This is a genomic window from Sulfitobacter sp. SH24 (assembly GCF_965641895.1).
Lineage (GTDB): Bacteria > Pseudomonadota > Alphaproteobacteria > Rhodobacterales > Rhodobacteraceae > Sulfitobacter > Sulfitobacter dubius.
The window spans coordinates 1,095,001-1,205,993 of sequence record NZ_OZ282575.1; the positions used below are offsets into that span (position 1 = coordinate 1,095,001).

Here is a 110,993-nt window from a genome sequence, read left to right on the forward strand (position 1 = left end):
GATCAAATCAAGCGCGAAAAGGGCGTTTGGTGAATGCCTTGGCAGTAAGAGGCGATGAAAGACGTGATACTCTGCGATAAGCCATGGGGAGCTGAGAATAAGCTTTGATCCATGGATTTCTGAATGGGGCAACCCACCTGATACTTTGTTATTACTGCACTTCGGTGCAGCTAATAACTTGGTAAACCAGGTATTTTTAGGCTGAATATATAGGCTTAAAAAGGCAAACCCGGGGAACTGAAACATCTAAGTACCCGGAGGAAAGGAAATCAATATGATACTCCCCTAGTAGCGGCGAGCGAACGGGGACCAGCCGAGCCATGAGTGTGGTTAGAATGCGTTGGAATGCGCAACCAAAGTGGGTGATAGTCCCGTATAAGAAGCATGATTGGACGTATTAAGTAGGGCGGAACACGTGAAATTCTGTCTGAAGATCGGAGGACCACCTTCGAAGGCTAAGTACTCCTTACTGACCGATAGTGAACCAGTACCGTGAGGGAAAGGTGAAAAGCACCCCGACGAGGGGAGTGAAACAGTACCTGAAACCGAACGCCTACAAACAGTTGGAGGGACCTTGCGTCCTGACAGCGTACCTTTTGTATAATGGGTCATCGACTTGGTCTCACGAGCAAGCTTAAGCCGTTAGGTGTAGGCGTAGCGAAAGCGAGTCTTAATAGGGCGTTGAGTTCGTGGGATCAGACCCGAAACCGAGTGATCTAGGCATGGCCAGGTTGAAGATAAGGTAACACTTATTGGAGGACCGAACCCACATCTGTTGAAAAAGATCGGGATGAGCTGTGCCTAGGGGTGAAAGGCCAATCAAACTCGGAGATAGCTGGTTCTCTGCGAAATCTATTTAGGTAGAGCGTCGACCGAATACCCTCGGGGGTAGAGCACTGGATGGGTAATGGGGCCCCACAGGCTTACTGATCCTAACCAAACTCCGAATACCGAGGAGTACTAGTCGGCAGACACACGGCGAATGCTAACGTCCGTCGTGAAGAGGGAAACAACCCTAACCTCCAGCTAAGGCCCCTAATTCATGGCTAAGTGGGAAAGCAGGTGAGACGACCAAAACAACCAGGAGGTTGGCTTAGAAGCAGCCATCCTTTAAAGATAGCGTAACAGCTCACTGGTCTAAATAAGTTGTCTTGCGGCGAAGATGTAACGGGGCTCAAGCCATGAGCCGAAGCTGAGGATGCATTTATTGCATGGTAGCAGAGCGTAGTGTGACATAGTTCCATGTGTCCTTATCGTCCCTCGGGACGGGTTGGACACAAGGAGCTTTCTGTGAAGCTGGCGCGTGAGCGATCCGGTGGAGAGATCACTAGTGAGAATGATGACATGAGTAGCGACAAAGAGTGTGAGAGACACTCTCGCCGAAAGTCCAAGGGTTCCTGCTTAAAGCTAATCTGAGCAGGGTAAGCCGACCCCTAAGGCGAGGCCGAAAGGCGTAGTCGATGGGAACCAGGTTAATATTCCTGGGCCAGATGGAAGTGACGGATCTCGAGGGTAGTTCATCCTTATCGGATTGAATGGGCTGCTTAGAGGTCCCTGGAAATAGCTCCATCGCTAGATCGTACCCTAAACCGACACAGGTGGACAGGTAGAGAATACCAAGGCGCTTGAGAGAACTATGTTGAAGGAACTCGGCAAAATACCTCCGTAAGTTCGCGAGAAGGAGGCCCGGTTCCTAGGCAACTAGGGGCTGGGGGCACAAACCAGGGGGTGGCGACTGTTTATTAAAAACACAGGGCTCTGCGAAGTCGTAAGACGACGTATAGGGTCTGACGCCTGCCCGGTGCCTGAAGGTTAAAAGGAGGGGTGAGAGCTCTGAATTGAAGCCCAGGTAAACGGCGGCCGTAACTATAACGGTCCTAAGGTAGCGAAATTCCTTGTCGGGTAAGTTCCGACCTGCACGAATGGCGTAACGACTTCCCCGCTGTCTCCAACATAGACTCAGCGAAATTGAATTACCGGTCAAGATGCCGGTTACCCGCGGTTAGACGGAAAGACCCCGTGCACCTTTACTACAGCTTCACACTGGCATTAGGCCGAACATGTGCAGGATAGGTGGTGGGCTTTGAAACCGAGACGCCAGTCTCGGTGGAGCCTCCCTTGAGATACCACCCTTGTTCTGCTTGATGTCTAACCGCGGACCGTTATCCGGTTCCGGGACCCTGTGTGGCGGGTAGTTTGACTGGGGCGGTCGCCTCCTAAATCGTAACGGAGGCGCGCGAAGGTTGGCTCAGAGCGGTCGGAAATCGCTCGTTGAGTGCAATGGCAGAAGCCAGCCTGACTGCGAGACTGACAAGTCGAGCAGAGTCGAAAGACGGCCATAGTGATCCGGTGGTCCCAAGTGGGAGGGCCATCGCTCAACGGATAAAAGGTACGCCGGGGATAACAGGCTGATACTGCCCAAGAGTCCATATCGACGGCAGTGTTTGGCACCTCGATGTCGGCTCATCTCATCCTGGGGCTGGAGCAGGTCCCAAGGGTACGGCTGTTCGCCGTTTAAAGAGGTACGTGAGCTGGGTTTAGAACGTCGTGAGACAGTTCGGTCCCTATCTTCCGTGGGTGTAGGATACTTGAGAGGAGTTGCCCCTAGTACGAGAGGACCGGGGTGAACGATCCACTGGTGGACCAGTTGTTATGCCAATAGCAGTGCTGGGTAGCTATGATCGGACAGGATAACCGCTGAAGGCATCTAAGCGGGAAGCCCCCCTCAAAACAAGGTATCCCTGAGAGCCGAGGTAGACCACCTCGTCGATAGGCCAGAGATGTAAGCGTGGTAACACGTTCAGTTGACTGGTACTAATTGCTCGATAGGCTTGATTTGATCCAGTAGAAGCAAGACTTCGACTTATCAATCAAAAGCATACACATACAATCAGTGGTACATGACTTGGAACAAACAGCGCTCTGCCATGCAACAGCGACTGTGAGGACTTTATTTGGTTTGGTGATCATAGCGCGAGCAAAACACCTGGTCCCATCCCGAACCCAGCCGTTAAGTGCCGTAGCGCCGATGGTACTGCGTCTTAAGACGTGGGAGAGTAGGTCATCGCCAAACCTAATAAGGTCCTCAAAAACAGTATCTCTCCACGATAACCAATATTAAACAAAACCGCCGCAGCCGCAAAAAGCTGCGGCGGTTTTGCTTTGTGAAACAGCATCATCCTTCTCACAGTTTTTCCGCACGGTTGCTGCGCGCCTGGGCCCCCATCGGCTTGACCCTGCCAAACTCCCTGTCACAGTACCGACAAGCGAGGGGCGGGGAGGCCGGGTATGGATATTGAAACGCTTTTTAGGCTCGATGGGAAAACCGCGCTCATTACTGGCGGTGCGACGGGCATCGGGCGAATGGCTGCCGAAGTCTTGGTCCGGGCGGGTGCGCGGGTTCTGTTGGCCAGCCGGAACGGTGAGGCCTGTGAGGCTGTCGCCACAGAGTTAAATGCGCTTGGCGCCCGCGGCAGTGCCGAAGGGTTTGCCGGAGATGTCGGCAGTGAGGAAGGTGTCGATGCGCTGGTAGCCGAGGTTCACGCCCGGTGTGATCAATTGAATATCTTGATGAACAACGCCGGTGCAACTTGGGGTGCACCTTTGGGGCACTTCCCCTTCCGCGCCTGGGATAAGGTGATGGGCGTGAATGTCGCCGGATTGTTCGACCTAACGCAAAAACTCTTGCCGCTTTTGCGGGCCGGGGCCACGGCGGATGATCCCGCGCGGGTTGTTAATGTGGGCTCGGTCATGGGCGAACGCGAGATGGGCGATGGCGCGTATAGCTATTCGGCCTCCAAGGCGGCGGTCATTCACCTGAGCAAAATCCTCGCGAAAGAACTCGCCAGCGATGCGATTACCGTTAATGCCTTAGCACCGGGGCCATTTGTGTCGCGGATGACAGCATTTGCGACACAAGATGAAACCACCCGCGCGGCCGTGGGCAAAGACGTTCCGCTGGGTCGTGTCGGTCGGGAAGAAGATATCGGGGGCTGCATGCTGTTCCTTTGCGGACGCGGTGGCGCTTATGTGACCGGGGCTGTAATTCCGGTTAGCGGGGGCATCAATGTGATGTCGGGACCGAATATATTTGAGAGGGCACTGCCATGAACACCACAATAACCGCCGAGGCTGCCCATGCGTAACGACAGCCATTTACCCCAAGCTTTGCAGGGGCTTCGCCTGCCGCTGGTCGCCTCGCCGATGTTCATCCTGTCGGGGCCAGAGTTGGTCGTCGCACAATGTAAGGCGGGGATTGTTGGATCGTTCCCGGCGCTCAACGCGCGTGAGGCCGAAGGAGAGCCGCCACTGCTCGACGCTTGGCTGACGCAGATCGCCGAAGCTTTGGACAAGCACAATCAAGAGAACCCAGACCAACCAGCAGCACCTTTTGCGGTGAATCAGATCGTACACCGCTCCAACAGCCGCTTGAACCGCGACCTTGAGATTTGCGTAAAGCATAAGGTGCCGATCTGGATTACCTCTCTTGGTGCGCGGGAGGAGGTTAACGAGGCTGCCCATTCCTGCGGCGGTATCGTGCTGCATGACATCATCAACAATCGGTTTGCCCACAAAGCGATCGAAAAAGGTGCCGACGGATTGATCGCGGTCGCCGCTGGGGCAGGGGGGCATGCCGGGCCGCAATCGCCCTTTGCGCTGATCCGTGAAATTCGTGAGTGGTTTGATGGGCCGCTGTTGTTGTCCGGTGCGCTGGCCACGGGCGAGGGGCTTTTGGCCGCGCGGGCGATGGGGGCGGATTTGGGCTATATGGGATCAGCCTTTATCGCCACGCGAGAAGCAAATGCGGTGCCCGGGTACAAGGATATGATCGTTTCGGGTGGGGCAGATGACATCGTGACTTCGTCGCTCTTTACTGGGGTGTCGGGCAACTACCTCAGACCATCGATCGAAGCGGCGGGGCTGGACCCGGACAATCTGCCGTCGGCGGATGCCTCTTCGATGAATTTCGGAGATGGGTCGTCCAAACCCAAGGCATGGAAAGAGATCTGGGGTGCTGGGCAAGGCATTGGTGCGGTCAAGCAAATCGCCGGGGCTGCTGAATTGGTCGACCGGATCGAGGCCGAGTATCTCGCCGCCGGGGCACGGATGGCGGCGGAATTTGCACGATGAGCACGGATACCCAAACTTTAGACGAAGTGGCCGTAAGCCGGTGGTTGGAAGCGAACCTTCCGGGCTTTGCCGGGCCGTTGGAGGTGACCAAGTTTCAGGCGGGGCAATCTAACCCGACCTTTCTGCTCTCTACCCCTGCGCATGACTATGTGCTGCGCCGCAAGCCCCCCGGTGTACTGCTGAAATCGGCCCATGCGGTGGATCGGGAGTTTCGCGTGCAAAAGGCGCTTGCGGACAGCCAAGTGCCAGTCGCCAAGATGCACCTGCTTTGCGAGGATGAAAGCGTTATTGGATCGACCTTCTATGTGATGGACCATGTACCGGGGCGGAATTTCAATGACCCGACCCTGCCGGAGTTGGAGCCCAAACAGCGGGCCGAAGTCATGGATGAAATGAACGGCGTTCTGGCCGCGCTGCATGAAGTGGACATCAATGCGATCGGTCTGACGGATTATGGCCCGCCCGGCAATTATTTCGAGCGTCAGGTTGCCCGCTGGTCGAAACAATACCGTGCGTCTGAGACTGAAAAACAGCCTGACATGGATCAATTGATGCAGCGGTTGGCCGACAATCTGCCCGAAGATGACGGGCAGCGCACGCTGGTCCATGGTGATTACCGCATCGACAATATGATCTTCGACACCTATGGCACCGCCTGCCGCGCGGTTTTGGATTGGGAGCTTTCGACCATTGGCCACCCCTTTGCCGATCTGGCCGCGGTCATCATGCAATGGCAAATGCCTGTTGGGGCCGAGGGCCGCGGGCTGGCAGGCGTAGACCGCAAGGCGCTTGGCCTGCCGACGGATGCGGAGTTTATCGCAGCCTACTGCCGTCGGCGTGGGCTGAAGGGGATTGATAATTTCGGTTACTATCTCGCCTTCTGCTTTTTCCGGATGGCAGCGATCATTCAGGGCGTGTTGAAACGCGCGTTGGATGGGAATGCGTCAAACCCTGAATATAGTCTGAAATTAGGGCAGTATGTGCCAGTTTTTGCGCGCCATGGGCTAGAGGCGCTGGATCGCGACGCCTGACCGGAGCCGCAGGCTTTTGCCGCTTGAGCTTTGGCGCGAAAACCTGTTGCTAGGGGGAATACCCCCGGCCCGGAAGGATGACCCATGACCAACGCTGCGCGCCAATTGCTTGATCTGCTGGATATAGAGCAGCTTGAAGTTGATCTGTTTCGCGGCACGGGTGCTGGGGGCGAGACTTCGATGCGCATTTTCGGTGGCCACGTCATCGCGCAGGCGCTGATGGCGGCTTACCGCACGGTGCCGGGCCGCACCTGCCATTCGCTCCATGCCTACTTCATGCGCCCCGGAGACCCGAAAATTCCCGTGATCTATCAGGTCGACCGCGCCCGTGATGGCGGCAGCTTCACCACACGGCGGGTGGTGGCGATCCAGCATGGCAAGCAAATTCTTAACCTCTCGGCGTCCTTTCAGGTGGAGGAAGACGGCTTTGACTGGCAGCATGAGATGCCGCAGGTCTCCGCCCCCGACAACTGGCCGGACAGACCTGAGCTGCGCGAAGCTTTTGCGGAAAAGCTCCCCGAAAAATATCGTGGGGACTTTCTGCGCGAGCGGCCAATTGAGATCCGCGAGGTCGAGCCGCGCGATTTCTTGACACCTGAAAAGGTCGGCGACCGTAACTATCTTTGGTTCCGCATGGCTGCCGCCGAAGGACAGGGGCCGGTGATGCAGCACGCGCTGCTGGCCTATGCTTCTGATATGAACCTCTTGGGCTCTTCCCTACGGCCGCATGGCCTGACATGGTTTCAGGGCAAGGTGATGACGGCGAGCCTTGACCATGCCATGTGGTTCCACGCGCCGATCCGCTTTGATGAATGGCACCTCTATGCGTTGGATGCGCCGTTTACCGGCGGAGCGCGCGGGTTTAATCGCGGGATGATTTACAATCAGAACGGGCAGTTGGTGGCGAGCGTAGCGCAAGAGGGGCTGCTGCGCCCGATACGTCCGAAAAGCGAAAGCTAAGGCCTGATGTTAGGTCGCGTCGGGTGTCCCAAACCGTCGGTTTAATTTGCGCATCCCGCCGATCCAGCGGTCATAGTCCTGCGCCTTGCCTTGTATATAGTCGCGCACCTGCGGATGCGGCAGCACCAGAAACACCTCATTGCGGATCGCCTGCACACAGGCGTCGGCCACCGGTTCTGGCTCAAGCATGCCGTCGATCGCGGCGACATGATCCTCCAACCCGCGCATCATTTCGGTCCGCACCGCCTGCGGGCAAAGCACGGAAACCTTGATCCCATCATCGCCATAGGTCATGGCCAGCCATTCAGCGAGGCCAACGGCGGCGTGTTTGGTCACCCCATAGGGCGCGGCCCCGACCTGATTGAGCAGACCCGCTGCCGAGGCGGTGTTAAGCAAATAGCCTCCGCCCCGCGCGCGCATCAGCGGCACCAGATGCCGCGCGGCGCGCACATGGCTCATCACGTTGATCTCCCAAATGCGCTGCCAATCGGCATCCGGCACTTCGACACCGCCCTCGACCGAGATACCGGCGTTGGAACAAAAGAGATCAATCGGCCCAATGTCACGCTCGACGGTTTCGATCAGCTGGGCGATCTCGACCTCATGTGCGACATCGACGCGAAAGCCGGTGCCGCCAACCTCGGCCGCCGTCGCCTCGGCCCCCGGGCCGTCGATATCCACACAGACCAGATGCGCGGGCGATTCCTCGGCAAAGCGCAGGGCCATGGCCCGCCCGATGCCGCTGGCGGCCCCGGTGATAACGATGACGCGGCCATGCAACTCCATGTCAGCTGTCGCCGTCGGAGCCGCGTGTGTTCGACGCCTGAAACGCCTTCACTTCGGCCCGCGCGATCACCTGATGATGCACCTCATCCGGCCCGTCAGCAAAGCGCAGCGCCCGCTGCCAAGTGTACATGCCTGACAGCGGGCTCCACTGGCTCATCCCCGTCGCGCCATGCACCTGCATGGAGGCGTCGATGATCTCGCAGGCCTTTTCCGGCACCAGCGCCTTAATCATGCTGACCCAGATGCGGGCCTCTTTGTTGCCCAGCACATCCATCGCTTTGGCGGCCTTCAACACCATGAGCCGCATCGCTTCAATGTCGATCCGCGCGCGGCTGATGGTCTCCATGTTCTTGCCTAGGTCGATGATTTTCTTACCAAAGGCCTCGCGCCCCAGCCCGCGCTCAATCATCAGATCCAGCGCTTTTTCCGCCGATCCGATGGAGCGCATGCAATGGTGAATCCGCCCCGGTCCAAGCCGCACTTGGCTGATCTCAAACCCGCGCCCTTCGCCCCAAAGCACGTTTTCACGCGGCACGCGCACATCGGTAAAGCGGATGTGCATATGCCCATGCGGCGCGTCGTCATGGCCAAACACATGCATTGGTCCGAGGATTTCAACGCCCGGCGCATCAATCGGCACGAGGATCTGGCTTTGTTGCCGGAACGTCTCCGCGTCGGGCGAGGTTTTTACCATGACAATCATGATCTTACACCGTGGATCACCCGCACCGGAGATATAGAATTTCTCGCCGTTGATGACCCAATCGTCACCGTCCAGTACCGCGCTGGTCGAAATGTTGCGCGCATCAGAGGAGGCTACGTCCGGTTCGGTCATCGCAAAAGCCGAGCGAATTTCCCCCGCCAGCAGTGGCTTCAGCCAACGCTCTTTCTGCTCAGGCGTGCCGACGCGCTCCAGCACCTCCATATTGCCCGTGTCAGGAGCAGAGCAGTTCAGGGTTTCCGGCGCCAGCGGGCTTTTGCCCAACTCTGCCGCGATATAAGCATAATCAAGGTTTGCCAGCCCTTCGCCTGTCTCGGCATTGGGCAGAAAGAAGTTCCACAACCCCGCCTCACGCGCCTTTTGCTTGGCCCCGTCGAGCAGTTCCAATTGACCCGGCGCATAGGACCAACGGTCGGCGCGTCCTTCGCCGAGGCGAAAGAACTCTTCGGTGATCGGATCGACATTCTCGCGGATGTGCTTGATAACTGCGGCCAAAAGCGGCTTGGCCTTCTCCGACATTTCGAGATTGTTCATGTCCAAGGTCTGATCGATCATCCTGTGCTCCCGGTGATGATGGTATGATACGCCCCCGCACTCCTCCGCGCGGCGCGTTTGGGGTGAGCCTATGCAATAGCCGCAGACTTGCCAATCGTGGGCAGGGGAATGCGTTGCGGTTGACGCGGCGTCATAGCGGCATTGAAACTTATGCTTATGCGCTTAGGTTTGGGTCATGACAGATGCATTGATCAAAGACGTTCTCACCCGCACCCGCCGCATTGCGGTGGTTGGCGTATCCCCCAACCCGACGCGGCCCAGCCATTATGTTGCTGAATACCTTCAGCAAAAGGGCTATGACGTGGTGCCGGTCAACCCCATGCATGCGGGCAAAGAGGTCTTTGGTAAGACCATCGTCGCCACTCTGGCCGAGATTGACCCGCCGGTGCAGATGGTTGATATCTTCCGCCGCTCAGAGGATGTGCCACCCGTCGTTGATGAGGCGCTCGCCGCCTTCCCCGAACTGGAAACGATCTGGATGCAGATGGGGATTACCAATGCCGAAGCCGCGGCGAAGGCCGAAGCACGCGGCGTGGATGTGATCCAAGACCGCTGCCCCAAGGTGGAAATTCCGCGCCTGCTTGGGTGATTACTTGCGCGCGGCCTTCTCGGCGATGCCCGAGGTCGACTGGCGACGCGCCAGTTCGTCCAGCACATCGCTCAGCGGCACATCCCGCGCCGCCAACATCACCAACAGGTGGTAGAGCACATCTGCGGCCTCAGAGGTGAGGCCAGCGCGGTCATTCTTCACCGCCTCAATGATCGCCTCGACGGCTTCTTCGCCAAATTTCTCGGCGCATTTTTCCGGCCCCTTGGCCAACAGTTGCGCAGTCCAACTGCTTGACGGATCAGCCTCTTTGCGGCTGAGGATCGTGGCGTAAAGATCATCAAGTGTCATGCGAGCCTCATCGGAATGCCGGCGGCAGCCATATGCTGCTTGGCCTCCTGCACGGTATATTCGCCGAAGTGAAAGATGGATGCCGCCAACACGGCCGAGGCGCCGCCCTCGATCACCCCGTCGACGAGGTGATCCAAATTGCCGACCCCGCCGGAGGCGATCACCGGCACCGAAACCGCGTCCGAAATCGCCCGGGTCAGCGGCAGGTTGAATCCCTGTTTCGTGCCGTCGCGGTCCATCGAAGTCAGCAAGATTTCCCCTGCGCCCTTCTCCGCAACCAACTTTGCAAATTCCACCGCATCAATCCCTGTAGGTTTGCGCCCACCATGGGTGAAAATCTCCCATTTTCCGGGGCTTACGGTCTTAGCGTCTATGGCGCAGACAATGCATTGGCTGCCGAAATGATCCGCGGCTTCGGCAATCACATCCGGGTTGGCGACTGCGGCAGAATTGAAGCTGACCTTATCCGCCCCAGCAAGCAATAAGGCACGCACGTCTGCTACGGTCCGAACACCGCCGCCCACGGTCAACGGAATATAACAATGCTCTGCCGTACGCGTGACCAGATCAAACATCGTGCCGCGGTTTTCATGGGTCGCGTGAATGTCGAGGAAACACAGTTCATCCGCGCCTGCCGCATCATAGGCAATCGCGGCATCCACCGGATCACCCGCATCCCGCAGGCCAACAAAATTCACGCCTTTCACCACGCGCCCATCGGCCACGTCAAGACAGGGGATGATGCGGGTCTTTAGCATCGCTTAGCCCTTCAACATTTTCATCGCTGCAGCCAGATTAATCGCCCCATCATAAAGCGCCCGACCCGAGATCGCGCCCTCGATCACGCCTGTATCGCGCAGCGCTGCAAGGTCTTCGAGCGACGACACCCCGCCAGAGGCAATTACCGGGATCGAGACCGCCCGCGCCAGATCGGCGGTGGCGCTCACATTCGGACCGCCCATCGCGCCATCGCGGTTAATATCCGTATAGATGATCGCCGCCACGCCTGCGTCCTCAAAGGACTTTGCAAGATCGGTGGCCATCACATCTGTCTCTGTCGCCCAGCCCTTGGTCGCAACGCGCCCATTACGCGCGTCGATCCCAACGGCTACTTGATCGGGGAAGGCGGCGGCGGCCTCGCGCACCAGATCGGGGTCCTCAACGGCTACAGTCCCCAAAATCACCCGCGCCAGCCCTTTATCAAGCCAACTCTCGATCGTTGCCATATCGCGGATGCCACCACCAAGTTGCGCAGGCACTTTGCAAGCTTTCAATATCGCTTCGACCGGGGCCGCGTTGACCGGAGCACCGGCAAAGGCACCATTGAGATCAACCAGATGAAGCCATTCACAGCCCGCGTCAACAAAGCTGAGCGCCTGCGCGGCGGGGTCGTCGTTGAACACCGTGGCGCGGTCCATGTCACCATGCACGAGGCGCACGGCCTGACCGTCTTTAAGATCGATGGCGGGATAGAGGATCATGGCCGGGCCCTTGTTTTGAATGTTGGGTTCCTTTTGCACGTCGTCACAGATTTTGCAACGCGACCCAAGGTCAGTCTTGCTCGAAAGAGGGTGATCGATAACAGTGAAATAAGATCGGGAGGAGAGATCATGAAACAGATTATTGCAGCGGCCCTTCTGGGCTTGGGTATGGCGGGGGCAGCCCAAGCGGCGGACCCGGCGGTAGGTACATGGCAGACACAGGTCGATGATGGTGCCTATGCACATGTCAAAATGGCCCCCTGCGGTGGGGCGGTCTGCGGCACCATCACCCGGACCTTTAACAACAGCGGCGAATATAAATCACCAAATATCGGGAAAACGCTGGTAATTGATATGAAGCCCGAAGGCGGCGGTAAATACGCGGGCAAAGTCTGGCGCCCGTCGAATGGCAAAATCTATATCGGCAAGATGGAAGTCTCGGGCAACTCGCTAAAGCTCTCGGGCTGTGTTGCAGGCGGGCTGATCTGTTCCAAGCAGACATGGGCACGCATCAATTAACAGGCGCTCAGCAACGCTGAAGTTGGGAAGGCGCGGGGAAAACTTCCGCGCCTTTTTTGGTGTCAGGAGTGGCAAGAGTGCAGCGCAGAGGTATTTGTAAAAAGATGAAAATAGGAAGTCCTTCTCATCTTCATCCTTTCTTAAATACCGTCCCACGATGCAGCGGGCGTTCCCGCTTAAGGCTTCCAGTTTAAAAAGTTTGAGATGAGCCGCAGCCCGGTGGTTTGGCTTTTTTCCGGGTGGAATTGCATGCCCAGCATTGTATCGCGCCCAATGATCGCGGTGACCTCGCAACCGTAGTCGACGTGGGCCAAACGTTCCGCCTGATCCGTCACCGCCATATGGTAGCTATGGACAAAATAGGTGTGATCGCCGGTTTCCAACCCATCGAAGACTTTGTGGGGGTGGTCAATTACCAGATCGTTCCAGCCCATATGCGGAACCTTCAGTTTCGGGTCTGAAGGCGCGATCTCGGTCACCTCACCATCAATCCAACCAAGGCCGGGGGTGTCTTTGTATTCACGGCCGATGCTTGCCATCAGTTGCATGCCAACACAGATGCCGAGAAAGGGGCGGCCCTTCTCTTCGACAGCTTCGACCATCGCGTCGTAGAGGCCGCCTGCGCCTTTCAGCGCTGCCATACAGGCGGGGAAAGCGCCATCGCCGGGCAGGACCAGCCGGTCGGCGCGGGCAACAACATCAGCGTCAGCCGTAACAGTGACCTCGCCGGTGCCGGTCTCGCGGGCCATACGCTCAAACGCTTTATGCGCCGAGTGTAGGTTGCCGGATTCGTAGTCGATGATTGCTGTCAGCATCAGATCACAATGCGCCCTTGGTGGAGGGGATAGCATCTGCCTTTCGAGGGTCGGTTTCCACCGCTTCTCTCAGGGCGCGGGCGACGGATTTAAACGCCGCTTCGGCGATGTGGTGGCTGTTGAAGCCATGCAGCGCATCGACATGGAGAGTAATGCCACCATGGGTGCTGAGCGCTTGGAAGAACTCGCGGACCAATTCGGTGTCGAAAGTGCCGATGCTGCTGGTTGGGAAATCTACGTTCCAGATCAGGAACGGCCGCGCTGATAGGTCCAGCGCGCAGCGGATTTGCGCGTCATCCATCGCCAGCAGACAAGACCCATAGCGGCGGATGCCGCGTTTGTCATCAAGCGCTTGGGCCAACGCTTGGCCCAATGTGATGCCCACATCTTCGACCGTGTGGTGATCGTCGATGTGCAAATCGCCCTTGGCACGCACCTTGATGTCGATCAACGAATGGCGCGACAATTGGTCAAGCATGTGGTCAAAGAACCCCACGCCGGTTTCATTGTCGTAGCTGCCAGTGCCATCGAGGTTTAACTCGACGGTGATATCAGTCTCGGCAGTGGTGCGGGTTAGGGTGCTGCGACGCATGGGGCATCTCCGAAGGGCAATTGCAGCGTCCTTATAACAGGGCGGGCCGCCACGCCAAGCCCAAGCGGTGCCTTGCCTTTGCGGCCGGTTAACACGATCGGGGATTGCGGGGGCAGGGCCCATATGTCAGCTTGAGCCAAATCCCAGAAAGAGGCGAGACATGACCACCTGCGTATTCATCCAGATCCGCTGCCGACCGGGCACGACATATCGCGTGGCCGAGGAAATCGCCCTGCGCGAAATTCATTCGGAGCTTTACTCGACTTCCGGTGAATATGACTTGTTGATGAAGCTTTATATCCCGAAAGGCGAAGATGTAGGCGTTTATATCAATGATAACCTGCTGGATATCGACGGGATTGAGCGTTCCCTCACCACGATGACCTTCAAGGTTTTCTGAGGTGCCGCGTTCAATCTCACTAGTCCCAGTCACGCTTTCCGTTTTGTCACTCGCCGCAGTGTTGGCCTTGCCCGGCGCCGCCACGGCTGCGCAGCGTGTCTATGAAGGGCGTGAAGCCGCAGCGCTACGCTGTGCCAATACTTTGGCGCTGACCGCCGTGGCGTTGTCGGCGGCTGAGATGATCGGTGAAGGTGAGAAAAACGTGATGCTGGGTATCACCGTCCGCATTCTTGACCGCCACGTTGAAGGGACATGGGCCCAGAAGCGCGCGGCGATGGAGGTGATGCGCGATCGCCGCAGTGTGCCCGACACGCTAGAAGATTATCGCCGCATTGCTGAGCGGTGTTTGGTGCAGTTCCCAATCAACTGAACCGACTAAGCGCGGTTTGGAATGAGAAAACCCGCCAAAACGGCGGGTTTTTCATTGGCGATATCGGCGTAAGTTAATGCGCGGCGGAAACAGAAGGTTTCTCAGACGGCGTCGTGTCCAGTTTGATCTTTTGGCGCATCGCTACACGGCGAATGGCGCGGTCGAACGTCTTTCTAACCCGCTGGGTGCGGCTGGCGTTGGGTTGGATCGGGCCACCAACCGACAACATCACTGACATTGGAGTGTTGTCGTCATGGCGCAGGTCCATTCCGTCCAACTCCCCTTGTATCAACACTTCGATTTCGGGCCATGCAGGCAGGCTGTCACCGGTTACGATGCAAAGCAGCGTGCCCGACCCATTGTGGGTCATCAGAAGTTGCGGGCAATCGACCACGCGGGCAATTGCTGTGGCAGCAGAGGCGATGGCGCGGGCAAATTCACGGCTGTTGCAGGTGGCGTAAAGCCCATCGATATGTTCGATCTTGGCTGCGAAAACCTGGCAGATATCGAGGTGTTGCCGCGAGAGTTGCGACAGGTAGTTCCCCAGTGAGAAGGGCAGTACCAATTGCTCAACACCATTGATATGCACCGGATCGGCCAGCGCGAAACCATGTGCACCGGGCTCGCCGCCCTCTTGCAGATGGTGGGGGTCAAGGCGCGGGGCGCGTTGGGTGTTTTCAAGCATCCGTTCTGCGATATGTACGCGGGTTGCGATGTCTTTCACATCAAACGGCTTGGTCACATAGTCATTGGCCCCGGCGGCGAAGGCACGCTCAATCGAGATTGCATCGGCGCGCGAGGTGACCATCAAAATTGGTGTGTCTTGATAAGCTTCCATAGAACGTACACGGCGGCACAGGGTGATGCCGTCCATTTCGGGCATCTCGATATCCAAGAGCAGACAATCAAAATGCTCTTTCGTGGAATTCAGCAGGTCCAAAGCGGCAGCGCCGGAGTCGGCCAACGTCAAATACGGATAGTCAGCCTCGCGGAAAACGACGGGCAAGAGCTCGCGGATGAAAGGGTCATCGTCAACGGCAAGGATTCTCATTTTTGGCACCTCTTTCGTGGGGCAGACGGGCAGTCCGGGTGTCTTCACATTCTCTTTACATTTAGTCCCATAAACCCGGCGAAATTGTGACGCTGGTGCACCAATAGCTTGTGCCGTGCACCGAATTACAAACCATATTTTGTCATGCTGCGAAACCTTTGAATTCCCACCAAGAGATCGGTTCAAAGCCCCACTTTCCCGTAATGCGCGAGCCAATTTAGCGTTCTATGTGCAAAATACTGGGCAAAAATCTGCGGTCTGAGGTACTGAAACGGGGCGATAAAGTGCCGTTTTCATGGTCTCGACCCGGTTGGAAAGTTCGAGTCGCGAAAGGCCTCAAGATTTCTTGGGAACTTTAACGCGGGTGGCTAATCGCTATGAGTTGACGCTTGCGGCGTGACGCGCTCAACTGCTGTCAGAACCGTAGGAATGGAAGATGTGACGCAAATGCCTGACGATATATCAGCTGAATTTCTACTGCCTACGCAGGAGCTTAGGGACGATCTGCCCTTCTTTACGAAAGTGCTGGGGATGCGGCTTGAAAGCATCTTTCCCGCGGATGATCCGTCGGTGGCCAGCTTCTCAGGCCATGGGGTGCGGGTGAGAATTGAACGAGGCGCAACCGTGGCGCCGGGCCATTTGCGTATTCTGACTGACGATCCCGAAAGCTTTGCCCAAGGTCAGCGCAGGTTGACCGCGCCCAATGGCACAACGGTTGAAATTGTGCCGCGCTCCCCGCAGGTCGAACAGCCGGAAACTCGGCATGAATTCGCCGTCCGACGGCTTGCGGATGAGGCACCGTGGGTAATTGGCCGGGCGGGGATGCACTACCGCGATTTGATTCCGTCGCGTTTGGGTGGGTCGATCATCGCTAGCCATATTCGCATCCCCGACGGTGGGCCGGTGCCGGATATGGTTCATTATCATACGGTTGGGTTTCAGCTGATCTTTTGTTATCGTGGCTGGGTCGATGTGCTCTACGAAGATCAGGGTGATGTGATCCGCCTGTATGCAGGGGACTGCGTGACGCAACCGCCCGGCATCCGGCACCGGGTGGTCGAAGCTTCACCTTCGATTGAGGTGATCGAGATCGGCGTGCCAGCTGAGCATGTGACGACCATCGACCATGAGATGACCCTGCCGAACGGCAAAGGCGATCCGGCCCGCGAGTGGGATGGCCAAACCTTTGTCCATCACATTAAGGATCAAGCGACCTGGCACCCATTCCGCATTCCGGGCTTCATCGCCCGGGATACGGGCATCACGGCGGGGACCAAGGGCGTGGCGGGCATTCAGGTGGCGCGGTTTGACGGCGGCACGCCGCCCCTCGCCAAGCATGACGCCGACATTCATTTCACCTTTGTTATGGAAGGCAGCATGGTGCTGAGCGCTGAGGGGCAGGAAAGCCGCAGGCTGCAAGCAGGCGATGCCTTTGTCATTCCGCCGGGGATGGTGGCGCAATATTCTGAGTGCTCGCCCGACCTCGAATTGCTCGAAGCCGGGCTGCGCGGTGATTTTGCGACAACGCTCTTAGGCTAGGCGGGCTGCAACCTCGGCCTGCACCTTCTCGGCGGCGGCCTCTTTCACCGGGCCGTAGCCGCGGATTTCCATCGGCGCGCTGAGCACCTCAAGAGCCGCGTCATGGGGCAGGGCGGGGGCCTTTGCCATGACGTCTTCGAACCAGCCGATCAGCGCCACTTCGAGCTTGCGGTCAGCGCCATAGGCGAAGGGGTCAGCCCATGTGCCGCGCAGGGGCTTCATCGCCGCCAGCAGGTCAAAGGCGCGGCCCATCCAAGGGCCGAACTTACGCTTGTTGGGGCGGCCACGGCCATCCTTACCAGTGGGCCATGCGGGCGGGGCGAGGTGGTAATGCACCTTGTAATCGCCCTCAAAACTGTCCGCGATCCGATCTTCAAAGCCGCTTTGACGGTGCAAACGGGCGACTTCGTATTCGTCTTTATAGGCCATGAGTTTGAACAGCGATTTAGCCGCTGCGCGCATCAACTCGTCAGAGCCTTCGGGCAGTTTGGAGGCCAGCGCATCGATCTGTGCTTTGTAGCGCTGGGCATAGGTGGCGTTTTGGTAGCCAGTCAAGAATTCCATCCGACGGGCGATCAGCGTCTCTACCGTTTCATCGGGCTTGGAGGCTGGGGCAAAATGCGCCTCGATCGCCTGAGGGTTGCCCGCCATGACGCGGCCAAAACCAAAGGCCGCGCGGTTTTTGTCAGGCACGACGCCGTTCAACTCAATGGCTTGTTCAAGAGCGGTGAGTGAGACGGGAACCAGTCCTTTTTGCCACGCAAACCCCAGCATCATCACATTGGCAAAGACCGCATCGCCCATCAACACCTCGGCCATGCGGTTGGCGTCAAAGGCACTAAGGTTGTCCGCGCCCACCGCCTGCGCGATGACCGCTTCGCGATCATCGATGCGCAGATCGGCATCGCGGTTGAGCACCAGATCACCGGTGGGCATTTCGGCACGGTTCAATACAATTCGCGTGCCCCGGCGATAGTGGGCCGAGGCTTTGGGGGCCGAGCTTACGACCATATCGCAGCCGATCACCGCATCTGCGCCGGCTTGGTCGATGCGCACCTGATGCACATCTTCAGGCCGCTGAGCGAGGCGGACATAGCCCAGAACCGTGCCGAACTTTTGCGCAAAGCCGGTGAAATCCAGCACGCTGGAACCCAGCCCCTCGAGATGTGCGGCCATGGTGATGAGCGCGCCCACGGTGACAACGCCAGTGCCGCCAACACCGGTCACCAGCAGATTAAAGGGCTGGTCGAGTTTCGGCAGCGCGGGCATCGGCAATTGCGCAGCCAGCCCGGCCACGTCCAGCCCCGCACCTGATCGTTTGCGTCGGCTGCCACCCTCAACCGTCACGAAGGACGGGCAAAAACCGTTCAGGCAGGAGTAATCTTTGTTACAGGTTGATTGGTTGATCTGCCGTTTCGTGCCGAACTCGGTCTTTTTTGGCTCGACGCTCAAGCAGTTGGATTCCAACGAACAGTCCCCACACCCTTCGCAGACCAGATCGTTGATCATCACGAATTTCTTGGGGTCTTCCATCTGCCCGCGCTTGCGCTTGCGGCGTTTTTCGGTGGCGCAGGTTTGTTCGTAAATGAGGACAGTGACGCCCGGAATTTCGCGCAACTCGCGCTGCACGTGGTCCAGATCGCGGCGGTGGTCAAAGCTGGTCTCGGCAGGGAAATCTGACTTGGACAACAACTCGGGTCGGTCAGACACCAGCGCAATGCGCGCGACGCCTTCCGCCCGGCAGGCCTGCGCGATGGCCGCGACCGAAACCGGTCCATCAACCGGTTGCCCGCCCGTCATCGCCACAGCGTCGTTATAGAGGATTTTATAGGTGATATTGGTCTTGGCCGCGACCGCTTGGCGGATCGCCAGAGAGCCAGAATGATACCACGTTCCTTCGCCCAAGTTTTGGAACACATGCTTGCCCCCGTTGAACATCGAGGTCGCGATCCACGGCACACCTTCGCCGCCCATCTGCGCAAAGCCCGCCGTGTCACGGTCCATCCAGGACGCCATCACGTGGCAGCCGATGCCGGAGTTGGCTTTCGACCCTTCGGGCAGCTTTGTCGAGGAGTTATGCGGACAGCCTGAGCAGAAGTAAGGTGTGCGGGTGGCTCCCGGCACGTTGAGCAAGACGGGCGGCTGATCGGTCAGTGCCCGGGCCTTTTCGACGAGGTTCTCGTCTGGGAAGAAGGCATTGAGCCGTGCGGCGATGATCGGCACGAGTTTTAGCGGCGACAGCTCGCCCGTCCACGGCACCAGTTCTTTGAGATTTTCATCATGCTTGCCGACCATCCGCGCGGGTTTTGAGCCGGGCCAATCGTAAAATGCCTCTTTGAACTGGCTTTCGATAATTCCGCGTTTCTCTTCGATCACAAGCACTTCGCGCTTGCCCTTCACGAAGTCGAGCGCATCGTCCAGCGCCAGCGGCCAGACCATGCCGATCTTATAGATGTCGATGCCAAGTGCGCGGCATTTGACCTCATCCAGCCCTAAAAGCCGCAGCGCTTCCATCGTGTCGAGGTGGCCTTTGCCGGTGGTGACGATGCCAAAGTTGGCATCCGGCGTGTCATAGATGTGCCGGTCAATCGGATTGGCGCGGAGGAATGCTTGAACGGCCTCCAGTTTGTGATGAATGCGCGTTTCAATCTCGGCTGAGGGGAGGTCACCTAAACGCACATGAAGTCCGCCCGCGGGGGCAGTGTAGTCGGGTTGGTTAAACACCCTGTCCGGGGTCAGATCGACCGAAGCGCCGCTTTCAACGGTTTCCGATATCGCTTTGAACCCGACCCAAGTGCCCGAAAAACGCGACAGCGCGATGCCGTATTCGCCAAAGGCCTGATATTCGGCCACTGACGCCGGGTTTAGTGTTGGCATGAACCACGACATGAAGGCCACGTCGGACTGATGCGGCATCGAGGACGACACACAGCCATGATCATCGCCCGCGACCACCAGCACGCCGCCTTTGGGTGCCGAGCCATAGGCGTTGCCATGTTTCAGCGCATCGCCAGAGCGGTCTACCCCCGGTCCTTTGCCGTACCACATGGAAAAGACGCCTTCGACCTGCGCATGGGGGTCAAGATGCGCTTGCTGCGCGCCAAGTACGGCGGTGGCGCCCAAATCTTCGTTGACGGCGGGAAGGAACTTCACCCCCGCTTCGGCCACGCGGTTCTTAATGCGCCAATATTCAAGGTCGAGTCCACCTAAAGGTGAGCCGCGATATCCCGAGACGAACCCCGCTGTCTTGAGCCCTGCATCGCGATCGCGGCGGGCTTGATCCAGCATGATCCGCACCAAAGCCTGCGTCCCGGTCAGAAAGACACGGCCTTCGGTCAGATCATAGCGGTCGTCGAGTTTATAAGTGGTAAATTCGCGCGGTTGTTCAGGCATTGGGTGCTCCTCAGACAGACAGTATAGCGCGATAGATGCGAATTTTCGTACCATACTTTCTGGTATTTCGGCGTCCTTGCGGGTAAATTAACCGATATAACATTTATCTTCGAAAGATTTATTCGATGAGCCAGATGGACAACACAGATCGCCAGCTTGTGACCTTGCTCCAGCAGGATTCGCGTATGCCGAATGCGCAACTGGCTGAAAAGCTGAATATTTCCGCCTCTGCTTGCTGGCGGCGCGTGAGGGCGTTGGAGCAGGCGGGCGTCATCAAACGCTATGCCGCCATCGTTGACCCCAAGGCGATGGGGCTGGAGTTTGAGGCGATGGTGCATGTACATCTGACCCGGCATGATGCCTCGGCATTGGCCAGTTTTATCAGCGCGATCCAAAGCCGTAAGGAAGTGACTGAGTGTTTCGCCACCACCGGTCAGGCGGACTATCATCTGCGCGTTCTCTGCCGGGACATTGAGGCCTATAACGCCTTTCTCGAAAGCTTTTTGTTTCTCCACCCGGCGGTGAATTCTGCCACGACAAACGTTATCTTGCGGCAAATTAAAGCCCATGCGCCGATCACCGGTTAAGGCGCCATTCGATCAGCACATCGCGCAGAGCCACTCACCGCGCGGCGCATCGTGAGCTGCACCGCTTTCTGAAATGGACTTTTGATACGACCATGCTCCATATAGACCCAAGTGATTAACCTCGAAGGAGAGACCCATGATGAGAACCCGTGCCGCCGTTGCCGTGGAAGCTGGCAAACCGCTTGAAATCATGGAGGTGAACCTCGAAGGGCCGAAACGCGGCGAGGTTTTGGTTGAGATCAAGGCGACCGGCCTCTGCCATACCGACGAATTTACCCGCTCGGGCGACGATCCCGAAGGGATCTTCCCTGCGATCCTTGGCCATGAAGGCGCGGGCGTGGTGTTGGAGGTGGGCGAAGGCGTGACCACGCTGGAGCCGGGCGACCATGTCATCCCGCTCTACACGCCAGAATGCCGCGAATGCGAATACTGCCTGTCGGGCAAAACCAACCTCTGCCAAAAAATCCGCGTGACCCAAGGCCAGGGCCTGCTGCCCGATGGCACAACGCGGTTTTCCATGCTCGATGGCACGCCGATCCACCATTACATGGGCTGCTCGACCTTCGCCAACCATACCGTGGTGCCGGAAATCGCGCTGGCCAAGGTGCGTAAAGACGCGCCGTTTGATAAAATTTGCTACATCGGCTGCGGCGTCACCACGGGCATCGGTGCGGTGATCAACACGGCCAAGGTCGAGCTCGGCGCGCGCTGCGTGGTCTTCGGGCTGGGCGGTATCGGGCTGAACGTGATCCAAGGGCTGCGGATGGCGGGCGCGGATCAGATCGTCGGTGTTGATCTCAACGACGACAAAGAAGAGGTCGGACGTTATTTCGGGATGACCGATTTCGTGAACCCCAAGAACGTCGAGGGCGATCTGGTGGCGCATCTGGTTGAGGTGACCAAAGGCGGCGCAGATTATTCCTTTGACGCGACCGGCAATACCAAGGTCATGCGCGACGCGCTGGAATGTGCCCACAAAGGCTGGGGCGAGAGCATCATCATCGGCGTGGCACCCGCGGGGGCCGAGATTTCGACGCGTCCTTTCCAATTGGTGACGGGCCGGGTTTGGCGCGGGACCGCCTTTGGCGGGGCCAAGGGGCGGACGGACGTGCCCAAGATCGTTGACTGGTACATGAACGGTAAGATCGAGATCGACCCGATGATCACCCACAAACTGACCTTGGATCAGATCAACGAAGGCTTCGATCTGATGCACAAGGGTGAATCGATCCGCGCTGTCGTCGAGTTTTAAGTGTTCGGCTGGAGGGCCGCGCGCTCTCCAGCCTAGATCTCTGCCGCGAGGGAGAGGAACAGGTCGACGTCCATGTATGTCTCGACATGATCGGCCAGCGCGTCGAGCGCATCATCCACGCCGCTTTCGAAATCCAGCGATGAGGTCACGCCGAATCCGCCGAGGTAGGCGCGGCGGAAGGCGTCTGAGCTGAAAATCCCATGCATATAGCACCCCTGCACCCGGCCCGAAGGGGAGGCCGCACCCTCGGGTGTTCCGTCGAAGCTGAGCCACGCACGGGCGCAATCGGGGCCAGTGGTTTCGCCGATGTGAATTTCATAACCGGTAAGCGCGGTGCCACTGGCAGGGTGCTGACCGGATTTTTCAGACAGATGTTTCAGCGGGGCCATCGTGGTCTCAACGTCCAGATGCCCCAGCCCCGCCACCCGCGCCGCCGGGCCTTCGATCCCCTCGGGGTCGGTGATGGTCTTGCCTAGCATCTGATAGCCACCGCAAAGTCCCAACACATGGCCGCCTCGCCGGATATGTGCGGCAAGGTCAATGTCCCAGCCCTCGGCCCGGAAGGCTTCGAGGTCGGAAATCGTGGATTTGCTGCCGACCATCAGCACCAGATCGGAATCGGCGGGTAGGGGGCTGCCGGGCATGATCATCCGCAGGTCGACGCCCGGCTCGGCGGCCAATGGGTCGAGGTCATCGAAATTGGCGATCCGAGGCAGGCGCGGGACGGCGATCACACAGCCTGAGCCACCGGAACGGGCGCGGGCAGGCAGATCCATCACATCTTCAGCGGGCAGGCGGTGGGCGGCGTCGAACCACGGGATCACGCCAAGGCTCGGCCAGCCGGTGCGCGCGGCGATGTCGTCACGGCCTGCATCAAAGAGGCTCCGGTCGCCGCGGAATTTGTTCACCGCAAAGCCGCGGATCAGCGCGTTGTCATCGGCATCTAGCACCGCCTGCGTCCCGACGATCTGCGCGATCACCCCGCCGCGGTCGATATCGCCCATCAGCACCACCGACACCCCGGCGGCGCGGGCGAAACCCATGTTGGCGATATCGCCCGCCCGCAGGTTGGTCTCTGCCGGAGAGCCTGCGCCTTCGATCACGATCAGGTCGCAGCTTTCGGCCAAGCGGTGAAAGGATTGCAGCACGGCGGGCATCAGGCTGGCTTTGTTGCGCCCAAACTCTCGCGCCTCTTGCTGGCCCGCGATTCTACCCTGCACCACGACCTGCGCGCCGGTGGCGCTCTGGGGTTTCAGCAGCACCGGGTTCATGTCCGTATGCGGTGCCACGCCAGCGGCGCGGGCTTGCAGCGCCTGCGCGCGGCCAATCTCGCCCCCGTCTTCGGTGACGGCGGCGTTGTTGGACATGTTCTGCGGTTTGAACGGGCGCACGCGCAGCCCGCGCCGGGTGCAGGCGCGGATTAATCCGGCAACGATCATCGACTTGCCGACATTGCTGCCGGTGCCCTGTATCATAATGGCTTTGTTCATGTCATTCTGCCCCTGTTTCGCGCAAACTGGCGCAAAATGAGCGAAGGGGAAAGAGCCGCGATGAACACGCCTGCACATTTGCTTTTGGGCGCTGCCGTGATGGGGCGGGAAGGGGCCAAGCCGTTGATCTGGGCGGCGCTTGTCGGGGCGCTGCTGCCGGACTTGTCGCTCTACCTGATGGCGGGTTTTGCGCTCTATGTCCAAGGGCTGCCGGGGAGTGTGGTCTTTGGGGAGCTTTACTACTCGGACCTCTGGCAGACGGTGTTTTCGATAGATAATTCGTTTATCGTCTGGGGGGCACTGTTGGCGCTGGCGGTCTGGCGGCAAGCGGGCTGGGCCGTGGCGCTGACGGGGGCGGCGCTGCTGCATCTCCTGTTCGACCTGCCGCTGCATCACGACGACGGGCGGGCGCATTTTTGGCCGCTGACGGTGTGGATCTTCGAAAGCCCGGTCAGTTATTGGGATGTGCGTCACGGCGCGGGCTGGGTCGCCCCGATCGAGGCGCTTGTCAGCACGATCGCTGCCATAACGCTGTGGTGGCGTAAGCCCGGCTGGGTGCTCTCTTGCCTGACGTTGGCGCTGCTGCTGGCCGAGGGGTTGGCCCTACGCAACTGGATCTTCTTTTTCGGAGCAGACTGACAGAGGCCCGGATAGCAGACACAAAAAAACGCAGCCCGAAGGCTGCGTCAATTGCTCCGCTTGGCGGATATTCTCAGGCGGCTTCGGCCTGAAGCGCGGCATTGCGGCGCTCGGACTCTTCGCGCGACAGGGCGACGGAAGTCCGCACGCCTTTGCCCACAAATTCCATCAGACCTTCGACGACCCGCTCGTTGGGGTCAATCCCGGCGCAGCTCAGCACTTCGCGGCCATCGCGCGAACGGGCCCAGCGGGCGATCTGTTCTGGGCCGTTGCCATATTTCTTGTCGTCGGCAATTGCGTCATCCAAAGCAGCAAGCACCACAGCAGCAAAGAGCTTGCGTGCGCGGTTGCCTTGCTCGTTGTTGAAAGCGGTGCCATCAACGAAATCTTTCATCTCGTCGTCCTTTCGATTATTCTTGCTCTTGTCATTCGGGCGTGGAGGCCCTTATGACGGATATCCTTTGATTCGGATACCTCTATTTAGCATACCTCCCATGCAACTTGCGCATATCTAGTTGCCGCAGCGACGCCCGGATATCGCCCGCTTGCAGGGGACCATCCCTCCCGATATAGACCCGGTCATCTTATCATCAACCTTATGTCGTGGTTTTGTCACATGCCCAAGATTAACGGAAACGAGATCCGCCCCGGAAACGTCCTTGAACATAACGGTGGCCTTTGGGCGGCTGTTAAGGTCGATCACGTGAAGCCCGGCAAGGGCGGCGCCTTTGCCCAAGTCGAGATGCGCAACCTGCGCAACGGCTCCAAACTGAACGAACGCTTCCGCTCTGCCGACAAGGTCGAGCGCGTGCGTCTGGAGCAAAAAGACCAGCAATTTCTGTATGAAGACGACGGAATGCTGGTGGTAATGGACACCGAAACCTATGAGCAGGTGCAGCTAGATGCCGAGCTTTTGGGTGACACACGCCCCTTCCTACAAGACGGCATGATGATCGTGGTCGAGTACCATGAGGCCGAGGCGCTGAACGCCCGTCTGCCGCAAAAAGTGGTCTGCAACATTGCCGAGACCGAGCCGGTCGTCAAAGGCCAGACAGCGGCGAATTCCTTCAAACCAGCCATTCTGGAAAACGGTGTGAAGATCTCTGTCCCGCCCTTCGTGGGGCAGGACGAAGCGATCGTGGTGAACACCGAAACCATGGAATATGTCGAACGCGCTTGACGCAACGTCATCTAACGTAAGCTAGATCAGCCCCGGTTTTGCCGGGGCTTTTTCTTGTTTTGGGGCGCTCAGGCGGCAGGGCCGGGCCAAGTGACCTGCGCGTCCTCGGCCTGCATCGGCCCCTTGGCGCGGTCAAAGCGCAGATGCGCCAGCGCTTGGTCACCCGCTTGGGTGAACAGCGTGCCCGCAGGTTTGCCCTCTGCCGTGATCGCCGTGCCCGGCGCGGCGCTGCCGCTGACCTCAACCCGTGTCAGCCCCTTGCGCAATTCGGTCTTGTGCTTCATCCGCGCCGTGACCTCTTGGCCGACATAGCAGCCCTTGCGGAAGTCGAGCCCGTTGATCCGATCAAGTCCGGCTTCGAGGATGAAGGTATCAGGCGTCAGTTCCACACCGGTTTCGGGGATCAGATGCGCCACGCGCAGGGCGTTCCAATCGGTTATCTCCTCGGTCTGCGGCGTGTCGCGATAGGCGCGCCAGCCCATTTCTGGATGACGCGGGTCGGCCACGGCATCTTCGGGTGCGGGGCCGGTGCCACGGTGCAGGTGCAACTCGGTCGGCTCAATCGTCACCTTGGCGCGCAGCTTGTACATCGACAGACGTTGGCTCAGCATGTCGCCAAGGCTTTCGTCCACGTCAAGCAAAACGCTATCGCCGTCAGCGATCAGAAAGAAATCGGCCATATATTTGCCCTGCGGCGTCAGCAGGGCGGCATAGACCGGGCCTCGGTCCAGTTTGCCAACGTCATTGGTCACGATGCCTTGCAGGAAATCGCGGGTGTCGGGGCCGGAGAGGCGCAGAATGCGGCGCGTGGTCATGCGGTTGTCCTTTGATTGCTGGCCATGACATATAACCTGTCAAACCCATCCAAAAGGGGCAACCATGCGCGCGCCGATCTCAATCGTCATTCCCAGTCTCAATGCAGCCGCCGCGCTGCCCGCCTGCCTTGCTGCGCTTGTCGAAGGGTTACAGGCTGGGCTGATCCGCGAAGTGATCGTCAGCGATGGCGGGTCGACAGATGGCACACCTCGGCTGGCCGAAGGCTGGGGGGCTGAGGTGATCTCGGGTGCGCCCTCGCGGGGGGGGCAGTTGCGGCGCGGATGTGACGCGGCGCGGGGTGAGTGGCTCTTGGTGATCCATGCCGACACGGTGCTGGCGCCGGGTTGGACCGATGCGGTGCAGGATCACGTGGCGCGCGGGGCAGGGGCTGCGGGGTGGTTTCGCCTTAGGTTCGATCAGCGCGGGCTGGCACCGCGATTGGTCGCAGGCTGGGCGAACCTGCGCAGCGCCTGCGGCTTGCCCTATGGCGATCAGGGGCTGCTGCTGCCCCGCGCGCTTTATGATGCGGTCGGCGGTTACCCCGATCAGCCGCTGATGGAGGATGTCGCCCTGGCCCGCGCCCTGCGGGGCCGTTTGGCGCGGCTTGAGGGCATCGCCGTGACCAGTGCCGAGAAATACCGCCGTCAGGGCTGGCTGCGCCGCGGTGGGCGCAACCTGTGGACGCTGATGCGCTATGCGATGGGCGCCAGCCCTGATGCCCTTGCGGAAAGCTATCGGCGGTCATGAAAAGGGCGCGGGTTGCCCCTGCGCCCCTGCACTCAGTTAAAAAACACCGCACCGATCCGTTGGAACAGATTGGGCTGGCGCGCCCTTTCGCGGCGCTTTTTCGCAGAGAGGGCGCTAAGGCCGCGTGCATCCGACACCGTCTTTCCGTCGCGGAATTGCAGACGGTAAAGGTCGGCGTAGATGCCGCCGCGCTCCATCAATTCGTCGTGGGTGCCTTCATCGGTGACTTGGCCGCGGTCCATCACCACGATCTTATCCGCGCTGCGAATGGTCGAGAGCCGATGCGCGATCACGATGGTGGTGCGCCCCTTGGCGAGCCGATCTAGCGCGTCCTGCACGACTTGTTCTGATTGCGCATCCAAGGCGCTGGTGGCCTCATCGAGCAGCAGAATCGGCGTGTCGCGCAGCAGGGCGCGGGCGATCACCACACGCTGACGCTGCCCGCCCGACAGGGCCGAACCGCGCGGGCCGACGCGGGTCTCTAGCCCCTGTTCAAGCTGCGGCAGGAAATCGGCCACATGGGCGGCTTTCAGCACCCGGTCGAGTTCTTCGTCGCTGACGTTCTGGCGGCCCAGCACGATATTCTCGCGGAGGGTCTCATCAAACAGCAGCGCCTCCTGTGTCACGACAGAAAACAGGCCCCGCAGGTCCGGGATGGTCATTGATGTGGTGTCGACCCCGCCGATCTGAACCGTTCCGCTTTGTGGATCCACCAGCCGCGTGAGCAGGTTGAAAATGGTCGATTTCCCCGCGCCCGAGGCGCCAACAAGGGCGGTCGTCTGGCCCGCTTGCGCGGTCAGGTTCAATGCATTCAGCACCTTCGTATCGCCGTAGGAGAGCGAAACATCCGCCAAGGCAACGTCAGGCGGGCCATCGGGCGCGGCCACGGGCTTGGCCGGGCTGCGCAGGTGCAGGGGCGCGTCGAGCAGCTCCTTGATCCGCTCCAGCGCGGCGGCGGCCATCTGCCAGAGGCCGCTGATCGCGCCGAGGCGGCGCAGAGGGGAGAACATGAAACCGAGCGAGGTAAAGAAGGTCATGAACTCGCCAATGGTCTTGTTGCCCGCGATGATCTCGGACCCGCCGTAGACGATCACGGCCATGAAACCGATGCCTGACATGATGTCGATCATCGCCGGGATCGCGGAATTGCCAAAGGCGGCGCGAACTTCGGTGCGAATAAAGGTGCGCGTCAACTCGCGGTATTGCCGGGCTTGATAGTCTTCCAGCGCGTTGAGTTTGATCTGCACGATGCCGTGAAAGACCTCGTCCAGCCGGGTCGACAGGCTGGCCCCGATGTCGCGGGCCTCGCGCGAGCGGGCGCGGACGAAACGCTGGGCGATGGCGGCAGGCAGCACCATTAGCGGCACACCGACCATCGCCAAAAGCGCCCAAATCGGATCAATCGCGATGGCGACGCCCATCAGGATCACCAGCCCCACCAGATCGCGGCCCGCGCCGGTGATGACCGCGCGCCAGACATCGCTGACCGCGTTCACATCCGATTGCACCCGCTGCACAAGAAAACCGGGCGGGTGGTTCTGGTGAAAGGCACCGTCCTGCTGCATCATCCGGTCGAGCAGGTCGATGCGCAGGTCCGCCGCCGTGCGCTGCGCCACGCGGGTCAGCAGCACCTTCTGCACCACCGTGGCCAGCGCCCGCAGCGCAAAGATCGCCACCAGCACCAGCCCCACCCAAACCAGCGCACCTTGGTCGCCGCCAACAAAGACGCGGTCGAACATCGGCTCCATCAGCTTGGCCAGCACGCCCAAGGTCGAGCCTTCGATGATCATAAAGATCACCGCGATGGCCATCAGGCCGGTGTGTTTCTTTAGATAGTCATGCCAAAGCCAACGCATCAGCTGCGCGGAGGTGTAACTGTCATCATTCATGCCGGTGCCTGATCCTTTTGGGCAGTCGGATCCCGTGTACGAAAGCCGCGCAGGCAGGGCAAGCCGTCGCGGGGTGCGCGAAGGGCGCGCTTCCGGGCCGGGGCGGGGCGGGTGAGGGGCGTCTGGGGCGCGGCTTACCTTACGTCCGATCGCGTGTTGACCCCGGCCCGGCGGGCAGTAAGCTGCCCCCGACCGCAGCCCGGTCACGCATTTTCAAAACGGCAGCTAATATCATGACAAAGCAGAGTAAACTTGCCCAAGGTCGTTCGTACCTTGCCATTCCCGGCCCGTCGGTCATGCCCGATGCGGTGCTGAGCGCGATGCACCGCGCCGCCCCGAATATCTATGAGGGTGAGTTGGTTGAGATGATGCCGGCACTGGCGGCTGGTTTGAAACGTGTGGCGCGTACAGATCGTCATGTGGCGATGTATATCAGCAACGGCCACGGCGCTTGGGAGGCCGCGCTGAGCAATGTCATAGCCCCCGGCGACCGTGTGTTGGTGCTGGCCACGGGGCGTTTTGGCCATGGCTGGGCCGAGATGGCGACGGGGCTGGGGGCGGAGGTGGAAATCCTCGACTTTGGCCGCAACGCGCCGATTGATCTGGCGCAGGTGGCCGAGCGTTTGAAGGCCGACACGGGCCACCAGATCAAGGCGGTGATGGCGGTCCATGTGGACACGTCAAGCTCGGTGCGCAACGATGTGCCCGGCCTACGCCGTCTGTTGGATGAGGCAGGCCACCCCGCGCTTTTGATGGCCGATTGCATCGCCTCGCTTGGATGCGAGCGGTTCGAGATGGACGCTTGGGGCGTTGATGTCATGGTCACCGCCTCGCAGAAGGGGCTGATGGTGCCGCCGGGCATGGCCTTCGTGTTCTTCAACGACCGGGCCGAGGAGGTCCGCGCGCGTCTGCCGCGGGTGAGCCGCTATTGGGATTGGTCGCCACGCGCCCATGCGGAGGAATTCTACCAGTACCACGGCGGCACCGCCCCGACGCATCACCTTTATGGCCTGCGCGCCGCCCTTGATATCATCCATGAAGAGGGGATCGAGCAGGTCTGGCAGCGTCATGCCACCTTAGCGCGCGCGGTTTGGGCGGCCTGCGAGGCATGGTCGGCAGAGGGCAGCCTGCGGTTCAACATCGAAGACCGCGCCCTGCGCAGTCATGCCGTCACCGCGCTGCGGCTGCAAGCGCCCCATGCGACCGAGTTGCGCGACTGGGTGCAAAGCAATCTGGGCCTGACACTGGGCGTGGGGCTGGGCATGGCCCTGCCGGGGGAGCCTGCATGGCACGGCTTTTTCCGCCTTGGCCATATGGGCCATGTGAACGGCCATATGATCATGGGTCTGCTCGGCGGGATAGAAGCCGGACTTTGCGCGTTGAAGATCGACCACGGGCCGGGCGCGCTGCAGACGGCGGCGGAGGTGATCGGCGGGGCTTAGGCCCCGCGCGCTTCGGTCAGAGCGTCGGGTAAGGCGGCGGCGAAGTGATCCAACTCCTCTGTCGTACTGCAACTGATGCGGATGCAGCGGTTTTGCGGCGCGGCAAAGGGCATGCGCACAAAGATGCCCCGCGCCACTAGGGCATCCAGCACCGCCTTGGCGAAGGCGCCATCGCCGCCACAGTCGATCGCGACGAAATTGGCGGCGGAGGGCAGGGTGGTCAGCCCGTTCTCTTCGGCGATTTGGGCGATCCTGTCCCGAGCTTCGGCGATCTTGGCCTGAACCTCTTTAAGGTAGCTCTGGTCCTGCACTGCCGCCAAGGCCCCCGCCTGTGCCGCGCGGTTGAGACCAAAGTGATTGCGAACCTTGTGAAAGGCCGTGATCAATTCGGGCGCGGCGATGGCATAGCCGATCCGCGCCCCGGCAAGGCCGTAGGCTTTGGAGAAGGTCCGCATTCGGATCACCCGTGGTTCATCGGCGGAAAGTTCGGGGGCTGTGCCCTCGGGGGCGCATTCGATATAGGCCTCATCTAGCAACAGCAGGCTGCCTTGGGGCAGGTCGTCGAGCGCGCGCGCAAGTGTCGCGCCCTCGTGCCAAGTGCCCATCGGGTTGTCGGGATTGGCGAGGTAGACGAGTTTCGCATCCACTTCCGCTGCCTTGGCGAAGAGTGCTGCCGGGTCCTCGTGATCGTCGCGGTAGGGCACCTTATGCAGCACGCCGCCAAAACCTGTGACATGGTAGTTGAAGGTTGGGTAAGCGCCTTCCGAGGTCACCACCGCATCGCCTTCGCCCACCAGCAGGCGGACGAGATAGCCCAACAGCCCGTCGATCCCTTCGCCGACGATGATGCTTTCAGGCGCGATGCCGTGCAACTCGGCCAGCGCCGCGCGCAGTTCCACGCTTTCTGAATCGCCGTATTTCCACATCTCGGTGTCAGCCATAGTTGCGATGGCGAGGGGCGAGGGGCCAAAGACGTTTTCATTGGCGCCAAGCCGCGCTTTGAAGGGGCGGCCAAGGACGCGCTCCTGCGCTTCGGGGCCCACGAAGGGGACATTGGCGGGTAGGCGTTGGGCGAGTGGGGTGAGGCGTGCATATGTCATGCGCCAAGGTGTAGGGTCGCGCCGTTGAGAGGGCAAGTGCCGCCGCACCTGCCGCCACGTTTTGCTGGTGCCGCGCGATAATCTGCGGTGAACTGCGCCAAACATTCAGGAGAACAGCCATGCCCCGCGTCACCACCCGGATCGAAGACCATATCGCCCATGTGACCCTCACCCGCGCCGACAAGATGAACGCGGTGGATGATGAGATGATCGAAGCGATCATCGCGGCAGGTCAGGAGGTTGCGGCCTCGGATTCCCGCGTGGTGGTGCTTTCGGGTGAGGGTAAGGGGTTTTGCGCGGGCATTGATATCGGCGGGCTCTCGGGGATGCTGGGGCAGGATGTCGAGGCGTTGATTATGCCGCGCAGCCATGGCGAGGGCACGACGAACAAGTGGCAAGAGGTGTCGATGGTTTGGCACCGTTTGGAAATCCCGGTGATCGCGGCGCTGCATGGCGTGGTCTATGGCGCGGGGATGCAACTGGCGCTTGGGGCGGATATCCGTATCGCGGCGCCGGATACGAAGCTTGCGGTGATGGAGATGAAATGGGGCATCGTGCCGGATATGGGCGGTATGGTGCTGCTGCCGCGGCTGGTACGCTCGGACGTGTTGCGGCGGTTGACCTATACCGCCGCGCCGGTGGACGCCGCGCAGGCGGAGCGTTGGGGGCTGGTGACCGAGGTGGCCGATGATCCGCAGGCGACGGCGCTGGAACTGGCACAGGTGATCGCGGGGAAGGGGCCGAATGCGATCCGCACGGCGAAGCGGTTGATCGGATATGCAGAGACGGGGGCATCGGATGCGGATGTGCTCTTGGCCGAGTCGCGTGAACAGGCGGCGCTGCTGGGCAAACCCGAGCAGATGGAGGTGATCGCGGCGGAGTTCGGCAAGCGGCCCGCGGTGTTCAAGTAGGACGGCTTGCGCATCGGTTGCATTGAGCGCAACCGCCCGGAATCAAGGCCGTAAGGCCGCCGGGCAGCGCCAGACCGCCCGGACGGGCTGGCGCTTTAGCTTTTGGAGTGCCGTCCCGGAAACCGATCGTATGCGCGGCAGGATAAACTGCCCAATTGAAATGTCGTGAGCGCCACCCCGCGGTCTGGCGCTGCCCGGCTCGCGTGACGTTTTGGCGTGGCAGCTAAACCGCCACGCCCTCAACCTCAGCCCAGTTCGGCCAGACGGTTCAGCGCCGCCTGCAATTGGTCCGCTTCTTCCTGACGCGCATCCAGATTGGCCTGCGCTTCGGCAACAACCTCTTCCGGCGCTGAGGCCGCAAACTTGGGGTTGTTCAAACGCCCCTTCAGCCCGCCGATCTCCTTGCCCAGCTTATCGAGCGACTTTTGCAGACGCGCCTTCTCGGCGTCGATGTCGATGAGTCCCGCGAGCGGCAGGCCGAAGCTCGCCCCCGGCGCCGCGATCGAGACGGTGCCTTTCGGGAAACTGTCGCTCCGCTCGAGGCTCTCGACTCGCGCGAGGCGTTTGATCATCACCTCGTTGCGGTCCCATGCGCCTTGGGCGGCCTCGTCCATCTCTGTCACCAGCATCGGCACCTTCAGCCCGGCGGGCACATGCATCTGCTGACGCGCGGAGCGGATGCTCTCAATGAGGCCGATGACCCAGTTGAGCTCGCGATCAGCTTCGGCATCCAGCAGATCGGCGGTGGTGTAGGTCGGCCAATCGGTCAGGGCGAGCAGCTGGTCGCGTTTTGCGGTGGTCTGCCACAGTTCTTCGGTGATGAAGGGCATGATCGGGTGCAGCAGCACCAGACATTGCTCTAGCACCCAAGCCATCGTCGCGCGGGTTTCCTCGGCCTCGGGCGCGTCGTCTTGCAACAGCGGCTTAGACAGTTCCACATACCAGTCGCAGACCTTGCCCCAGACAAAGGCATAGAGCGCATTCGCCGCGTCGTTGAAGCGGAAGTTGCCAAGCGCCGCGTCGACCTCTTCGCGGATGCGCGCGGTCTCGCCAACGATCCATTTGTTCAGCGTGGCTTCGGGCTGCGGCATCGCGGCGGGCATGCTGTCGAAGACGTTGTTCATCTCGGCAAAGCGGTGGGCGTTCCACAGTTTGGTGCCGAAATTGCGATAGCCCGCTATGCGCTGTGTGCTGAGTTTCAGGTCACGCCCCATCGCCGCCATCGAGGTAACGGTAAAGCGCACCGCATCTGCGCCAAACTCGTCGATCAACTCCAGCGGGTCGAGCACATTGCCCAAGGACTTCGACATCTTCTTGCCCTTCTCGTCGCGCACCAGCGCGTGGACATAGACAGTGTCGAAGGGTTTCTGGTCGACCACGGCATATTGCATCATCATCATCCGGGCGACCCAGAAGAAGATGATGTCGAAACCGGTGACCAGCACGGAGGTAGGGAAGTATTTTTCCAATTCCGCCGTCTGCTCGGGCCAACCCAGCGTGCCGATGGGCCAAAGGCCGGAGGAGAACCAGGTGTCGAGCACGTCGGGGTCGCGGCGCAGGGTTTTGCCGGGGGCCATGGCCTGTGCTTCGGCCTCGGTCGGCGCGCAATACTCATTGCCCTCATCGTCGAACCAAACCGGGATCTGATGCCCCCACCAGAGCTGGCGCGAGATGCACCATGGCTCGATGTTCTCCAGCCAGTGGAAATATACCTTGCGGTCCTGCTCGGGCAGGATCGTGACCTCGCCGGACCGCACCGCATCAATAGCGGGTTGGACGATCTTGTCGGTGGCGACGAACCACTGGTCGGTCAGCATCGGCTCGATCACCACCTTGGAGCGGTCGCCGAAGGGCTGCATGATCTTCTTAGCCTCGACCAGCGGCACGAGGTTGTCTTCCTCAGTGCGCATCTCGCCGCCTTCGCCGGGCTCGACGGGGGCCTTTTTGGCGGCACGGCCAAGGCGCGGATCGGTGGCTTCGGTCATTACGGCGAGACCTTCGGCGGTCACGTCCTCGACCACGCGCTTGCGGGCCTCGAAACGGTCGAGGCCGCGGTAGGCGTCGGGCACCAGGTTGATCTCGGTCGCGTCCTCGGGCGCTGCTTCGGAACCCTCGGCGATGGCCTGCGCGCGGGCGGCCGCCTGATCGTAGGGCAGGCCATCGGCACGCATCCGACCTTGGGTGTCCATCAGCGCGTAGAGCGGGATGCCATTGCGCTTGGCGACGCCGTAGTCGTTAAAGTCATGCGCGCCGGTGATCTTGACCGCACCCGAGCCAAAGTTCTTATCCGGGTATTCGTCGGTGATGATCGGGATCAGGCGACGCTGTTCTTTCGGGCCAACCGGAATTTCGCAGAGTTTCCCGACGATTGAGGCGTAACGCTCATCCGATGGATGAACCGCGACTGCGCCGTCGCCCAGCATGGTTTCGGGCCGTGTAGTGGCGATGGAGATATAGTCGCGGGTTTCTTTGAATAGCGTGTTCCCGTCCTCATCTTTCTCGACGTAGGTATAGGTCTCGCCCCCGGCCAGCGGATACTTGAAGTGCCACATGTGACCGTCGACCTCGGTGCTCTCGACCTCGAGGTCAGAGATCGCGGTCTCGAAATGCGGGTCCCAGTTGACCAGCCGCTTGCCGCGGTAGATCAGCCCCTTGTTGTACATATCCACGAAGACCTTGATGACGGCATCGTGGAAATTGCCCTCTTCACCCTCGGGCGCACCGGGCGCGCCGGACATGGTGAAAGCGTTGCGCGACCAGTCGCAGGAAGCGCCCAGACGGCGCAGCTGGTCGATGATCGTGCCGCCGGATTTCTGCTTTTGCTCCCAGACCTTGGCGGTGAACGCCTCGCGGCCCAATTCACGGCGGCCGGGCTGACCGGTGGCGGCCAACTCACGCTCGACCACCATCTGTGTGGCGATGCCCGCGTGGTCCTGACCGGGCTGCCAGAGCGTGTCGAACCCTTGCATCCGGTGCCAGCGCACAAGGATGTCCTGCAGCGTGTTGTTGAAGGCATGCCCCATGTGCAGCGAGCCGGTGACATTCGGCGGCGGGATCATCACCGAGAAATGCTCGTCGCGCTGCGCATTTGCGCCCGCTTTGAACGCGCCCTTGGTCTCCCAATCGGCGTAGATGCGGCTTTCCGCCTCGGCGGCGTTGAAGGTCTTTTCGAGTGCCATGGTCATGATCCCTTTTGTTGCGCCCCGTTTAGCGGTCTGGCGCGGCGAGGGAAAGACCCCTGACAGGGCTTGGGTCATAGCAAGGGAGGGGTTAGTCGCGTCTGTCGATCTTGGTGCTCAGGTGGATCAGGCTTTCGCTGCCCTTCACGCCGCGCGTCTCGCCGATACGGTCGAGGGTCTCGTCCAGCTCCTGCGTGGTTTGTGCGGCGATCTGCACCAGCAGGTCAAAACGGCCCGAGGTGGTGTGCACGACCTGCACAGCAGGCAGGCTGCGCAGCCGGGCCAGCACGGCGGGGCCGGCGCGCAATTCGATATTAACCAGCGCTGTGGCATGCAGCGGGGCACGGGCGGCTTCGCCCAAGCGCAGGGTGTAGCCGACGATGGCACCGCTGCGCTCCAACCGTTCTAGCCGGGCCTGAACCGTTGTGCGGGCAAGCCCAAGACTGCGGGCCAGATCAGCGACCGGCAGGCGGGCGTTGGATTGAAGTGCCGCGATCAAAGCGCGGTCTGTATCGTCAAGTTGTGGTGTCATGTCGTCACTCTGCCGAAAGTTTCCGTCACTTTAGGCGGTTTGACACGATGAATCGACCGAAATTCTCGGTTCACTGGGGGAAAGCAAACAAGAGGCCATCATGCAGCACACCGCCCCCCTTTCAGCCACGCCCGCCGCCTATCTTGCGAAACACAGCCCCGACGCGCCGGTGCTGTTCATCGCCCCTTCGGTGCTGCAAGCCACGGCGCGGCGTTTTCAGGCGGACTTCGACGGGCTCGTGACCTACGCGGTCAAGGCCAACGACCGGACTGAGGTGCTGTCGAACCTCGTCGCCGCCGGGATCACCACTTTTGATGTCGCCTCTCCGGCGGAGATGGCGGCAGTTCGCGCGGTGTGCCCGCAGGCGGTGCTGCATTACAACAACCCGGTGCGTTCGGCAGCGGAGGTAAAGGCAGGGATCGCGGCGGGCGTCTATAGCTGGTCGATTGATGACATGTCGGAATTGGCCAAGCTGCGCGACGTGCCGCGCGACAATGAAGTGGCGGTGCGTTTCGCGCTGCCGGTTAAGGGCGCGGCCTATGACTTCGGCTCGAAATTCGGCGCGGCGCCTGAGCAGGCGGCGGCGCTGCTGCGCGCGGTGGTTGAAATGGGGTTCACCCCTTCGATGTGTTTCCACCCCGGCACGCAGTGCAATGACCCGCAGGCTTGGGTGCAATATGTCCATGCGGCGGCGGATATCCTGCGTGCGGCGGGTGTCTCGATCAAACGGATGAATATCGGCGGGGGGTTTGCTGTAGATCGTGGATTTGACGCGCCGGATCACCGAGCGGTTTTTGCTGCGGTGAAGGCGGCGTTGGTTGAGAGTTTTGGCGCGGAAGCACCGACGCTGCTCTGCGAGCCGGGCCGCGCGATGGTGGCCGATGCGGCTGTCTTGGCAACCCGTATCAAGGGGATGCGCAATGAGGGGCGGACTGTCTTCTTGAACGACGGTATCTATGGGGGGCTGCCCGATCTGAGGGACATGGGCCTTTCGGGGCTGGTCGATGTGGTGGGCCCTGAGGGGGCGCTGCGCCAAGGGGCGCCGACACCGCGCGTAGTCTTTGGCCCCACTTGCGATTCGTTGGATCGTTTGCCCGACGGCCTGCCAATGCCTGAGGATGCGCAGACCGGGGATTACCTCTTGTTCGGCGGTATGGGGGCCTATTCCATCGCCATGTCGACCGCCTTTAATGGCTATGGTCTGGCGGGGGTCGCACTTGTGTCCGACCTTGGGGCGCAGCCCAAGCGCAAGGCGGCCTGAGCCTCTGGACACTGGCGGTTCGCCCGCTACTGTTGCGCTCGAATAGGCAGAGCAGCAGGGGCAGCGTCAGATGGAAAAGTTCGGGAAAAGCCAGCCGGTCAAACGGGTGGAAGACCACCGTTTCCTGACCGGCGATGGCCGCTATGTCGATGACATCGCCCCCCAGGGGGCACTGCACGGTGTCTTCTTCCGCGCGCCGGTGGCGCATGGGGTGATCACTGAATTGGACGTGAGCGATGCCCGCGACGCGGAGGGCGTGCATCTGGTGCTGACCTGTGCCGATCTGGAAGCGGCGGGGATGAACATCGCCCTGCCGCATACGGTGGTCGACAACCGCGATGGCAGCAAGGGGGCGGCACCGCTGCGCCCGATGTTGGCGAAAGACCGGGTGCGCTATGTGGGAGAGCCGGTCGCCCTGATCGTGGCCGACACCTTGCAACAGGCGCGTGACGCGGCTGAACTGATCCTTTTCGACGCTGATGATCTGCCCGCCAAAATGGACCTGACGCCCGGCGGCGAGACCCTGCACGCCGAAGCGCCCGACAACCGCGCCTTCGACTGGGGCATGGGGGATGAGACTAAGGTCGAGGCGGCATTTGCCAAGGCTGCGCGGCGCGTGAGGCTAGAGGTGGGCGACAACCGCATCATCGTCAATTCGATGGAACCGCGCGGCTGCTATGCGGAATGGGCCGAGGACCGTTTGCATGTGGCGCTGAACGGGCAGGGCGTCTGGGCGCATAAGGGCTTTCTAACCGAGGCATTCGGTCTTTCCGAGGACGCCGTGCGCGTGACCAACCCCGATGTCGGGGGTGGTTTCGGCATGAAGGCGATGACCTACCCAGAGTACTTCTGCATCGCTCAAGCTGCGCGGGCGCTGGGCCGCCCGGTGCGTTGGATGTCAGAGCGCACCGAAGCCATGCTCACCGACAACGGCGGGCGCGATCTGGTGTCTTGGGCCGAATTCGCCTTTGACGAAAACCACAAGATCACCGCCTACCGTGTCGACACGCGCTGCAACCTCGGGGCCTATAACAGCCAGTTCGGCCAGCCGATTCAGTCGACGCTGTTCTCTAAGGTTTTGATGGGCGTCTATGACGTGCAAGACACCTATCTGCATGTGGAGGGCTATTACACCAACACCGTGCAGGTCGATGCCTATCGCGGCGCCGGGCGGCCCGAGGCGATCTATGTGCTGGAGCGGTTGATGGACCGCGCGGCCCGAGAGTTGGGCGTCGATCCGTGGGAATTGCGGCGGATCAACTTCATCAAGCCGGATCAGTTTCCCTATACCACCGCCACCGGAGAGCTTTACGACGTGGGCGATTTCGCGCGCCTTCTGACCCGGGCGGGAGAGGAGGCCGACCGTGAGGGGTTTGCGGCCCGCCGTACCGCCGACGCCAATCGCGGCCTGCTGCGGGGGCAGGGCTTGTGTTACTATATCGAAAGCATTCTGGGCGATCCTTCCGAAGGGGCCAAAGTGGTCTTTGAGGAGAATGGCAGCGTGACGATCTATGTCGGCACCCAAAGCAACGGTCAGGGGCATGAGACTGTCTATGCGCAGTTCCTGTCGGATCAGACCGGCATCCCGGCGGAGCGGATCAGCGTTGTGCAGGGGGATAGCGACCTGATTAAAAAGGGCGGTGGCACCGGCGGCTCACGTTCGGTCACCACGCAGAACACGGCGACCTTGGCCACCGTGGCGAAGATAACCGAGGTGTTCACAGCGTTTTTGGCCGAAGAATTGGGCCTGGACGCGGGCGATATCACCTTCGACGATGAACGTTTCCGCGCCGAAGGGTCGAACGTCACGCCCACGATGCTCGAGGTGGCCGAGATGGCCCGCGCCAAGGGCCGCGATGATCTGTTGTCTCACCACGAACGCGCCAGCCTGCCGGGGCGCAGCTATCCCAACGGGGCGCATGTGGCCGAGGTGGTGATCGACCCTGAAACCGGAGTGGTGACCCTCGACCGCTATACGGTAGTCGATGATTTCGGCAATCTGATCAACCCGATGCTGGCCGAGGGGCAGGTGCACGGCGGGGTCGCCCAAGGCATCGGCCAAGCGGTGCAGGAACGGGTTGTCTATGACGAAGATGGGCAGCTTCTGACGGCCACTTTCATGGATTACGCCATGCCCCGCGCCGCTGATCTGCCGATGATTTCATTCACGTCTGAGCCTGTGCCCTCGACCGCCAATGCCATGGGCATGAAGGGCTGTGGCGAGGCTGGGACTGTGGGGGCGCTCGCGGCGGTGTCGAACGCGGTGCAGGATGCGCTTTGGGAACGCGGTGTGCGGCAGGCGGATATGCCTTTCACCCCGCATCGGGTTTGGGAGATGCTGCAAGGTGCCGCAATCGCAGCCGAGTAAAACCCTGTTCCAACGGCTCTTTGGACGGTTCTGGCGACGGCCTGAAAGCGATTTCGGCCCGCGCCGGGGGGCGGTGACCCATGTCATCATCCTTGACGGGACCATGTCCTCGCTCGAACTGGGACGGGAGACTAACGCGGGCATTGCCTATGGCTTGTGCCGCGATATGGGCAGTGCTCTGTCGATCTATTATGAACCCGGTCTGCAATGGCGTGATTGGCGCAGCGCCCGCGATGTGATCATGGGGCGCGGGATCAACCGACAGATCCGCCGCGCCTATGGCTATCTCGCCTCGCGCTACCGACCCGGGGACCGGATTTTCCTGATGGGTTATTCGCGTGGCGGCTATGCCGTGCGCTCGCTCGCCGGGGTGATCGACCGGGTGGGCCTTCTGCGTGCCGAGGTCGCGACAGAGCGTAATATCCGCGATGTCTACCGCCACTACGAGGCGCAACATCTAAGTAAGGCGGGCGAACTTTTTGCGCGGGCCAACTGCCACCTCGAGGTTGAGATCGAGGCGATCGGTGTTTGGGATACGGTCAAGTCGTTGGGTCTGAACGCGCCACTGTTCTGGCGGTTCTCGCAGCCGCTGCACATGTTCCACAACCACGATCTAAGCCGCAATGTGAAGAACGGCTTTCAGGCGCTGGCGCTGAACGAGACCCGTGTCGCCTATGCCCCGGTGCTGTGGACCACGCCAGAGGGCTATGCCGGGCGGCTGGAGCAGGTCTGGTTTCCCGGCACCCACGGCGATGTCGGTGGGCAGTTGGGCGGTGATGAGGCGTCGCGCCCCTTGGCAAATATCCCGCTTGTCTGGCTGTTGTCGCGAATGGAAGACAGCGGTCTGCCGCTCCCCGAAGGCTGGACCACACGTTTTGATCAAGACCCCGCTGCGCCCTCCATCGGGCGCTGGCGCGGCTATGGCAAGATGCTGGTGACCCGCCGCCGTCGCGTTGTGGGCGCGGATCCGTCAGAGCGGCTGCACGAAAGCGTGGATCAGCGCCGTGCCCACGCCGAGCCACAGCCGGGGCTTCTGGCGCGGATGCAGGGGGTGATTTCCAGCCTCTAGTCGCTCTTGCGGTCCGAAGGGTGATTGATGCCGTCGCTATAGGGCAGCGGTTCCATCTCCCATGGCAACACCCCTTCGATCGCACCGAGGTTCACGCCGCATTCATCCGGGTTCGAGCGGCGGCGGTGGTGGGTATAGATGCCGCAGGTCTTGCAGAAGTAATGCTGCGCCGTATGGGTGCCCCATGTGTAAAGCGTAAGGTTTTCAGCGCCTTCCAGCACGGTCACCGTCTCGGCCAGTGCAGTCACCGTGGCCGCCGCGCGTCGGCGACAGAACGTACAGGTGCAGCGCGAGGCCGAGGCTAGACCGCGCGGAAACAGCGCTTCGATCACCACAGCCCCACAGTGACAAGAGGCGCGGCGGGTTTCTGAGGTTTCGGTCATTTGCGTCTCACTTTCGGAATGCGGCTTTCGGCTAGATCATAGTCGGCGGCGGCATGGGGCGGATGGCCGTCGGTCTGTCGCCAAAAGGCAAAACCGCCCCGGCGCAGCCAAAGCGGCAGGGTCAGAACCAGCCCCGCGATAAACCCGCCTGCATGGGCCCAATAAGCCACACCGCCGGTGCCCGACGTGGCCCCGATCCCGCCGATGAACTGCATGCCGAACCACAGGCCCAGCATGATCCAAGCCGGGATCGCGAAGATGCGGAAAAACACGATAAAGATTACCAGAATGTCGACCTTGGCACGGGGGAATAGCAGCAGATAGCCCCCCATGACCCCCGCAATCGCGCCCGAGGCCCCGACCATAGGCACCCACGAGAGCGGCTCTGTCACGACTTGGCCCAGCCCCGCCGCGATGCCGCAGGCAAGGTAGAACAGCAGGTAGCGCCCATGGCCCATCTCATCTTCGACATTATCGCCGAAGATCCACAGAAACAGCATGTTACCAGCCAGATGCATCCAGCCACCATGCAAGAATTGCGAGGTAATGAGGCCGAAATACCCCTCCCCGTGGGTCAACCGCGCGGGCAACAGGGCGTAGGCGTAATAGAACTCCCCCAAGGCGCGTTCGTCCGCCATCAGAGAAAGGGAAGACAGGAACACCCCGATGTTCAGCGCCATCAGCGCATAGGTGACATAGGGCGTGCGGCCCGAGGGGTTATGGTCGCGGATCGGGAACATGCGGGCCAGCCTTTGCCAAGTCTTGCACCGCGTCAAGCGGCGGAGGGATTAGCGCAGTTAGCTGCGCCCGCCGGTGCATCTGTCAAGCGGTGCCGAGCAGATCCCGCGCGATCTGTTCGAAAATACCCGCGCCGATGGGGATCAGATCATCGGGAAAATCGTAATCGGGATTGTGCAGCGCGGCGTAATTTTCCCCCGGCCCGAGGCAGAGCATCGCCGCCTTGGCGTCGCGTCCGAACAGGCCGAAATCTTCGGAGGCGCGCATCGGCAAGTTTCTCTGCCCGTGCGACACGCCAAGTGCGTCCATCGCTGCGGCGGCAATGGCATAGGCTTCGGGGTCATTGATGGAGGCGGCGAAATGGTCGGATTCCGCGAATTCCGCTGTCAGCCCGTGGGTCTCGGCGGCGCGGGCGACTTCGGCGCGCAGGGCCTCTTCGATCTCGGCGAGGGCGTCGTCGCGGGTGCTGCGCAGGGTGGCGTAGAGCACCGCTTCGCCCGGGGCCACGCCAAAGGTTGGCTCGCCCATGCGCAGGTGGGTGAGGGTAACGAGGCGAAAATTGTCATCAAGCGCCCCACCCGGGCCGAGCGCCTGCAGCGCGGGGATCAACTCGGCCAGCGCAGGCGCAGGCGATCTGCCGTCCTCGGGGCTGGCGGCATGGGCGGTCTTGCCGCGGAGGGTCACGGCGATGCCCTTGGAGGCGCAGTTGATCAGGGTGGGGGCCGTGTCGACATGGCCGAAAGGGCGGCCCGGTTCGACATGGATGGCAAAGGCATAATCGGCGGCAATCTCGGCATAGGCCGGGTCGTTCACCACGGCGCGTGCACCGCTGCCGTCTTCTTCGGCGGGTTGGAACATCAGCACGACGCGGCCGTGTGCCACGGGTTGCCGCGCGACCAATCGCCCAAGCGCCAGCAGCATGGTCATATGGCCATCGTGCCCGCAGACATGGCTTTTGCCCGGCACTTTCGAGACCCACGGAATGTCGTGCTCTTCGGGGATCGGCAGGGCGTCGAGCTCAGCGCGGAAGAGGACCGTGGGCCCGGGCGTGCCGCTCTCGAAAACGGCAGCGACGCCATGCCCGCCCAAACCCGTCAGGATGCGGGTGGGGCTGAGTTTCTCTAATTCCGCCGCGATGGTCCGGGCGGTCTCAATCTCTTCGCCCGAGACCTCGGGATATTGGTGGAGCGCCCTGCGAAACTGCGTCAGGTCTTCAATGTCGCTGTTCGTCAGCATGGCGCTCCTCCGATTTCTGTCTTAGGCCATCATACCCAAGAGCTGTGCATTGCCGCCGGAGGCAGTGGTGTCAACACAGACGTGACGCTCGGCCCTAACACGCGCGGTGTCGGGCAGGCCGCGCAGCAGTGGGGTGATTGCGCCGTCCCGGGCCGCAAGTGCTTGGTCGATCTGTCGTGCGGTGGTGTCATCACCCCACCAGAGCACGCCGCCATAGGCTGGGCCGGTGGTCAGCGCATCGGGGTTGATCCGGCCAGAGGCCGTGACCGCCACACCACCGAGCGCGCGCACGGCCTTGGCCTGCGCGGCAGCCGTTTCTGCCCCCGGTCCCATGCACAAAAGCGCGGGGCGCGGCAGGGTCGACAGGCGGTTGCTCTCGCCGGTCGGCCCGGGCATCGACTGGGTTTCCAGAACGGTCGGATGCAGCGCGGGCAGGGTGGGGAGCTTGGCCTCTGCGCTCTCCCATGTGCCGCTCGCGTCCTGATGGTCAGGTGCCGAGAAACGCGGCAGGTAGTTCGGCCCGCCTGCCTTTGGCCCGGTGCCCGAAAGCCCTTCGCCTCCAAAGGGTTGGCTGCCTACGATCGCACCGATCTGGTTGCGGTTGACGTAGATGTTGCCCGCCTCGATCCGTTCCGAAACATGCTGCACTCGGTCGTCGATCCGAGTGTGCAGCCCGAAGGTCAGGCCGTAGCCCGTGGCATTGATCGCGTCGATCACGGCGTCGAGTTCATGGCTTTTGAAAGTCGCCACATGCAGCACGGGGCCGAAAATCTCGCGTTTCATCTCGCTGATGCTGCCCACCCGCAGGATCGCGGGCCCGACGAAGGTGCCACCTTCGGGCGCTTTGAGGTCCGCAATGACACGGCCTTCGGCGCGGGCGGCTTCGATATGCTCGACGATCCCTTTGCGCGCGGTGTCGTCGATAACGGGGCCGACATCGGTCGACAGATGCCACGGATCGCCCATGTTCAGCGCCTGCATGGCGCCCGTGAGCATGCGGATCAGGTCTTCGGCGATGTCTTCCTGCACATAGAGGCAGCGCACGGCAGAGCAGCGTTGCCCTGCCGATTGAAAGGCGCTTTCGACGATGGCCTGCACCGCCTGTTCGGGCAGGGCGGTGCTGTCGACGATCATGGCGTTAAGGCCACCGGTCTCGGCGATCAGCGGGGTGCCGGGGGCGCAATGTTCGGCCATGTTGGCGCGGATGTGCAGGGCGGTGGCGGTGGACCCGGTGAAGGCCACGCCGTTGATGCGGGCATCGCCGGTCAGCGCCGCGCCCACCTTGCCGCCACCCGGCAGCAGTTGCAGGGCAGAGCGCGGCACCCCCGCTTCATGCAGCACTTCGACAGCGAGTTTGGCGATTAACGGGGTCTGCTCGGCCGGTTTGGCAAGCACGGCATTGCCAGCCGCCAGCGCCGCTGTGACCTGCCCGCAGAAGATCGCCAGCGGGAAGTTCCACGGAGAGATGCAGGTGAAGATGCCTGCGGGCGGCGTGTTGGTCGCTTGGCCCGCGTAGTAGCGCAGGAAATCGACGGCTTCGCGCAGCTCGGCCACGCAGTCGGGCAGGCCCTTGCCAGCTTCGCGGGCGAGGATGGCGAAGATCTCGCCGTAGCGTTCCTCCAACATATCGGCTGCGCGGAGCAGGGTGGCGCGGCGGGTGTCCAGCGGCGCGTCCCAAGCGGCTGCATTGTCGAGCGCCGTGGCGACATCGGCCTCGGAGGCAGGTTGCACCGTGCCCGGCGATGTGCCGCCGGTCGGGTTGCTGACGGTCTCTTCGGCCTCGGGGTTGACGTCGCCCGCAAGGACCGGCGCGGCGGTCCATGTGGCATCCGCAAAGAGGGCGCGAGCCTCTTCAATGGCGGCAAGGGTCGGGCTATGAGCCAGATCAAAGCCCTTGGCATTGGCGCGCTGCGGCAAGAACACCTCCGGCCCGCGCGGGATCGTCGGGGCGCTGTCTTGCAACTGGTCAAAGGGATCGGCTGCCACGACTTCTGGCGGCACATTTTCATCGACGATCTGGTTCACGAAACTGGAGTTCGCGCCATTCTCAAGCAAACGCCGCACCAGATAGGCCAGCAGATCGCGGTGCGCGCCGACGGGGGCGTAGATGCGGCAGCGGGTGCCGTGTTTCTCCATCACAATGTCATGCAGAGTCTCGCCCATGCCGTGAAGGCGTTGGAACTCATAGGCCTCGGGATCGTCGGCCATATGCAGCACGGTGGCGACGGTATGCGCATTGTGCGTGGCGAACTGCGGATAGATGCGATCGGTCATGTTCAGCAGTTTGCGGGCGTTGGCGATATAGCTCACATCGGTCGCGGCCTTGCGGGTGAAGACCGGGAAGCCATCAATGCCCTCGACCTGTGCGCGCTTGATCTCGGTGTCCCAATAGGCACCTTTCACCAGACGCACCATGATGCGGCGGTCGTGGCGCGTCGCCATGTCATAAAGCGTGTCGAGCACCACGCCCGCGCGCGGGCCATAGGCCTGCACCACCACGCCAAACCCGTCCCAGCCTGCCAGCGCAGGCTCGCCCATCACCGTGTCGATGACTTCGAGCGATAGCGCGAGGCGGTCGGCCTCTTCGGCGTCGATATTGAGCCCCATGCCCGCCGATTTCGCCAGCAGTGCCAGTGCGCGCAGGCGCGGCACCAGATCGCGCATCACGGCTTCTTCCTGCGCTAGTTCATAGCGCGGATGGAGGGCCGAAAGCTTCACCGAAATGCCGGGGTTCTTGCGGATGTCGTCATGGGTGCAGGCATCGGCAATGGCCGAGATCGCACGGGAATAGCTGAGGTGATAGCGCTTGGCGTCCGCCTCGGTCCGGGCCGCTTCGCCCAGCATGTCATAGCTATAGGTGAAGCCCTTTTTCTCCATTCCCCTGGCGCGTTTCATCGCCGCCTGAATGTCTTCGCCCAGAACGAACTGGCGGCCCATCTCGCGCATGGCGCGGCTGACGGCGGTACGGATCACCGGCTCACCCAGACGCTTGATCGCCGCGCGCAGGTGGCGCACCGGGCCGGGCTGGTCGTCATCTAGGACACGACCCGTCAGCATCAGCGCCCATGTGGAGGCGTTCACGAGGCTGGAGGTCGAATGGCCCATGTGGCGGCCCCAATCGGAGGGGGCGATCTTGTCTTCGATCAGCGCATCAATCGTATCGGCGTCTGGCACCCGCAGTAGCGCCTCGGCCAGACACATCAGCGCCACGCCTTCGTCCGTGCTGAGACCGTATTCGGCGAGGAAGACTTCCATCATGCCGGGAGCCGAGGTGCCGCGAATGTCACGAACAAGGCCCGCTGCATTGGCGGTGATCTGGGCGCGGTCTTCGGCAGAAAGATCGGCCTGCGCCTTAAGCTCGGTCAGCAGCGCATCCGGGTCGGCGTAGGTGCGCGCGTCGATGGTTTGGCGAAGGGCGGGGGCGTGATCGAGGGCCATGGCAAGCTCCAGTTGATGTTTGACCCAGAATACCGGATGATCGGCAGGAATTTCGACCGAAGATAATCAATTTCGCGGTCGATATATCTGAAGTTTAAGGAGTCCGCATGGCAAATGAACTTTTCGATCTGGACCGGTTCGACAGCGCGATTCTATCGGTTCTAGCCGAGGATGGCCGCATCAGCATCACCGACCTTGCGCGGCGCATCGGCCTTTCGAAATCCCCGACCCAAGCGCGGCTGAGACGGTTGGAGGATAGCGGCGTGATCCTAGGATACCGGGCCCTGTTGGACCCAATTCGGCTGGGGCTGGATCACGTGGCCTTCGTGGAGGTGCGCCTTAACGACACGCGCGAGGCGGCCTTGCGGGCCTTCAACCTTGCCGTGGCCAAAGTGCCCGAGATCGAGCAGGCGCATATGATTGCAAGCCATTTCGATTACCTGATCAAAGTACGCACGCGCAGCATGTCGGAATATCGGCGGTTTCTGGGTGAGGTTATTTCGACCCTGCCGCATGTGGCCAGCACCTCGACCTATGTGGCGATGGAGGCGGTGAAAGAAACGATGCTGGCCGATACAGCATAAGCAAGGGGGAAGGAACATTCCCCCATTTACACCGCCCGCATGATGCTTATTGTGCGCCGCGATGCGGGCGTGATGGAATGGTAGACATACCAGACTTAAAATCTGTTGGGGCGTAGCCCCGTGTGGGTTCGAGTCCCACCGCCCGCACCACTTTTGCCGAAACTTAGCTCGCTTGAGCGAGCATTGCAGGCTCCGCCATTTGCGTGGCACCGGGGATGAAGACGGAAAAGGTCGTCCCTTGGCCAAGCGTGCTTTTGACCGTGATGTCGCCGCCATGGGCAAGGGCCAGTTTCTTGCAGATCGCCAGCCCCAAACCCGTGCCACCTTCGGCGCGGTCATCTGCGTCTTCGATCTGGGTGAAGGCTTCGAAAATGCGGTCTAGGTCTTCTGCTGCAATGCCCACGCCGTTGTCTTCGACCTCAAAGCAGAACCCGCCCGATTGAAGCCGAACCCGCAGATAGATGTCGCGGGCTTTCGAGAACTTTAGCGCGTTCCCGACGATATGACCCAAGAGTTGCAGGCTGCGGCGGCGGTCGGCGGTGACGCTAAGCACGGGTGTGTCGATATGCAGTGTCGCGGTTTTATCGTGGGCCGATCCATGATGCTCTTCGACCACCTCTTCCAAAAGCGCGCGCGTGTCGAAGAGCGTCTTGTCTAGCGCAAGCTCGTTGAGTTCCATATTGGTGTAGTCGAGGATGTCGTTGATAATGGTCAACAACTGCCCGCCAGCAAATTTGATACGCTGGCCATAAAGCTGTGCTTGATCGCCCATCTTCTCAAAATGCGGGGGCGCAGGCTTTTCTTCGGGCGCAAGCTTGGCAAGGTTGTGATTTTTAAGTTCGGACAAAAAGCTGGCATATCCGATGACGATGGTCAGCGGGGTGCGCAATTCATGGCTCAGCACGCTCATGAATTCCGACTTCGCGCGGCTTGCACTTTCGGCGGCATCGCGGGCTTTGCGCAATTCTTCGACGCTTTCGCTGCGGGTGCGGTTCTCAACCACATAGCTAAAGAACGCGGCGAGGGCGATAACGGTGGCTGTTCCCGCGATGATCAGCGCGATCAAACGGTATTCGACTGGATTGGCATAGTCAGGCAGAGCCGGAAGCGGGGTTACCTGAAAAGCGGCCATGCCGGTGAAATGCAACAGGATGATAGCCAAGGCCAATAGCCCTGCCATCGACAGAACACTGCGCCTGCCTCCGCGCCGGGCGGCGCCCAGTGCGAGCGTTGTCAACACGACCGAAATTATCACAGAAGCGACCAAGTACTGGATGTCCCAATGGATCGTACCCTGCACCCGGTAGGCAACCATGCCAGTATAGTGCATGGCTGCGATGGCCAACCCAAAGATCGCCCCGCCAAGGATCGTCGCGCGGCGCGATTTAACCAAACCTGCGATGAGAACACCCAAGGTTGAGCCGATGATGGCGATGATCAGCGACAGGAACGTCAGCGAAAAGTGAAAGGTAGCCGGCGCATCAAGTTGATAGGCGAGGATTGCAATGAAATGGGTACACCAAACCGTGATCCCAGCGGTCATCGCGGTAAGGTAACACCAGATCAATGCCTGCCGACGTGGCTGTTCAAGCACATGTTTATAAAGGCGTGAGACAACCCAACTGCCAAATATGCAAAGCAGTGCTGCCAAGATCACAAGTCCGAGGTCATGATCATGATGAATAGTGTGGGCGACCCGGAACATTCTAATCCAATCGTATGTTAACACTTTGTTAACTGCTTCTGAAATAGGGCGAAAATATGGCCCTCGCAAGTTTACACTGTGCCCATGCTTTAACCCGGCTGTAAGACCTTACCGCTAGACATTCCTGGCTAGCGGTCCGCAGGGCGTGATCGCATGATAATGCGGCGTTGTGGCGGGGGTGACGCATGGTGATTGTGAGCGGTAACTTGTTGAAAAGTTTCAAATTTGTGCAAGATAGTTGCGCGTTTTCTTGGCTCTCTTTGCTGTTGAAGTGGCCAAGGGTTTTGCACCGGATTAGCTGGGTATCTGGCCAAGACAGCAGCGCGCTGTCCGGTACATGGATGGCGCTGGATGCGATACCCGTTCACGGAATTGTTTATGACGCTAAGCAACGTGTCTTGTGGCTGAACTTTTACGACCCGCCTCACAATATTAACGTATTGCAGCAGGGCGCAGAGGATCACTTTCGGCCTCAGATTGCGGCAGGTAATAAAGGCCGCATCAGTTCTTTCGTCAAGGCGTGTAGCGCAGAGATTGAAATTGAGTTTGATCAGACGGGGCGTGTCCGCCACGCCAATCAAGAGGCTTGCGGTGTGACCTATGGGTTGGGGGATTGCTTGGTCGGCCAAGATGTCGCCGATCTCTTTGGGCCGCGTCTGGGAGATGGGGCGGAGATTGGCAGCCTGGTGCAGCAGATTTGGCACGGTGCGCAACAGCAGGGGAGTTTTGAGATGCACCCGGGGGAGGAGACAGCCCGGATCGTCGCGGGCGCGTTTACTGCTCTGTTGGCTCAGGACGGTGCGGTTCGGGGTATCCGGTTTCTAGGAGCCGAGGTTGCGGTCCATTGTCTGGGGCCAACCGCAGGAATAGAGCATCAAGCAGAACCCAAGCGCGCTCTGCCGCTTTCGCAGTAAAACGCCGACGGTTAGGGGCGTGAACAGCGGCCCCTAGTCATGAGCCGCTGTTCTATCGTTTGATCTCAGTCTCGCTTGCCCGCGAAACGTTCCGACCAATTCTCGCGGTCCTCATCGCTGATCTTGGCGAACAGCACTTCGGGCACTTCAAAAGCATGACCGGGCGCGAGTTTGCCCAAGGCGGCTGGCACGTCGTCGGGCCAAGGCATGTCTTCGACCTTCATCGCTTCGAGCATCGAGGCCGAAGCCGCAGGGATGAATGGGGCCGATAGCACCGCATAGAGTGGGATCAGGTTCAGCGCCAGCCGCACCTGTGCCGCCGCTCTGTCGGGGTCCGTCTTGAAGGTGGTCCAAGGTGCTTGGGCCTGCAGGTATTCGTTGCCAGCCGCCCAGATGCCGCGCAGTTCGGCGGCGGATTTACGGACTTCCATCGCCTCCATCAGCGTCTCGTAACGCGCGACGCGGGCAGTGATGTCTTCGATCAGCGCTTGTTCGGCCTCGCCGTAATCTCCGGCCTCCGGCACCGCTTCGCTGAATTTAGAGCGGCAGAACTTGGTGATCCGGCTGACGAAGTTGCCCAGCACATCGGCCAAATCTTTGTTCACCGACGCTTGGAAGTTTTCCCATGTGAATTCGGCATCCGAAGTCTCGGGCGCGTGGCTGAGCAGCCACCAGCGCCAGTAGTCCGCCGGTAAGATTTCCAACGCCTGATCCATGAACACTCCGCGCCCACGCGAGGTGGAGAACTGGCCGCCGTCGTAATTCAGGTAGTTGAAGGATTTGATGTAATCCACCAGCTTCCAGGGCTCGCCCGAGCCCTTGATCGTGGCGGGGAAGCTCAGCGTGTGGAAGGGCACGTTGTCCTTGCCCATGAACTGGGTGTAGCGCACGTCGTCGGCGCCCTTGTCGGTGCGCCACCAGCTTTCCCAGTCCGAGCCTTTGCCCTCATCGACCCATTCCTGCGCGCAGGCGATGTATTCGATGGGCGCGTCGAACCAGACGTAGAAGACCTTGCCTTCCATACCCGGCCAATCCTGATCGCCGCGCTTCACCGGCACGCCCCAGCTAAGGTCGCGGGTGATGCCCCGGTCTTGCAGACCGTCACCGTCATGCAGCCATTTTTTGGCGATTGAGGTGGTCAGTACGGGCCAATCCGTCTTGGAGTTGATCCAGTCATCCAACTCGTCCTTCAGCTTGCTTTGGCGGAGGAAGAGGTGCTTGGTCTCGCGCATCTCAAGATCGGTCGCGCCTGAAATGGTGGAGCGCGGATTGATCAGGTCTTCGGGGTCAAGCTGCTTAGTGCAGTTGTCACATTGGTCGCCGCGCGCGTCCTCGAATCCGCAGTTGGGGCAGGTGCCTTCGACATAGCGGTCGGGCAAGAAACGCCCGTCGGTGGGCGAGTAAATCTGGCGTTGCGAGACTTCCTCGATCAGCCCTTGATCCGCCAGCGCGCCCGCGAAATGCTGTGTCAGCTTGCGGTTTTGCGGGCTGGAGGAGCGGCCAAAGTGGTCAAACGACAAGCCAAAGCCTTCGGCGATGCGGGCCTGCACGGCATACATCTCGGCACAGTACTCCTCAACCGGTTTGCCCGCCTTGGCGGCGGCGAGTTCGGCAGGGGTCCCGTGTTCGTCCGTGGCGCAGAGGAACAGAACGTCTTGCCCCCGGCCACGCTGGTAGCGCGCATAGAGGTCCGCAGGCAGCTGGCTGCCCACAAGGTTACCCAGATGTTTAATCCCGTTGATATAGGGGATGGCGGAGGTGATGAGGTGGCGTGTCATATCAATATTCCCGGTGCTTGGCGCAGCCTTATCGCAAGGGCTGCGCTGTTGCCAGCAAAAGACGGGAATAGTCTAGTCGCGGTCTCGGGTGCGGCCCAAGAGCCGTCCGATGAGGAAGGTGGTGCGCGGGGCGTAGACGTAGGGTGTGCGGTCGGTCCGTGTGGGGCGAGCGCGCATCCGGGCGAGGCCGAAGATCACCAAAACCCCATGCGCCGCTGCGATCATCACGAACAACGCCGATGCACCGAAGCCTTCGATCAGCACAGAGGCAAGGTAGGGCGCGCCGATGGCCCCCACGGCGAAAAAGAACATCAAGGCGGCAGACAGTTCGACACGCTCGTCCGAACTGGCGAAGTCATGGGCATGGGCGGCAGAGACGGAATAGATCGGGAATGTCGTGGCTCCGAACAGCCCTGCCGAAAGCATGATCCCCATGGTGCCATAGCCCGCGCCCATCACCGTGACAGCACAGCCCCCCATTGCCGCGACCGACAGCCAGATCAAAACCCAGCGGCGGTCGTATTTATCGGCCAGCATCCCCATCGGATATTGCGCGAGCGCTCCGCCCAGCACGAAGGCGGCGAGGAACCATGCGATCTGTGTGGCGCTGAGACCCACCTCTTGCCCGTAGATCGGCCCGACCATCCGGAACGATGCGCTAGAGACCGCCGCTACCACGACACCCGCTGCCGCCAAGGGCGAACGGTCAAAGGCGAGGCGCGGGCGCAGCCTTGGTTGGTTGGGCGTCTCAGGCGGGCGGACTTTGGTCAGCGTCAGGGGCAAAAGTGCAGCACAACAGCCGATGGCGAGCATGTTGTAGGAGACATAGGAGGCTGGGGCGAGCACGCCGACGATCAGCTGCGCGGCGAGCGAACCGCTCATGTCGACCACCCTGTACACCCCCATGGTGCGCCCGCGTGTCTCATTGGTGACCTTGGCCTGCATCCATGCCTCGATCACCGTATAGCACCCGGCGACGCACATGCCCGACGCCACGCGCATCAGGCCCCATGCGTAAGGGTCCACCACCATCATATGCGCCATCAGCCCGATCGACCCGGCGGCGGTGAAGGCGGCAAAGGCCCGGCTGTGGCCGACGCTGCCCATCAAACGCGGTGCCCACCAGCAGCCGATGAAAAAACCCAGAAAATGCGCCGAGCCGAGCATACCGATTTCCTGCCGCGAGAAATCAAGCTGTAGGCCTGAAAGCACGTCGAGCGGCCCCACACCCCCGGTGGAGAGTTGCAAAAGGATGACCGAGAAAAAGAGGGCGGCGAAGGAAATGAGCAGGCGCATAGGCGCACATTGCGTCCATTGCCCGGCGAGGGGAAGGGAGAATGCAGCCATTTTACGCTTTTGCCGGGGCCTATGGATCGGCGCTCGGCAATTGCCCTTGCGAAGGCCGGGCAGGCGGCTAGGTTGCGGGCAAATCACAAGCGAGGACCAGACGATGAAGATGAACAAGCTCGGCTCTAGCGATATCGAGGTCTCGCATTTTTGTCTGGGCTCCATGACATGGGGCACACAGAACACCGCCGAAGAGGGCCACGCGCAGATCGACCGCGCGCTCGACGCCGGGATCAACTTCATCGACACGGCGGAGATGTACCCGGTGAACCCGATCAGCGCCGAGACGGTGGGCCGGACGGAAGAGATCATCGGCCAGTGGTTTGCCCGCGACAAGCGCCGCGATGAGGTGGTCTTGGCCAGCAAACATTCCGGCGAGGGGATGCAACACGCCCGCGATGGTGCGCCGATTTCATCCGACACGATCCCCGGTGCCATCGAAGGGTCGCTGAAGCGGTTGCAGACGGATTACATCGACCTTTACCAATTTCACTGGCCCAACCGCGGCAGCTATATGTTCCGCAAGAATTGGACCTTTGACCCGTCCGGTCAGAACCGGGCGGAGACAATCGCCCATATGGAAGACGCCCTTGGCGCGCTGCAGCGCGAGGTTGAGCGTGGCACGATCCGCGCCTTTGGTCTGAGCAACGAAAGCGCATGGGGGCTGACCCAATGGGCCGCCGTGGCCGAGCGCACGGGCGGGCCGCGCCCGATCTCGGTGCAGAACGAATATTCGCTGATGTGCCGTTTGGCCGATACCGATGTCTCTGAGACCTGCGTGAATGAGCAGATCGACATGCTGGCCTTTTCGCCGCTCGCCGCCGGGTTGCTGACCGGGAAATATCAGGGCGGAAAAATCCCCGCCGGATCGCGTCTGTCGCTGAACGAAGACCTGGGCGGTCGCGTCACGCCGCGCGCTTTTGAGGCGGTCGCGGCCTATCTTGAAGTGGCCCAGAAACACGGCCTCGACCCCGTGCAAATGGCGCTGGTATGGTGTGCCACGCGGCCCTTCATGGGCTCGGTGATCTTTGGCGCGACGAGCCTTGAGCAGCTTGATGTTGCGCTTGGCGGGGCCGACCTGACCCTGAGCGATGAGGTGATGGCCGACCTTGATGCGGCGCATAAATCCCATCCGATGCCTTATTGATGGGCTGTTCAATCCCTTGGGCGCGTCGTGCCGCTGTGCTTTTACTGCTCGGCGCTCTGGCGGCCTGCAACCGCAGCGAACCGCCCCCCGTGCAGACCGGTTTTCGCAATGCCGACGCGCTGATCGGGGCCACCAGCCGCTATGACGCGGCGCGGTTTGGCGGTGATTGGCAGATCCGTGCGGCCTTTCCGGGGGACGCCAATCTGCTCGCAGTGACTTTCGCGCCGCAGGGGCCGACATTGATCGAAACCCGAGAGGCGTGCGATGCCGCCGGGGTTTGCACCGACCGGCGCGACCTCTGGGCGCTGAGCGAAGAGGGGCCGGGGCGCTATACCATGCGCGCCGCCGTGGGTGGGGCCGAGCGCGCCTTCTGGGTGCTTTGGGTCGATGAAGGCTTCCGCACCGCCGCCATCGGCAGCCCCGAGGGGGGCTATGGCTGGATCCTTGACCGTCAGGCGACAGGCGGCGAAGACCGGATCACCGCGGCGCAAGAAATTTTGGATTTCAACGGCTATGACATCAGTGCGCTGCAAATGAGGCGCTGACCGTGACGGCGCTGGCACTGCCGCCAAGCTTCGGCCTATAGGCTTTTATGGACAGTATTTTCGCCCCCGATCTGTGGATCCTCGTCACCCTTGCTGCCGCCGTTTTTCAGACCGGGCGCTTCATGCTGCAAAAGCATCTGGCGACCGATACCCTGTCGGCGGGCGGGGCGACCTTCTCGCGCTTCCTGTATTCCGCGCCATTCGTGGCCGTGCTGCTGCCGCTTTATCTGGGGCTTAGCGGGCAGGGGGTGCCCACGCTTGGTCCGGGGTTCTGGCTTTATGGATTGATGGGCGGCACGGCGCAGATTATGGCGACGGTCTGCGTGGTGCTTTTGTTCAAGCAACGCAACTTTGCCGTGGGCATCACCTTTAAGAAAACCGAGGTGATCCAGACTGTGCTGATGGGCTGGATCGTGTTGGGCGAAGGTGTCTCGGGCGCGGGGTTCGCGGCCATTGCGCTTGGCGTGGTGGGGCTGCTGCTACTTTCTGGCGGGGCCGAGGCCAAGGGGCTGCGGTTGGCCGATCTGCGCAACCGCGCGGCGGGGCTGGGGATCGCTTCGGGGTTTCTCTTCGCAATTTCGGCGGTGTGCTATCGGGGCGCGTCATTGGCCGTGGTTTCAGACGATCCGCTGCTGCGCGCGGGCGTGACGCTGGCGGCGGTGGTGCTGATGCAGACGCTGATCATGGCCGTTTGGCTGCGCCTGCGCGAACCGGGGCAGATGCGGCGGGTCTGGGCGGCGCGGCGGGTGGCGGTCTGGATTGGGCTGACCTCGATGGGTGGCTCGCTGTGCTGGTTCATCGCCTTCACCCTGCAAAACGCGGCCTATGTGAAGGCTTTAGGGCAGGTGGAGTTGATGCTGAGCATCGCCGCCTCAACCCTGTTTTTCCGCGAAAGGATTTCGGGGCGCGAATGGACGGGGATGGCTGTGCTCGCGGTCTCTATCTTGATGCTGGTGCTGGTGACTTAACCCGGCATCGGGCGGCCATGCAGGCGCAGAAACAGGCTTTCTTCGTCGTTGTTCTTGAAAAACGGCACCGAGGCGGGCGGGTTTGTGTCGCGCGCGCGGGCGGCGACTTCGGCCAGCACGACCTCGGTGATGAAGGGCATGTCAAAGGAGCGCGCACGGCTGAGCGGCACCCATTGTAGATGCGAAAGCTCATCACAGGCGGCATCGAAATCATCCGGATCGCTGGCGATGTCTTCGGCGTCGACCAGAAAGAACCGCGCATCAAAGCGGCGCGGACGGCCCGGAGGTGTCAGCGCGCGAAACACGAATTGCAGGGCAGAGGCGTCGGGCAAGTGCCCCGTAGCGGCAAAGGTCTGCCAATCGGCGGGCACGTCGCCCTCCCACGCGCCCTTGCGGCCCAGCACCAGACCGGTCTCTTCCCACAACTCACGGATGGCCGCGACGGCGATGGCATGTGCCAAGGACGGTTCTGCATCGTCGCAGAGCCTGCCGTGACAGAGTTCATTCACCGGGGCGGCCAGCGGCACGCGCGCATCGGCTGCGTCCACCGCTCCACCGGGAAAAACGAATTTATTGGGCATGAATGCCGCCTTGGCCCCCCGCTGCCCCATCAGGATATGCGGGGTCACATGACGATCACGCAGCACGATCACCGTGGCTGCGTTGCGGATTTTGGTCTTGTCGATTGTCATGCGGCGATGCTCCGGCGGTTTGGGCCGAAGGGCGGGCGGCTTTAGGTGGTGCCGCCGAAGCCGCCCATCCTTTTGGCCCATTGAAAGCCGATCATGGCCCCCTTCAGTCTGGGCAGAAGGTAGAGCGACAGCGCCGTGCAGCCAACCGCAAAAATGGTGAACAGCGTCAAAGGCTCGGGCCGCCAAACGACGAAGGCGATGTGCAGCCCCGGTGCCAGCAGGTGACCGACGAGTAGAATGGTCAGATAGGCCGGGCCGTCATCGGCGCGGTGGTGGTGGAACTCTTGGCGGCAGACGGCGCAGTCGTCATTCACCTTAAGATAGCCGTGCAACAACTGCCCGCCCCCGCAAGAGGGGCATTTGCCACGCCAGCCGCGCAGCATGGCAGGCAGGCGGGGCCGCTCTTCGCTGTCTTGGGCCTCTACGGTGTCGGGGGAGAGTTGCTGTGTCTGTGACATGGAAGCGATCCTTTGGTTGGGGGATAGATGCAACCTGAGGCGTGAAATGAAAAGCCCCGAGGCTGCCGTTGCGGCGCCATGTCGCGCAGGCTGGGGCTGTGGTGCCTTTTTAAAAAAAAGTCGAAAACCTGCGACGGAAGTTCTGGCGCCAGCCGTTTGACCCTGTGATCGCGGCGCAAAAGCGTGAGACGGTCTTTAAAAAACGAGGAGTATCAAGATGACCATTCGTACAAACATGAAGATCGCAGCCCTCAGCGGATTGTTGGCCATCGGTGCCGTCGCCGCCACCGCGCAGCAAAGCGGGCAAGACCGGTTCCAGCAGCTTGACGCTGATGGCAACGGCGAGATCACACAGGCAGAGTTTCAGGCCCATGCCGAGGCGCGTTTTGCCAAGGTTGACGCCGATGGCGACGGTTTCGTGACTGGTGAAGAACTGAAAGCCGCAGGCGATGCGCGCCGGGCCGAGCGTTCGGCCAAGATGCTGGAGCGCTTCGACACCGATGGCAACGGCAGCCTCGACGCCTCTGAGTTGGAAGCCATGGGTGACAAACGCGGTGACAAACGCGACGGCAAAAAGGATGGCAAGCGCGGTGACAAAGGCGGCGAGCGCATGATCGAGCGTATGGACGCCAATGACGACGGCAAGCTGTCGATGGAAGAAATGACGCAGCGCCACGACCCCGCCAAGATGTTCGAGCGTCTGGACAAGGACGAGAACGGCAGCATCAGCGCCGAAGAGTTCGAAGCGGCCAAGAAAATGCATGGCAAGCGGCACGGCGAGGGCCACAAGATGGACCATGACAAGCCGCAGCGCGACTAATTGATGCGCCGGGCGCGCTTGATCATGGCGCGCCCGGGCCTTAGCGATGGACGGGATGCAGGATTTGTCCGACGAGCAGCAGGATGCGGATGCCGAGTTGTTACAGCGCTACGCCAGTGGCGATGCGGCAGCGGCGCGGCTGTTGACCGCCCGGCTGGTGCCGCGCATTCACGGCCACGCGCTGCGGGTGCTGGGCGACCGGGCCGAGGCAGAGGATGTGGCCCAAGAGGCGATGTTGCGTCTGTGGCGCCAAGCGCCAAAGTGGCGCACAGGAGAGGCCAAGGTTACGACATGGGTCTACCGAGTTGTGGCCAACCTCTGCACCGACCGCCTGCGGCGTCGCGGTGCGGGGGCGACGGGTCTTGATGACGTGGCCGAACCCGCCGATCCGACACCCGGCGCGGCACAGAGGATGCAGCAGACGGCCCGTGTGGACGCGCTGCAACAGGCGCTTGCCAGCCTGCCCGACCGGCAGCGTCAGGCGGTGGTATTGCGGCATATTGACGGCATGGCAAACCCCGAGATTGCCGAGGTTTTGGGCATTGGGGTCGAAGCGGTGGAGAGCCTGACCGCGCGGGGTAAACGGGCGTTGGCCGCGCAGCTATCTGCGCAACGGGACGCATTGGGGTTTGAAAATGAATGATTTTGACGACGACGCACTAGAAGGTCTCTTTGCTGCGGCCCGTGCCAACCCGCCACAGGTGTCGGCGGATTTGCAGGCGCGCGTCTTGGGCGATGCCCAAGCCTATATGCCCAAAGCGCCGCGCCAACCATGGCACCGCGCGCTTTGGCAGCTCTTGGGGGGCGCTGCAGGTCTAAGTGGGTTGGCCACAGCGGCAGCGGTTGGCGTGTGGATCGGTGTGGCGCCGCCCGAAGGTTTGCCAGATTTAGCCGGGCAGGTCGTTTCCAACAGTTGGCCAGATGCGACAAGTGACCTGGGCGAGACGGATACAACGGCCGACTGGGGCGGTTATGGCTGGGACATGGAGGAAAGTTGAGATGACACAGAATCCAACACCGCGCCGGGTGCGCATGATGCGATGGGCGCTTGGTCTGTCATTGGCGCTGAACGTGATGATCATAGGTGCCGTTGGCGGGGCGCTATGGCGACATGGCGGGCCGGACAACAAATCGCTGCCGGGCCTGCGCAGTTATGCGTCGCCCTATGTGCAAGCATTGCCACCCGACGCACGGCGCGATCTGCATAATGAGATGCGCAAAGGCGGCAAGGCGCATCACCTTGATCGTGCAGCACGCGGCGCGCTTTATGAGCAGATGCTGGCTGCATTGCGCGCCGATCCCTTTGAGCCAGAGGCCGCCGCTGCGATTTTAACGGCACAGGGCGACGCGGCGGCAAGTGTACAAGGGGCTGCCCATAGCGCATGGCTGGCACAGGTGAGCGCGATGGCCCCAGAGACCCGACAAATCTATGCCGATAAGTTGCAAGAACGGTTGGAAGCCTGGAGCCGTGGCAAACAGCGAAGCCGCTCGGCCAAGCCTGAACGCTGACGGTGGCAGGGCGCGGCCTGCCCGGACTTGCCCTTTGCTGGGCGTCGGGCTAGGCCGAGGGTGAACAAAAACGGCAATCGGCGGCATTCCCATGGCCCCTCTGCCCATCAGAAAGCCGGGCCGATGACCGATAGTATGCAGACAGTTCAGACCAGCACGGATCAGACTGGCACGGGGCCATTAGGCGCTGGCGAAGTGCTCGCCACGGCCAAAGCCTCCCCGGCGCGCCGTGGGGTGGGGCTTTTGTCACTCGCAGGGCTGGGGGTGATGTTGATCTACTCCGCGTTCACCCGCTCACCCGATCTGGGGTGGCAAATCGCATTGGGGCTGATCGGCCTTGGGTTCATCACCATTGCCGAGGTGATGCGCCGCTCAACTGCCAGTGCCGTGGAACTGACCGATCAGGCGCTGCGTGACGCTGATGGCCGGGTGATCGTTCATCTGGACGAGATCGAGCGCATTGATCAGGGTGCTTTTGCTGTAAAACCCTCTAATGGTTTCCTGCTCAAGACCAACCGCCGCGTGCCACGCGGTTGGCGCTTGGGCCTGTGGTGGAGCCTAGGCCGTCGCATTGGTGTGGGCGGCATGACCCCAGCCAATGAAACCAAACTGATCGCCGAGATCATCCGCGCCAAACTGGCCGAACGTCACATCGTTTAACTGTTAGACCAAACCGTGGTTTAACTGTCAGACCAAACCGTGCGCGGGGCATAGCGTGGGCGGGTAAAGACAAAGTTGTGGATGTTGCGCTTCTCCAACCCGGTTTTGAAAAGCGGCTCGAAATCACGCCAAGTCTCGACCAAGGTCACACGTTCATTGTCAGGCATGGTCGGTAGTTTGTCATGCCAATCGCGCACGTTGTCGCTGTCTAATGGCTCTACGTTGCCGCGCACTTGTGACCAATCGGTATGATAGCGGTCGTTTTCCTCATCATACCAGACAGAGCTTACGCGGATCGCCGTTTGCCCAGTGCCGCGGGTTAGATAGTCAAACAACCCTTGCATGCCTTCTAGATAATCGGGGTCAATCGCCTGCGTCTCGCGCGAGATCGCATCGCCGATGGTATAGGCCGCCGTCTGGTTGAGGTTGTACATGCGGAAGGTATCAAAGGTCGAATACATCGCCAGATAGGCCCAGAACATCAGCGGCAGCATGATTACCGTCTCGACCGCGATTGAGCCGTCTTCGTTTTGTCTGAAACGAGCGAGCAGGGAGGACAGAACAGACATCAGTTCGGCTCCTGTACGAAGGCCGCGCTTGATACCATGGAAGCGCGGCCAGCGCCGTCTTTCTCTAGGGCATAGCCGAGGCCGGTGGTCGGGAAGAAGGGTTCGAATTGGTAGCAGGCGCGCAGCAGCATCAACTGATGTTCGATCCCAAGGTTCCAGCCGCGCACCGGTCTGGGATCAATGGACGTGTCCACGCAATCGGGGGATTGATCGAAGGCGGCAAAATCACGTGGGTCCACGCGGATCATCTCAAGACGCAAGGTTTCTTCGCAGTCCTGCAAAAAGCCTGCTGTCTCGCAAATCTTATCCTTGATGGTCTGATGCGACATTGGCGTATTGGTGTTCAACCTCACGAAGCGGACCGTCATGTCCAACCCCCGGTCAAGCAACATGTGGCGTATCGCGAAAAAGCTCATCTCGACCGACATGATCAAGCAGCCAAAGAGCAGCGGAGACAGGATGGCGAACTCTATCAGCATCACTGATCCGTTCTCATCACCGCGAAACCGGCGCCATGCTTTGATGGTTTTCTGTATCATTGGGTCAGTCTCAACTGGTTGATTTGCCGGGCGATGGCTTCAAAAGCGTCCACGATCTCTACCCCTTCGACGCGGAAGAAATGGCTGTCGGAGGATGCGCAGTTTTTCATCACAGACGCGCCGTGGTCGGTTACTTCAAAGCCGATAGACCAGATCACGATGCCCTTGGCCTTGGCCGCGTCGCAGATGTCATCGAGCAAATTATCGGCCTGACCAGAGGTATATTTCGTTGAATACCAGCGGTGTTGTTCACTTGAACGGACATTGCGGTTCAGCCACCAATAGAAGGGGTAATCGCTCCAGTGGCGATAGTGGTCGCGGTTGGCATAAACCTGCGGATTGATCCGCCGTGTCGTGACGTTCACGCCGTCGGTCATCAGGATCACCGTCTTTAGCGTGTCGATGTCACTATAAGCCGCTGGCCGCGCCTGAAATGCAGCATCGCCGCTAATTTCTTGATTGATCGGCTGGAATGCCGGGTCAAGCAGAGCCACGCCCCATTTCATGCCCAGATGGATCGCCGTGTTCGCACGGGGCCGGAAATTGGCAATGCGGTTTTTCAAGGCCGTGGCGTTTTGGGAATAGGCCGCGACCTCTTCATAGCTCTGCTTAGGACAACCGGGATTGGAGATGTTGTCGTAGCTTCCGGTGTTGTCACGGTGACGGTTGTTCCAGCTATACCCCGCCTCGAAATGCTGCATGTGCTCATAGGGGCGGGTCTGGCTGATCGCGGTAAGATCAAATTCGCTATCGTCAAAGTCGACGCAGTGGGAAAAGGAATGAAGCTGGTTGACGTTCAACTCATCCATAATGTCCTGACCGACGTTGACCTGCGCGGTATAGGGCACCACAGAGATTGAGATCAGATCAGCGTTCTCGGGTTTTAGCACCGTATCGATAAACACATCGCTGGCATCATGGAGGTTGTCCATTTTGCCATTCTCCCGCATGGAGCCAGAGATATCGAGCACCATGGAAATTTCGACTTTGTTGACCTTTTCCTCCGCTGTGGCTTTGGCGGGGACGTTCAGCTTGTCCTGGCCGAACTTGCTCATGAACATGGTGTTTAGTTCACGTGAGGCATCGACGGTGACACGGCGGTAGTTCAGCCCTTCTTCGACCTTCACACTAGAGACGTAATCAGCCATCCCGGCTTTGTCGAAGTAGTCGCGGGCCACGTCTGCAGGGGTGAGGGTTTGGTCAAGGTCGGCAGCCGCCAGCACGGCGCGGTCTGCCACGGCCTGCACCCTTGCGCGTTCACGCTCATGGCGCATTAGGTCGACGCCCACGCCCCCCATAAGGATCATCAGCAAGATCATTAGAATGGCAAAAAGCGTGACCAACCCGTCTTCTTCGCGTGCAAAACGCTTAAGCATTGCGGGCAAGCGGCGGGGGAGGCGCCCTGAATTTCGAGGTGTATTGATCATCGCTATCAACCTTTCGTCTTCTGGCACTGTTGATGCACCAAAGAGAATGGGCGCCATTTTCAGTGCTGTAGTTTTTGCTAGGTGAAAGTGGCCAGAGTTTGGCGCATATGGGGCAATAGGCAGCGTTGTGGGCGGGTTTCTTGCGCGCCGCCCTTGCGAAGATGCCCGTTTTTCCCCTGATCAGGGAGGGGGCAATGTCCAACCCTGCCTTGGGTTGATAAACTTTTGTAATTCGCGATTAATTAGGTCGCACCTTGGAAACAGCCGTCCTACGGTGCAGCGGCATGCCCTTAGGGCAGCAAGATGAGTCGCGCCTAAAATCAAAGGTAACGCGGCCTGATAAGAAGAGGAGAGACCGATGAATCCAGCCAATGAGCCGAGTTTCCGCGACAGTGTGGACCTGATGTTCAACCGCGCGGTCGCGCTGATGGATTTGCCGCCCGGTCTTGAAGAGAAAATTCGCGTCTGCAACGCCACCTACACGGTGCGTTTTGGCGTGCGCCTGCGGGGGCGTATTCACACCTTCACCGGCTACCGCTCGGTCCATTCCGAGCATATGGAGCCTGTGAAGGGCGGTATCCGCTACTCCATGGCCGTGAACCAGAACGAGGTCGAGGCGCTGGCGGCGTTGATGACCTATAAATGCGCCTTGGTCGAAGCTCCTTTTGGCGGCTCTAAAGGCGGGCTGTGCATCGACCCGCGCGACTATGATGAGCATGAGCTTGAATTGATCACCCGGCGTTTTGCCTATGAACTGATCAAGCGCGACATGATCAACCCCGCGCAGAACGTGCCCGCCCCCGACATGGGCACCGGCGAGCGTGAGATGGCCTGGATCGCGGACCAGTACAAACGCATGAACACCACCGATATCAACGGTGTGGCCTGTGTGACCGGCAAACCGATCAACGCAGGCGGGATTCAGGGCCGGACAGAGGCCACAGGCCGGGGCGTGCAATACGCGCTCCACGCGTTCTTCCGCGACCCCGAAGGGATGAAGAAGGCAGGTCTGACCGGTAAGCTTGAGGGCAAGCGGGTCATCATTCAGGGTCTCGGCAACGTGGGCTATCACGCGGCCAAGTTCCTGAGCGAAGAGGATGGTGCAAAGATCACCGCGATCATTGAACGCGATGGCGCGCTACATGACCAAGACGGGCTGAACGTTGAGGCCGTGCACAAATGGATCGAAAAACACGGCACCATCAAGGGCTACGCCGATGCGAAGTTCGAAGAAGATGGCGCCAAGTTTCTGGAAGCGGAATGCGATATCTTGATCCCTGCCGCGCTTGAAGGTGTTATCAACCTCAGCAATGCCGAACGTATCCAAGCGCCGCTGATCATCGAGGCGGCCAACGGTCCGGTGACAGCCGGGGCCGATGAGGTGCTGCGTAAAAAGGGCATCGTGATCGTGCCGGACATGTATGCCAACGCAGGCGGTGTGACGGTGTCTTACTTTGAATGGGTTAAGAACCTGAGCCACATCCGCTTTGGCCGCATGCAACGCCGCGCCGAGGAATCGCGCCACCAGTTGGTGGTGGATGAACTTGAGCGGCTGAGCGCCGACAAGGAGCTAGGCTGGACTCTCAGCCCGAACTTTAAAGAGAAGTACCTGCGCGGTGCGGGCGAATTGGAGCTCGTCCGCTCTGGTTTGGACGACACGATGCGCACAGCCTATGAGGCGATGGCCCATGTCTGGCACAGCCGCGACGATGTGGATGACCTGCGCACGGCGGCCTATCTCGTTTCGATCGCAAAGGTCGCGGCGAGCTATCACGCCAAGGGGCTTTGAAGGCTTACGCCTTTCCGTAAGTGAACAGAAAAGGGGCGCTCGGCGCCCCTTTTGCATGTCAAAGACCGCAGGACGGCAAACAGCGTTTTTCGGTCATTGATACTTCTGCGCGGAGTTGCTTGACTGCGCGAAACGGCGGGAGGGATCACGATGCGTTTTTCAGGATTGCGTGTGTTGCGCGAAGGCTTGACCGGCAACCGCGGTTGGACGGCCCAATGGCGCGATCCCGAACCGCAGGCGGAATATGACGCGGTGATCATCGGCGGCGGCGGGCATGGGCTGAGCACGGCCTATTACCTCGCCAAAAACCACGGGATGACGAATATTGCGGTGCTCGAGAAAGGCTATCTGGGCGGTGGCAACGTGGGGCGCAACACGACGATCGTGCGGGGAAACTACTTTCTGCCGGGCAATTCCGAGTTCTACAGCCATTCGCTGAAGCTCTGGGAAGGGCTGTCGGAGGAATTGAACTACAACGTGATGTTCAGCCAGCGCGGCGTGATCACCCTGTTTCACTCCGACGCGCAGCGCGATGCCTCGGCCCGGCGCGGCAATGCGATGATCAATCAGGGCGACGATGCGGAACTGCTCGACCGCGCGGGCCTGCGCAAACTGCTGCCCTATCTGGATTACGACAATGGCCGTTTTCCCATCCACGGCGGGCTGCTGCACCGGCGCGGCGGCACCGCGCGGCATGACGCGGTTGCTTGGGGCTATGCCCGCGGCGCGGACCGGCGCGGTGTCGATCTGATCCAGCAGTGCGAGGTCACCGGTATCGACATCGAGAACGGCCGCGTGCGCGGCGTGCAGACCACGCGCGGGGCAATCCGGGCCAAGAAGGTAGCGATCGTCACGGCAGGGCGCTCGGGCCAAGTCGCTGCCATGGCCGGGATGCGCCTGCCGATTGAGAGCCATGTTCTGCAGGCCTTCGTCTCCGAAGGGTTAAAGCCCGTGATCGACCATGTGATCAGCTTTGGCATGGGGCATTTCTATATCAGCCAGTCGGACAAGGGCGGCGTGGTCTTTGGCGGCGATCTGGATTTCTATGCCTCCTACGCGCAGCGCGGCAATCTGCCGATGATGGAACATGTGATGGAGGCCGGGATGACCCTTATGCCGATGATCGGCAAGGCCCGCGTGCTGCGCTCTTGGGGTGGGATCATGGACATGACGCCCGATGGCAGCCCGATCATCGACAAGACCGAGACCGAGGGTTTGTTCGTCGACTGCGGCTGGTGCTACGGCGGCTTCAAGGCGGTGCCGGCATCGGGCTATGCGCTGGCGCATCTGATGGCCACCGGGCAGCAGCATGAGACAGCGGCGGGCTTCCGGCTCGACCGGTTCCGCTCGGGCGAAGGTCTGATGGATGAAGAGGCCACCGGGTCTCAGCACAACTTGCATTAAGGGAGGGCGACCATGCGGATTGAATGCCCCATTTGCGGCAGCCGGGACCGGCGGGAGTTTTATTATCGCGGCGATGCCATCGCCTTAGCGCGGCCCGCGCCCGACGCCTCGGAAGAGGATTGGGATGCTTACCTTCACCTGCGCGACAACCCGGCGGGAGAGACCCGCGACCTGTGGCAGCATGAGGGCGGTTGCGGCGCGTGGCTGGTCGTCACCCGCGATACGGTGACCCATGCGGTTCACGCCGTCGAACTGGCGTCTGATGTGAAAAGGGCCATGGCATGAGGATCGCAGGGCGCGGATTGATCGACCGGGAGACGCCGGTCAGCTTTACTTTCGACGGGCGGCGCTATGACGGCTTTGCGGGCGACACGGTCGCCTCGGCCATGCTGGCGAACGGTCAGCGATTGATTGGGCGGTCGTTCAAATATCACCGCCCGCGCGGGGTGCTCAGCGCGGGCAGCGAAGAGCCGAACGCGCTGGTGACCACCGGGGTTGGCCCCGCATCGGAGCCCAACGTTCGCGCTACGATGCAAGAGATTTACGAAGGCTTGCAGGTGCGCAGCCAGAACGCTTGGCCGAGCCTTGATTTTGATCTCATGGCGGTAAACGACCTTGGCGCGCCCTTTCTGGGGGCGGGGTTCTATTACAAGACCTTCATGTGGCCGCGTCGGTTCTGGCGACATGTCTACGAGCCAGTGATCCGCCGCGCGGCAGGGCTTGGTCGGCTGAGCGGCCAGCCCAATGCCGACGCCTATGAGAAAGCCTATGCCTTTTGCGATCTCTTGGTGATCGGCGCAGGCCCGGCGGGTCTCATGGCAGCACTGACAGCGGCGCGGGCGGGGGCGGATGTGATCCTCGCCGACGAAGACGCGCTGATGGGCGGGCGGCTGAATGCCGAGAACGAGCACGTCGATGGCCAGCCGGGTCATGCATGGGCGGCGGGCGTTGTGGCGGAACTCGCGGCGATGGACAATGTGCGGCTAATGCCCCGCACGACGGTCACCGGCGCCTATGACGGCGGCATGTTCGGCGCGTTGGAGCGGGTCAACCAACACCGCGCGCGGCGGGGCGAAGGCGCGCCGCTGGAGTGTTTTTGGCGCATCGCGGCCAAGCAATCGATCCTCGCGTCCGGCGCATTGGAGCGCCCGGTGGCATTCGCCAATAACGACCGCCCCGGCATCATGACTGCGGGTGCGGTGCGGGCCTATCTGAACCGCTGGGGCGCGGCACCGGGCAAGCAGGTCGCGGTTTTCGGTAACAACGACGGCGCCCATCGCACCGCCCGCGATCTGGCATCGGCGGGGGTGCATGTGGTCGCGTTGATCGACAGCCGTGAGGGGGGCAGCATTGAAAGCGCGGATTTTCCGGTCCTGCGCGGGGCCGTGGTCTGCAACGCTTCGGGCCGCAAGGAATTGGAGGCCGTGACTATCCGCACAGCGAGCGGAGAGCATAAGATACAGGCCGACTGTCTGGCCATGTCGGGCGGCTGGAACCCCTCGCTGCATCTGACCTGCCATCTGGGCGCGCGACCGACGTGGGAGCCCGATATCCACGCCTTTGTCCCGACCCCCGGCGCGGTGCCGGGGATGCTTGTTGCGGGGGCCTGCAACGGCACCTTCTCGACCCACGGCTGTCTTGCGGCGGGTGTGGCGGCGGCAGGGGACGCGCTAGAGGTTTTGGGCCGCAAGCCAGAGCCCATGGACCTGCCGCAGGCCGATGACGCGCCCTACCGCCTTGCCCCGCTTTGGGCGGTGCCGGGCAAGGGCCGGGCGTGGCTGGATTTCCAGAACGATGTCTGCGTGAAAGACGTGCAACAGGCGGCGGCAGAGAGCTTCCGCTCAGTCGAGCATATGAAACGCTACACGACCCAAGGCATGGCCCCCGATCAGGGCAAGAATTCCAACGTTGCGGCGCTGGCGGTTCTGGCCGATGCCAGGGGGCGCGGCATCGCCGAGACGGGCACGACCACCTTCCGCCCGCCCTATACCCCGGTTGCGATTGCAGCGATGGGAGCGGGCGGGCAGGGCAAGGGCTTTGCGCCCGAGCGGCTGACCACCAGCCATGCGGCCAGCCTTGCCATGAACGCCCCGATGGTGGAGGCGGGGCTGTGGTATCGCCCCAGCTATTTCCCACGCGGGCAGGAACGCAACTGGCGGCAGTCCTGTGACCGGGAGGTCGGTTTTGTGCGCAACACGGTTGGGGTCTGCGATGTCTCAACCTTGGGCAAGATCGACATTCAAGGGCCGGATTCGGCCAAGCTGCTTGATCTGGTTTATACTAATAAGTTCAGCACCTTGAAGGTCGGCAAAGTGCGCTATGGTTTGATGCTGCGCGAGGATGGTTTCGTCATGGACGACGGCACCTGCGCGCGGTTGGGCGAGTCGCATTTCCTGATGACCACCACCACCGGCGCTGCCGGTGAGGTGATGCGCCATCTGGAATTCGTGACGCAATGCTTGCACCCAAACTGGCAGGTGCATCTGTCCTCGGTCACCGAACAATGGGCGCAATTTGCCGTGGCGGGGCCGAAGTCTCGTGAATTGTTGAACGGGCTGCTGGAGCAGCCAATCGACAATGACAGCTGCTCCTTCATGGCCTGCGGCGATGTGCGGCTTGGCGGGGTGGATGCGCGGCTATTCCGCATCTCCTTCTCTGGCGAACATGCCTATGAGATCGCCGTGCCCGCGCGCTATGGCGCGGCGCTGTTCGACCTGCTGGTCGCCGGGGCCGAGGCGCTGGAGGGCGGCGCCTATGGGATGGAGGCGCTCAACGTGTTGCGGCTGGAAAAGGGCCATATCACACACGCGGAGATCGATGGGCGCGCTACGGCGGGCGACATAGGCATGGAGCGCATGGTGTCGGACGCTAAGGATTGCATCGGCAAGACCATGTCCGAACGCCCCGGCCTGCGCGACCCAAACCGCGCGCAATTGGTCGGGCTGCGACCCGTCGGCGCGGTGAAACAACTCACGGCAGGGGCGTTTCTGTTCGAAGCCCGGGCCGAAGCCAGCCGCGAGAATGCGCAGGGGCATACGACCTCGGTCGGCTTTTCGCCGGATATCGGCACCTTTATCGGGCTGGGCTTTGTTACGCAGGGCCGTCAGCGGCACGGAGAGGTGATGCGCATGGTCGATCATCTGCGCGAGATTGAGGCGGAGGTGGAGATCTGCGCCCCGGTCTTTGTGGACCCGGAAGGAGGGCGCGCCCGTGGTTGAATTGAAAGCGCAAACGCCGTTCGGCGATCTGCTCCCGCTGCACATCGGTGACATGACGGTGGCGGCTCGTGATCTGGGCCAGTTGACCGTGCTGGGCGTGTTTGATCGGGCGGGCCTCTCCAAAGCGCTTGAGGCGGCCCATGGGGTTGCACTGCCAGAGCCACTTCAGAGCACCGCTGAGGGCGATGCCCAATGCCTGTGGTTTGGCCGGGAAGAGGCGCTGCTTGTCGGGCCTACGCCGGATGAGGCCCTTGCGAAACATGCAGCCCTTGTCGATGTCTCGGACGGATGGGCGGTGGCGGAGTTGCAGGGACCGGGGGCCGAAGACGTCTTGGCGCGTTTGGCCCCGGTGGACCTGCGCGACAGCGTCTTCGAACCCGGCGATACTCTGCGCAGCCAATTGCGGGAGATGCCCGCCTCGATCACCCGCACCGAGACCGGGTTTCTGCTGATGGTCTATCGGTCGATGGCCGCCACATTGGTGCAGGAATTGCGCCGCGCTATGGAAGCGGTGGCATCGCGGCGCTAGGTTGTCCGGCGGGGGCCCGAATCCCCGTTTGGCAAACAACGGAGCATAGACATGAACAGAACGATTTTCGCCGCATTGGCCGCGATGAGCATGGCGGTCTCGGGCCCGGCGCTGGCGGCCTCGAAAAAAGAAGACAGCTGTATGCATCAGGCCGCCGTGGTCGCCGCTGTGCAGCAGGCGCGGCTGGACCGGGTGAAGGAACGCGAAGTGCCCGCCGCCGTGAAGGCCCAAGCGACATGGCCCGAGAGCTTTAATACCGCGATCCCGCTGGTGACCCCTTGGGTCTATGAGATGAAAATGCGCGATGTGAACAAGAACGATCTTTCCGCTGCATGGAAAGAAATGTGCCTCGCGCAGTAAGCTAACAAACTCCATGCCGGGCAGGGGCGCTGCCCGGAATGGAGGGGCACTTTGCTGCCCGTGGCTGACCTGCCTCCTCTGGACTCTGATCCGCCCCGCCCGGTATATGAAGTCATGAGCCTGCCCCCTGGATTTTTGGAAGAACTGCGTGACCGCGCCAGCCTGTCTCAAGTGGTGGGGCGTAAGGTCATATGGGACAACCGAAAGTCCAATCAGGGCAAAGGCGACATGTGGGCGCCGTGCCCCTTCCATCAGGAGAAATCTGCCAGCTTTCACGTCGATGACCGCAAAGGCTTCTACTACTGCTTTGGCTGTCACGCGAAGGGGGACGCGATCTCTTTCGTGCGCGAGACCGAGAATGTGAGCTTCATGGAGGCGGTGGAGATCATCGCCCGGGAAGTCGGCATGCCGGTGCCCAAGCAAGACCCCCGCGCGCAGGCCAAGGCCGACAAACGCACGCAACTGGCCGAGGTGATGGAGCAAGCGGTGCAGTGGTTCCGCCTGCAGTTGCGCACCGGGGCTGCGGGGGCGGCGCGGGACTATCTGGCCAAGCGCGGCCTCTCGGAACAGGCGCAGGCGCATTGGGAGCTTGGCTTTGCGCCGAACAGTTGGCAGGGGCTTTGGGATGCGCTGAAGTCCAAGGGCGTGGCGGATGAGTTGATCCTTGGTGCGGGGTTGGCCAAGCCGTCCTCCAAGGGGGGCAAGCCCTATGACACTTTCCGCGGGCGCATCATGTTCCCGATCCGCGATGCGCGGGGGCGGGCGATTGCTTTTGGCGGTCGCGCGATGGACCAGGAGGATAAGGCGAAATACCTCAACTCTCCTGAGACGGAACTCTTCGACAAGGGCCGCAGCCTTTACAACGTGAAAGACGCCCGCGCCGCCGCCGGTCGGGGTCAGCCGCTGATCGTCGCCGAAGGCTATATGGATGTGATCGCCCTGCACGGGGCGGGGTTTGAAGGCGCCGTGGCCCCGCTTGGCACCGCGATTACCGAAAACCAGTTGCAGATGCTTTGGCGGATCGCGCCCGAGCCTATCATCACGCTGGACGGCGATGCGGCGGGCCAGCGCGCGGCGCTTCGATTGATCGATCTGGCCCTGCCGCTGTTGGAGGCCGGGCAAAGCCTGCGTTTCGCGGTGATGCCCGAGGGGCAGGACCCCGACGATCTGCTGCGGGCCCAAGGGGCCGGGGCCTTGCAAAAGCTTTTGGACAGCGCCCTGCCCATGGTGCGCTTGCTGTGGCAGCGCGAGACCGAGGGCAAGGTTTTCGACAGCCCCGAACGCAAGGCCGCGCTGGACAAAAGCCTGCGCGAAAAGATCAAGCTGATCCGCGATCCGTCGATCCGCAGCCACTACGGGCAAGAGATCAAAGACCTGCGGTGGGACCTGTTCCGCCCGCAAAAGAAACGCCCTGATTTCCGACCCATCGGGGGCAAAGGGCCGGGCAAGGGCAAAGGCGGCAAGGGCAGCCCATGGGGTGCACCGCTGGCCCCATTGGCCAGCACCAAAGCCTCGGCCCTCGTGGCGATGAGCGATGAGCAGGTGGGCATGCATCTGCGCGAGGCGGTGATCCTCGTCGCCCTCGTGGACTGCCCTCAGTTGATCGAAACCTTTGAGACCGGGCTGGAGGGGATGGGCTGCGCGGACCCCGACCACGCCCGGCTGCGCGATCTGCTGCTGCGTTTTGGCCATGCGGGTCAAAAGACGCTGCGCGAAGAGATTTCCTATTCCCTCGGCTGGGAGACACTTGAAAACATGAAGGGGCAACGCCACGTTGCGATCACGCCCTGCATCCGCAATCCCGGCAATGTCGAAATGACCCGGCTGACCGTGGCGGAGGAACTGGCCAAACTGGACGCTGCCCGCGGGCTGAACGAGGAAATTGCCGAAGCCGTAGAAGACCTGAGCGGCCCGGCAGACGAGGGGGTCACTTGGCGTCTGAGCGAAGCAGCCCGCGCCGCCGACATGGCCCGGCGCAGTGCACAAGAAGACAACAACGGTGAATTTGACGTTGGCGACAACGGCATGACCATGGACCGCGATGAGCGCAGTGCACTGGATGCGCTGCTTGGAACGATTAAATATGAGAAGTCGAAGGGCCGCGGATGAGGCATCAGCGTGGCCCATTTGCAGGACTTTTTGAAAATGCTGGGCAACGGGTTTAAGAATCACCAATAACCCCGCATGATTCGGAAAACCGAATCGTCTGCGGATGATTCGCGCTGACGCGCTGAAGGAGCATGAGATGGCTGCCAAAGATACGAATGACGACGCAAAGAGCAACGATTCAGAGGCTGGCCACTCGCTCGATATGAGCCAAGCCGCCGTGAAAAAGATGATCGGTGAGGCCCGCGAAAAGGGCTATATCACCTACGATCAGCTGAACACGGTGCTCCCGCCCGATCAGGTCAGCTCGGAACAGATCGAAGACGTGATGTCGATGCTCTCGGAAATGGGCATCAACATCATCGAGGATGAGGAAGCCGAAGAGGAAGAGAACAAAGGCTCGACCGAAATCGCGACGACTGAATCCAACCGCGATGTGGCGCTGTCTTCGGGTACCTCTGAGAAACTTGACCGTACCGACGACCCGGTGCGCATGTACCTGCGCGAGATGGGCAGTGTTGAGCTGCTCAGCCGTGAGGGCGAGATCGCCATCGCCAAGCGCATCGAGGCTGGCCGCAACACGATGATCGCCGGGCTTTGCGAAAGCCCGCTGACGTTTCAGGCGATCACCATCTGGCGCGACGAACTTCTCTCCGAAGACATTCTGCTGCGTGACGTGATCGACCTTGAAGCGACATTTGGTACGCAGATGGGCGATGAGGAAGAGACCACACCCGTCGTCGCCCCAACCGCTGGGAGCGAAACCAAGAGCGAAGACTCGAAACCCGAGTACGACGCTGACGGTAATCCGATCTCTTCCGACGATGACGACGATGAGGACGAACAGGCCAACATGAGCCTCGCGGCCATGGAAGCGGCGCTGAAGCCTCAGGTGCTAGAAGCGCTCGACATCATCGCGGATGATTACGAAAAGCTCAGCGCGATGCAGGACAGCCGCATCTCGGCCACGTTGAACGAGGACGGCACGTTCAGCAAAGAGCAGGAAGCAACCTACCAAAAGCTGCGCTCTGAGATCGTGCTTTTGGTGAATGAGTTGCACCTGCACAACAACCGTATCGAAGCCCTAATCGACCAGCTTTACGGCATCAACCGCCGCATCATGCAGATCGACAGCGCGATGGTGAAGCTCGCCGACCAAGCGCGCATCAACCGCAAGGAATTCGTCGACAACTACCGCGGCTACGAGCTTGATCCCAACTGGATGGAGCGGATGGCCGAGAAGTCCGGTCGCGGTTGGCAGATGTTCATCGAACGCTCATCTGACAAAGTGGATGAGCTACGCGCCGACATGGCGCAGGTTGGTCAGTACGTCGGTCTCGACATCTCTGAATTCCGCCGCATCGTGCAGCAGGTTCAGAAGGGCGAGAAAGAAGCCCGTCAGGCCAAGAAAGAAATGGTCGAGGCGAACCTGCGCCTCGTCATCTCCATCGCCAAGAAGTACACGAACCGCGGCCTGCAATTCCTTGATCTTATTCAGGAAGGCAACATCGGTCTGATGAAGGCCGTGGACAAGTTCGAATACCGCCGCGGCTATAAGTTCTCCACCTATGCGACATGGTGGATCCGGCAGGCGATCACCCGCTCGATCGCGGATCAGGCGCGCACCATCCGTATTCCGGTGCATATGATCGAGACGATCAACAAGCTGGTCCGGACCGGTCGCCAGATGCTGCACGAAATCGGCCGCGAGCCGACGCCAGAGGAACTGGCCGAGAAGCTGCAGATGCCGCTCGAAAAGGTCCGCAAGGTGATGAAAATCGCCAAAGAGCCGATTTCTCTCGAAACGCCAATCGGCGACGAGGAAGACAGCCAACTGGGCGACTTCATCGAGGATAAGAACGCGGTTCTGCCGCTGGATTCCGCCATTCAGGAAAACCTGAAGGAAACCACCACCCGCGTGCTGTCCTCGCTCACCCCACGCGAAGAGCGTGTCCTGCGGATGCGGTTCGGCATCGGCATGAACACCGACCACACGCTCGAAGAGGTTGGTCAGCAGTTTTCGGTGACCCGCGAACGTATTCGTCAGATCGAAGCCAAGGCGCTCCGCAAGCTGAAACATCCCAGCAGGTCGCGCAAACTACGCTCCTTCTTGGATCAATAAGACAACGCGCGGCCCCAGTGGCCGCGCTTTCTTTTGTGGGGTGGTCTTTGACCTGCTCCGCGAGACGCTTACATCTAGGGGATACCGTCGAAAGGATCCCTCCGATGCGCAAAATCGCTCTCACGCTTATATGTCTGCTACCGCTGCAAGCCGCCGCGCAGGCTTACCGTGCCGAGAACTGGCTGACTGTCGTGCCGCTTACGTCGCGCGACTTTGAGGTGATCGAAGACCGCGGCGCAGGCGCGCGGCAACTATGGTGCGCAGCAGCGGATTTTGCAGAGAACGTCCTTGGTCTGCCAAAGGACGAACGGCTTTTCATTAAAACTCCGCGTGGCCCTTCGGTAAGTGGGATGGGCCGTATCGGTGTCGTTTTCACCACCGACCCAGAGCGGGTGAGCGGCGACACGGGGCAATCCTATTCCGTCACCGTGCGCCGCGCCGGGGAGAACTTGCCAAGCCACCACGCGCGGCAGTTCTGCCTAGACCGGCTGATTGAGCTAGAGGATTTCTGAGAGGGAGCTGCCCTTTTGGCCGTTGTCACCGCCACGGGTTCGGGCCTAACCTGCGGGCAAATCAGCAGCGGATTGATCTTATGCGCCTATTCTATGCCACTGCCATATGCGCCGTTACGGCCAGCCAAGCGCTGGCCCTTTGCGCGCCTGAAAGTACCATTGTCCTAAGTTGTACAACCAACGGCGGGACAGATCATCTGGATGTATGCATCAGCGGGGATAGCGTCACTTATCGCTACGGTCCCGAAAGTGCGCCGGACCTCACACTGACGACGACAGTGGCGCGGCTAGAACACCAACCATGGCCGGGTATCGGCCGCGCGATTTGGGAGGCGGCGACCTTTCGCAATGGTGCGTTTTCTTATGAGGTCTACAGTTCCTACGACAAATTCGATCAGATCAGCGATGGCGGCGTGACAGTCTATCAGCAAGACAATGAAGTTGCCTCTCTCGCCTGCGATGCGGGCTCAGTGAAATTGGGGCTTTTTGCGATCGGCGATGCGAAAGAGGCGGCGGGCCAATGCTGGGATCCTGAGGCACAGATTTGGGGGCAGTGCTAAACGCATGCAGACGGTTTTTTCTATCCAAACGCGCGGTCAGGCGCTTTATGAGTTTACCGATGACGTTAGCCGCTGGCTTGCGGGGCAGGGCGATGGGTTGTTGACGCTGCTGGTGCGCCACACTTCCGCATCGCTACTGTTACAGGAAAACGCCGATCCGGACGTGCAGCGCGATTTGCTGGCGTATTTCGCTCGACTTGTGCCGCCGACCAGTGATCCTCAGATGTCCTATTTGACCCATGTTTTGGAGGGGCCAGACGACATGCCCGCACATATTAAATCCGCCATGCTGCCGGTCAGTCTTAGCATTCCGGTCATGCACGGGCGCATGATGTTGGGCACTTGGCAGGGCATTTACCTCTTTGAGCACCGCGACGCGCCGCATCAACGGCAGGTCGCGGCGCATTTTCGGCCCGACTAACCGCCAGGCCGGTGCGTGCGTTAATCCGTGGGCATCAGATGGATTTCGCGGATCGATGCGCGGGCGGGGGCCTCTAGCGCGTGCATGACGGCTGCAGCCACATCTTCGGGGTGCAGTTTGTCCGGCTTGGCCTCGTCAAAGAACGCGGTATCGACCATGCCGGGGGACACAACCATGCAGCGCCCGCCCCATTCGGCCATCTCATCGGCTAGATTGCCTGCGAAGCCGTGGATGAACCATTTGGTGGCGCCGTAGATCGACCCTTGAATATGCACACGCCCGGCGGCGGAGCCGGTGACGACATATTGCCCGGTGGTTTTGCGCAGATGTGGCATGGCGGCATGGGCGGTATAGAGGGCGCCCATGATATTGAGGTCGACCATTGCCTTCCAATCCTGCGGATCTCCGTTCTCTGTGCCCGCAGGGCTGGTGCCGCGCCCGGCATTGGCAAAGGCGGCGTCGACCTCGCCAAAGTGATCGGCCAGCTTGTCGAGCGCCTGTTTCTGCGCATCGTAGTCCGTGGCATCGCCCACAAGCACCAGCGCCTGATCGCCAATCTCGGCGGCAAGGTCGTTCAACTTGTCTTCGCTACGGGCGAAAAGACCGATGTTCCAACCTGCTTTGGCGGCGGCACGGGCAGTGGCTGCGCCGATCCCGCTGGAGGCGCCGGTGAGGAAAAGTGTCTTGGTCATGAAGTGCTCCGTTTATAGTCTTCACAGATCAACGCGGGGGCAGAGCGTTGGGTCCATGACACATTTTTGAACGCAACATCTAGCTGTGAAAATCTTCTCTACCCAAAACCTCGCGGCTCCCCTATAAGTTTTGACAAGAGGGCCGCGCGCCCCACAAGTGAGGCAGGATGAAGAGGGGGACGGCCCATGCGCTGCCCGTTTTGCGGAAATATCGACACCCAAGTGAAAGACAGCCGCCCGGCCGAGGATCACGTTTCGATCCGGCGCCGACGGTTCTGCCCGGCTTGCGGGGGCCGCTTCACCACCTATGAACGGGTGCAACTGCGCGATCTTGTGGTGATTAAGACCTCTGGCAAACGCGAAGACTTTGACCGCGACAAGCTGGAACGCTCGATCCGCATCTCCATGCAAAAACGCCCCATTGATCCGGAACGTATCGATCAGATGATTTCCGGCATCGTGCGGCGGTTGGAAAGCATGGGCGAGACCGACATCAGCTCGAAACATATCGGTGAGATCGTGATGGAAGCGCTCGCCCGGATCGACACCGTGGCCTATGTGCGTTTCGCCTCTGTTTACAAGAACTTCCAAGCCGCGGATGATTTCGACAAATTCGTTCAAGAACTGCGCCCCGACGCCCTTCCCGAAGAGTGACGGACGATAGAGTGAGCGACGCGCGCTTCATGGCGCTGGCGCTGTCCTTGGGGCGGCGCGGGCAGGGCAATGTTTGGCCCAATCCGGCGGTCGGCTGTGTGATTACCCAAGGCCCCCGCATCGTTGGGCGCGGTTGGACCCAGCCCAGCGGGCGGCCCCATGCAGAGCCGCAGGCGCTGGCGCAGGCCGGTGAGGCCGCGCGGGGGGCGACGGTTTATGTCACGCTTGAGCCTTGCTCTCACCATGGCAAAACACCTCCCTGTGCACAGGCATTGATTGATGCGGGTGTCGCGCGGGTGGTGATCGCCACACAGGACGATGATGCGCGGGTCAATGGGCGCGGCATTGCGATGCTCCGCACAGCGGGAATTGAGGTTGAGGTCGGGGTGCGCGAGTCTGAGGCCCGCGCCGATCATGCCGGGTTCTTCTGCCGCACTGATCTGGGCCGCCCGATGCTGACGCTGAAGCTCGCCAATTCTTTTGACGGGCGCATTGCCACCGGCACTGGGGAAAGCCAATGGATCACCGACGCCCCGGCGCGGCGGCTGACCCATGCCATGCGTAGCCGTCACGACGCGGTGATGGTTGGCGCGGGCACGGCGCGTAAGGATGATCCAAGCCTTACGGTGCGGGGCTTGGGCGTGGCACATCAACCGGCCCGCGTTGTGGTTTCACGCAGGCTTGACCTGCCGTTGATGGGGCAGTTGGCGCGGACGGCTTCGGATATTCCTTTGATCCTATGCCACGGCAGCGATGCTGATCCGGCGCTTGTGCGCACTTGGTCCGATCTCGGCGCAACTTTGCTGCCCTGCGCGGCGCGGGGCGCGCAGTTGGACCCTGTGGATGTATTGCGCCAGTTGGCCAGCCATGGGCTGACGCGGATTTTCTGCGAGGGCGGCAGCGCCTTGGCGGCGTCTTTGATCGAGGCCGATCTGGTGGACCGCTTGGTAGGCTTTACCGCCGGGCTGGTGATCGGGGCCGAGGGTCTGCCCGGCATCGGCGCGCTTGGCCTGTCGCGCTTGGCCGAAGCACCGCGTTTCGCGCTGCAATCGAGCCAACGCATTGGACCGGACCTGCTGCATGTCTGGCGGCGCAACGCTCCGGCCTAATCGCTACCGCCGCCAAAGATGGTTCTGGCTGGCAAAGACCCCTTGAAGTTTCGACAGCAGCCGATTGCCCAGCCCGGCGCGGGGCATATGCCCGGTGGCGAGCCGTTCGACCACGACTTCGACCGGACAGGACAAGCCGCTGACGGGATCGCGGTAGCGCGGGTAGTCGATGAGCGCGGCATGTACCAACCCCTCCAGCGTAACCCGCGCGCGGCGGCGCGGCGGCACGTCGCCGTGGTCTTCGGTCAGGCCCCAACCTGCGTAGAAGGGCGCGCCCAAGGTCACGACCGGCACGCGGCGCAGCAGAGCCTCAAACCCCAGAAGCGAGGTCATGGTCCAGACCGCATCGACTTGGCCCAGCAGCGCCATGGGATCGGCATTGTGCAGGACCAGATCGGCATGTCCTGCGTCGGTCGCGCCTTTGCGCAGCCCGGCTTCGACATCCGGGTGAGGTTTATAGAGGATCACCGCATCGGGGTTGGCGGCGCGGGCGGCGGCGAGCAAAGCCGCGTTGGTGCGCACCCCGCTTGTGCCCGTAAGGATCGAAGCGTCATCCTCCACCTGACCCGGCACCAAAATGCGGCGGCCTGGCGGCAGCTCGGGCGCGGCCCCGCCGAGGTTGTATTTGCTCAGGCCCGCCCCGGTGAGCGTTTCAATCAGCGCGCGGGCGCGGACATGTTGATCAGAGCGAAGGACAGCGCGTTTTTCGATCCATTTTTCCAAGCGGCTTGGCCCTTCGGGATCGTAGTAGATTCCCAGATTATCGCAGACCAACGACAAAGGCGGCACCAGTTCGGCGCCAAGGCCACGTGAGCGCAGAAACCCATCCTCCACCTGGAAGGCACCCGTTGGCGCGGTGTCAGCCTTGCTGGCCCAGACCATGGCGCGGCGGGGGGGCGCAGGCATCTCAGGCGGGCCTTTACGAAAGCGGATTGGGGTCGGCTGGCCGAAGAACTGCTGCAATGGGCGGCGCTTCCACAGGCGCATGCCCCAAGCGTCCCAGCCGGCATGATCCTCGCGCCATGCGCGGGCCTGCGCGGCGAGGGAGGTAACGGCGGTTTCAAAGCTGCCGAGCCGGTCGCGATAGGGATCGTACCATGCGGGATAAAGGATCATCGCCGCCGCAAAGAGCTGCGCGCGGCTGAGGCGGCGCTGGCGGCGTTGGACGGGGAATTCATCCTCTGTCAGCCCCCAGCCCGCGTAGAAAGGCTGGCCAAAGACGCGCGGCCTGTGCCCGGCAAAGATCGCTTCGAACCCCATTTGCGAGGAGACGGTATAGACGCCAACCGCCCCTTCGAACAGCATCCAAGGGCTGATGGGATCGGTCAGCAGGGTGATGCGGTCGTTGGTATCCTCGGGGCCGTAATGCCCGGCGCGGTAGCCCTGTGCCGTTTCGGGATGGCTCTTTATGATGACCCGCGCGCCGGGGTGTTCTTCCTGCGCGAAAACGAGCATCTCCAGAAACCGCCCCCGATCCGCCCCTGAGGCGGTCACGGAGGCATCGCCGCGTGTCTGGTCGATCACAAGCACATAGCCGGGATCGGGCGCGGGCGTGTCCGCGTCAAAACCTGCGTATTTGGTTAGATGCGCTTCGGTCAACTGCGCCATGCCGCCCCGCGCACGGTTCAAGAGCGCGGTGTCGTCGAGCGGGTGATGGGCAAGAAGCTCTTCAAGGTCCGAGGGCTGGGCAGGGTCGAAATGCGCGCCCCGACTGTCGATCAGCAGGCCCAAGGGCGGCTCGCCCGCGCGCCCCGGTTGGAGCGAGCGCAGCCAAGCGTCCTCGACCCGGATCACCGGCACGTCGCGTTTTGCCGCCACGGCCAGCCCGCGATGCGCGGTGGGGGAGTTGCCCCAGACTGCCACGGCATCGCCGGGGCCGGGCAGGCCAAGCCGCAGGGAATGGCCTGACAACTGCAATATGCGCCGCACCCGGCGCTGCGTCAGAAACCCCCCGTTATATACGAAAAGCCGCCGGCTCCTTTCGGGACCGGCGGCGGGGGAGAAATATGGGTCAGCTTCAAAGGCCACCGGCGTGGATCAGCCGCTGGTGAGCGATGTGATGCTGTCTGCCGACCCTGCGGTGCCGGTGATGGCCGAGATCACCTTGCTCCACTGGGTGAAGGGCGCCTCAGTGACATAGATCGTGTCACCATCGCGGATCACGAAGTCACGGGCCATAAACATGCCGTTGGGCTTAGTCAGATCGGTCACGTAGACCATACGCTGCGCGCCGGTTAGATCACTACGGCCCAGCACCTGCTCGGCGACTTCCTCAGGCTCGTTGCGGAACACGAAGACGCCGGTGGGGTCGGCCGAGAGTGGGCTGAGGCCGCCCACTTGCGCGATGCCTTCCAAAAGCGAGAGGTTTTGCGACTCAAACGGCACGCGGGCCTGACCGCCGGTGGCACCGAGGGCGGTGAAAGAGCGTGTGTCTTCCTCGACCAGAATGCGGTCGCCCGGGCGCAGCGCGATGTCCAACTCAGGGTGGTCGTAGAGGTCTTGGAACCAGATTTTGCCGCGCTGGCCATTCCGGATCACGGTGACCTGCGCAATTTCGGGGATGATGGTCACACCGCCTGCGCGCGCCAACATGGCGGCAAGTGTGCGGGTGGGGCGCTCGATGGGATAGACGCCCTGCGCGCCGATGGAGCCAATGAGCGACACGGTTGAGCCATCGCCTGCCGCGCGGCGCACTTCGACCTGCGGATCGGGGGTCTGCTCGCCCAATTTCTGGGTGATGACGCGGCGGATCGCTTCGGGTGTGTTGCCAGCGGCACGGATGCGGCCCGCGTAGGGAATAAAGATAAAGCCTGCGCCATCGACCTGCACTTCTTCAAGCAGGGTGGCCGGCGCGCCTTCGACACCCAGTAGCGGGTCGTCCACGTTTTCGTAGACGGTGATGCCAAGGATATCACCCGGTTGGATCGTGTCAGAGCCGACCCGGCCTGCGTTCTTGAAACTTTCCGAAAAGCCGAGTGCGGGGGCCACGGCGATGGCGCGGGTCACCCGGTCGTTCACGGCGATGACAAATGCATCCCCTTCGCGTTGAACTGAGCCTGCATAAATTTGCCGTTTGTTCGGCCCGACCTGTGGCAAACCACAAGATGAGATGACGGCCAATGCCGCCAATGCTGCGACGGGACGCGCCCACCGGAATGTTACGGATTTCACTGCCCGGTCTCCTCGACCTGAATTATCTGCCTCGAAATCGCCAATTATCATGACGTATTACTCTGCAACTTAACGTAGCCTTTAGAAAAAATCTACAGGGGGGAATGGGTTAAGTCAGGTTACGACCCGCAACTGTTGCCGAGGGGCCGCGGTGCCTTGCTCAAGCGCATCGTAAGGGTCTTCTGCTGAGAGCATCATATCAACCACTTGGCGCAGCAACTGACGCCGCCCGCGTGCGGCATAGAAACCGCCCGGAACTTGCGAAGTTTCAAGCAGATAGCGGCGATAATCCTTATAGGCGCGGTTGTCGGGGCGGCTGGCGGTGGCAAAGAATTCTGGCAAGGGCTGGTCTGAGACGAACTCAGGCTGGGAATAGACCGCGCTGCCAAAGACTTTAAGCGGAATGCCGCGCCAGAGCACCTGTTGCCCGGCGGTGGAATTTACTGTGACCGCACTGCGCGTGTCGTTGAGCAGCTGCGCCAGCTTGCCGCCGCGCACGAAATGCACACGGTCGGAAACCCCATGCGTGCGGGCCAGCCGTTTGACATCGCGCCGCACCGGAACGCGGCCATCCTCCAGCGGATGCGCCTTGATGACGAGGTGGTGATGCTGGGGCGCGCCCTTGGCGAAACCTTCGATCACCAGTTCAAGGAAATCGGCCATCGTGTTGAACGGTGAATGCTTTTGGAAAGAGGAATCATGCTCCAGCTGCAGCAGCGCCAGATGATAGGGAAACCCGCCTAGCCGAATTTTCAGCGTGGACAGCAGGCGGTCGGCGGCCAGCACGGGCATCAGCAACAGGCGTTTGAGGTAAAGCCGGAATTCCTTGGTCACCGGCAGGCTGCGATGCGGTTTGAAATTGCGGTAGTCGCCGTTTCGGAACATCACGAACCAATGGTAAAGCGCGCCGTAAAAGATGTGGTGCCGCATGTCGCCCCAGTGGCCGGGGGGCAGGGGGGCTTCCATGTCCGAGCGCGCCAGCGCTGCCTGCATCTGGGGAATGGTCACCTCCATCAGGCGCGAGTTGCCGTTTGAGCCGCCGCGCTCATAGGTGACCCAATAGGGCCGCATATAGCCTTCCTCGAAAACATGCACGGTGATGCCGCGGCGCTTGGCTTCGGCCACCGCTTCGGCGTGGATGGGGCGTGTGTCGCCGTAAAGCACGATGTCTGTGACCTGCTTTTCGTCCAACAGGGTCGCAAAAGTCTGCGGCCAATCCTCGACCGTGCCGCGATAGGGGATGTAGGTCGACGGATGAAACCAAAAGGCCCGGTCGCCCGCGTTGAAGCCCACGCGCCAGACCTCAGCGCCCGCCCGGCGCAGCATTTTGCCCAGACTGTTAAAGAAAGGCCCATGCGGGCCTTGCAGGAACAAGAAGGTGCGGGCTGGGGCGGCGGTCACGGTCATACGGGTCCTAAAACGGCGTGGTTTACCCTTAACCATCATATAATAGGGGCGACAATGTGGCGTCACCCGCTCTTGCCTGTGGCGGTGCGCGGGTTTACCACTGCGCCAAACTGCAAAGGAGCCTATCCATGTTCACCGGCATTATTACAGACGTTGGCAGCGTGACCAAGCTGGAGCAGGAAGGCGACCTGCGCGCGCGCATCCAAACGGGCTATGACACCAGTGGCATCGACATGGGCGCCTCCATCGCCAGCGACGGGGTCTGCCTGACGGTCGTGGGGCTGGGCGATGATTGGTACGAGGTGCAGATCAGTGCCGAAACGGCGGCCAAGACCAACCTTGGCCAGCATTGGGCCGAAGGGCGACGGGTGAATCTTGAACGCGCGCTGAAGGTGGGCGATGAACTGGGCGGACATATCGTCTCGGGCCATGTCGATGGCGTGGCCGAGATTATTGAGATGAAGGACGAGGGCGACAGCACCCGCGTGACGCTTCGCGCGCCAAAGGAACTGGCGCGGTTCATCGCGCAAAAGGGCTCGGTCGCGCTGAATGGCACCTCGCTGACGGTGAATGACGTCGATGGCTGCAATTTTGGCATCAACTTCATTCCGCATACCAAAGAGGTGACCACTTGGGGTGACGCACGCGTGGGTGATCTGGTGAACCTCGAAATCGACACGCTGGCCCGTTACGTGGCACGCCTGAACGAGATGTGACGCCGCGCCCTGCGTAGCCCACTCTGGCCAAGCGTCGCGGGTCAGGCTAAGAGCCGGGCAACAGATAGATGGAAGCAGCCAATGCAATTTGACAAACCCGGACCGGTCGAGACAGGGCTGAGCGATGCGATCTCGCCCATCGAAGAGATCATCGAAGACGCGCGCCAAGGCCGTATGTTCATTTTGGTGGACCATGAGGACCGCGAGAATGAAGGCGATCTGGTAATCCCGGCGCAGTTTGCCGATGCCGCGGCGATCAACTTCATGGCGACCCACGGGCGCGGGCTGATTTGCCTGCCGATGACGGCGGAGCGGGTCGATCACCTCGGCTTGCCGATGATGGCGGTGAACAACTCCTCCCGGCATGAGACGGCCTTTACCGTCAGCATCGAAGCGCGGGAGGGTGTCAGCACCGGCATCTCTGCCGCCGACCGTGCGTTGACCGTGGCCGTGGCGATCTCGGAACAATCCGGTTCGGCGGATATCGCCACCCCCGGCCATGTCTTCCCGCTGCGCGCCCGCGATGGTGGCGTGCTGGTACGGGCAGGCCATACCGAAGCCGCGGTCGATATTTCGCGCCTCGCGGGGCTGCATCCTTCCGGCGTGATCTGCGAGATCATGAAAGACGATGGCGAAATGGCCCGTCTGCCCGATCTGGTGGAATTCGCCGCCGCGCATGGGCTCAAGATCGGCACGATCAGCGATCTCATCACCTACCGCCACAAGCATGACAACCTGCTGGTGGAGCGCGACAGCCGCACCGTGACCTCGGCCTATGGTGGCGACTGGCAGATGCGGGTTTTTTCCGATCAGATCACCGGGACCGACCATGTGGTGCTGACCAAGGGCGATATCTCAACCCCCCAGCCGGTGCTGATACGGACCCATGCGATCAATGCGCTGGAGGATATCCTCGGCCTCGGCCCCAGCCCGGCGGATGAGCTGCCGCGTGCCATGCAGATCATCGCTAATGAGGGCCGCGGCGCTGTTGTGCTGTTCCGCGATCCCTACCCGCGCCTGCGGCTGGATGCCGAAGATGATGAGCGTCCGCGCACCATCAAACGCACCGGGCTGGGCGCGCAGATCCTGTCGTCGATGGGCCTGCATGAGCTTGTCCTGCTGACCGACAATCCCGACACGCGCTATCTGGGCCTTGATGCCTATGCGCTGGAAATCGTGGGCACACGGCCCATCACCACGGAGTAATCGCTATGGCATCCGCCGAAGAGCATACCATCCTGCCGCGCCCCAGCTTCGACGAACCGGTGAAGCTGCTGATCGTCGTCTCGCCCTATTACTCGGACATCGCGAACGGCATGCTAACCGGCGCCAAGGCCGAGCTTGAGGCGGCGGGTGCCGCCTATGAGGTCATTGAGATGCCCGGCGCGTTGGAGATTCCCACCGCCATCGGTATTTCCGACCGGGGCAGTAATTTCGACGGCTATGTCGCTTTGGGCTGCGTGATCCGTGGCGAGACGACGCATTATGAAACCGTCTGCAACGACAGCAGTCGCGCCTTGCAACTGCTTGGGCTGCAAGGGCTTTGCATCGGCAACGGCATCCTGACGGTCGAGAACAAGAAGCAGGCCGAAGTCCGCGCCGACCCCGAGGGGCAAAACAAAGGTGGCGGGGCGGCGGCTGCGGCCTTGCATCTTATCGCGCTCGCTCGTAAATGGGGCCGCCAGAGCAAGGGCATCGGGTTCAAGCCATTCGGGCAGGACACTTTGATGGCCGGCGACACGGACGGATCAAACATCGCATGACCAGCAACGCGCTTTCGGGCAATCAGAAACGTAAGATGAAGTCGGCTTCGCGGCTCTATGCCGTGCAGGCGTTGTTCCAGATGGAGCATTCCGCGCAGACCGTCGATGTCGTGCGTCACGAGTTCATCGACCACCGTTTTGGTGCCGTCTATGAGGGCGACGAGATGCAGGAGGGGGACGTCGATCACTTCTCTCGCGTGCTCGAAGATGCGGTAAACTATCAAGCGCCGATCGACCAGATGGCCAACCGCGCCATCGTCGCGAAATGGGCCATTGCCCGGATCGACCCGACGCTGCGCGCGCTGTTCCGCGCGGCGGGCGCTGAGTTCCGCCATGATGACACGCCACCGCGCGTGGTAATCAAAGAATACGTCGACGTGGCCCATGCGTTCTTCCCCGATGGGCGCGAGCCGAGCTTTGTCAACGCCGTGCTTGACCACATGGCCCGCGAAGCCCGTCCCGAAGCGTTCTAAAACCGGGAAGCGACCGGCCCAAGGGCCAGACCTATCGGATCAAATTGCAGCGAAGGGGGAGTGACGGGAACCGCACCTGCCGCTGCTGTTTTATATTCCCGAGGACCTGTATGTACAGGTGGGCGCCAGGTAACCGAACCAGGGCTCGGACAGAGCCAGCTCCCTCGGATTTGCTTAAGGCCACTGGAATGTAACGTTCACGAACAGGGCAGAACCCGTCCACCCCGATGTAGGCGGCGCAGGGGGCTGCGGCAAGGGGGCGATGGTGGATTTCGCAAACTTCTCTTGGCCACTCAGTCTTCGGAGGGAATAAAGCCGTAGCGACGCAACTCGTCGGGCAGCAGCACATAAATCTCATCGGGCGGAGTCACCAGCGCATGCTGCATGACCAGCGGGTCAATCCCCATCTCATCAAGATAGCGCATTACTTCGCCTTGGCCGCGCTGGATATCCTCCACGGCTACAAAGGCGGGCAGGATCGTGCTTTCGCCAAAGTAATGCTGATGCACCCCGACCGAGGCGCTGTCGGTCACCGCGCGCGCCTCGCCGGCGGCCAGCAGATAGGGGCAGGCGGAATAACAGATGTCACCGTCCCGCAACGCGGTGTTGAACCCTTCGCGGCGCAGGTAGCGGCCCAGTTCCAGCGCGTCTTGCACTGATCCACCGGGAGAGTTGAGATAGATTTCTTCGGGGGCGGGGGTGAGGTCGGTTAATTGCTTGGTGATCCGCTCTGCATCCCCCGCTTCAATCGCCCCCTCTAGCAAAGCCGCACGCCCGCCAGAAACAGGCGTGAGGATCAGCCGGTCGGGCAGGGCGGTATCGGGCATCGGCTGGCCGGGGTTGGGCGCGCGTTCGGGGCGGAAGCGCCTTGTCTGGTCACCGGGGCGGATGGGTTCGGTCAATTCTGGCGCGCGTGGGCCAAAGCCCGGCAGACGTAGCCCTTCGCCCAAGTCCCCCCAGAACAGCAGTACGGCAAGGCCCAACTGAAAGATCAAAACGCCAATCAGCACCCGCCCGACGATGGGCGGGCGGCGGGGGGCTTCCATTTCAGCTGGGGTTTCCTCCGTCATGTGCTTTTGATCGATGTGACGGGGCCGGGGGCCGGTTCATCGGGCGCATCTGCACGCGGCGCTTCGGCGGCGGGGCGTTTGTGGGCGGGGCTGTCCTGCATCGCCGCATCGACATCGCGCACGGCGGCCAGCGCGGCGCGCAATTCTGCAAGGGTCAGCGTGTCTTCGACCGCGGCCCCCTCCCGGCCCGAGCGGATCGCACCTTGGGTGATGGAAAGGATCAGCACCAGCACGGCGGGCAGCAGGTCAATCGCAATCGCCCCGGCCCAAGAGGGCACGAAATTGCGCGCATAGAGGATCACCGCATCGGCGCTGGAGATCGGCGTATAGGTCGTGTCGGCGGCGGGCGGCATGGCCTGCACATCCTGTGCCGCGCGCTCCAGCGTGGCGGCGCGTTGGGCCAGCACTTCCAGAACCGAGGTGATCGTGGCGCCTTGGGCACCGCGCTGTTCTTCGTTGCTGCCATCTAACTCGGGCAGCACGACAGAGGCCGCCAGATCCTGTGCCGCGCGTTCAACTAGCGGGGCGACGGATAGCTGGCGTAGCCGGGTGATCAGCCCTGCCAGCCGCACGGCTTGTTCCGAAAACTCGACCGAGCGGGCCTCGACAGGGCCGGGTTCTACGGTAAGGGCGCGCATCCGGCTGAGGATTTGGTTTCCTTCGGCAAAGGCATCATTCACCAACGGCGTCTGGGTGGCGATTTGGGCCTCTAGGCCCGCCAGTTCCGCCGATTTCTGCCGTAGCACCCGAAACACCGCACCGCGACCGGCGAGGCCCGAAAGACTGCCTGCGGCTTCCTGTTCGCTGAGGTCTTCGAAACTTTGCCTAACGCGCGCCACGTCACGCTCAAGCCCTTGGGCGGAAAGGGCGATCTCATGGGTGCGCTCCAGCGCGCCTTGGTAGTCTTGCACGGTTTCAGCGAGGTGCTGCTCCACCGCTGCCGACCCGGCCAGTGCGGCGGCGTTGAGCCAGCTCGACATCGCGATGATCGCGACGGAGCCGAGGCCCATGGCCCCCAAAAGCCCCATCCGAGCCCGCGCGGTGCGCACAGCAGGGAAGAGGCGCAAAAGGTATGACCAAAAGACGAAGATACCTACCGAAACCGCCACGGAATAGGCAATCGCGGCAAAGGCGGACATTGCACCATTGTCGTCCAGCAGCGTTGAGACGCCAAGGTAAGTGTAGATCCCCGAGGCCACGGCCAGAACGCCAAGCGCTGTGCCCGAGAAGGTGTCGAGCCATGTCAGATGGCCCTCCAACTCACGGGCGTAACGCACACCGCGCGCCTGCGTCTCACTCATCGGTTCGCGGTCTGTCATGGAATCCCCTCGCTTTGCTTGTTTCAAGATAGGGGGCGGCAGGGAAATTACCAAACTTTCCAGTACTTCCTCTTGCGGGTGTTCACTAAATGTTCATATTTGTCCCTATGATGGAGACAGACATACAAAGGTTTCAGCCCGGCCAGCTTTTGGCGCGGGGGGTGATGCGGCATTTGGCCGATCTCGGTTTCGCCTGCGTTGAGGAATTGGTTCCGGCACGTGGCTTGCGCGTCGATGTGATGGCGCTTGGCCCTAAGGGAGAGATTTGGATCGTCGAATGTAAATCCTGCCGCGCCGATTTCATGGGCGACGCAAAATGGGAGGGCTATTTGGAATGGGCTGATCGGTTTTTCTGGGCCGTCGACAGCGATTTCCCGGTCGATCTGCTGCCAGAGGAAAGCGGCCTCATCATCGGTGACGCCTATGGTGCTGAGATTGTGCGAATGAGTGATGAGATCAGACTTGCGCCTGCGCGGCGCAAGGTGATGGTGCAAAAGTTCGCGACCCATGCCGCCCGGCGCCTGCACCGGCTGCGCGATCCCGACATGGCGCCGAACTGGTCTTGAAGGACAGGGGGCTTAGCGGCCCTTTTTGCCCGCGCGGCTTGCAGCGGCCATGATCTCTTCCGCGATCTCGCGGGCTTCATCCGGGGTGAAATCCATCGGGATTTCCACACCGTCACCTTCAACAAAGAGACGGACCATCCCTTTGTCGGTCGGGCCGATTTGCAGGTTTGCTTCGATGTCGCGTTCGGTGTCGATGCCCATGAGAGCCTCCGGTTTGGTGGGGCTTATCGCTAGCGCGCTGCGGGTTGAAAGGCAAGCGATCTTGCGGCCATGCTGGCCTATGGAAAACATCAAGATTCGCACATTCGACCAGGGCGACCGGGATTGGCTTATTCGTCAGCACCAAGAGCATTACGCGCTTGAAGAGGGGTTCGATGACAGCTTTGGCGTACTCGTCACTCAGATCATTGATGAATTCCTGCACGATCATGACCCCGCCTGTGAAAGGGGCTGGATCGCCCAAAAGGGGAACCAGCGGCTGGGGTCGATCTTTTGTGTGAAGTTAACCGCGCAGCGGGCAAAGCTGCGGCTGTTTCTGTTGGTTCCAGAAGCCCGAGGGCATGGGTTGGGGCAGCGAATGCTGCAAACCTGCATGAGGTTCGCCCGTGATCAGGGGTATGAAGGCATGCAACTCTGGACCCACGAATCCCACCGTGCTGCGGGTGCGCTCTATGCTCGAAGCGGTTGGGAATTGACCGATAGCCGCCCGGCGGTTTCATTCGGGAAAGCCAACGTTGAGCAGACTTGGGAAATTCTGCTCTAAAGCTGCAATTCTTCTGCGCCTGAGGTCTTGCATTCCTCTGCTACGGGCGCTAAATCCGCCCCAGTGCCGCCTTAGCTCAGTTGGTTAGAGCGCTTGATTGTGGATCAAGAGGTCCCTGGTTCGAGACCAGGAGGTGGTACCATTCCCCCCCCCCCATTTAGTTCTGGCGACGCGTGCGGTTGAGATCGTTTCCAAGCGATGCTGGCAATTCAATTGTGAGGGTGGAAAAGCGGGGCGCTTACCCCGCGTTGCCGAACGGCTTAGCCCAGCTTCATCACGATGCAGGTGGTTGAGCCTGTGGCGTAGAGCTTGCCATCCTGGACCCCGCGGATTTCCCCATGCGCGATGCCGGTGGAGCGGCCAACGTGGTCGGTGACACCGATGCAGTCGATCTCCATTCCCAATGGCAGACCGCGCAGGATGTTAATTTTGTATTCCAATGTGGTGTAGACCGATCCGCGCGGGACTTTCGTCATCACGGCGCAGGCCATCGCTGAATCAAGCAGCGTGCCGTACCAGCCGCCGTGCACCGTACCCATTGGATTGGTCATGCTAAAGCTGGGCGCGCCCCGAAAGACGATGCGGCCCTCTTCGACCGAATGCAGTGTATAGCCCATGGTTTGCCCGATGGGCGGACCGGGGTTGGTGCCGTCCAAGATCGCCTGCATGAATTCCAGCCCCGAAAGTTTCAGGGCCTCAGATTGAGATAAAAGGTCGGCAGGGCTTTGGGCGATACGGGGCATGGTCTTCTCCGGCAAATGGTTGCTGCGGAGGATACGCCCGAGGGGGGCAGGGGCAAGCCCCTGCGCACCTGTAGTTTTGCTTACGCGACGTCCGAAAGATCGACCTGCGGCGTCACGCCAATGGCACGACAGACATCGCGGGTCAGCTCGGCGCGGTTGAGCGTGTAGAAATGCAGCGCATCCACGCCTTCATCGATCAGATCGCTGCACAGTTCGGTGCACATCGCTTGGGCCAGCAGATCGTGCCGGTCATCGCGGATCGCCGCTTCATAGGCTTGGTCGACCCATTCCGGGATTGGCGTGCCGCATTTGACGGCGAATTTGCGGGCCGAGGTCCAGTTGACCACTGGCAGGATGCCCGGTGTGATCGGCTTGTCGATCCCTGCCTTCACGCAGGCATCGCGGAACCGTAGGAAAGTCTCGGCTTCAAAGAAGAACTGAGTGAGCGCCTCATCGGCACCGGCGTCGAACTTGCGTTTCAGCCAGTCGATACTGGCCTGCTGGTCCGCCGCTTCGGGGTGCGGATCGGGATAGGCCCCGACGCGGATGGTGAATTTCCCAGTTTTGGCCAGTGCTTCGATCAACTCGCAGCTGTCGGCGAAGCCTTCGGGGTGGGGCGTAAATTTGTCGGTGCCTGCCTGCGGATCGCCGCGCAGGGCGACGATGTCTTTGATGCCCGCTTCGGCGAATTTATCCGCGACTTCCATGGTTTCCGCGCGGGTGGCCCCCACGCAGGTCAAATGTCCGGCGACCGGCAAGCCGGAGGTGCGGTGCAATACATGGGCCGAATCATGGGTCAGATCGCGGGTGGTGCCGCCCGCGCCATAGGTGACCGAAAAGAAGCGCGGCGCAAGTGGGGCCAGCGCCTGAGCTGCATCCCACAGTTTGAACGCCGCGCCGACGGTGCGGGGCGGGAAGACTTCGAAGGAAACAGCAGGCGTGGTCATCGAGAGATCCTTTTGGCGGTTTCACGTCTTGTCTCACATTCATCGCTGTGAGACAAACTCATAACATTCATCTTGAACATGAGTAATGCCTCACATGCACATTGAGTTCCGTCACCTGCGCACGATTAAGGCCATCCACGAGGCGGGCGGGCTGGCCCGCGCGGCGGATCAGATGAATATCACGCAGTCGGCTTTAAGTCACCAGGTGAAGGGGCTCGAGGATCAGGCCGGGGTCGAGTTGTTTGTACGGCGCTCGAAACCTTTGAAACTGTCCCCGGCGGGGCAGCGGTTGTTGAAGCTCGCCCAGCAGGTTTTGCCGCAGGTCGAGGCGTTGCAAGATGAGTTCTCGGGCCTGCGGGCGGGCAGCACGGGGCGGATGCATATCGCCATTGAATGTCACGCTTGTTTCGAATGGCTCTTCCCGGTGCTGGAGCAGTTTCGCCGCCATTGGCCGGATGTAGATGTAGATATTCGCCCCGGACTGGCCTTTGACGCGCTGCCCGCGCTGCTGCGCGAAGAGGTGGATTTGGTGGTGTCGTCCGATCCCGAAGAACTGCCCGGCGTCGAGTTTGTCGAACTCTTCGATTACAATCCGGTTTTTGTGGCGTCCCAGAGCCACCCATTGGCCGAAAAACCCTTTGTCGAGGCAGCGGATTTTCGCGGTGAAACGCTGATTACCTATCCGGTAGAGCGCACGCGATTAGATGTGTTCAGCCAGTTGTTAATCCCGGCCAAGGTCGAGCCTGCTACGATCCGGCAGGTGGAGCTGACGGCGGTGATTTTGCTGCTGGTGGCGTCGAATAGGGGGGTGTCTGTCTTGCCCGATTGGGTGGTGCGCGAGGTGAAATATTCGTCTGATTATGTGACGCGGCCTTTGACGGCGCAGGGCATCACGCGCAGGCTTTACGCGGCGGTGCGCAAGGATGATTTGGGCAAGCCGTTTATGAATGAGTTGCTGAAACTGGCCGGGCAGGAGGCACGCAAATTGCAGCAGGCCTAAGGCAACTGAGGAGGGCCAAGGGGCGATGCGCCGTCCCGCAGTGCGGAACGATGCATGCAGCATCGTCTGTGGTTAATTCACCTTAACGATAGCCTTCCCAGTGTTTCCACCGTTCAGCATGTCGATAAATGCCTGAGGTGCATTCTCCAGCCCTTCGGTGATGTCTTCTTTGACCTTCACACGGCCATCGGCGACCATAGGGGCCACTTCTCGGTGAAATTCGGGCATCTTGTCCCAGTGGTTTGCGATGATAAAGCCGCGGACGGTGAGGAAATTCACCAAGATCGTGCGCCACAAACGCGGCGCGGTAAGTCCGGCACCTTCGGCATCGGCACCAAGCCCGCCCGCATTATACCATGCGATCATGCCACAAAGGGGGATACGGCCATGCGCGTTCATCAGTGGCAATACCGCGTCGAGCACCTTGCCGCCGACATTCTCGTAATAGATGTCGATCCCATCTGGGGCCGCTTCTTTCAGCGCTGCACGTAGGGATTTGGCATCGTCATAGGCGCGATGGTCCAGACAGACATCGAAACCGAAATCGCGGGTTGCGATCTCACATTTCTCGGGTCCTCCGGCGATGCCGACGGTGCGCAGCCCTTTGGCCTTGGCCAGCTGCCCAACAATGGACCCGACCGGCCCGGTGGCTGCCGCCACGACGAGGGTCTCACCCTCTTTGGGCTGACCGATGTCGTTCAAACCATACCAGCCTGTCAGCCCCGGCATCCCCAAAACGCCGAGCGACGCGGTGATTGGCACGCCATCAGCATCCACCTTTTGACATTGCTTGGCCGGGGCAACGCCGTGGGTGGCCCAACCAAACCCGCCAAAGGCAAAATCGCCGACAGCAAAGCTCGGGTCATTCGAGGCGATCACCTTGCCGACGCTGCCACCCTCCATCAGCCCCCCGATGGGCACCGGCGCGGCATAGGATTTCGCATCGTCCATCCGGCCGCGCATATAAGGATCAAGCGACATGTAATGCACTTCGACCAGAATTTCGCCATCGCCGGGTTGCGGCAAATCTGCGCTTTCCAGACGGAAATTCTCGGGCTTGGGGGCACCATCTGGGCGGCTGGCGAGGACGATTTTTCGCATTTGGTCAGGCATGGGGTTTCCTTCGTGCTTATTGCTACGGGTCCAAGGTGTTATTTCCTTTGTCGAAAACAACCCGCACGTCGCACAAGGCCTATCGGCGGCGCGGATTTCTGCCCCCTTGGCAATTGCGCTCTTGCGCCCTATACGTCCCGCCTTATCCATCAAAGGGCGCGAACAATGATCGGCAGTGCGAATCTCAACATCATGATCAAAGCGGCACGCAAAGCGGGGCGTGCATTGGTCAAGGATTTCCGCGAGGTCGAGAACCTTCAGGTCTCGGTCAAAGGCGCGGGCGATTTCGTGACCAAAGCCGACATTGGCGCCGAGAAGATCATCAAAGACGACCTGATGGGCGCGCGCCCGACCTACGGCTGGCTGGCCGAAGAGGGCGGCGAGGAAGAGGGCCAAGACCCAACGCGCCGTTGGATCGTCGACCCGCTGGATGGCACGACCAACTTCTTGCACGGCCTGCCGCATTGGGCCGTCTCCATCGCGTTGGAGCATAAGGGTGAGATCGTCGCTGGTGTGGTTTTCGACCCTGCCAAGGATGAGATGTTCTTTGCCGAAAAAGGCACTGGCGCTTGGATGAACGAAAGCCGCCTGCGCGTGTCGGGCCGTCACCGCATGATTGAATCGATCTTTGCCACGGGTCTGCCTTTCGGCGGTCGCGCCGATCTTCCCGAAACGCTGAAGGATCTGGGCCGTCTCTTGCCCGTCTGCGCCGGTGTGCGCCGCTGGGGCGCTGCTTCGCTCGATCTCGCTTACGTTGCTTCGGGCCGCTACGATGGGTTTTGGGAGCGCCGTTTGAAGCCGTGGGATGTGGCCGCAGGCATGTTGATCGTCAAAGAGGCCGGTGGCCTTGTAGAGGCGATCCGTCCTGAGCGTAACATCCTGCAACATGGCGAGATTATCTGTTCGAACGAGCCGATCTATTCGACCTTCGCCAAAACGATCCGCGGCTGATTAGTCGATCGGGATCGTCTGGCGCAATTCGCCGGTCAACTGGTCAAAGATCAGGATCTCATCCGCATCCGTTACCACCGCATACCAGCCGCGTCCTTGCGTAAATGCCTGGGCGCTGCTGCCATCGGGCAGGGTGATGCTGCGCGGCATGGTCGGGCCTTGATCGCTCAGGCGGGTGACAAGCACGAAGATCAGCACTAAAACCCCGCCAATCATCACGACGGTCAAGACCGTCACCATCCGCCGCAGAAACCGCAGGTTCGCCGGTTCATCAGGGTTGTCCGTGTCCATGTCTCACCGCCGCATTGATTTCATTCTGGGCGAAAGCCCGCCCGCCCGTCTTGATAAGGCGCTGGCCCGCGATGTGCCAGAGGAAGCGAACCTGTCGCGCACGCGATTGGGCCGGTTGATCGAAGAAGGAGCCGTGACCGTGGACGGTGCAGTGGTGCAAGACCCCCGCGCCAAGGTGGCCGAAGGTCAGGTGGTGCATATCTCCGTTGAGGAAGCGGCGGAAAGCCATATCTTGCCCGAGGATATTCCCCTGTCGGTGGTGTTCGAAGATGACGACCTAATCGTGATCGACAAACCTGCCGGCATGGTGGTGCATCCCGCGCCGGGCTCGCCATCGGGCACTTTGGTTAATGCATTGCTTGCACATTGCGGCGACGATCTTTCGGGTGTGGGCGGCATGAAACGGCCCGGTATCGTGCACCGCATTGATAAGGATACCACCGGGCTGCTGGTTGTCGCCAAATCCGACGCGGCGCATCATGGGCTGGCGGCGCAGTTCGAGAAACATACGGTTGAGCGGTATTACCAAACGCTTGTCTACGGTGTGCCGGATGCCAATGACCCGCGTCTGCGCGGTGTTAAGGGCGCATCCTTTGAGGCGGGAAACATCCTGCGTATGACCACCCAACTGGCGCGGCATAAGACCGATCGGCAGCGACAGGCGGTGCTGTTCCAAGGCGGCCGCCACGCCGTAACCCGCGCCCGCACGGTTGAGCGTTTTGGCACGCCACCCGTTCTGGCACTGCTGGAATGCTGGCTGGAAACGGGGCGCACGCACCAGATCCGCGTGCATATGTCTCACGCGGGCCACGGTTTGGTGGGGGATGCGACCTATGGCGGGCGGCGCAAGCTGGCCAAAGCGGCCTTGCCCGAGGCCACCGCCGAGGCCATTCGCGCCTTTCCGCGTCAGGCACTTCACGCGGCTGTCTTGGGGTTTGAGCATCCTGTGACGGGCGAAAACCTGCGTTTTGAAGCCCCGCTACCGCCGGATATGGCAGCGCTGCTTCAACTGCTGCGTGAGGGGCCTGTCGACCCTTCGGCGTGACCCCGCCACCCCAAGGAACCACCCAGGCACGGGTTACGTTTTATTCACAGAAGTTGTGCAATCTTGAACAAAAGCGTGAACGCTTCTGTCTTGAAAGCACGAAGGGGGCCGCCCATATTGCATGTTAAGCGAAATAACATAGGCCTCGGTCAAACTGAGGAAAGGGACAAGACATGGCAAATTATGCAAATCTGCCCGCACCAACACCAGAAGGCGGGCTGAACCGCTATATGCAAGAGATCCGCAAGTTCCCCCTGCTGGAGCCTGAGGAAGAGTACATGTTGGCCAAACGTTGGGTCGAAGAACAAGACACCGAAGCGGCCCACAGGATGGTGACATCTCACCTCCGTCTCGCTGCAAAAATCGCGATGGGATATCGGGGCTATGGTCTGCCGCAGGCCGAGGTGATCTCGGAAGCGAACGTTGGCCTGATGCAAGCTGTTAAGCGTTTCGATCCGGAGAAGGGCTTCCGCCTTGCCACCTATGCGATGTGGTGGATCCGCGCGTCGATCCAGGAATATATCCTGCGGTCGTGGTCGCTGGTGAAACTAGGCACGACATCGGGTCAAAAAAAACTGTTTTTCAACCTGCGCAAAGCCAAGAACAAGATCGGCGCGCTGGAAGAAGGCGATCTGCGTCCTGAAAATGTGACAGAGATCGCTACTCAATTGGGTGTGACCGAAGCCGAAGTCGTTTCCATGAACCGTCGGATGTCGGGCGGCGATGCATCTTTGAATGCCACTGTCGGTTCCGAAGGCGAAGGAACAATGCAGTGGCAGGATTGGTTGGAAGATGAAGATGCCGACCAAGCGGGCGACTACGCTGAGCGGGATGAACTGGAAACCCGGCGTGAGATGTTGGCCGAAGCACTGGATGTGCTGAACGACCGTGAGAAAGACATTCTGACCCAACGCCGCCTGTCTGATGAGACGGTCACATTGGAAGATCTTTCTTCTCAATATGATGTCAGCCGTGAACGTATTCGCCAGATCGAAGTCCGCGCTTTTGAAAAGCTGCAAAAGCGGATGCGCGACTTGGCAAAAGAAAAGGGCATGATGGCCGCCTCTTAAGCCGCCTTCGCCTATGATGCATTAAGCCCCGTTCTATTGAGCGGGGCTTTTGCGTGGCGACCTAGCTTGGCTGAGAAAGCCTGCCTTCGATCACGGCGATCCGCGCAAAACCTTCGGCCAATGTAGCGGTCTTCATTGTACGTGCAGCGGATTGAAGAAGCTCGCGCAGGTGAGCTGCTTGGTGCTCAGGCGCGGTGGCCAGATCCAGTATGCTCCACCTGATCAACCGCCAGTACGCGGCGCGGAATGCATCGCTGAGGATCGGGTTTTCGATCATGTCCGCTAAGGCTGCCAGAAGCCGGGCGCGTATGTCAAAGAAGTCTTCGGCGCGGTTCAGTTCGCAAATATCCATCATCCCCAGTATCCCGACAATCGACATGAAATGCACAGGCGGCACGGGGTGAGAGGGCGCGCATTTGGCCGCAGCCTCAATAATCGCCACGGCGGCGCGGATGTCGTCGGCGCGCTTGGCGTCTTCCAATGGGGTGATAACGGAACCGACACCGGATTTCACAGCGATCATACGCTCATAGGCAAGCCGTTGAAGCGCTTGCCTGATGGGCGTTCGCGAAACGCCAAAGCGCTGTGCCAAGGCGACTTCGTGCAGCATCCCGTCTTCGATACCGCGGTTCAGGCAGATGTCTGCGCGCAGCGTTTCGGCAATCGCTTGGCTTGATTTGGCCTGGTTCAACTTCGCCTCACGTCTCGGGTTCAATCGCGTTCTTGCTTAATTAACATGTATACAGGTATTGATGCGAATATTCAACTTATTCGGATTTCACTATGCCAATAGATACGCCTCGTTTTGATGCTGAAGGCACCTCAATCCGCGCTGTCATCCCAACCCCGCGGGGCGGGTATTTAGCGATGACCGGTTTTCCCGGGCTCCTAACAGAGGTGGATGGCACGCCCTATCTTGACCCGCTACAGATGACGGAAACCCTTGAAGGACTGCGTAATATGGGCGCCAGACAATTGCTTGTTTTAACGGAAGAAGCAGAGCTGCCAGAGGGTGCTTTCCCGTCAATTAAAGTTATTTCTCAGCGGGTTGGACTGGGTGTATATTTTTCCGAAATTATCGATTTCCACGTGCCGGGGGATGCATTCCTAAGTGAATGGCCCGCTTACAGAACCCGATTTGAGCGTGCGCTGGATGCGGGAGAGACCGTTGCACTGTCTTGTCAATATGGGGCAGGGCGCAGCGGGCTTGTTGCGGCATGGTTGCTGATGGGGGCTGGCCTTCCCGCTGCGAAAGCTATCGCCTTGGTTCGAAATCACTTCTCTGAGGCAATCGAGAACCAGCTTCAGGAAGACTGGCTGTTAGAGCAGGAAAAAGGTTAATAAAATGTTCATTTGCATAGGTTTCAGCGCAGAATATCGTAAAACTATGCTATTGCCCCATTCTCGGCCAATTGTCGCCTTATTCTTGCCTTAATTGAGCTCGACAACATGTATACATCTTGGGCGGCCTTGGTTCCATTGAGGCAAAGCGACTGCTCATAAGAAGGGAAGATATAACAACGACGCTTGAGAGAAGGATCAGACATGCACAACCGCCCCACCGTACAAGATTCATCTGTCCCCATCATGCCCCTTACCGCAGGTGACATCATCCGGCGCAGACGCACCTTTGATCCCGTTGACGTTTTCCATACTTCCTGTGAAGCCCCAGTGCCTTATACCGTTTCTGAGGCGCGTTTTCGCAAGGTTCATTACGCTCGCGATTTCGGTAGAGTCGAGGCGATGGTCGAGGTGACCTACATGCGCCATCCGTCCGAGCCGCCCCGCACCGTCTGCCTTCGGGCAAGCGTGTCATTGGGTGGTAGCGGCCAGCGCAAAGACCTGCGCCAAAGGCTAATCCAAAGCGCCGTTAACCTATCAGTCCTTTTCGACCGTCTCAACAGAGCAGATATCACCCTGCGTGCTGCTTAACGCAACGCCCCATGCCTAGCGACTGCACCCCCATTTGGGGGTGCTTTTTTTATGGGGGTAGGGTCATCTGAGAGAAGATGCCGACTGGCACAAAGTCAAGAATATCCGTTGATCGCCAACAAACCACCGCGCGCAGCCCGGCGAGGATGATCTTGATATTGCGGAGGGGCCGCCCCATCTCTTGAAATAGCAGCGGGCGAGCTTTGCGTTTGGCGTGAATAAATGCGTGACGTGACGGGCGCTGGACCCATATCAAAGACAATCAACCGACAAATTTCCCCGATAGGAGGGTGTGACATGGCTGGTGGATGGGCGCGCGATGGCGCGGTAAGCGAACAGATTGAGGCGTCGATCTCAGACGAGTTGGCGCGGATGAAGGCGCGGCGCGCGCAGGTGGGCGAAAGCCTGACCCATTGTGCCGAATGCGAAGAACCGATCCCCGAAGCGCGTCGCATCGCGTTGCCCGGGGTGAAGCTGTGTATCGACTGCGTACGCGAGCGCGACGGCCAGCATCAGATGCGCGGCGGAATTAACCGGCGCGGATCGAAAGATAGTCAGCTGAAGTGAGGTTAGCCTTGAGCGCAGTAGATAGGGCGCTTGGGGGGTGAAGAGGGCCGCTTAGACGGCCCTCTTGCAACGATAACAGCGGCTTGGCGTTACTCCATCGCCTCAAGCTCATCAATCATGTCAGAAATCATCGAAAGCCCCTTGTCCCAAAATGCCGGGTCAGATGCATCAAGCCCGAAGGGGGCCAGAAGCTCTTTGTGGTGCTTTGATCCGCCTGCTTTGAGCATGTCGAAGTATTTGTCCTCAAAGCCTTCTTCACCCTCTGCGTAAACCGCATATAGCGCATTCACCAGCCCGTCGCCAAAGGCATAGGCATAGACGTAGAAGGGCGAGTGGACGAAGTGCGGGATATAGGCCCAGAAGGTCTCATACCCCTCCATATATTCGAATGCTGGCCCGAGGCTCTCGGCCTGCACAGACATCCACAGGGCATTGATGTCGTCGGGGGTGAGCTCTCCGCTGCGGCGCGCCTCGTGCAGTTTGCATTCAAAGTCGTAAAAGGCGATCTGGCGTACGACCGTGTTGATCATGTCCTCAACCTTGCCCGCCAGCAGCACTTTGCGTTCCGCTTGGGTTTTGGCTTTGTCGAGCATCTTGCGGAAGGTCAGCATCTCACCAAAGACAGAGGCCGTTTCGGCCAAGGTCAATGGGGTGGATGACAGCATCTCGCCCTGATCAGCGGCCAGAACTTGGTGCACGCCGTGGCCCAACTCATGCGCAAGCGTCATCACGTCGCGCGGTTTGCCTAAGTAGTTCAGCATCACATAGGGGTGGACGTTGGTCACTGTCGGATGCGCGAAAGCGCCAGGCGCCTTGCCCGGTTTGACGCCTGCGTCAATCCAGCCCTTGGTGAAGAATGGCTTCGCAATATCGCCCATACGCGGATCAAAGGCGGAATAGGCCTCCATCACGATGTCCTCGGCCTGCGCCCAATCGACGATCTTGGGGTCTTCCATTGGCAGTGGCGCGTTGCGGTCCCAGACCTGCATGACGTCCAGCCCCAGCCATTTACGCTTCAACTCATAGTAACGGTGGCTCAGCTTTGGGTAGGCCTCAACAACCGCATTGCGCAGCGCTTCTACAACTTCTGGCTCAACATGGTTGCTCAGGTGGCGACCCGTTTGCGGTGTCTCCATTCCGCGCCAGCGATCCAGCACTTCTTTCTCTTTCACCTGCGTGTTGTGCACACGGGCGAAGGTGCGGATGTTGTTGCCCAACACTTCGGCCAGTTCGCGTGCACCGGCTTCACGCTTGGCGCGGTCGGGATCGGTCAGCAGGTTCAGCGTGCCTTCGATGGTGAGCGTCTCGCCGTCGACCTCGAACTCTAGCCCTGCGATGGTCTCGTCGAACATCCGCTCCCATGCGTCGCCGACGACGCCGAGGTCGTGCAGGAATTTTTCCATCTCATCGGACAGTTGGTAAGGTTTCATCGCACGAATGCGGTCGAAAACGGGCTTATAGCGCGCGAGATCGGGGTCTTGGTCGAGCAGATCGGCGAGATGCGCATCCGGCAGTTTGTTCAACTCCAACGTAAAGAACACCAGCGGAGTGGTGTAGTCGGTGATCTTTTCCTGCATGTCGGACATGAACTTGGCGCGGCCCGAGTCCGTGGTCTGCTGGTAATAGCGCAGCCCCGCATAGGACATGATGCGCCCGGCGACCTGATTGATTTTCTCGTTGCGCAGCACACAGTCCAGCAGCCCTTTGGCGTCTAGCCCGGCCAAATTGCCTTCGTAGTCGGTGGCAAAGCTTGCACAAGCTTCTTCCAGCCAATCGAGATCGCGTTTAAGTTCGGGCGCATCTTCGGCGGTGTAAAGGTCGCTCAGATCCCATTCCGGCAGATCGCCGAGGTCCTTGCCCCCGGCACTGGCGTTGGCATCGTGAAGCGGGAAGGGAAGCTGAAACATCGGTGTACCTCATTTGCGTTTCGTCACATCTATGCCTCCGGGCGGGCCGGAACAACCTATCCGTAGATGCGCAGCATCTCTTTCAGGTCATCCAGCGTGTTGGCCTCTTGCAATGGCTTGTCCTTGCGCCAGCGCAGCATACGCGGGAACCGCAGGGCGACGCCGGATTTGTGGCGCGGGCTGGGTTGGATGCCCTCGAAAGCGATCTCGAAGACATGGTGCGGGGTAACTTGGCGAACGGGGCCAAAGCGTTGCTGCGTGTTCTTGCGCACCCATGCGGTGATCTGGCGGAATTCGACGTCTGTGAGGCCCGAATAGGCCTTGGTAAAGGGCACCAGATCATTGCCGTTCCAGACCGCGAAGGTAAAATCGGTAAAAAGGTTCGCCCGGCGGCCCGAGCCCGATTGCGCATAGATCATCACCGCGTCGATGGTCAGCGGGTCGAGCTTCCATTTCCACCAGTCGCCTTTTTTGCGGCCCGAGAGATACGGGCTGTCGGCCCGTTTCAGCATCAAGCCTTCAGCCTGCGCCTCGCGGGCGGTCTCGCGCAGGACGGCCAATTCAGCCCACTCGGTGAACTGGTGTTGCGGCGAGAGGCGCACGGGCGCGTCTACGGGCAGATCGGCGGCGGCCTGTTCCAGCAGCGCGCGCCGCTCGGCAAAGGGGCGGTCGCGGATGTCCTCGCCCTGCCATTCCAGCAGGTCGTAAGCGTGCAGCACCACGGGGGCTTCTTTCAGCAGCTTTTTCGGCACGGTCTTGCGTCCGATGCGGGCTTGCAGCGCGTTGAAGGATGAGGGAAATTCCGCCCCCGGCTGCCAGACGAGCAATTCGCCATCAAGCACCGTGCCCGGCGGCAGGTGGTCGGCAGCGCGGGCGAGTTCGGGGAAGCGGTCGGTCATCAGTTCTTCGCCGCGTGACCAGACGAAATAGTCGCCATCGCGCAGGATAAGCTGCCCGCGGATGCCGTCCCATTTCCATTCCGCGCGCCAGTCTTCGGGGGTGCCTAGGGCTTCCGGTCCGTCTTCCAATGCATAGGCGAGGTAGAAAGGGTAGGGGCGCGAGGCGTCGGCGCTGGCGTCTTCGGCCTCAATCAGGCTGTGCCATGTCACGTCATCGGGGTGCCAGTTGCCCATCAAGCGGTGCGCCATTTCCGGCTCGGGACGGCCACTGGCGCGGGACAGGGCGCGGGTCATCAGCTTTTGGCTGATGCCGATGCGAAAACCGCCGGTGATGAGCTTATTGAAGAGAAAGCGTTCGGTGCCGCCGAGTTGCTGCCATGCGGACAGAACAAAAGCCTTGCGCGCAGTGTCGTCTTCCTTTTTCAGCCCGCGCAGGGCGTTAATCCAAGAAGTCAGCGTCCCGGTGTCGGTGCTGTCGACCGGGGGCAGGACCAATGCGATGGTTTCGGCCAAGTCCCCGACAATGGCGTAGCTGTCCTCAAACAGCCACAGCGGCACGCCGGACGCCTCAGACGCCCATTCGCGCAGGCGCGTTGTCGTCACCGCACGCTTCGGGCGGCGGCCCGAGAAGAGCGCGACGGTCCAGAGCCGGTCATCCTCGGCGGCCGTGGTGAAATACTCGGCCAGCGCGGCCACTTTCACCGTGGTCTTGGTGGTCTGGTCGACGGCGTTGAAGAGGGCGGCGAAATTCTTCATTCGTTGTCGCCTCCGTCGCCCTCGAACTGGGTCGGCACGACTTCGGCCTTCCAGCCCTGATCGTTCAGGTATCGCGTGAAGATATCGGTGTAACCATGTGTTACATATATGTTTTCCGCCCCAGTCTCGCGGATCGCCCAAAGCAGCCCATGCCAATCCGCATGGTCCGAGATGACAAACCCCCGATCCCCTGCGCGCCGTCTGCGCACCCCGCGCAGCGCCATCCAGCCCGAGGCAAAGGCGCTCTCCTGCGGTCCAAAGCGCCGCGCCCATTGGCTGCCTAAGGCCGAGGGCGGCGCCAGCACCAACGCGCCGGGGTGGTCTTTGGGGGCGAGGTCGGGCGTCACAAGCGTTGTCTCGGGCAGGGTGATGCCCTGTGCGCGCAGCACCGCATTGGTATTTTCCACCGCCGTATGGGTCAGGATCGGTCCGATCGCGGGATCGAGCATCGACAGGAGCCGCTGCGCCTTGCCCAGCGAATAGGCCCCGAGGAAAGCCGTCTTTCCAGCGGCCTTGCAGCCCGCCCACCAGTCGTTGATCTGGCCCGCCACCTCGGCCTGCGATTCCCAGCGAAAGACCGGCAGGCCGAAGGTGCTTTCGGTGATGAAATGGTGGCAGCGAACCGGCTCGAAGGGTTCTGACATGCCGTCGTCGATCACCTTGTAATCGCCCGACGCGACCCAGACCTCTCCGCCGACCTCAACCCTGATCTGCGCGCTGCCGGGCACATGGCCCGCCGGGTGGAAAGAGACCGTGGCCCCGCCGATCTGCCGCCTCTCGCCATAGGCGATGCCCTCGATGGCGATCTCGCCCAAGCGGTGGCGCATCACGGGCAGGGCCGCGTGGGTGGCAAGGTAACTGCCCATCCCGTCGCGGGCATGGTCGGCATGGCCATGGGTGATCAACGCCCGGTCAACGGGGCGCCAAGGGTCGATATAAAAGTCACCGGCGGCACAGTAGATGCCGTTTTCGGTGAAGCTTAGAACGGGTTCGCGTGTCATGCCAAGCTATCTAGGCGGCGCGGGCGGATTGCACAGGAAAATGACGCGGGCTGGGGGCTAACCGGTGATATTGCCCAGATAGAGCTTTTCCAGCCCGTCGAAGATCGGCTTGCGCAGATCAGCCCTCTCCAGCAGCACCTCATGCTCGCCGCCCGGCACAATCTCAAGCCGCCCGCCTTTCCACTGTGCCATGCGCTTATGGACGCGGTCGGTGGCGACGATCCGCTCGTTGCTACCAAGGTAGGTGACGCAAGGAATGTTGGGCGCAGACCGCCCGGCGAGGTGCTTCGTCTCGGCCAACGCCTCGCGCAGCCAGACAAAGCTGGGGCCTCCAAGGCTCAGCTCCGGATGCGCGACCAATTGATCGCGCATCATGTCGTACATCTGCGGATCGGTGGTCAGCAGGTTGTCGTCGAAAGGGGCGATGGCGGGGTAGGCTTCGATCTTGGTGCCCGGCGGTAGGCGGTGGCCCTGTCCGACCCGGGGCATGAACTGCGCCAAGGACCACGCCAGCGCGCGCAGATGCGGCACGACATAGATGCCCCACATTGGGCCCGTGAAAGCGACGGCCTGCACCGGCAACCCCTCCATCACGGCGCGCAGGCCGATGCAGCCGCCCATGGAGTGGGCCAGCAGGAAATAGGGGCGCGGCAGGTTCAGGCTGCGCGCGGCGCGCAGCATGGCGGCAACGTCTTTTTGATAGTCGCTAAAAACATCCACATGGCCAATGCGCGCATCCGGCAAAAGCCGGTCCGACAGACCCTGACCGCGCCAGTCGATCGCCATGGTGGCAAGGCCGCGCCGTGCAAAGTCGGCGGCGCAAAGCCCGTACTTCTCAATGTATTCGGTACGCCCGGGAAAGAGCAGCACCGTGCCCCGCGCGCCCGCGCTGGGCCAATGACCCAGCCTGATCCGCTTGCCATCCGATGTCTCGGCCCAATGGGCTTGGCCCCCATCGGGGCCGGGGGCGATATCGGTGTAAAGCGGGGCCGGGTCTAGCTGCATCAGCCGAGAACAGCGGCGAGCTTCATCGCCATGCCCATGTCGCCGTCGATCTTGAGTTTGCCGGTCATGAATGCGGAGGTCGGGTTGGTGTCGCCTTCGAGGATGGATTGGAAGGTTTCGGCGTCGGCGCTCAGCGTCACGTCGGCCTCTTCGTCAGCGGCGCGGGCGCCGTTTTCGTTCATCATCACGGTGCCTTCACCTTCGATGTCGAACTTGGCCGTGCCGTCAAAATCACTGCCGGCCAGCTTTTCGTTCAGCACCACAACCGCTTCGTTCACAATATCGCTCATCGCTCGCCCTTTTTTGGCATTTGGCCCCGCTACGTCTGGAATTGCGGCGGCAGCCTGTTACATTCAGTTTTGTTATGCGCATCATACCCGTCAACCTCAAACATACCGTTGCGGCAGTTGGTGGCTTTGTGTTGCTTGCGGGCATGGCCGTGGCCGAAATGGCCCCGCCCGAGCTTATGCAAAAGCTGCGCGAGGCCCCTGCGGCCGAAGCCTCTAGAATCGCCCATGAAGTCGAAGCGCATTGGCAGCGCTCCGGTTCGGCTGCGATGGATTTGCTGCTGTCACGGGGGCGGGAGGCGATGGCCAATGGCGATACAAGGCAGGCGATTGAGCATTTGACCGCGCTGACCGATCACGCGCCCGGTTTTGCCGAAGGGTTCCACACGCGGGCGCAGGCCTATTATGCGGCCAACCTCTATGGTCCCGCGCTGGATGATCTGGAGCGGACGCTGGCGCTGAACCCCGACAATTACAACGCGATCTTTGGCCTTGCCGTGATGATACAGGAGTTCGGAGATCTGGGCCGTGCGGCGGAGATGTACCGCAAAGCGCTGGCCCTCAACCCGCATCACGAAGACGCTCGGTCGGCCCTTGAGGGGCTGCGCCGGGACGGCATCGGACGCGAGCTTTAATTCAAGGATAAACAGGTGGCAGGCAACAAGCGCGTCGTGGCCGTTCTCGGCCCGACAAATACCGGTAAGACGACCTATGCAATCGAGCGGATGCTGGCGCACCGGACCGGGGTGATCGGCCTGCCGCTGCGGCTGTTGGCGCGTGAGGTCTATGACCGGATCGTCAAGGCGCGCGGGCCCTCGGTCGTGGCGCTGGTCACGGGCGAAGAGCGGATCGTGCCGCCGCGCACGCAGTATTGGGTCTGCACGGTTGAGGCGATGCCCCAAGAGATGGGCGCGGATTTCGTGGCCATTGATGAGATCCAGCTCTGCGCCGACCCCGAGCGGGGCCATGTGTTCACCGACCGCTTGCTGCGGGCGCGTGGCCTGCATGAGACGCTGTTCATGGGGTCCGACACCATGCGCGGCACCATCGCGGCGCTGGTGCCGGGGGTCGACTTCATGCGCCGCGACCGGATGAGCGAATTGGTCTATTCTGGTCAGAAAAAGATAAGCCGGATGAAGCCGCGTAGCGCAATCGTCGGCTTTTCGGTTGAGAATGTATATGCCATCGCTGAGCTGATCCGCCGCCAAAAGGGCGGTGCAGCGGTGGTGATGGGCGCGCTTTCCCCGCGCACGCGCAATGCGCAGGTTGAAATGTACCAGAACGGAGAGGTCGATTATCTGGTCGCCACCGATGCCATCGGAATGGGGCTTAACCTTGATGTCGATCACGTCGCCTTCTCGGCGCTTAGCAAGTTTGACGGGCGGCGGATGCGTCCACTTGCGCCCAATGAGTTGGCGCAGATCGCGGGCCGGGCAGGGCGTGGGTTCAAGTCGGGCACATTCGGCACCACCGGCGATGCGCCTGCGCTTGATGACGGGGTGGCGCGGGCGATCATGGACCATAATTTTACGCCTCAAAACAAGGTGAATTGGCGCAACCACGCGCTTCAATTTGGCAGTATCGATCGACTGATCCAAACCTTGGAGATGCCCCCAGAGGACGAGCGCCTTGTTCGGGCGCGCGAGTCCGACGACTTGAAGGCGCTTAAGGCGCTTGCGCAGGTCGACGAAGTTTTTGCCCGCGCGACCGACGGCGCGTCCGTACGCTTGCTCTGGGATGTTTGCCGCATTCCCGATTTCCGCGGCATCAGCCATGCCGAACATGCGGGGCTGTTGGAGACCATTTTTAACGACCTGCACCAGCGCGGATATATCCCCGACGATTGGCTCGCCCGACAAATCAAGAGAATTGATCGAACCGATGGCGACATTGATGCGTTGTCCAAACGACTCGCGTTTATTCGCACTTGGACCTACGTTGCACAGCGCAAGGGCTGGACAAAGGACGAAAGCCATTGGCGCGACACGACGCGTGTCGTAGAAGACCGCTTGTCGGATGCTCTGCACGAGCGTTTGACTCAAAGATTTGTAGATCGGCGCACATCCGTATTGCTGCGCCGGCTTGGACAGAAGGAAGCCATGGTGGCCGATGTAAACGAGACCGGTGAAGTCACCGTTGAAGGTGAATTTGTAGGCAAGCTGGACGGGTTCCGCTTTCGGGTGGACAAGGGCGCGGGCGCGGCCGAGGACAAGACGGTGAAAACCGCCGCATTGCAGGCCTTGGCTCCGCAGTTCCATCTGCGTGCCGACCGGTTCTACAACGCACCCGATACCGAGATTGATTTTACCGAACAGGGCGGCCTGATGTGGGGGAGCGCTGCGGTGGGTAAATTGACCGCTGGCAGCGACGCGCTGAAGCCGCAGGTCGAGGTTTTCGTGGACGATATCGCCGGTCCCGAAGTGGCGGAAAAGGTAAAGCGCCGTCTGCAACACTTCATCGACCGCAAAATCGCCGCGTTGTTCGAACCCCTTCTGGGGCTCAGCAAAGATGAGACGCTGACCGGCTTGGCCCGAGGTTTTGCTTTTCAACTGGTGGAAAATTTTGGCATCCTGCCGCGCGCTCAGGTGGCTGAGGATGTGAAGTCGCTCGACCAAGACGCCCGTGGCGCGCTGCGCAAACATGGCATTCGCTTTGGTCAGTTCACGATCTTCATGCCGCTGATGCTGAAGCCCGCGCCGACCCGTCTGCGCTTGGTGCTGTGGTCGCTGACCAAAGGGCTGAACGAATTCCCTGAATCGCCCCCTCCCGGTCTGGTGACCATCCCCGTTGAAGCGGGCGCGCCCGAAGGGGCCGATACGATGTCGGGCTACCGCAATGCAGGCAAACGCGCGATCCGCATTGATATGCTAGAGCGTCTGGCAGATATGCTGCGCGCAGAGGATTCTCGTGGCGGATTTGAGGCCAAACCCGACATGCTCTCGATCACCGGCATGACGCTTGAGCAATTCGCTGACCTGATGGAGGGGCTTGGCTATAAGGCTGAGAAAGACGGGCGCACTAAGGTCAAGCCTGTCGATGTGGTGATGCCCAAAGACGGCAGCCATAATGCGATGGATGCTTCTGCAGATACCAACGTCCCTGAAAAGCTCGACAGTGATCTCGCGGCGGATGACGCGGCGGATAAGCCGATCATGGATGTGGCAGCGGAAGAGCCAGCGGGCGGTATCATTGAGACCCCCTTGGATGAAACCAACCCCGATGACCGCCCGGCGGACGTGGCACAGATGCCTGACGACGGTATCGCGCCGATGGCCGACGTTGCAGCAGAACACACTGAGGTTGAGGCCGACATTCCCGAAGTGCCAGCGGAAGAAATCCCGCAGAGCACAGCCCCCGACGCCGATGTCGCCGGGCCGGAGATGGAAACCTACTACATCTTCACATGGGCGCGCAGCCCGCGTGGCAATGCAGGTGGTGGCCGGCGCGGCGGTGATCGCAACCAGGGACAGGGGAAGCCGCGTAGCAAGCCTGCCAAGGGCAAAGGGCGCAAGCCCGGTGGCGACAAGGGTGGCAAGGCGCAGAACTTCTCGGCCCGTCCGCCACGCAAGGAAAAGCAGATCGACCCCGACAACCCCTTTGCGGCAGCGCTGATGGGGCTGAAGGACGACAAGTAAGTGGAGGCGGGCGCGAAACTGCGGCTGGACAAATGGCTGTGGCACGCCCGCTTTTTCAAAACCCGTTCGCTCGCTGCCACTCAGGTGGCGGGCGGCGCGGTGCGGATCAACGGTACGCCCACGCAAAAACGCGCCAGCAATGTGGGCCCCGGTGATGTATTGACCTTCGCGCAGGGCGATCACGTTCGGGTGATCCGGATCGAAGCCATCGGCCAGCGCCGTGGTCCCGCGCCGGAAGCACAAATGCTTTACACCGAGCTGTCCCCGCCACAGCCGAAACCAAAGGACATACTGCCCGAAAATCCCGGATATGAGGGAAAGGGCCGCCCGACCAAGCGTGACCGTAGGCAGCTTGATCTTTCTAAGGCGCGCTACCTTGAATGATCCCGCGCACCGGTTTAGCTAGTCCTCCATACACCCAGCCAGAGTTTCCCGCATGACCTATATCGTGAATGACGCCTGCATCGCCTGCAAATACACCGACTGCGTCGAAGTATGTCCGGTGGATTGCTTCTACGAAGGCGAGAACATGCTGGTGATCCACCCCGATGAATGCATCGACTGCGGTGTATGCGAACCGGAATGCCCCGCGGATGCCATCCGTCCGGACACTGAGCCGGATATGGAGAAGTGGGTGGAGTTTAACCGGAAATATTCCGAGCTTTGGCCTGTCATCATCACTAAGAAAGATCCGCTGCCCGAGGCAGAGGAAATGGATGGGAAAGATGGCAAAATGGAGCTCTTCTCGGAAAAACCGGGCGAGGGCGGCTGATCTTTCGCTGATTCGGTTCTGCCGGGCGTCTTAATACCGATAGAACGCGCGCTAAACTGCTGAAACGACCGGAAATTCACCAAGTTGATCTTGGGGTAGCTTTCGGAAGGCGTGATTCTGTGCTATGCTATCTTCAAGCTGTAACACACGAGCCTGATAATGTTTCGACCCTGCTGCCAAGGTTGACCTCACATTTCTAGATCAGACGCACCCGAACGCACGCCGCTTAGGCTGCGCTTCGCCTGCGTTTTACGTGCTGTTCAGGTGTCTGAGTTAATGGCGGGGTATCCCCCGCGCGCCAAGGAGCGATCTATATGACCAAATCGAAGAAGCTTGATTTCCGCCCGAATGAGTTTGTCGTCTACCCTGCGCATGGCGTGGGTCAGATCGTCTCGATCGAGGAGCAGGAAGTGGCCGGCATCAAGCTGGAGCTGTTCGTGATCTCTTTTGAGAAAGACAAGATGACGCTGCGGGTGCCGACCCATAAAGCGACCGAGATCGGCATGCGGGCGCTGTCCACGCCGGACGTGATCAACCACGCGATGAAGACCCTCAAGGGTAAGGCCAAGGTCAAACGCGCCATGTGGTCCCGCCGCGCGCAGGAGTATGAGCAAAAGATCAACTCCGGCGATCTGATTGCCATTGCCGAGGTCGTGCGCGACTTGCACCGCACCGACGACCAGCGCGAGCAAAGCTACTCTGAGCGTCAGCTTTACGAAGCCGCGCTTGAGCGTCTGACCCGCGAAGTGGCCGCCGTGTCCGGTGGGGATGAACTGGCTGCTGCGAAACAGGTCGGTGATGTGCTGGAAAGCCGCGTCGCCGCTTAAGGGCATCGCTGAGCTAAGAACAAGCCGCGTCCCTTCGGGGGGCGCGGTTTTTCGTTAGGGAATGGCCTGCCAGCCATAGGCCATCATTTGGCAACCGATCAGCAGGGCGATCTCTGTTACTTGCTGCGTTGCACCTAATACGTCGCCCGTTTGTCCGCCGATCTTGCGCTTGGCGATCTGCCGGACCAACAGCGCAGCGACCAGCCCCAAAAGCGCCAAGCGCCATGCCGAATAGACCGGTGCCGCCACGATGAGCAGCACCCCGATCAGCACCGCAACTGCCGTCGCCAATGCGCCGGGGCGGCCGGTGCGATTTGACAGCCCGTCGCGGCGGACCGTGGGCAGGCTGTCCATCACCCAAACCATCGCAGCACGTGAACCGCAGGCGGCAACGATCAGCGCCCAGACGAGCGCACCGTCGGTGATCAATTCGCTTATGAGATACCAACGCAGCAGCAACGACAGCACCAGCGCCACGACGCCGTAGGTGCCAATTACGCTGTCTTTCATAATGTGCAGCCGCTTGTCTGCCGTCCAAGCGCCCCAGAACCCATCCGCACAATCCGCCAGACCGTCTTCGTGCATCGCCCCGCTAAGCATGACGGTGGTAATCAGCACGAATGCGGCGGCGAGCGGCGGGGTGGCCCCCATCCGCGTCAGGGCCAGCCCCACGCCGCCCGCGATGAAGGCCAGCACGATACCCACCAGCGGATAGGCCCAAGCACTGCGCGCGGGGGGACGGTGTGCTTCGGTCGGGAAATGAAAATGTGGCAAGGGCAGGCGGGTCAGTAGGGCAAAGGCCACAGCAATGTCGCGGGCGCGAAAGGCCCCCTTCAGGACTGAGATGTCGGAAATGGCCATTTATTCGCCCCTTCGGCACTTTAAGCGGGGACAGGCTAAGGCTAGAAACGAAGAAATATCAATCCGCAAAGGGCAGCATATGACCACGTCTCTCGCCAGTCTCGCCGAATTTCGCAATCTTTTGCGGTCTATGCCCGAATGTGACGCTGAGGCGATGGAGGAAGCGCGTGCCCATAATGGTATTCTGACAAAACCCCCCGGCGCGCTTGGCCGTCTCGAGGATCTGGCGGTTTGGTATCGCGGCTGGCGCGGCGGTCCGCAGGTCGAGATTGCATCACCCCAGATCATTGTTTTTGCTGGCAATCACGGGGTGGCGGCACGGGGTGTTTCGGCTTTTCCAGCAGAGGTTACGGCACAGATGGTGGCGAACTTTCAGCACGGGGGCGCTGCGATAAATCAGATCGCACGGGTGAACGGAGCGACCCTTGATGTGGTGCCGCTGGCACTGGACAAACCGACGCAAGATTTTACCGTTGCATCTGCGATGACGGACGCAGAGC

General features: G+C 61.0%; 107 protein-coding genes, 2 tRNA genes, 2 rRNA genes and 1 other RNA gene (1 of these 112 running past the window's edge). 65 read left to right on the forward strand and 47 right to left on the reverse strand.

Annotated elements, in window-relative coordinates; all coding sequences use genetic code 11:
* Nucleotides 1–5: 5 nt before the first annotated feature.
* The 6 genes from ACSQ16_RS07995 (at nt 6) to ACSQ16_RS08020 (ending at nt 7,121) form a co-directional block, all read left to right on the forward strand.
* A 23S ribosomal RNA gene (locus ACSQ16_RS07995) occupies nt 6–2,839 on the forward strand.
* A 119-nt stretch (nt 2,840–2,958) separates the two neighbouring features.
* A 5S ribosomal RNA gene (gene rrf, locus ACSQ16_RS08000) occupies nt 2,959–3,073 on the forward strand.
* A gap of 215 nt (nt 3,074–3,288) precedes the next feature.
* Nucleotides 3,289–4,110, forward strand: coding sequence for an SDR family oxidoreductase (locus tag ACSQ16_RS08005; RefSeq protein ID WP_317405957.1), 822 nt, complete (start codon nt 3,289–3,291; stop codon nt 4,108–4,110).
* Nucleotides 4,111–4,137: 27 nt separating this feature from the next.
* Entirely contained in the window at nt 4,138–5,130 is a 993-nt protein-coding gene (locus ACSQ16_RS08010; protein ID WP_243261033.1) for an NAD(P)H-dependent flavin oxidoreductase, read from the forward strand.
* A complete protein-coding gene (locus ACSQ16_RS08015) occupies nt 5,127–6,161 on the forward strand; it encodes a phosphotransferase family protein (RefSeq protein WP_435988724.1) in 1,035 nt (344 codons plus the stop codon). Before ACSQ16_RS08010 ends, ACSQ16_RS08015 begins: the two co-directional genes overlap by 4 nt.
* A gap of 84 nt (nt 6,162–6,245) precedes the next feature.
* Nucleotides 6,246–7,121, forward strand: coding sequence for an acyl-CoA thioesterase (locus tag ACSQ16_RS08020; RefSeq protein WP_243261031.1), 876 nt, complete (start codon nt 6,246–6,248; stop codon nt 7,119–7,121).
* A gap of 9 nt (nt 7,122–7,130) precedes the next feature.
* Here the strand turns inward: ACSQ16_RS08020 and ACSQ16_RS08025 are convergent, their stop codons facing one another.
* Both ACSQ16_RS08025 and ACSQ16_RS08030 read right to left on the reverse strand, forming a co-directional pair.
* Complete coding sequence (locus ACSQ16_RS08025; protein WP_243261030.1) at nt 7,131–7,907, reverse strand: SDR family oxidoreductase; 777 nt, start codon at nt 7,905–7,907, stop codon at nt 7,131–7,133.
* 1 nt (nt 7,908) lies between these two features.
* Nucleotides 7,909–9,183, reverse strand: a complete 1,275-nt coding sequence (locus tag ACSQ16_RS08030) for an acyl-CoA dehydrogenase family protein (RefSeq protein WP_394805072.1) — start codon at nt 9,181–9,183, stop codon at nt 7,909–7,911.
* A gap of 175 nt (nt 9,184–9,358) precedes the next feature.
* Between ACSQ16_RS08030 and ACSQ16_RS08035 the strand changes: the two genes are divergently transcribed.
* Entirely contained in the window at nt 9,359–9,772 is a 414-nt protein-coding gene (locus ACSQ16_RS08035) for a CoA-binding protein (RefSeq protein ID WP_243261029.1), read from the forward strand.
* Here the strand turns inward: ACSQ16_RS08035 and ACSQ16_RS08040 are convergent, their stop codons facing one another.
* From ACSQ16_RS08040 to hisA, 3 genes are read right to left on the reverse strand one after another with little or no spacing between them, the layout of a single operon-like run.
* Nucleotides 9,773–10,081, reverse strand: coding sequence for a phosphoribosyl-ATP diphosphatase (locus tag ACSQ16_RS08040; RefSeq protein WP_243261028.1), 309 nt, complete (start codon nt 10,079–10,081; stop codon nt 9,773–9,775).
* Nucleotides 10,078–10,839, reverse strand: a complete 762-nt coding sequence (hisF, locus tag ACSQ16_RS08045; RefSeq protein WP_093925687.1) for an imidazole glycerol phosphate synthase subunit HisF — start codon at nt 10,837–10,839, stop codon at nt 10,078–10,080. The genes ACSQ16_RS08040 and hisF overlap by 4 nt, the downstream gene beginning before the upstream one ends.
* 3 nt (nt 10,840–10,842) lie before the next feature.
* On the reverse strand, nt 10,843–11,562 hold the full coding sequence (hisA, locus tag ACSQ16_RS08050) for a 1-(5-phosphoribosyl)-5-[(5-phosphoribosylamino)methylideneamino]imidazole-4-carboxamide isomerase (protein ID WP_243261027.1): 720 nt from the start codon (nt 11,560–11,562) through the stop codon (nt 10,843–10,845).
* 129 nt (nt 11,563–11,691) lie between these two features.
* Here hisA and ACSQ16_RS08055 point away from each other — a divergent pair, with 129 nt between their 5' ends.
* Nucleotides 11,692–12,081 carry a DUF2147 domain-containing protein gene (locus ACSQ16_RS08055; protein WP_093925689.1) on the forward strand — a complete coding sequence of 130 codons (390 nt, stop codon included), beginning with the start codon at nt 11,692–11,694 and terminating at the stop codon, nt 12,079–12,081.
* Between the two features lie 176 nt (nt 12,082–12,257).
* Here the strand turns inward: ACSQ16_RS08055 and hisH are convergent, their stop codons facing one another.
* Together hisH and hisB are read right to left on the reverse strand one after the other, a co-directional pair.
* Nucleotides 12,258–12,896 (reverse strand): imidazole glycerol phosphate synthase subunit HisH, encoded by a 639-nt coding sequence (gene hisH, locus ACSQ16_RS08060; RefSeq protein ID WP_243261025.1) that lies wholly within the window; start codon nt 12,894–12,896, stop codon nt 12,258–12,260.
* A gap of 4 nt (nt 12,897–12,900) precedes the next feature.
* Complete coding sequence (gene hisB / locus ACSQ16_RS08065) at nt 12,901–13,488, reverse strand: imidazoleglycerol-phosphate dehydratase HisB (RefSeq protein WP_093925691.1); 588 nt, start codon at nt 13,486–13,488, stop codon at nt 12,901–12,903.
* A 160-nt stretch (nt 13,489–13,648) separates the two neighbouring features.
* Between hisB and ACSQ16_RS08070 the strand changes: the two genes are divergently transcribed.
* Entirely contained in the window at nt 13,649–13,888 is a 240-nt protein-coding gene (locus tag ACSQ16_RS08070; protein WP_093925692.1) for an Lrp/AsnC ligand binding domain-containing protein, read from the forward strand.
* 1 nt (nt 13,889) lies between these two features.
* Nucleotides 13,890–14,258: a hypothetical protein gene (locus ACSQ16_RS08075; RefSeq protein WP_317405963.1), complete on the forward strand. Its 369-nt coding sequence runs from the start codon at nt 13,890–13,892 to the stop codon at nt 14,256–14,258.
* A gap of 73 nt (nt 14,259–14,331) precedes the next feature.
* Here ACSQ16_RS08075 and ACSQ16_RS08080 read toward each other — a convergent pair whose 3' ends face one another.
* A complete protein-coding gene (locus tag ACSQ16_RS08080) occupies nt 14,332–15,309 on the reverse strand; it encodes a response regulator (RefSeq protein WP_243261023.1) in 978 nt (325 codons plus the stop codon).
* Between the two features lie 429 nt (nt 15,310–15,738).
* Here ACSQ16_RS08080 and ACSQ16_RS08085 point away from each other — a divergent pair, with 429 nt between their 5' ends.
* Nucleotides 15,739–16,848 (forward strand): cupin domain-containing protein, encoded by a 1,110-nt coding sequence (locus ACSQ16_RS08085; RefSeq protein WP_243261022.1) that lies wholly within the window; start codon nt 15,739–15,741, stop codon nt 16,846–16,848.
* On the opposite strand, the gene ACSQ16_RS08090 is transcribed toward ACSQ16_RS08085, so the two are convergent.
* Nucleotides 16,840–20,241, reverse strand: a complete 3,402-nt coding sequence (locus ACSQ16_RS08090; RefSeq protein ID WP_435988725.1) for an indolepyruvate ferredoxin oxidoreductase family protein — start codon at nt 20,239–20,241, stop codon at nt 16,840–16,842. The two genes, ACSQ16_RS08085 and ACSQ16_RS08090, sit on opposite strands and share 9 nt — an antisense overlap.
* A gap of 125 nt (nt 20,242–20,366) precedes the next feature.
* Here ACSQ16_RS08090 and ACSQ16_RS08095 point away from each other — a divergent pair, with 125 nt between their 5' ends.
* Entirely contained in the window at nt 20,367–20,828 is a 462-nt protein-coding gene (locus tag ACSQ16_RS08095; protein ID WP_243261020.1) for an Lrp/AsnC family transcriptional regulator, read from the forward strand.
* A gap of 139 nt (nt 20,829–20,967) precedes the next feature.
* On the forward strand, nt 20,968–22,080 hold the full coding sequence (locus ACSQ16_RS08100) for an S-(hydroxymethyl)glutathione dehydrogenase/class III alcohol dehydrogenase (protein ID WP_093927154.1): 1,113 nt from the start codon (nt 20,968–20,970) through the stop codon (nt 22,078–22,080).
* A gap of 32 nt (nt 22,081–22,112) precedes the next feature.
* Here the strand turns inward: ACSQ16_RS08100 and ACSQ16_RS08105 are convergent, their stop codons facing one another.
* Nucleotides 22,113–23,570, reverse strand: coding sequence for a cobyric acid synthase (locus ACSQ16_RS08105; RefSeq protein ID WP_243261019.1), 1,458 nt, complete (start codon nt 23,568–23,570; stop codon nt 22,113–22,115).
* A 60-nt stretch (nt 23,571–23,630) separates the two neighbouring features.
* Here ACSQ16_RS08105 and ACSQ16_RS08110 point away from each other — a divergent pair, with 60 nt between their 5' ends.
* Entirely contained in the window at nt 23,631–24,209 is a 579-nt protein-coding gene (locus tag ACSQ16_RS08110) for a cobalamin biosynthesis protein CobQ (protein WP_243261018.1), read from the forward strand.
* A 73-nt stretch (nt 24,210–24,282) separates the two neighbouring features.
* On the opposite strand, the gene ACSQ16_RS08115 is transcribed toward ACSQ16_RS08110, so the two are convergent.
* Complete coding sequence (locus ACSQ16_RS08115) at nt 24,283–24,603, reverse strand: DUF6280 family protein (RefSeq protein ID WP_007120494.1); 321 nt, start codon at nt 24,601–24,603, stop codon at nt 24,283–24,285.
* A 222-nt stretch (nt 24,604–24,825) separates the two neighbouring features.
* Between ACSQ16_RS08115 and efp the strand changes: the two genes are divergently transcribed.
* Nucleotides 24,826–25,389: an elongation factor P gene (efp, locus tag ACSQ16_RS08120; RefSeq protein WP_093740442.1), complete on the forward strand. Its 564-nt coding sequence runs from the start codon at nt 24,826–24,828 to the stop codon at nt 25,387–25,389.
* Between the two features lie 68 nt (nt 25,390–25,457).
* Here the strand turns inward: efp and ygfZ are convergent, their stop codons facing one another.
* Nucleotides 25,458–26,204: a CAF17-like 4Fe-4S cluster assembly/insertion protein YgfZ gene (gene ygfZ / locus ACSQ16_RS08125; protein WP_243261017.1), complete on the reverse strand. Its 747-nt coding sequence runs from the start codon at nt 26,202–26,204 to the stop codon at nt 25,458–25,460.
* A 64-nt stretch (nt 26,205–26,268) separates the two neighbouring features.
* On the opposite strand from ygfZ, the gene ACSQ16_RS08130 reads away from it, so the two are divergent.
* Nucleotides 26,269–26,952: a TIGR04283 family arsenosugar biosynthesis glycosyltransferase gene (locus tag ACSQ16_RS08130; protein WP_243261016.1), complete on the forward strand. Its 684-nt coding sequence runs from the start codon at nt 26,269–26,271 to the stop codon at nt 26,950–26,952.
* Nucleotides 26,953–26,984: 32 nt separating this feature from the next.
* On the opposite strand, the gene ACSQ16_RS08135 is transcribed toward ACSQ16_RS08130, so the two are convergent.
* Nucleotides 26,985–28,841, reverse strand: a complete 1,857-nt coding sequence (locus tag ACSQ16_RS08135; RefSeq protein ID WP_243261015.1) for an ABC transporter ATP-binding protein — start codon at nt 28,839–28,841, stop codon at nt 26,985–26,987.
* 233 nt (nt 28,842–29,074) lie between these two features.
* Between ACSQ16_RS08135 and ACSQ16_RS08140 the strand changes: the two genes are divergently transcribed.
* Entirely contained in the window at nt 29,075–30,283 is a 1,209-nt protein-coding gene (locus ACSQ16_RS08140) for a pyridoxal-phosphate-dependent aminotransferase family protein (RefSeq protein WP_243261014.1), read from the forward strand.
* Here the strand turns inward: ACSQ16_RS08140 and ACSQ16_RS08145 are convergent.
* A complete protein-coding gene (locus tag ACSQ16_RS08145; protein ID WP_243261013.1) occupies nt 30,280–31,383 on the reverse strand; it encodes a pyridoxal phosphate-dependent aminotransferase in 1,104 nt (367 codons plus the stop codon). The genes ACSQ16_RS08140 and ACSQ16_RS08145 overlap by 4 nt on opposite strands.
* A gap of 119 nt (nt 31,384–31,502) precedes the next feature.
* Between ACSQ16_RS08145 and ACSQ16_RS08150 the strand changes: the two genes are divergently transcribed.
* Complete coding sequence (locus tag ACSQ16_RS08150; protein WP_243261012.1) at nt 31,503–32,294, forward strand: crotonase/enoyl-CoA hydratase family protein; 792 nt, start codon at nt 31,503–31,505, stop codon at nt 32,292–32,294.
* Between the two features lie 245 nt (nt 32,295–32,539).
* Here ACSQ16_RS08150 and ACSQ16_RS08155 read toward each other — a convergent pair whose 3' ends face one another.
* Both ACSQ16_RS08155 and ACSQ16_RS08160 read right to left on the reverse strand, forming a co-directional pair.
* Nucleotides 32,540–35,473 carry a valine--tRNA ligase gene (locus ACSQ16_RS08155; RefSeq protein ID WP_243261011.1) on the reverse strand — a complete coding sequence of 978 codons (2,934 nt, stop codon included), beginning with the start codon at nt 35,471–35,473 and terminating at the stop codon, nt 32,540–32,542.
* Nucleotides 35,474–35,564: 91 nt separating this feature from the next.
* Entirely contained in the window at nt 35,565–36,005 is a 441-nt protein-coding gene (locus tag ACSQ16_RS08160; RefSeq protein ID WP_243261010.1) for an Lrp/AsnC family transcriptional regulator, read from the reverse strand.
* 100 nt (nt 36,006–36,105) lie between these two features.
* On the opposite strand from ACSQ16_RS08160, the gene ACSQ16_RS08165 reads away from it, so the two are divergent.
* From ACSQ16_RS08165 to ACSQ16_RS08175, 3 genes are all read left to right on the forward strand, one after another.
* Nucleotides 36,106–37,266, forward strand: a complete 1,161-nt coding sequence (locus tag ACSQ16_RS08165; protein ID WP_243261009.1) for a type III PLP-dependent enzyme — start codon at nt 36,106–36,108, stop codon at nt 37,264–37,266.
* Between the two features lie 70 nt (nt 37,267–37,336).
* The gene (locus ACSQ16_RS08170; RefSeq protein WP_243261008.1) at nt 37,337–39,634 is read left to right on the forward strand and encodes a xanthine dehydrogenase family protein molybdopterin-binding subunit; all 2,298 of its coding nucleotides are present in this window, start codon (nt 37,337–37,339) and stop codon (nt 39,632–39,634) included.
* Nucleotides 39,612–40,703, forward strand: a complete 1,092-nt coding sequence (locus ACSQ16_RS08175) for a DUF2235 domain-containing protein (protein ID WP_394805073.1) — start codon at nt 39,612–39,614, stop codon at nt 40,701–40,703. Before ACSQ16_RS08170 ends, ACSQ16_RS08175 begins: the two co-directional genes overlap by 23 nt.
* On the opposite strand, the gene ACSQ16_RS08180 is transcribed toward ACSQ16_RS08175, so the two are convergent.
* From ACSQ16_RS08180 to putA, 4 genes are all read right to left on the reverse strand, one after another.
* The gene (locus ACSQ16_RS08180; RefSeq protein ID WP_243261007.1) at nt 40,700–41,086 is read right to left on the reverse strand and encodes a GFA family protein; all 387 of its coding nucleotides are present in this window, start codon (nt 41,084–41,086) and stop codon (nt 40,700–40,702) included. The two genes, ACSQ16_RS08175 and ACSQ16_RS08180, sit on opposite strands and share 4 nt — an antisense overlap.
* Nucleotides 41,083–41,826, reverse strand: coding sequence for a rhomboid family intramembrane serine protease (locus ACSQ16_RS08185; protein WP_243261006.1), 744 nt, complete (start codon nt 41,824–41,826; stop codon nt 41,083–41,085). Before ACSQ16_RS08185 ends, ACSQ16_RS08180 begins: the two co-directional genes overlap by 4 nt.
* 82 nt (nt 41,827–41,908) lie before the next feature.
* A complete protein-coding gene (locus ACSQ16_RS08190; RefSeq protein ID WP_243261005.1) occupies nt 41,909–43,060 on the reverse strand; it encodes an amidohydrolase in 1,152 nt (383 codons plus the stop codon).
* Between the two features lie 21 nt (nt 43,061–43,081).
* A complete protein-coding gene (putA, locus tag ACSQ16_RS08195) occupies nt 43,082–46,498 on the reverse strand; it encodes a bifunctional proline dehydrogenase/L-glutamate gamma-semialdehyde dehydrogenase PutA (RefSeq protein WP_435988726.1) in 3,417 nt (1,138 codons plus the stop codon).
* A 107-nt stretch (nt 46,499–46,605) separates the two neighbouring features.
* Here putA and ACSQ16_RS08200 point away from each other — a divergent pair, with 107 nt between their 5' ends.
* The gene (locus tag ACSQ16_RS08200) at nt 46,606–47,082 is read left to right on the forward strand and encodes an Lrp/AsnC family transcriptional regulator (protein WP_243261003.1); all 477 of its coding nucleotides are present in this window, start codon (nt 46,606–46,608) and stop codon (nt 47,080–47,082) included.
* Between the two features lie 63 nt (nt 47,083–47,145).
* A tRNA-Leu gene (locus ACSQ16_RS08205) sits at nt 47,146–47,232 on the forward strand.
* Between the two features lie 13 nt (nt 47,233–47,245).
* On the opposite strand, the gene ACSQ16_RS08210 is transcribed toward ACSQ16_RS08205, so the two are convergent.
* Nucleotides 47,246–48,739 carry an MHYT domain-containing protein gene (locus tag ACSQ16_RS08210; RefSeq protein ID WP_435988792.1) on the reverse strand — a complete coding sequence of 498 codons (1,494 nt, stop codon included), beginning with the start codon at nt 48,737–48,739 and terminating at the stop codon, nt 47,246–47,248.
* 233 nt (nt 48,740–48,972) lie between these two features.
* Here ACSQ16_RS08210 and ACSQ16_RS08215 point away from each other — a divergent pair, with 233 nt between their 5' ends.
* Nucleotides 48,973–49,701, forward strand: a complete 729-nt coding sequence (locus ACSQ16_RS08215) for a PAS domain-containing protein (protein WP_317405974.1) — start codon at nt 48,973–48,975, stop codon at nt 49,699–49,701.
* 65 nt (nt 49,702–49,766) lie between these two features.
* Here the strand turns inward: ACSQ16_RS08215 and metG are convergent, their stop codons facing one another.
* Both metG and ACSQ16_RS08225 read right to left on the reverse strand, forming a co-directional pair.
* Nucleotides 49,767–51,479 (reverse strand): methionine--tRNA ligase, encoded by a 1,713-nt coding sequence (gene metG, locus ACSQ16_RS08220; RefSeq protein ID WP_243261000.1) that lies wholly within the window; start codon nt 51,477–51,479, stop codon nt 49,767–49,769.
* A gap of 72 nt (nt 51,480–51,551) precedes the next feature.
* A complete protein-coding gene (locus ACSQ16_RS08225) occupies nt 51,552–52,775 on the reverse strand; it encodes an MFS transporter (RefSeq protein WP_243260999.1) in 1,224 nt (407 codons plus the stop codon).
* A 154-nt stretch (nt 52,776–52,929) separates the two neighbouring features.
* Between ACSQ16_RS08225 and ACSQ16_RS08230 the strand changes: the two genes are divergently transcribed.
* From ACSQ16_RS08230 to ACSQ16_RS08240, 3 genes are read left to right on the forward strand one after another with little or no spacing between them, the layout of a single operon-like run.
* Nucleotides 52,930–53,973, forward strand: a complete 1,044-nt coding sequence (locus tag ACSQ16_RS08230) for an aldo/keto reductase (RefSeq protein WP_243260998.1) — start codon at nt 52,930–52,932, stop codon at nt 53,971–53,973.
* Entirely contained in the window at nt 53,973–54,518 is a 546-nt protein-coding gene (locus ACSQ16_RS08235; RefSeq protein ID WP_243260997.1) for a lipocalin family protein, read from the forward strand. Before ACSQ16_RS08230 ends, ACSQ16_RS08235 begins: the two co-directional genes overlap by 1 nt.
* A gap of 47 nt (nt 54,519–54,565) precedes the next feature.
* Nucleotides 54,566–55,486, forward strand: a complete 921-nt coding sequence (locus tag ACSQ16_RS08240; protein ID WP_243260996.1) for a DMT family transporter — start codon at nt 54,566–54,568, stop codon at nt 55,484–55,486.
* Here the strand turns inward: ACSQ16_RS08240 and ACSQ16_RS08245 are convergent.
* A complete protein-coding gene (locus ACSQ16_RS08245; RefSeq protein ID WP_243260995.1) occupies nt 55,483–56,178 on the reverse strand; it encodes an NUDIX hydrolase in 696 nt (231 codons plus the stop codon). The two genes, ACSQ16_RS08240 and ACSQ16_RS08245, sit on opposite strands and share 4 nt — an antisense overlap.
* Before the next feature lie 41 nt (nt 56,179–56,219).
* Nucleotides 56,220–56,636 (reverse strand): DUF983 domain-containing protein, encoded by a 417-nt coding sequence (locus ACSQ16_RS08250; RefSeq protein WP_243260994.1) that lies wholly within the window; start codon nt 56,634–56,636, stop codon nt 56,220–56,222.
* A 217-nt stretch (nt 56,637–56,853) separates the two neighbouring features.
* Between ACSQ16_RS08250 and ACSQ16_RS08255 the strand changes: the two genes are divergently transcribed.
* From ACSQ16_RS08255 to ACSQ16_RS08275, 5 genes are all read left to right on the forward strand, one after another.
* Nucleotides 56,854–57,456, forward strand: a complete 603-nt coding sequence (locus ACSQ16_RS08255) for a calcium sensor EFh (protein ID WP_243260993.1) — start codon at nt 56,854–56,856, stop codon at nt 57,454–57,456.
* 46 nt (nt 57,457–57,502) lie between these two features.
* Nucleotides 57,503–58,099, forward strand: coding sequence for an RNA polymerase sigma factor (locus ACSQ16_RS08260; protein ID WP_243260992.1), 597 nt, complete (start codon nt 57,503–57,505; stop codon nt 58,097–58,099).
* On the forward strand, nt 58,092–58,454 hold the full coding sequence (locus ACSQ16_RS08265) for a hypothetical protein (protein WP_243260991.1): 363 nt from the start codon (nt 58,092–58,094) through the stop codon (nt 58,452–58,454). The genes ACSQ16_RS08260 and ACSQ16_RS08265 overlap by 8 nt, the downstream gene beginning before the upstream one ends.
* 1 nt (nt 58,455) lies before the next feature.
* Complete coding sequence (locus ACSQ16_RS08270; protein WP_243260990.1) at nt 58,456–58,965, forward strand: periplasmic heavy metal sensor; 510 nt, start codon at nt 58,456–58,458, stop codon at nt 58,963–58,965.
* A 123-nt stretch (nt 58,966–59,088) separates the two neighbouring features.
* Entirely contained in the window at nt 59,089–59,625 is a 537-nt protein-coding gene (locus ACSQ16_RS08275; RefSeq protein WP_243260989.1) for a hypothetical protein, read from the forward strand.
* Between the two features lie 20 nt (nt 59,626–59,645).
* On the opposite strand, the gene ACSQ16_RS08280 is transcribed toward ACSQ16_RS08275, so the two are convergent.
* The 3 genes from ACSQ16_RS08280 to ACSQ16_RS08290 are packed head-to-tail and all read right to left on the reverse strand — an operon-like array spanning nt 59,646 to nt 62,109.
* Entirely contained in the window at nt 59,646–60,194 is a 549-nt protein-coding gene (locus ACSQ16_RS08280; protein ID WP_093925727.1) for a TadE/TadG family type IV pilus assembly protein, read from the reverse strand.
* On the reverse strand, nt 60,194–60,733 hold the full coding sequence (locus ACSQ16_RS08285) for a TadE/TadG family type IV pilus assembly protein (protein WP_093925728.1): 540 nt from the start codon (nt 60,731–60,733) through the stop codon (nt 60,194–60,196). The genes ACSQ16_RS08280 and ACSQ16_RS08285 overlap by 1 nt, the downstream gene beginning before the upstream one ends.
* The gene (locus tag ACSQ16_RS08290) at nt 60,730–62,109 is read right to left on the reverse strand and encodes a Tad domain-containing protein (protein WP_243260988.1); all 1,380 of its coding nucleotides are present in this window, start codon (nt 62,107–62,109) and stop codon (nt 60,730–60,732) included. Before ACSQ16_RS08290 ends, ACSQ16_RS08285 begins: the two co-directional genes overlap by 4 nt.
* Nucleotides 62,110–62,518: 409 nt before the next feature.
* On the opposite strand from ACSQ16_RS08290, the gene ACSQ16_RS08295 reads away from it, so the two are divergent.
* The 11 genes from ACSQ16_RS08295 to ACSQ16_RS08345 all read left to right on the forward strand — a co-directional run bounded on the left by ACSQ16_RS08295 (nt 62,519) and on the right by ACSQ16_RS08345 (nt 75,181).
* On the forward strand, nt 62,519–63,949 hold the full coding sequence (locus ACSQ16_RS08295) for a Glu/Leu/Phe/Val family dehydrogenase (protein ID WP_243260987.1): 1,431 nt from the start codon (nt 62,519–62,521) through the stop codon (nt 63,947–63,949).
* A gap of 150 nt (nt 63,950–64,099) precedes the next feature.
* The gene (locus ACSQ16_RS08300; RefSeq protein WP_243260986.1) at nt 64,100–65,353 is read left to right on the forward strand and encodes a sarcosine oxidase subunit beta family protein; all 1,254 of its coding nucleotides are present in this window, start codon (nt 64,100–64,102) and stop codon (nt 65,351–65,353) included.
* Nucleotides 65,354–65,365: 12 nt separating this feature from the next.
* The gene (locus tag ACSQ16_RS08305; RefSeq protein ID WP_243260985.1) at nt 65,366–65,638 is read left to right on the forward strand and encodes a sarcosine oxidase subunit delta; all 273 of its coding nucleotides are present in this window, start codon (nt 65,366–65,368) and stop codon (nt 65,636–65,638) included.
* On the forward strand, nt 65,635–68,571 hold the full coding sequence (locus ACSQ16_RS08310) for a sarcosine oxidase subunit alpha family protein (RefSeq protein ID WP_243260984.1): 2,937 nt from the start codon (nt 65,635–65,637) through the stop codon (nt 68,569–68,571). The genes ACSQ16_RS08305 and ACSQ16_RS08310 overlap by 4 nt, the downstream gene beginning before the upstream one ends.
* The gene (locus tag ACSQ16_RS08315; RefSeq protein WP_243260983.1) at nt 68,564–69,100 is read left to right on the forward strand and encodes a sarcosine oxidase subunit gamma; all 537 of its coding nucleotides are present in this window, start codon (nt 68,564–68,566) and stop codon (nt 69,098–69,100) included. The genes ACSQ16_RS08310 and ACSQ16_RS08315 overlap by 8 nt, the downstream gene beginning before the upstream one ends.
* Before the next feature lie 51 nt (nt 69,101–69,151).
* Nucleotides 69,152–69,460: a hypothetical protein gene (locus ACSQ16_RS08320; RefSeq protein ID WP_243260982.1), complete on the forward strand. Its 309-nt coding sequence runs from the start codon at nt 69,152–69,154 to the stop codon at nt 69,458–69,460.
* Nucleotides 69,461–69,574: 114 nt separating this feature from the next.
* Entirely contained in the window at nt 69,575–71,569 is a 1,995-nt protein-coding gene (dnaG, locus tag ACSQ16_RS08325; protein WP_243260981.1) for a DNA primase, read from the forward strand.
* 136 nt (nt 71,570–71,705) lie between these two features.
* Nucleotides 71,706–73,688, forward strand: coding sequence for an RNA polymerase sigma factor RpoD (rpoD, locus tag ACSQ16_RS08330; RefSeq protein WP_093927159.1), 1,983 nt, complete (start codon nt 71,706–71,708; stop codon nt 73,686–73,688).
* A 104-nt stretch (nt 73,689–73,792) separates the two neighbouring features.
* Nucleotides 73,793–74,200 carry a hypothetical protein gene (locus ACSQ16_RS08335; protein ID WP_243260980.1) on the forward strand — a complete coding sequence of 136 codons (408 nt, stop codon included), beginning with the start codon at nt 73,793–73,795 and terminating at the stop codon, nt 74,198–74,200.
* A gap of 80 nt (nt 74,201–74,280) precedes the next feature.
* A complete protein-coding gene (locus ACSQ16_RS08340) occupies nt 74,281–74,760 on the forward strand; it encodes a hypothetical protein (RefSeq protein ID WP_243260979.1) in 480 nt (159 codons plus the stop codon).
* A gap of 4 nt (nt 74,761–74,764) precedes the next feature.
* A complete protein-coding gene (locus ACSQ16_RS08345) occupies nt 74,765–75,181 on the forward strand; it encodes a secondary thiamine-phosphate synthase enzyme YjbQ (RefSeq protein WP_243260978.1) in 417 nt (138 codons plus the stop codon).
* A 20-nt stretch (nt 75,182–75,201) separates the two neighbouring features.
* On the opposite strand, the gene ACSQ16_RS08350 is transcribed toward ACSQ16_RS08345, so the two are convergent.
* Nucleotides 75,202–75,873 carry an SDR family oxidoreductase gene (locus tag ACSQ16_RS08350; protein WP_243260977.1) on the reverse strand — a complete coding sequence of 224 codons (672 nt, stop codon included), beginning with the start codon at nt 75,871–75,873 and terminating at the stop codon, nt 75,202–75,204.
* 186 nt (nt 75,874–76,059) lie between these two features.
* On the opposite strand from ACSQ16_RS08350, the gene nrdR reads away from it, so the two are divergent.
* Entirely contained in the window at nt 76,060–76,527 is a 468-nt protein-coding gene (gene nrdR, locus ACSQ16_RS08355; RefSeq protein ID WP_067264800.1) for a transcriptional regulator NrdR, read from the forward strand.
* A 29-nt stretch (nt 76,528–76,556) separates the two neighbouring features.
* Nucleotides 76,557–77,636 (forward strand): bifunctional diaminohydroxyphosphoribosylaminopyrimidine deaminase/5-amino-6-(5-phosphoribosylamino)uracil reductase RibD, encoded by a 1,080-nt coding sequence (ribD, locus tag ACSQ16_RS08360; protein ID WP_243263194.1) that lies wholly within the window; start codon nt 76,557–76,559, stop codon nt 77,634–77,636.
* A 3-nt stretch (nt 77,637–77,639) separates the two neighbouring features.
* On the opposite strand, the gene ACSQ16_RS08365 is transcribed toward ribD, so the two are convergent.
* The 3 genes from ACSQ16_RS08365 to ACSQ16_RS08375 form a co-directional block, all read right to left on the reverse strand.
* Nucleotides 77,640–79,664: a capsular polysaccharide biosynthesis protein gene (locus ACSQ16_RS08365; protein WP_243260976.1), complete on the reverse strand. Its 2,025-nt coding sequence runs from the start codon at nt 79,662–79,664 to the stop codon at nt 77,640–77,642.
* Nucleotides 79,665–79,673: 9 nt separating this feature from the next.
* Nucleotides 79,674–80,807: a polysaccharide biosynthesis/export family protein gene (locus ACSQ16_RS08370; protein ID WP_243260975.1), complete on the reverse strand. Its 1,134-nt coding sequence runs from the start codon at nt 80,805–80,807 to the stop codon at nt 79,674–79,676.
* 114 nt (nt 80,808–80,921) lie between these two features.
* Nucleotides 80,922–82,214 carry a capsule biosynthesis protein gene (locus ACSQ16_RS08375; protein ID WP_243260974.1) on the reverse strand — a complete coding sequence of 431 codons (1,293 nt, stop codon included), beginning with the start codon at nt 82,212–82,214 and terminating at the stop codon, nt 80,922–80,924.
* 128 nt (nt 82,215–82,342) lie between these two features.
* Here ACSQ16_RS08375 and ACSQ16_RS08380 point away from each other — a divergent pair, with 128 nt between their 5' ends.
* The 4 genes from ACSQ16_RS08380 to nusB all read left to right on the forward strand — a co-directional run bounded on the left by ACSQ16_RS08380 (nt 82,343) and on the right by nusB (nt 85,166).
* A complete protein-coding gene (locus ACSQ16_RS08380) occupies nt 82,343–82,930 on the forward strand; it encodes a riboflavin synthase (RefSeq protein ID WP_243260973.1) in 588 nt (195 codons plus the stop codon).
* An 81-nt stretch (nt 82,931–83,011) separates the two neighbouring features.
* Complete coding sequence (ribB, locus tag ACSQ16_RS08385; RefSeq protein ID WP_243260972.1) at nt 83,012–84,136, forward strand: 3,4-dihydroxy-2-butanone-4-phosphate synthase; 1,125 nt, start codon at nt 83,012–83,014, stop codon at nt 84,134–84,136.
* A 5-nt stretch (nt 84,137–84,141) separates the two neighbouring features.
* Nucleotides 84,142–84,693 (forward strand): 6,7-dimethyl-8-ribityllumazine synthase, encoded by a 552-nt coding sequence (locus ACSQ16_RS08390; protein WP_243260971.1) that lies wholly within the window; start codon nt 84,142–84,144, stop codon nt 84,691–84,693.
* The gene (gene nusB / locus ACSQ16_RS08395) at nt 84,690–85,166 is read left to right on the forward strand and encodes a transcription antitermination factor NusB (protein ID WP_243260970.1); all 477 of its coding nucleotides are present in this window, start codon (nt 84,690–84,692) and stop codon (nt 85,164–85,166) included. Before ACSQ16_RS08390 ends, nusB begins: the two co-directional genes overlap by 4 nt.
* 63 nt (nt 85,167–85,229) lie before the next feature.
* Here nusB and ssrS read toward each other — a convergent pair.
* The 3 genes from ssrS to ACSQ16_RS08410 form a co-directional block, all read right to left on the reverse strand.
* Nucleotides 85,230–85,384: non-coding RNA, 6S RNA (gene ssrS, locus ACSQ16_RS08400), on the reverse strand.
* A 75-nt stretch (nt 85,385–85,459) separates the two neighbouring features.
* The gene (locus tag ACSQ16_RS08405; protein ID WP_243260969.1) at nt 85,460–86,236 is read right to left on the reverse strand and encodes a hypothetical protein; all 777 of its coding nucleotides are present in this window, start codon (nt 86,234–86,236) and stop codon (nt 85,460–85,462) included.
* Nucleotides 86,233–87,555, reverse strand: a complete 1,323-nt coding sequence (locus ACSQ16_RS08410; RefSeq protein ID WP_243260968.1) for a hypothetical protein — start codon at nt 87,553–87,555, stop codon at nt 86,233–86,235. Before ACSQ16_RS08410 ends, ACSQ16_RS08405 begins: the two co-directional genes overlap by 4 nt.
* Nucleotides 87,556–87,644: 89 nt before the next feature.
* On the opposite strand from ACSQ16_RS08410, the gene ACSQ16_RS08415 reads away from it, so the two are divergent.
* Entirely contained in the window at nt 87,645–88,121 is a 477-nt protein-coding gene (locus tag ACSQ16_RS08415; protein ID WP_243260967.1) for an MmcB family DNA repair protein, read from the forward strand.
* A 12-nt stretch (nt 88,122–88,133) separates the two neighbouring features.
* Here ACSQ16_RS08415 and ACSQ16_RS08420 read toward each other — a convergent pair whose 3' ends face one another.
* Entirely contained in the window at nt 88,134–88,322 is a 189-nt protein-coding gene (locus ACSQ16_RS08420) for a DUF6324 family protein (protein WP_093925749.1), read from the reverse strand.
* Between the two features lie 79 nt (nt 88,323–88,401).
* Here ACSQ16_RS08420 and ACSQ16_RS08425 point away from each other — a divergent pair, with 79 nt between their 5' ends.
* Both ACSQ16_RS08425 and ACSQ16_RS08430 read left to right on the forward strand, forming a co-directional pair.
* Complete coding sequence (locus tag ACSQ16_RS08425; RefSeq protein ID WP_243260966.1) at nt 88,402–88,884, forward strand: GNAT family N-acetyltransferase; 483 nt, start codon at nt 88,402–88,404, stop codon at nt 88,882–88,884.
* Nucleotides 88,885–88,949: 65 nt separating this feature from the next.
* A tRNA-His gene (locus tag ACSQ16_RS08430) sits at nt 88,950–89,026 on the forward strand.
* A 118-nt stretch (nt 89,027–89,144) separates the two neighbouring features.
* Here ACSQ16_RS08430 and ACSQ16_RS08435 read toward each other — a convergent pair.
* Nucleotides 89,145–89,627 carry a PaaI family thioesterase gene (locus tag ACSQ16_RS08435; protein ID WP_093925751.1) on the reverse strand — a complete coding sequence of 161 codons (483 nt, stop codon included), beginning with the start codon at nt 89,625–89,627 and terminating at the stop codon, nt 89,145–89,147.
* A gap of 80 nt (nt 89,628–89,707) precedes the next feature.
* On the reverse strand, nt 89,708–90,574 hold the full coding sequence (gene metF, locus ACSQ16_RS08440; RefSeq protein WP_243260965.1) for a methylenetetrahydrofolate reductase [NAD(P)H]: 867 nt from the start codon (nt 90,572–90,574) through the stop codon (nt 89,708–89,710).
* 94 nt (nt 90,575–90,668) lie between these two features.
* On the opposite strand from metF, the gene ACSQ16_RS08445 reads away from it, so the two are divergent.
* Nucleotides 90,669–91,574: a LysR family transcriptional regulator gene (locus ACSQ16_RS08445; RefSeq protein ID WP_243260964.1), complete on the forward strand. Its 906-nt coding sequence runs from the start codon at nt 90,669–90,671 to the stop codon at nt 91,572–91,574.
* A 72-nt stretch (nt 91,575–91,646) separates the two neighbouring features.
* Here the strand turns inward: ACSQ16_RS08445 and ACSQ16_RS08450 are convergent, their stop codons facing one another.
* The gene (locus ACSQ16_RS08450; RefSeq protein WP_243260963.1) at nt 91,647–92,687 is read right to left on the reverse strand and encodes an NADP-dependent oxidoreductase; all 1,041 of its coding nucleotides are present in this window, start codon (nt 92,685–92,687) and stop codon (nt 91,647–91,649) included.
* 165 nt (nt 92,688–92,852) lie between these two features.
* Between ACSQ16_RS08450 and ACSQ16_RS08455 the strand changes: the two genes are divergently transcribed.
* Nucleotides 92,853–93,638 (forward strand): inositol monophosphatase family protein, encoded by a 786-nt coding sequence (locus tag ACSQ16_RS08455; protein ID WP_067624477.1) that lies wholly within the window; start codon nt 92,853–92,855, stop codon nt 93,636–93,638.
* Here the strand turns inward: ACSQ16_RS08455 and ACSQ16_RS08460 are convergent, their stop codons facing one another.
* Nucleotides 93,639–93,929, reverse strand: a complete 291-nt coding sequence (locus tag ACSQ16_RS08460; RefSeq protein ID WP_243260962.1) for a DUF6476 family protein — start codon at nt 93,927–93,929, stop codon at nt 93,639–93,641.
* Here ACSQ16_RS08460 and ACSQ16_RS08465 point away from each other — a divergent pair.
* Both ACSQ16_RS08465 and rpoH read left to right on the forward strand, forming a co-directional pair.
* Nucleotides 93,928–94,974, forward strand: coding sequence for an RluA family pseudouridine synthase (locus ACSQ16_RS08465; RefSeq protein WP_243260961.1), 1,047 nt, complete (start codon nt 93,928–93,930; stop codon nt 94,972–94,974). The genes ACSQ16_RS08460 and ACSQ16_RS08465 overlap by 2 nt on opposite strands.
* Before the next feature lie 173 nt (nt 94,975–95,147).
* Nucleotides 95,148–96,044, forward strand: coding sequence for an RNA polymerase sigma factor RpoH (gene rpoH, locus ACSQ16_RS08470; RefSeq protein WP_243260960.1), 897 nt, complete (start codon nt 95,148–95,150; stop codon nt 96,042–96,044).
* A gap of 61 nt (nt 96,045–96,105) precedes the next feature.
* On the opposite strand, the gene ACSQ16_RS08475 is transcribed toward rpoH, so the two are convergent.
* On the reverse strand, nt 96,106–96,759 hold the full coding sequence (locus tag ACSQ16_RS08475) for a GntR family transcriptional regulator (protein ID WP_243260959.1): 654 nt from the start codon (nt 96,757–96,759) through the stop codon (nt 96,106–96,108).
* A gap of 68 nt (nt 96,760–96,827) precedes the next feature.
* Between ACSQ16_RS08475 and ACSQ16_RS08480 the strand changes: the two genes are divergently transcribed.
* The 3 genes from ACSQ16_RS08480 to ACSQ16_RS08490 all read left to right on the forward strand — a co-directional run bounded on the left by ACSQ16_RS08480 (nt 96,828) and on the right by ACSQ16_RS08490 (nt 98,543).
* The gene (locus ACSQ16_RS08480; RefSeq protein WP_435988727.1) at nt 96,828–97,385 is read left to right on the forward strand and encodes a protein-tyrosine phosphatase family protein; all 558 of its coding nucleotides are present in this window, start codon (nt 96,828–96,830) and stop codon (nt 97,383–97,385) included.
* Between the two features lie 204 nt (nt 97,386–97,589).
* Nucleotides 97,590–97,976, forward strand: coding sequence for a hypothetical protein (locus ACSQ16_RS08485; RefSeq protein ID WP_243260957.1), 387 nt, complete (start codon nt 97,590–97,592; stop codon nt 97,974–97,976).
* Nucleotides 97,977–98,273: 297 nt separating this feature from the next.
* Nucleotides 98,274–98,543, forward strand: coding sequence for a DksA/TraR family C4-type zinc finger protein (locus tag ACSQ16_RS08490; protein WP_093925761.1), 270 nt, complete (start codon nt 98,274–98,276; stop codon nt 98,541–98,543).
* An 89-nt stretch (nt 98,544–98,632) separates the two neighbouring features.
* On the opposite strand, the gene ACSQ16_RS08495 is transcribed toward ACSQ16_RS08490, so the two are convergent.
* The 5 genes from ACSQ16_RS08495 to ACSQ16_RS08515 are packed head-to-tail and all read right to left on the reverse strand — an operon-like array spanning nt 98,633 to nt 104,401.
* Nucleotides 98,633–100,450, reverse strand: coding sequence for a M3 family oligoendopeptidase (locus tag ACSQ16_RS08495; RefSeq protein WP_243260956.1), 1,818 nt, complete (start codon nt 100,448–100,450; stop codon nt 98,633–98,635).
* 56 nt (nt 100,451–100,506) lie between these two features.
* Nucleotides 100,507–102,105 carry an ATP-dependent DNA ligase gene (locus tag ACSQ16_RS08500; protein ID WP_243260955.1) on the reverse strand — a complete coding sequence of 533 codons (1,599 nt, stop codon included), beginning with the start codon at nt 102,103–102,105 and terminating at the stop codon, nt 100,507–100,509.
* Nucleotides 102,102–103,106, reverse strand: coding sequence for a ligase-associated DNA damage response exonuclease (locus ACSQ16_RS08505; protein WP_243260954.1), 1,005 nt, complete (start codon nt 103,104–103,106; stop codon nt 102,102–102,104). Before ACSQ16_RS08505 ends, ACSQ16_RS08500 begins: the two co-directional genes overlap by 4 nt.
* Nucleotides 103,107–103,163: 57 nt before the next feature.
* Nucleotides 103,164–104,111, reverse strand: coding sequence for an alpha/beta fold hydrolase (locus tag ACSQ16_RS08510; protein ID WP_243260953.1), 948 nt, complete (start codon nt 104,109–104,111; stop codon nt 103,164–103,166).
* Nucleotides 104,111–104,401: an SCP2 sterol-binding domain-containing protein gene (locus ACSQ16_RS08515; protein ID WP_243260952.1), complete on the reverse strand. Its 291-nt coding sequence runs from the start codon at nt 104,399–104,401 to the stop codon at nt 104,111–104,113. The genes ACSQ16_RS08510 and ACSQ16_RS08515 overlap by 1 nt, the downstream gene beginning before the upstream one ends.
* 74 nt (nt 104,402–104,475) lie before the next feature.
* Between ACSQ16_RS08515 and ACSQ16_RS08520 the strand changes: the two genes are divergently transcribed.
* The 5 genes from ACSQ16_RS08520 (at nt 104,476) to ACSQ16_RS08540 (ending at nt 109,632) form a co-directional block, all read left to right on the forward strand.
* Nucleotides 104,476–105,033, forward strand: a complete 558-nt coding sequence (locus ACSQ16_RS08520) for a tetratricopeptide repeat protein (protein ID WP_243260951.1) — start codon at nt 104,476–104,478, stop codon at nt 105,031–105,033.
* Between the two features lie 15 nt (nt 105,034–105,048).
* On the forward strand, nt 105,049–108,033 hold the full coding sequence (locus tag ACSQ16_RS08525) for a helicase-related protein (protein WP_243260950.1): 2,985 nt from the start codon (nt 105,049–105,051) through the stop codon (nt 108,031–108,033).
* Complete coding sequence (locus tag ACSQ16_RS08530) at nt 108,034–108,417, forward strand: RNA-binding S4 domain-containing protein (protein ID WP_243260949.1); 384 nt, start codon at nt 108,034–108,036, stop codon at nt 108,415–108,417.
* 52 nt (nt 108,418–108,469) lie between these two features.
* The gene (gene fdxA, locus ACSQ16_RS08535; protein WP_093925769.1) at nt 108,470–108,805 is read left to right on the forward strand and encodes a ferredoxin FdxA; all 336 of its coding nucleotides are present in this window, start codon (nt 108,470–108,472) and stop codon (nt 108,803–108,805) included.
* Nucleotides 108,806–109,119: 314 nt separating this feature from the next.
* A complete protein-coding gene (locus ACSQ16_RS08540) occupies nt 109,120–109,632 on the forward strand; it encodes a CarD family transcriptional regulator (RefSeq protein ID WP_093925770.1) in 513 nt (170 codons plus the stop codon).
* Nucleotides 109,633–109,686: 54 nt separating this feature from the next.
* Here the strand turns inward: ACSQ16_RS08540 and cobS are convergent, their stop codons facing one another.
* Entirely contained in the window at nt 109,687–110,493 is an 807-nt protein-coding gene (gene cobS / locus ACSQ16_RS08545; RefSeq protein WP_243260947.1) for an adenosylcobinamide-GDP ribazoletransferase, read from the reverse strand.
* A 79-nt stretch (nt 110,494–110,572) separates the two neighbouring features.
* Between cobS and cobT the strand changes: the two genes are divergently transcribed.
* Nucleotides 110,573–110,993 carry the 5' end (the start) of a nicotinate-nucleotide--dimethylbenzimidazole phosphoribosyltransferase gene (gene cobT / locus ACSQ16_RS08550; protein ID WP_243260946.1) on the forward strand. It continues 593 nt past the right edge of the window, so the window shows 421 of its 1,014 coding nt (coding positions 1–421); the start codon lies at nt 110,573–110,575; the stop codon falls past the right edge of the window.

Bases quoted from the DNA above. Each gene is read 5' to 3' on its own strand.
- ACSQ16_RS08490 (WP_093925761.1), top strand. From the start codon at position 98,274: ATGGCTGGTGGATGGGCGCGCGATGGCGCGGTAAGCGAACAGATTGAG.
- ACSQ16_RS08495 (WP_243260956.1), bottom strand. From the start codon at position 100,450: ATGTTTCAGCTTCCCTTCCCGCTTCACGATGCCAACGCCAGTGCCGGG.
- ACSQ16_RS08185 (WP_243261006.1), bottom strand. From the start codon at position 41,826: ATGTTCCCGATCCGCGACCATAACCCCTCGGGCCGCACGCCCTATGTC.
- ACSQ16_RS08090 (WP_435988725.1), bottom strand. From the start codon at position 20,241: ATGCCTGAACAACCGCGCGAATTTACCACTTATAAACTCGACGACCGC.
- ACSQ16_RS08425 (WP_243260966.1), top strand. From the start codon at position 88,402: ATGGAAAACATCAAGATTCGCACATTCGACCAGGGCGACCGGGATTGG.
- ACSQ16_RS08350 (WP_243260977.1), bottom strand. From the start codon at position 75,873: ATGACCAAGACACTTTTCCTCACCGGCGCCTCCAGCGGGATCGGCGCA.
- ACSQ16_RS08025 (WP_243261030.1), bottom strand. From the start codon at position 7,907: ATGGAGTTGCATGGCCGCGTCATCGTTATCACCGGGGCCGCCAGCGGC.
- ACSQ16_RS08160 (WP_243261010.1), bottom strand. From the start codon at position 36,005: ATGACACCACAACTTGACGATACAGACCGCGCTTTGATCGCGGCACTT.
- ACSQ16_RS08465 (WP_243260961.1), top strand. From the start codon at position 93,928: ATGTCTCACCGCCGCATTGATTTCATTCTGGGCGAAAGCCCGCCCGCC.
- ACSQ16_RS08515 (WP_243260952.1), bottom strand. From the start codon at position 104,401: ATGAGCGATATTGTGAACGAAGCGGTTGTGGTGCTGAACGAAAAGCTG.
- ACSQ16_RS08030 (WP_394805072.1), bottom strand. From the start codon at position 9,183: ATGATCGATCAGACCTTGGACATGAACAATCTCGAAATGTCGGAGAAG.
- ACSQ16_RS08145 (WP_243261013.1), bottom strand. From the start codon at position 31,383: ATGACATATGCACGCCTCACCCCACTCGCCCAACGCCTACCCGCCAAT.
- ACSQ16_RS08410 (WP_243260968.1), bottom strand. From the start codon at position 87,555: ATGACAGACCGCGAACCGATGAGTGAGACGCAGGCGCGCGGTGTGCGT.
- ACSQ16_RS08095 (WP_243261020.1), top strand. From the start codon at position 20,367: ATGAGCCAGATGGACAACACAGATCGCCAGCTTGTGACCTTGCTCCAG.
- ACSQ16_RS08150 (WP_243261012.1), top strand. From the start codon at position 31,503: ATGCCCCGCGTCACCACCCGGATCGAAGACCATATCGCCCATGTGACC.
- ygfZ (WP_243261017.1), bottom strand. From the start codon at position 26,204: ATGACCACGCGCCGCATTCTGCGCCTCTCCGGCCCCGACACCCGCGAT.
- ACSQ16_RS08260 (WP_243260992.1), top strand. From the start codon at position 57,503: ATGGACGGGATGCAGGATTTGTCCGACGAGCAGCAGGATGCGGATGCC.
- ACSQ16_RS08020 (WP_243261031.1), top strand. From the start codon at position 6,246: ATGACCAACGCTGCGCGCCAATTGCTTGATCTGCTGGATATAGAGCAG.
- ACSQ16_RS08140 (WP_243261014.1), top strand. From the start codon at position 29,075: ATGACAAAGCAGAGTAAACTTGCCCAAGGTCGTTCGTACCTTGCCATT.
- ACSQ16_RS08250 (WP_243260994.1), bottom strand. From the start codon at position 56,636: ATGTCACAGACACAGCAACTCTCCCCCGACACCGTAGAGGCCCAAGAC.
- ACSQ16_RS08040 (WP_243261028.1), bottom strand. From the start codon at position 10,081: ATGACACTTGATGATCTTTACGCCACGATCCTCAGCCGCAAAGAGGCT.
- putA (WP_435988726.1), bottom strand. From the start codon at position 46,498: ATGGCCCTCGATCACGCCCCCGCCCTTCGCCAAACCATCGACGCGCGC.
- ACSQ16_RS08345 (WP_243260978.1), top strand. From the start codon at position 74,765: ATGCAGACGGTTTTTTCTATCCAAACGCGCGGTCAGGCGCTTTATGAG.
- ACSQ16_RS08165 (WP_243261009.1), top strand. From the start codon at position 36,106: ATGCAGCACACCGCCCCCCTTTCAGCCACGCCCGCCGCCTATCTTGCG.
- ACSQ16_RS08105 (WP_243261019.1), bottom strand. From the start codon at position 23,570: ATGAACAAAGCCATTATGATACAGGGCACCGGCAGCAATGTCGGCAAG.
- ACSQ16_RS08485 (WP_243260957.1), top strand. From the start codon at position 97,590: ATGCACAACCGCCCCACCGTACAAGATTCATCTGTCCCCATCATGCCC.
- ACSQ16_RS08320 (WP_243260982.1), top strand. From the start codon at position 69,152: ATGAACAGAACGATTTTCGCCGCATTGGCCGCGATGAGCATGGCGGTC.
- ribB (WP_243260972.1), top strand. From the start codon at position 83,012: ATGCAATTTGACAAACCCGGACCGGTCGAGACAGGGCTGAGCGATGCG.
- ACSQ16_RS08230 (WP_243260998.1), top strand. From the start codon at position 52,930: ATGAAGATGAACAAGCTCGGCTCTAGCGATATCGAGGTCTCGCATTTT.
- dnaG (WP_243260981.1), top strand. From the start codon at position 69,575: ATGAGCCTGCCCCCTGGATTTTTGGAAGAACTGCGTGACCGCGCCAGC.
- ACSQ16_RS08275 (WP_243260989.1), top strand. From the start codon at position 59,089: ATGACCGATAGTATGCAGACAGTTCAGACCAGCACGGATCAGACTGGC.
- ACSQ16_RS08375 (WP_243260974.1), bottom strand. From the start codon at position 82,214: ATGACCGTGACCGCCGCCCCAGCCCGCACCTTCTTGTTCCTGCAAGGC.
- ACSQ16_RS08435 (WP_093925751.1), bottom strand. From the start codon at position 89,627: ATGCCCCGTATCGCCCAAAGCCCTGCCGACCTTTTATCTCAATCTGAG.
- ACSQ16_RS08005 (WP_317405957.1), top strand. From the start codon at position 3,289: ATGGATATTGAAACGCTTTTTAGGCTCGATGGGAAAACCGCGCTCATT.
- ACSQ16_RS08200 (WP_243261003.1), top strand. From the start codon at position 46,606: ATGGCAAATGAACTTTTCGATCTGGACCGGTTCGACAGCGCGATTCTA.
- ACSQ16_RS08130 (WP_243261016.1), top strand. From the start codon at position 26,269: ATGCGCGCGCCGATCTCAATCGTCATTCCCAGTCTCAATGCAGCCGCC.
- ACSQ16_RS08390 (WP_243260971.1), top strand. From the start codon at position 84,142: ATGGCATCCGCCGAAGAGCATACCATCCTGCCGCGCCCCAGCTTCGAC.
- ACSQ16_RS08310 (WP_243260984.1), top strand. From the start codon at position 65,635: ATGAGGATCGCAGGGCGCGGATTGATCGACCGGGAGACGCCGGTCAGC.
- ACSQ16_RS08510 (WP_243260953.1), bottom strand. From the start codon at position 104,111: ATGCAGCTAGACCCGGCCCCGCTTTACACCGATATCGCCCCCGGCCCC.
- ACSQ16_RS08100 (WP_093927154.1), top strand. From the start codon at position 20,968: ATGAGAACCCGTGCCGCCGTTGCCGTGGAAGCTGGCAAACCGCTTGAA.
- ACSQ16_RS08240 (WP_243260996.1), top strand. From the start codon at position 54,566: ATGGACAGTATTTTCGCCCCCGATCTGTGGATCCTCGTCACCCTTGCT.
- ACSQ16_RS08015 (WP_435988724.1), top strand. From the start codon at position 5,127: ATGAGCACGGATACCCAAACTTTAGACGAAGTGGCCGTAAGCCGGTGG.
- ACSQ16_RS08280 (WP_093925727.1), bottom strand. From the start codon at position 60,194: ATGTCTGTTCTGTCCTCCCTGCTCGCTCGTTTCAGACAAAACGAAGAC.
- ACSQ16_RS08505 (WP_243260954.1), bottom strand. From the start codon at position 103,106: ATGACACGCGAACCCGTTCTAAGCTTCACCGAAAACGGCATCTACTGT.
- nrdR (WP_067264800.1), top strand. From the start codon at position 76,060: ATGCGCTGCCCGTTTTGCGGAAATATCGACACCCAAGTGAAAGACAGC.
- ACSQ16_RS08520 (WP_243260951.1), top strand. From the start codon at position 104,476: ATGCGCATCATACCCGTCAACCTCAAACATACCGTTGCGGCAGTTGGT.
- ACSQ16_RS08110 (WP_243261018.1), top strand. From the start codon at position 23,631: ATGAACACGCCTGCACATTTGCTTTTGGGCGCTGCCGTGATGGGGCGG.
- ACSQ16_RS08500 (WP_243260955.1), bottom strand. From the start codon at position 102,105: ATGAAGAATTTCGCCGCCCTCTTCAACGCCGTCGACCAGACCACCAAG.
- ACSQ16_RS08035 (WP_243261029.1), top strand. From the start codon at position 9,359: ATGACAGATGCATTGATCAAAGACGTTCTCACCCGCACCCGCCGCATT.
- ACSQ16_RS08270 (WP_243260990.1), top strand. From the start codon at position 58,456: ATGACACAGAATCCAACACCGCGCCGGGTGCGCATGATGCGATGGGCG.
- ACSQ16_RS08445 (WP_243260964.1), top strand. From the start codon at position 90,669: ATGCACATTGAGTTCCGTCACCTGCGCACGATTAAGGCCATCCACGAG.
- ACSQ16_RS08290 (WP_243260988.1), bottom strand. From the start codon at position 62,109: ATGCTTAAGCGTTTTGCACGCGAAGAAGACGGGTTGGTCACGCTTTTT.
- ACSQ16_RS08305 (WP_243260985.1), top strand. From the start codon at position 65,366: ATGCGGATTGAATGCCCCATTTGCGGCAGCCGGGACCGGCGGGAGTTT.
- ACSQ16_RS08540 (WP_093925770.1), top strand. From the start codon at position 109,120: ATGACCAAATCGAAGAAGCTTGATTTCCGCCCGAATGAGTTTGTCGTC.
- hisF (WP_093925687.1), bottom strand. From the start codon at position 10,839: ATGCTAAAGACCCGCATCATCCCCTGTCTTGACGTGGCCGATGGGCGC.
- ACSQ16_RS08455 (WP_067624477.1), top strand. From the start codon at position 92,853: ATGATCGGCAGTGCGAATCTCAACATCATGATCAAAGCGGCACGCAAA.
- ribD (WP_243263194.1), top strand. From the start codon at position 76,557: ATGGCGCTGGCGCTGTCCTTGGGGCGGCGCGGGCAGGGCAATGTTTGG.
- ACSQ16_RS08055 (WP_093925689.1), top strand. From the start codon at position 11,692: ATGAAACAGATTATTGCAGCGGCCCTTCTGGGCTTGGGTATGGCGGGG.
- ACSQ16_RS08340 (WP_243260979.1), top strand. From the start codon at position 74,281: ATGCGCCTATTCTATGCCACTGCCATATGCGCCGTTACGGCCAGCCAA.
- ACSQ16_RS08245 (WP_243260995.1), bottom strand. From the start codon at position 56,178: ATGACAATCGACAAGACCAAAATCCGCAACGCAGCCACGGTGATCGTG.
- ACSQ16_RS08265 (WP_243260991.1), top strand. From the start codon at position 58,092: ATGAATGATTTTGACGACGACGCACTAGAAGGTCTCTTTGCTGCGGCC.
- ACSQ16_RS08480 (WP_435988727.1), top strand. From the start codon at position 96,828: ATGCCAATAGATACGCCTCGTTTTGATGCTGAAGGCACCTCAATCCGC.
- ACSQ16_RS08450 (WP_243260963.1), bottom strand. From the start codon at position 92,687: ATGCCTGACCAAATGCGAAAAATCGTCCTCGCCAGCCGCCCAGATGGT.
- ACSQ16_RS08180 (WP_243261007.1), bottom strand. From the start codon at position 41,086: ATGACCGAAACCTCAGAAACCCGCCGCGCCTCTTGTCACTGTGGGGCT.
- ACSQ16_RS08295 (WP_243260987.1), top strand. From the start codon at position 62,519: ATGAATCCAGCCAATGAGCCGAGTTTCCGCGACAGTGTGGACCTGATG.
- fdxA (WP_093925769.1), top strand. From the start codon at position 108,470: ATGACCTATATCGTGAATGACGCCTGCATCGCCTGCAAATACACCGAC.
- ACSQ16_RS08155 (WP_243261011.1), bottom strand. From the start codon at position 35,473: ATGGCACTCGAAAAGACCTTCAACGCCGCCGAGGCGGAAAGCCGCATC.
- ACSQ16_RS08460 (WP_243260962.1), bottom strand. From the start codon at position 93,929: ATGGACACGGACAACCCTGATGAACCGGCGAACCTGCGGTTTCTGCGG.
- ACSQ16_RS08285 (WP_093925728.1), bottom strand. From the start codon at position 60,733: ATGATACAGAAAACCATCAAAGCATGGCGCCGGTTTCGCGGTGATGAG.
- ACSQ16_RS08380 (WP_243260973.1), top strand. From the start codon at position 82,343: ATGTTCACCGGCATTATTACAGACGTTGGCAGCGTGACCAAGCTGGAG.
- ACSQ16_RS08300 (WP_243260986.1), top strand. From the start codon at position 64,100: ATGCGTTTTTCAGGATTGCGTGTGTTGCGCGAAGGCTTGACCGGCAAC.
- ACSQ16_RS08010 (WP_243261033.1), top strand. From the start codon at position 4,138: ATGCGTAACGACAGCCATTTACCCCAAGCTTTGCAGGGGCTTCGCCTG.
- ACSQ16_RS08420 (WP_093925749.1), bottom strand. From the start codon at position 88,322: ATGGGCATCGACACCGAACGCGACATCGAAGCAAACCTGCAAATCGGC.
- metG (WP_243261000.1), bottom strand. From the start codon at position 51,479: ATGACACGCCACCTCATCACCTCCGCCATCCCCTATATCAACGGGATT.
- hisB (WP_093925691.1), bottom strand. From the start codon at position 13,488: ATGCGTCGCAGCACCCTAACCCGCACCACTGCCGAGACTGATATCACC.
- ACSQ16_RS08135 (WP_243261015.1), bottom strand. From the start codon at position 28,841: ATGAATGATGACAGTTACACCTCCGCGCAGCTGATGCGTTGGCTTTGG.
- ACSQ16_RS08080 (WP_243261023.1), bottom strand. From the start codon at position 15,309: ATGAGAATCCTTGCCGTTGACGATGACCCTTTCATCCGCGAGCTCTTG.
- ACSQ16_RS08170 (WP_243261008.1), top strand. From the start codon at position 37,337: ATGGAAAAGTTCGGGAAAAGCCAGCCGGTCAAACGGGTGGAAGACCAC.
- ACSQ16_RS08415 (WP_243260967.1), top strand. From the start codon at position 87,645: ATGTTCATATTTGTCCCTATGATGGAGACAGACATACAAAGGTTTCAG.
- ACSQ16_RS08070 (WP_093925692.1), top strand. From the start codon at position 13,649: ATGACCACCTGCGTATTCATCCAGATCCGCTGCCGACCGGGCACGACA.
- hisH (WP_243261025.1), bottom strand. From the start codon at position 12,896: ATGCTGACAGCAATCATCGACTACGAATCCGGCAACCTACACTCGGCG.
- rpoH (WP_243260960.1), top strand. From the start codon at position 95,148: ATGGCAAATTATGCAAATCTGCCCGCACCAACACCAGAAGGCGGGCTG.
- rpoD (WP_093927159.1), top strand. From the start codon at position 71,706: ATGGCTGCCAAAGATACGAATGACGACGCAAAGAGCAACGATTCAGAG.
- ACSQ16_RS08215 (WP_317405974.1), top strand. From the start codon at position 48,973: ATGGTGATTGTGAGCGGTAACTTGTTGAAAAGTTTCAAATTTGTGCAA.
- metF (WP_243260965.1), bottom strand. From the start codon at position 90,574: ATGACCACGCCTGCTGTTTCCTTCGAAGTCTTCCCGCCCCGCACCGTC.
- ACSQ16_RS08115 (WP_007120494.1), bottom strand. From the start codon at position 24,603: ATGAAAGATTTCGTTGATGGCACCGCTTTCAACAACGAGCAAGGCAAC.
- ACSQ16_RS08405 (WP_243260969.1), bottom strand. From the start codon at position 86,236: ATGACGGAGGAAACCCCAGCTGAAATGGAAGCCCCCCGCCGCCCGCCC.
- ACSQ16_RS08085 (WP_243261022.1), top strand. From the start codon at position 15,739: ATGGAAGATGTGACGCAAATGCCTGACGATATATCAGCTGAATTTCTA.
- ACSQ16_RS08335 (WP_243260980.1), top strand. From the start codon at position 73,793: ATGCGCAAAATCGCTCTCACGCTTATATGTCTGCTACCGCTGCAAGCC.
- ACSQ16_RS08190 (WP_243261005.1), bottom strand. From the start codon at position 43,060: ATGCTGACGAACAGCGACATTGAAGACCTGACGCAGTTTCGCAGGGCG.
- ACSQ16_RS08255 (WP_243260993.1), top strand. From the start codon at position 56,854: ATGACCATTCGTACAAACATGAAGATCGCAGCCCTCAGCGGATTGTTG.
- ACSQ16_RS08235 (WP_243260997.1), top strand. From the start codon at position 53,973: ATGGGCTGTTCAATCCCTTGGGCGCGTCGTGCCGCTGTGCTTTTACTG.
- hisA (WP_243261027.1), bottom strand. From the start codon at position 11,562: ATGATCCTCTATCCCGCCATCGATCTTAAAGACGGTCAGGCCGTGCGC.
- efp (WP_093740442.1), top strand. From the start codon at position 24,826: ATGCCCAAGATTAACGGAAACGAGATCCGCCCCGGAAACGTCCTTGAA.
- cobS (WP_243260947.1), bottom strand. From the start codon at position 110,493: ATGGCCATTTCCGACATCTCAGTCCTGAAGGGGGCCTTTCGCGCCCGC.
- nusB (WP_243260970.1), top strand. From the start codon at position 84,690: ATGACCAGCAACGCGCTTTCGGGCAATCAGAAACGTAAGATGAAGTCG.
- ACSQ16_RS08225 (WP_243260999.1), bottom strand. From the start codon at position 52,775: ATGCGCCTGCTCATTTCCTTCGCCGCCCTCTTTTTCTCGGTCATCCTT.